The sequence below is a fragment of the Kitasatospora sp. NPDC048662 genome (genome assembly GCF_055587065.1).
This window is the reverse complement of the sequence record NZ_JBVJHA010000001.1, coordinates 481,887-592,759: the sequence shown is the minus strand read 5'-3', so window position 1 is coordinate 592,759 and position 110,873 is coordinate 481,887. Positions and strand designations below refer to the sequence as shown.

At 71.5% G+C, this 110,873-nt stretch carries 115 protein-coding genes and 4 pseudogenes (1 of these 119 only partly in view); 52 read left to right on the top strand and 67 right to left on the bottom strand.

The features are described from left to right. A protein-coding gene (locus ACZ6R9_RS02865; RefSeq protein WP_465536121.1) for a hypothetical protein crosses the window boundary here: on the bottom strand, positions 1-400 show its 5' end (the start). It extends 578 nt beyond the left edge of the window; 400 of the gene's 978 nt are visible here — the first part of the coding sequence; the start codon lies at positions 398-400; its stop codon lies off the left edge, out of view. Between the two features lie 412 nt (positions 401-812). On the opposite strand from ACZ6R9_RS02865, the gene ACZ6R9_RS02860 reads away from it, so the two are divergent. The 3 genes from ACZ6R9_RS02860 (at position 813) to ACZ6R9_RS02850 (ending at position 3,554) form a co-directional block, all read left to right on the top strand. Next, positions 813-2,195, top strand: coding sequence for a helix-turn-helix domain-containing protein (locus ACZ6R9_RS02860; protein WP_465536119.1), 1,383 nt, complete (start codon positions 813-815; stop codon positions 2,193-2,195). Continuing rightward, a complete protein-coding gene (locus ACZ6R9_RS02855; protein ID WP_465536117.1) occupies positions 2,192-2,911 on the top strand; it encodes an HAD family hydrolase in 720 nt (239 codons plus the stop codon). The genes ACZ6R9_RS02860 and ACZ6R9_RS02855 overlap by 4 nt, the downstream gene beginning before the upstream one ends. Positions 2,912-3,113: 202 nt before the next feature. Further along, positions 3,114-3,554, top strand: a complete 441-nt coding sequence (locus ACZ6R9_RS02850; RefSeq protein ID WP_465536115.1) for a hypothetical protein — start codon at positions 3,114-3,116, stop codon at positions 3,552-3,554. On the opposite strand, the gene ACZ6R9_RS02845 is transcribed toward ACZ6R9_RS02850, so the two are convergent. Together ACZ6R9_RS02845 and ACZ6R9_RS02840 are read right to left on the bottom strand one after the other, a co-directional pair. Beyond that, the gene (locus tag ACZ6R9_RS02845; RefSeq protein WP_465536113.1) at positions 3,527-4,240 is read right to left on the bottom strand and encodes an SDR family NAD(P)-dependent oxidoreductase; all 714 of its coding nucleotides are present in this window, start codon (positions 4,238-4,240) and stop codon (positions 3,527-3,529) included. The two genes, ACZ6R9_RS02850 and ACZ6R9_RS02845, sit on opposite strands and share 28 nt — an antisense overlap. Next, positions 4,237-5,532 (bottom strand): transcriptional regulator, encoded by a 1,296-nt coding sequence (locus tag ACZ6R9_RS02840; protein WP_465536111.1) that lies wholly within the window; start codon positions 5,530-5,532, stop codon positions 4,237-4,239. Before ACZ6R9_RS02840 ends, ACZ6R9_RS02845 begins: the two co-directional genes overlap by 4 nt. A gap of 446 nt (positions 5,533-5,978) precedes the next feature. On the opposite strand from ACZ6R9_RS02840, the gene ACZ6R9_RS02835 reads away from it, so the two are divergent. The 9 genes from ACZ6R9_RS02835 to ACZ6R9_RS02795 are packed head-to-tail and all read left to right on the top strand — an operon-like array spanning position 5,979 to position 14,530. Beyond that, the gene (locus ACZ6R9_RS02835; protein WP_465536109.1) at positions 5,979-6,935 is read left to right on the top strand and encodes a UDP-glucuronic acid decarboxylase family protein; all 957 of its coding nucleotides are present in this window, start codon (positions 5,979-5,981) and stop codon (positions 6,933-6,935) included. After that, entirely contained in the window at positions 6,932-7,588 is a 657-nt protein-coding gene (locus ACZ6R9_RS02830; protein ID WP_465536107.1) for a phytanoyl-CoA dioxygenase family protein, read from the top strand. The genes ACZ6R9_RS02835 and ACZ6R9_RS02830 overlap by 4 nt, the downstream gene beginning before the upstream one ends. Next, complete coding sequence (locus tag ACZ6R9_RS02825; protein WP_465536105.1) at positions 7,585-8,619, top strand: glycosyltransferase family 2 protein; 1,035 nt, start codon at positions 7,585-7,587, stop codon at positions 8,617-8,619. The genes ACZ6R9_RS02830 and ACZ6R9_RS02825 overlap by 4 nt, the downstream gene beginning before the upstream one ends. Then, entirely contained in the window at positions 8,616-9,656 is a 1,041-nt protein-coding gene (locus ACZ6R9_RS02820) for a glycosyltransferase family protein (RefSeq protein WP_465536103.1), read from the top strand. Before ACZ6R9_RS02825 ends, ACZ6R9_RS02820 begins: the two co-directional genes overlap by 4 nt. Before the next feature lie 15 nt (positions 9,657-9,671). Beyond that, positions 9,672-10,871, top strand: a complete 1,200-nt coding sequence (locus ACZ6R9_RS02815) for a polysaccharide pyruvyl transferase family protein (RefSeq protein ID WP_465536101.1) — start codon at positions 9,672-9,674, stop codon at positions 10,869-10,871. A gap of 26 nt (positions 10,872-10,897) precedes the next feature. Beyond that, on the top strand, positions 10,898-11,920 hold the full coding sequence (locus ACZ6R9_RS02810) for an NAD-dependent epimerase/dehydratase family protein (RefSeq protein WP_465536099.1): 1,023 nt from the start codon (positions 10,898-10,900) through the stop codon (positions 11,918-11,920). Then, positions 11,917-12,684, top strand: coding sequence for an HAD family hydrolase (locus ACZ6R9_RS02805; protein ID WP_465536097.1), 768 nt, complete (start codon positions 11,917-11,919; stop codon positions 12,682-12,684). Before ACZ6R9_RS02810 ends, ACZ6R9_RS02805 begins: the two co-directional genes overlap by 4 nt. Further along, positions 12,681-13,532 (top strand): glycosyltransferase family 2 protein, encoded by an 852-nt coding sequence (locus tag ACZ6R9_RS02800; protein ID WP_465536095.1) that lies wholly within the window; start codon positions 12,681-12,683, stop codon positions 13,530-13,532. The genes ACZ6R9_RS02805 and ACZ6R9_RS02800 overlap by 4 nt, the downstream gene beginning before the upstream one ends. Next, positions 13,529-14,530 carry a glycosyltransferase family protein gene (locus ACZ6R9_RS02795; protein ID WP_465536093.1) on the top strand — a complete coding sequence of 334 codons (1,002 nt, stop codon included), beginning with the start codon at positions 13,529-13,531 and terminating at the stop codon, positions 14,528-14,530. The genes ACZ6R9_RS02800 and ACZ6R9_RS02795 overlap by 4 nt, the downstream gene beginning before the upstream one ends. A 7-nt stretch (positions 14,531-14,537) precedes the next feature. Here ACZ6R9_RS02795 and ACZ6R9_RS02790 read toward each other — a convergent pair whose 3' ends face one another. From ACZ6R9_RS02790 to ACZ6R9_RS02770, 5 genes are all read right to left on the bottom strand, one after another. Continuing rightward, the gene (locus ACZ6R9_RS02790; protein ID WP_465536091.1) at positions 14,538-15,374 is read right to left on the bottom strand and encodes a TrmH family RNA methyltransferase; all 837 of its coding nucleotides are present in this window, start codon (positions 15,372-15,374) and stop codon (positions 14,538-14,540) included. A 139-nt stretch (positions 15,375-15,513) separates the two neighbouring features. Next, positions 15,514-16,131, bottom strand: a complete 618-nt coding sequence (locus ACZ6R9_RS02785) for a hypothetical protein (RefSeq protein WP_465536089.1) — start codon at positions 16,129-16,131, stop codon at positions 15,514-15,516. After that, positions 16,128-17,360, bottom strand: coding sequence for an MAB_1171c family putative transporter (locus ACZ6R9_RS02780; RefSeq protein WP_465536087.1), 1,233 nt, complete (start codon positions 17,358-17,360; stop codon positions 16,128-16,130). Before ACZ6R9_RS02780 ends, ACZ6R9_RS02785 begins: the two co-directional genes overlap by 4 nt. Before the next feature lie 6 nt (positions 17,361-17,366). Then, positions 17,367-17,945 carry a hypothetical protein gene (locus ACZ6R9_RS02775; protein WP_465536085.1) on the bottom strand — a complete coding sequence of 193 codons (579 nt, stop codon included), beginning with the start codon at positions 17,943-17,945 and terminating at the stop codon, positions 17,367-17,369. A 248-nt stretch (positions 17,946-18,193) separates the two neighbouring features. Next, the gene (locus tag ACZ6R9_RS02770) at positions 18,194-18,649 is read right to left on the bottom strand and encodes a helix-turn-helix domain-containing protein (RefSeq protein ID WP_465536083.1); all 456 of its coding nucleotides are present in this window, start codon (positions 18,647-18,649) and stop codon (positions 18,194-18,196) included. Positions 18,650-19,132: 483 nt separating this feature from the next. On the opposite strand from ACZ6R9_RS02770, the gene ACZ6R9_RS02765 reads away from it, so the two are divergent. From ACZ6R9_RS02765 to ACZ6R9_RS02725, 9 genes are all read left to right on the top strand, one after another. Next, complete coding sequence (locus ACZ6R9_RS02765; RefSeq protein ID WP_465536081.1) at positions 19,133-19,369, top strand: transcriptional regulator; 237 nt, start codon at positions 19,133-19,135, stop codon at positions 19,367-19,369. Position 19,370: 1 nt separating this feature from the next. Then, entirely contained in the window at positions 19,371-20,420 is a 1,050-nt protein-coding gene (locus tag ACZ6R9_RS02760) for a hypothetical protein (protein WP_465536079.1), read from the top strand. Further along, positions 20,420-21,127, top strand: coding sequence for an ATP-binding protein (locus ACZ6R9_RS02755; RefSeq protein ID WP_465536077.1), 708 nt, complete (start codon positions 20,420-20,422; stop codon positions 21,125-21,127). Before ACZ6R9_RS02760 ends, ACZ6R9_RS02755 begins: the two co-directional genes overlap by 1 nt. A gap of 110 nt (positions 21,128-21,237) precedes the next feature. Further along, the gene (locus tag ACZ6R9_RS02750; RefSeq protein WP_465536075.1) at positions 21,238-21,810 is read left to right on the top strand and encodes a WhiB family transcriptional regulator; all 573 of its coding nucleotides are present in this window, start codon (positions 21,238-21,240) and stop codon (positions 21,808-21,810) included. 62 nt (positions 21,811-21,872) lie between these two features. Then, positions 21,873-22,850 (top strand): DUF2637 domain-containing protein, encoded by a 978-nt coding sequence (locus ACZ6R9_RS02745; protein WP_465536790.1) that lies wholly within the window; start codon positions 21,873-21,875, stop codon positions 22,848-22,850. Between the two features lie 83 nt (positions 22,851-22,933). Next, positions 22,934-23,158 carry a hypothetical protein gene (locus ACZ6R9_RS02740; RefSeq protein WP_465536073.1) on the top strand — a complete coding sequence of 75 codons (225 nt, stop codon included), beginning with the start codon at positions 22,934-22,936 and terminating at the stop codon, positions 23,156-23,158. Between the two features lie 179 nt (positions 23,159-23,337). After that, complete coding sequence (locus ACZ6R9_RS02735; protein WP_465536071.1) at positions 23,338-23,760, top strand: MobC family plasmid mobilization relaxosome protein; 423 nt, start codon at positions 23,338-23,340, stop codon at positions 23,758-23,760. Further along, on the top strand, positions 23,757-25,478 hold the full coding sequence (locus tag ACZ6R9_RS02730) for a relaxase/mobilization nuclease domain-containing protein (protein WP_465536069.1): 1,722 nt from the start codon (positions 23,757-23,759) through the stop codon (positions 25,476-25,478). Before ACZ6R9_RS02735 ends, ACZ6R9_RS02730 begins: the two co-directional genes overlap by 4 nt. 113 nt (positions 25,479-25,591) lie before the next feature. Next, positions 25,592-25,987: a hypothetical protein gene (locus ACZ6R9_RS02725; protein WP_465536067.1), complete on the top strand. Its 396-nt coding sequence runs from the start codon at positions 25,592-25,594 to the stop codon at positions 25,985-25,987. A gap of 500 nt (positions 25,988-26,487) precedes the next feature. Here ACZ6R9_RS02725 and ACZ6R9_RS02720 read toward each other — a convergent pair whose 3' ends face one another. After that, positions 26,488-28,662 carry a KAP family P-loop NTPase fold protein gene (locus ACZ6R9_RS02720; protein WP_465536065.1) on the bottom strand — a complete coding sequence of 725 codons (2,175 nt, stop codon included), beginning with the start codon at positions 28,660-28,662 and terminating at the stop codon, positions 26,488-26,490. A 591-nt stretch (positions 28,663-29,253) separates the two neighbouring features. Here ACZ6R9_RS02720 and ACZ6R9_RS02715 point away from each other — a divergent pair. Continuing rightward, positions 29,254-29,775 (top strand): restriction endonuclease, encoded by a 522-nt coding sequence (locus ACZ6R9_RS02715; RefSeq protein WP_465536063.1) that lies wholly within the window; start codon positions 29,254-29,256, stop codon positions 29,773-29,775. A 114-nt stretch (positions 29,776-29,889) separates the two neighbouring features. Here ACZ6R9_RS02715 and ACZ6R9_RS02710 read toward each other — a convergent pair whose 3' ends face one another. From ACZ6R9_RS02710 to ACZ6R9_RS02670, 9 genes are all read right to left on the bottom strand, one after another. Then, on the bottom strand, positions 29,890-30,240 hold the full coding sequence (locus ACZ6R9_RS02710; RefSeq protein WP_465536062.1) for a hypothetical protein: 351 nt from the start codon (positions 30,238-30,240) through the stop codon (positions 29,890-29,892). 37 nt (positions 30,241-30,277) lie between these two features. After that, entirely contained in the window at positions 30,278-30,487 is a 210-nt protein-coding gene (locus ACZ6R9_RS02705; RefSeq protein ID WP_465536060.1) for a hypothetical protein, read from the bottom strand. 13 nt (positions 30,488-30,500) lie between these two features. Beyond that, positions 30,501-30,734 (bottom strand): MarR family transcriptional regulator, encoded by a 234-nt coding sequence (locus ACZ6R9_RS02700; RefSeq protein WP_465536058.1) that lies wholly within the window; start codon positions 30,732-30,734, stop codon positions 30,501-30,503. 107 nt (positions 30,735-30,841) lie between these two features. Then, the gene (locus tag ACZ6R9_RS02695) at positions 30,842-31,171 is read right to left on the bottom strand and encodes an esterase (protein ID WP_465536056.1); all 330 of its coding nucleotides are present in this window, start codon (positions 31,169-31,171) and stop codon (positions 30,842-30,844) included. Between the two features lie 89 nt (positions 31,172-31,260). Next, a complete protein-coding gene (locus ACZ6R9_RS02690; RefSeq protein ID WP_465536054.1) occupies positions 31,261-31,473 on the bottom strand; it encodes a hypothetical protein in 213 nt (70 codons plus the stop codon). A gap of 57 nt (positions 31,474-31,530) precedes the next feature. Then, a complete protein-coding gene (locus tag ACZ6R9_RS02685) occupies positions 31,531-31,911 on the bottom strand; it encodes a hypothetical protein (protein WP_465536052.1) in 381 nt (126 codons plus the stop codon). 102 nt (positions 31,912-32,013) lie between these two features. Further along, positions 32,014-32,238 carry a hypothetical protein gene (locus ACZ6R9_RS02680; RefSeq protein WP_465536050.1) on the bottom strand — a complete coding sequence of 75 codons (225 nt, stop codon included), beginning with the start codon at positions 32,236-32,238 and terminating at the stop codon, positions 32,014-32,016. Between the two features lie 258 nt (positions 32,239-32,496). After that, positions 32,497-32,955, bottom strand: coding sequence for a hypothetical protein (locus ACZ6R9_RS02675; protein WP_465536048.1), 459 nt, complete (start codon positions 32,953-32,955; stop codon positions 32,497-32,499). A 40-nt stretch (positions 32,956-32,995) separates the two neighbouring features. Then, positions 32,996-33,343: an SPDY domain-containing protein gene (locus ACZ6R9_RS02670; RefSeq protein ID WP_465536046.1), complete on the bottom strand. Its 348-nt coding sequence runs from the start codon at positions 33,341-33,343 to the stop codon at positions 32,996-32,998. 222 nt (positions 33,344-33,565) lie between these two features. Here ACZ6R9_RS02670 and ACZ6R9_RS02665 point away from each other — a divergent pair, with 222 nt between their 5' ends. Next, complete coding sequence (locus ACZ6R9_RS02665; RefSeq protein ID WP_465536044.1) at positions 33,566-33,805, top strand: hypothetical protein; 240 nt, start codon at positions 33,566-33,568, stop codon at positions 33,803-33,805. 99 nt (positions 33,806-33,904) lie between these two features. Here the strand turns inward: ACZ6R9_RS02665 and ACZ6R9_RS02660 are convergent, their stop codons facing one another. The 23 genes and pseudogenes from ACZ6R9_RS02660 to ACZ6R9_RS02550 all read right to left on the bottom strand — a co-directional run bounded on the left by ACZ6R9_RS02660 (position 33,905) and on the right by ACZ6R9_RS02550 (position 53,678). Beyond that, a complete protein-coding gene (locus ACZ6R9_RS02660; RefSeq protein WP_465536042.1) occupies positions 33,905-34,753 on the bottom strand; it encodes an SPDY domain-containing protein in 849 nt (282 codons plus the stop codon). A gap of 199 nt (positions 34,754-34,952) precedes the next feature. Next, the gene (locus ACZ6R9_RS02655) at positions 34,953-35,765 is read right to left on the bottom strand and encodes a winged helix-turn-helix transcriptional regulator (RefSeq protein WP_465536040.1); all 813 of its coding nucleotides are present in this window, start codon (positions 35,763-35,765) and stop codon (positions 34,953-34,955) included. 15 nt (positions 35,766-35,780) lie between these two features. Continuing rightward, positions 35,781-35,981, bottom strand: coding sequence for a hypothetical protein (locus ACZ6R9_RS02650; protein ID WP_465536038.1), 201 nt, complete (start codon positions 35,979-35,981; stop codon positions 35,781-35,783). Continuing rightward, positions 35,978-36,631 carry a hypothetical protein gene (locus tag ACZ6R9_RS02645; protein ID WP_465536036.1) on the bottom strand — a complete coding sequence of 218 codons (654 nt, stop codon included), beginning with the start codon at positions 36,629-36,631 and terminating at the stop codon, positions 35,978-35,980. Before ACZ6R9_RS02645 ends, ACZ6R9_RS02650 begins: the two co-directional genes overlap by 4 nt. Beyond that, positions 36,628-37,119, bottom strand: coding sequence for a hypothetical protein (locus ACZ6R9_RS02640; protein ID WP_465536034.1), 492 nt, complete (start codon positions 37,117-37,119; stop codon positions 36,628-36,630). Before ACZ6R9_RS02640 ends, ACZ6R9_RS02645 begins: the two co-directional genes overlap by 4 nt. Continuing rightward, positions 37,116-37,859 (bottom strand): glycosyl hydrolase, encoded by a 744-nt coding sequence (locus ACZ6R9_RS02635; protein WP_465536032.1) that lies wholly within the window; start codon positions 37,857-37,859, stop codon positions 37,116-37,118. Before ACZ6R9_RS02635 ends, ACZ6R9_RS02640 begins: the two co-directional genes overlap by 4 nt. Next, a complete protein-coding gene (locus tag ACZ6R9_RS02630; RefSeq protein WP_465536030.1) occupies positions 37,856-38,440 on the bottom strand; it encodes a DUF4913 domain-containing protein in 585 nt (194 codons plus the stop codon). The genes ACZ6R9_RS02635 and ACZ6R9_RS02630 overlap by 4 nt, the downstream gene beginning before the upstream one ends. Positions 38,441-38,659: 219 nt before the next feature. After that, positions 38,660-38,797, bottom strand: coding sequence for a hypothetical protein (locus ACZ6R9_RS02625; RefSeq protein WP_465536826.1), 138 nt, complete (start codon positions 38,795-38,797; stop codon positions 38,660-38,662). A 516-nt stretch (positions 38,798-39,313) separates the two neighbouring features. After that, positions 39,314-39,745 (bottom strand): annotated as a pseudogene (locus ACZ6R9_RS02620) (DNA cytosine methyltransferase); the annotation flags it as partial. Then, positions 39,678-39,941, bottom strand: a pseudogene (locus tag ACZ6R9_RS02615) (hypothetical protein); the annotation flags it as partial. The pseudogenes ACZ6R9_RS02620 and ACZ6R9_RS02615, both read right to left, overlap by 68 nt. Next, positions 39,922-41,118: a DnaB-like helicase N-terminal domain-containing protein gene (locus ACZ6R9_RS02610; protein ID WP_465536028.1), complete on the bottom strand. Its 1,197-nt coding sequence runs from the start codon at positions 41,116-41,118 to the stop codon at positions 39,922-39,924. The gene ACZ6R9_RS02610 and the pseudogene ACZ6R9_RS02615, both read right to left, overlap by 20 nt. Next, on the bottom strand, positions 41,118-41,393 hold the full coding sequence (locus tag ACZ6R9_RS02605; protein WP_465536026.1) for a hypothetical protein: 276 nt from the start codon (positions 41,391-41,393) through the stop codon (positions 41,118-41,120). Before ACZ6R9_RS02605 ends, ACZ6R9_RS02610 begins: the two co-directional genes overlap by 1 nt. Positions 41,394-41,503: 110 nt before the next feature. Beyond that, positions 41,504-43,300 carry a type IV secretory system conjugative DNA transfer family protein gene (locus ACZ6R9_RS02600; protein WP_465536024.1) on the bottom strand — a complete coding sequence of 599 codons (1,797 nt, stop codon included), beginning with the start codon at positions 43,298-43,300 and terminating at the stop codon, positions 41,504-41,506. Positions 43,301-43,398: 98 nt separating this feature from the next. Beyond that, complete coding sequence (locus ACZ6R9_RS02595) at positions 43,399-44,631, bottom strand: hypothetical protein (protein WP_465536022.1); 1,233 nt, start codon at positions 44,629-44,631, stop codon at positions 43,399-43,401. 241 nt (positions 44,632-44,872) lie between these two features. Then, positions 44,873-45,370, bottom strand: a complete 498-nt coding sequence (locus tag ACZ6R9_RS02590) for a hypothetical protein (RefSeq protein ID WP_465536020.1) — start codon at positions 45,368-45,370, stop codon at positions 44,873-44,875. Between the two features lie 92 nt (positions 45,371-45,462). Then, complete coding sequence (locus ACZ6R9_RS02585) at positions 45,463-46,197, bottom strand: hypothetical protein (RefSeq protein WP_465536018.1); 735 nt, start codon at positions 46,195-46,197, stop codon at positions 45,463-45,465. Between the two features lie 100 nt (positions 46,198-46,297). Beyond that, positions 46,298-47,803: an ATP-binding protein gene (locus ACZ6R9_RS02580; RefSeq protein ID WP_465536016.1), complete on the bottom strand. Its 1,506-nt coding sequence runs from the start codon at positions 47,801-47,803 to the stop codon at positions 46,298-46,300. 18 nt (positions 47,804-47,821) lie between these two features. Further along, a complete protein-coding gene (locus ACZ6R9_RS02575; protein WP_465536014.1) occupies positions 47,822-48,271 on the bottom strand; it encodes a DUF6238 family protein in 450 nt (149 codons plus the stop codon). Positions 48,272-48,305: 34 nt separating this feature from the next. After that, a complete protein-coding gene (locus ACZ6R9_RS02570; RefSeq protein ID WP_465536012.1) occupies positions 48,306-49,781 on the bottom strand; it encodes an SCO6880 family protein in 1,476 nt (491 codons plus the stop codon). A gap of 148 nt (positions 49,782-49,929) precedes the next feature. Then, on the bottom strand, positions 49,930-51,399 hold the full coding sequence (locus tag ACZ6R9_RS02565) for an SCO6881 family protein (protein ID WP_465536010.1): 1,470 nt from the start codon (positions 51,397-51,399) through the stop codon (positions 49,930-49,932). A 22-nt stretch (positions 51,400-51,421) separates the two neighbouring features. Further along, a complete protein-coding gene (locus tag ACZ6R9_RS02560; RefSeq protein WP_465536008.1) occupies positions 51,422-52,117 on the bottom strand; it encodes a hypothetical protein in 696 nt (231 codons plus the stop codon). Between the two features lie 2 nt (positions 52,118-52,119). Then, a complete protein-coding gene (locus ACZ6R9_RS02555; protein ID WP_402507589.1) occupies positions 52,120-52,428 on the bottom strand; it encodes a DUF6112 family protein in 309 nt (102 codons plus the stop codon). A gap of 86 nt (positions 52,429-52,514) precedes the next feature. Beyond that, positions 52,515-53,678, bottom strand: coding sequence for a C40 family peptidase (locus tag ACZ6R9_RS02550; RefSeq protein ID WP_465536006.1), 1,164 nt, complete (start codon positions 53,676-53,678; stop codon positions 52,515-52,517). Positions 53,679-54,233: 555 nt separating this feature from the next. On the opposite strand from ACZ6R9_RS02550, the gene ACZ6R9_RS02545 reads away from it, so the two are divergent. Further along, positions 54,234-54,983: a DNA-methyltransferase gene (locus ACZ6R9_RS02545; RefSeq protein ID WP_465536004.1), complete on the top strand. Its 750-nt coding sequence runs from the start codon at positions 54,234-54,236 to the stop codon at positions 54,981-54,983. Positions 54,984-55,064: 81 nt separating this feature from the next. On the opposite strand, the gene ACZ6R9_RS02540 is transcribed toward ACZ6R9_RS02545, so the two are convergent. Continuing rightward, a complete protein-coding gene (locus ACZ6R9_RS02540; protein WP_465536002.1) occupies positions 55,065-56,012 on the bottom strand; it encodes a DUF5655 domain-containing protein in 948 nt (315 codons plus the stop codon). Positions 56,013-56,438: 426 nt separating this feature from the next. Here ACZ6R9_RS02540 and ACZ6R9_RS02535 point away from each other — a divergent pair, with 426 nt between their 5' ends. The 4 genes from ACZ6R9_RS02535 (at position 56,439) to ACZ6R9_RS02520 (ending at position 60,452) form a co-directional block, all read left to right on the top strand. Next, on the top strand, positions 56,439-57,434 hold the full coding sequence (locus ACZ6R9_RS02535; RefSeq protein WP_465536000.1) for a hypothetical protein: 996 nt from the start codon (positions 56,439-56,441) through the stop codon (positions 57,432-57,434). A 609-nt stretch (positions 57,435-58,043) separates the two neighbouring features. Next, positions 58,044-58,493, top strand: a complete 450-nt coding sequence (locus tag ACZ6R9_RS02530; protein ID WP_465535998.1) for a hypothetical protein — start codon at positions 58,044-58,046, stop codon at positions 58,491-58,493. A gap of 85 nt (positions 58,494-58,578) precedes the next feature. Next, a complete protein-coding gene (locus tag ACZ6R9_RS02525) occupies positions 58,579-59,859 on the top strand; it encodes a VanZ family protein (protein ID WP_465535996.1) in 1,281 nt (426 codons plus the stop codon). 218 nt (positions 59,860-60,077) lie between these two features. Continuing rightward, positions 60,078-60,452 carry a hypothetical protein gene (locus ACZ6R9_RS02520; RefSeq protein WP_465535994.1) on the top strand — a complete coding sequence of 125 codons (375 nt, stop codon included), beginning with the start codon at positions 60,078-60,080 and terminating at the stop codon, positions 60,450-60,452. Here the strand turns inward: ACZ6R9_RS02520 and ACZ6R9_RS02515 are convergent. After that, positions 60,418-61,089, bottom strand: a complete 672-nt coding sequence (locus ACZ6R9_RS02515; protein WP_465535992.1) for an IS5 family transposase — start codon at positions 61,087-61,089, stop codon at positions 60,418-60,420. The two genes, ACZ6R9_RS02520 and ACZ6R9_RS02515, sit on opposite strands and share 35 nt — an antisense overlap. A gap of 869 nt (positions 61,090-61,958) precedes the next feature. On the opposite strand from ACZ6R9_RS02515, the gene ACZ6R9_RS02510 reads away from it, so the two are divergent. Beyond that, entirely contained in the window at positions 61,959-63,338 is a 1,380-nt protein-coding gene (locus ACZ6R9_RS02510) for an MFS transporter (protein WP_465535990.1), read from the top strand. 27 nt (positions 63,339-63,365) lie between these two features. Here the strand turns inward: ACZ6R9_RS02510 and ACZ6R9_RS02505 are convergent, their stop codons facing one another. From ACZ6R9_RS02505 to ACZ6R9_RS02485, 5 genes are all read right to left on the bottom strand, one after another. Further along, positions 63,366-64,268: a LysR family transcriptional regulator gene (locus tag ACZ6R9_RS02505; protein WP_380488354.1), complete on the bottom strand. Its 903-nt coding sequence runs from the start codon at positions 64,266-64,268 to the stop codon at positions 63,366-63,368. 155 nt (positions 64,269-64,423) lie between these two features. Next, positions 64,424-65,209 (bottom strand): SDR family oxidoreductase, encoded by a 786-nt coding sequence (locus tag ACZ6R9_RS02500; protein WP_465535988.1) that lies wholly within the window; start codon positions 65,207-65,209, stop codon positions 64,424-64,426. Positions 65,210-65,256: 47 nt separating this feature from the next. Beyond that, positions 65,257-66,150 carry an RNA polymerase sigma-70 factor gene (locus tag ACZ6R9_RS02495; protein ID WP_465535986.1) on the bottom strand — a complete coding sequence of 298 codons (894 nt, stop codon included), beginning with the start codon at positions 66,148-66,150 and terminating at the stop codon, positions 65,257-65,259. A gap of 78 nt (positions 66,151-66,228) precedes the next feature. Continuing rightward, positions 66,229-66,831: a superoxide dismutase gene (locus ACZ6R9_RS02490; protein ID WP_465535984.1), complete on the bottom strand. Its 603-nt coding sequence runs from the start codon at positions 66,829-66,831 to the stop codon at positions 66,229-66,231. Positions 66,832-66,954: 123 nt separating this feature from the next. Then, the gene (locus ACZ6R9_RS02485; protein WP_380488350.1) at positions 66,955-68,481 is read right to left on the bottom strand and encodes an ATP-dependent DNA ligase; all 1,527 of its coding nucleotides are present in this window, start codon (positions 68,479-68,481) and stop codon (positions 66,955-66,957) included. Between the two features lie 145 nt (positions 68,482-68,626). On the opposite strand from ACZ6R9_RS02485, the gene ACZ6R9_RS02480 reads away from it, so the two are divergent. Beyond that, entirely contained in the window at positions 68,627-68,863 is a 237-nt protein-coding gene (locus ACZ6R9_RS02480; protein WP_380488349.1) for a hypothetical protein, read from the top strand. 13 nt (positions 68,864-68,876) lie between these two features. Here the strand turns inward: ACZ6R9_RS02480 and ACZ6R9_RS02475 are convergent, their stop codons facing one another. Beyond that, complete coding sequence (locus ACZ6R9_RS02475) at positions 68,877-71,330, bottom strand: lysylphosphatidylglycerol synthase transmembrane domain-containing protein (RefSeq protein ID WP_380488348.1); 2,454 nt, start codon at positions 71,328-71,330, stop codon at positions 68,877-68,879. A 128-nt stretch (positions 71,331-71,458) separates the two neighbouring features. Here ACZ6R9_RS02475 and ACZ6R9_RS02470 point away from each other — a divergent pair, with 128 nt between their 5' ends. Together ACZ6R9_RS02470 and ACZ6R9_RS02465 are read left to right on the top strand one after the other, a co-directional pair. Next, positions 71,459-71,737, top strand: a complete 279-nt coding sequence (locus ACZ6R9_RS02470; protein WP_380488347.1) for a hypothetical protein — start codon at positions 71,459-71,461, stop codon at positions 71,735-71,737. A gap of 79 nt (positions 71,738-71,816) precedes the next feature. After that, entirely contained in the window at positions 71,817-72,311 is a 495-nt protein-coding gene (locus tag ACZ6R9_RS02465; RefSeq protein WP_465535981.1) for an NUDIX domain-containing protein, read from the top strand. Positions 72,312-72,485: 174 nt separating this feature from the next. Here ACZ6R9_RS02465 and ACZ6R9_RS02460 read toward each other — a convergent pair whose 3' ends face one another. From ACZ6R9_RS02460 to ACZ6R9_RS02450, 3 genes are read right to left on the bottom strand one after another with little or no spacing between them, the layout of a single operon-like run. Next, entirely contained in the window at positions 72,486-73,181 is a 696-nt protein-coding gene (locus ACZ6R9_RS02460; RefSeq protein WP_465535979.1) for a class I SAM-dependent DNA methyltransferase, read from the bottom strand. A gap of 52 nt (positions 73,182-73,233) precedes the next feature. Next, entirely contained in the window at positions 73,234-73,971 is a 738-nt protein-coding gene (locus tag ACZ6R9_RS02455; RefSeq protein ID WP_380488344.1) for a tyrosine-protein phosphatase, read from the bottom strand. Positions 73,972-74,022: 51 nt separating this feature from the next. Beyond that, positions 74,023-74,712, bottom strand: a complete 690-nt coding sequence (locus ACZ6R9_RS02450) for a hypothetical protein (RefSeq protein WP_465535976.1) — start codon at positions 74,710-74,712, stop codon at positions 74,023-74,025. Between the two features lie 313 nt (positions 74,713-75,025). Here ACZ6R9_RS02450 and ACZ6R9_RS02445 point away from each other — a divergent pair, with 313 nt between their 5' ends. The 4 genes from ACZ6R9_RS02445 to ACZ6R9_RS02430 all read left to right on the top strand — a co-directional run bounded on the left by ACZ6R9_RS02445 (position 75,026) and on the right by ACZ6R9_RS02430 (position 78,733). Next, positions 75,026-75,760, top strand: a complete 735-nt coding sequence (locus tag ACZ6R9_RS02445; RefSeq protein WP_465535974.1) for an RNA polymerase sigma factor — start codon at positions 75,026-75,028, stop codon at positions 75,758-75,760. Continuing rightward, a complete protein-coding gene (locus tag ACZ6R9_RS02440; RefSeq protein ID WP_465535972.1) occupies positions 75,757-76,665 on the top strand; it encodes a hypothetical protein in 909 nt (302 codons plus the stop codon). Before ACZ6R9_RS02445 ends, ACZ6R9_RS02440 begins: the two co-directional genes overlap by 4 nt. A 276-nt stretch (positions 76,666-76,941) precedes the next feature. Further along, positions 76,942-77,079, top strand: coding sequence for a hypothetical protein (locus tag ACZ6R9_RS02435; protein WP_380488340.1), 138 nt, complete (start codon positions 76,942-76,944; stop codon positions 77,077-77,079). Positions 77,080-77,191: 112 nt separating this feature from the next. Beyond that, complete coding sequence (locus ACZ6R9_RS02430; RefSeq protein WP_465535970.1) at positions 77,192-78,733, top strand: protein kinase domain-containing protein; 1,542 nt, start codon at positions 77,192-77,194, stop codon at positions 78,731-78,733. A gap of 7 nt (positions 78,734-78,740) precedes the next feature. On the opposite strand, the gene ACZ6R9_RS02425 is transcribed toward ACZ6R9_RS02430, so the two are convergent. The 4 genes from ACZ6R9_RS02425 to ACZ6R9_RS02410 all read right to left on the bottom strand — a co-directional run bounded on the left by ACZ6R9_RS02425 (position 78,741) and on the right by ACZ6R9_RS02410 (position 82,671). Further along, entirely contained in the window at positions 78,741-79,244 is a 504-nt protein-coding gene (locus ACZ6R9_RS02425) for a potassium channel family protein (RefSeq protein WP_465535968.1), read from the bottom strand. Then, positions 79,241-80,551, bottom strand: coding sequence for a hypothetical protein (locus ACZ6R9_RS02420; RefSeq protein ID WP_465535966.1), 1,311 nt, complete (start codon positions 80,549-80,551; stop codon positions 79,241-79,243). The genes ACZ6R9_RS02425 and ACZ6R9_RS02420 overlap by 4 nt, the downstream gene beginning before the upstream one ends. Before the next feature lie 166 nt (positions 80,552-80,717). Then, positions 80,718-80,996, bottom strand: a complete 279-nt coding sequence (gene tatA / locus ACZ6R9_RS02415; protein ID WP_380488885.1) for a Sec-independent protein translocase subunit TatA — start codon at positions 80,994-80,996, stop codon at positions 80,718-80,720. Between the two features lie 142 nt (positions 80,997-81,138). After that, positions 81,139-82,671 (bottom strand): MFS transporter, encoded by a 1,533-nt coding sequence (locus ACZ6R9_RS02410; protein WP_465535964.1) that lies wholly within the window; start codon positions 82,669-82,671, stop codon positions 81,139-81,141. A gap of 109 nt (positions 82,672-82,780) precedes the next feature. Here ACZ6R9_RS02410 and ACZ6R9_RS02405 point away from each other — a divergent pair, with 109 nt between their 5' ends. Continuing rightward, the gene (locus ACZ6R9_RS02405; RefSeq protein WP_380488882.1) at positions 82,781-83,362 is read left to right on the top strand and encodes a TetR/AcrR family transcriptional regulator; all 582 of its coding nucleotides are present in this window, start codon (positions 82,781-82,783) and stop codon (positions 83,360-83,362) included. A gap of 7 nt (positions 83,363-83,369) precedes the next feature. On the opposite strand, the gene ACZ6R9_RS02400 is transcribed toward ACZ6R9_RS02405, so the two are convergent. After that, entirely contained in the window at positions 83,370-83,705 is a 336-nt protein-coding gene (locus ACZ6R9_RS02400; protein ID WP_465535962.1) for a cupin domain-containing protein, read from the bottom strand. Between the two features lie 166 nt (positions 83,706-83,871). Here ACZ6R9_RS02400 and ACZ6R9_RS02395 point away from each other — a divergent pair, with 166 nt between their 5' ends. Next, positions 83,872-84,129, top strand: coding sequence for a hypothetical protein (locus ACZ6R9_RS02395; protein WP_380488879.1), 258 nt, complete (start codon positions 83,872-83,874; stop codon positions 84,127-84,129). 74 nt (positions 84,130-84,203) lie between these two features. Here the strand turns inward: ACZ6R9_RS02395 and ACZ6R9_RS02390 are convergent, their stop codons facing one another. Next, the gene (locus ACZ6R9_RS02390; RefSeq protein ID WP_380488878.1) at positions 84,204-85,361 is read right to left on the bottom strand and encodes an acyl-CoA dehydrogenase family protein; all 1,158 of its coding nucleotides are present in this window, start codon (positions 85,359-85,361) and stop codon (positions 84,204-84,206) included. Positions 85,362-85,565: 204 nt separating this feature from the next. On the opposite strand from ACZ6R9_RS02390, the gene ACZ6R9_RS02385 reads away from it, so the two are divergent. The 8 genes and pseudogenes from ACZ6R9_RS02385 (at position 85,566) to ACZ6R9_RS02350 (ending at position 96,302) form a co-directional block, all read left to right on the top strand. Continuing rightward, positions 85,566-86,294 carry an NYN domain-containing protein gene (locus ACZ6R9_RS02385; protein WP_465535959.1) on the top strand — a complete coding sequence of 243 codons (729 nt, stop codon included), beginning with the start codon at positions 85,566-85,568 and terminating at the stop codon, positions 86,292-86,294. Between the two features lie 241 nt (positions 86,295-86,535). Further along, positions 86,536-88,488, top strand: coding sequence for an ATP-binding protein (locus tag ACZ6R9_RS02380; protein WP_465535957.1), 1,953 nt, complete (start codon positions 86,536-86,538; stop codon positions 88,486-88,488). Next, the gene (locus ACZ6R9_RS02375; protein WP_465535955.1) at positions 88,485-90,818 is read left to right on the top strand and encodes a hypothetical protein; all 2,334 of its coding nucleotides are present in this window, start codon (positions 88,485-88,487) and stop codon (positions 90,816-90,818) included. The genes ACZ6R9_RS02380 and ACZ6R9_RS02375 overlap by 4 nt, the downstream gene beginning before the upstream one ends. Positions 90,819-90,929: 111 nt before the next feature. After that, positions 90,930-91,151: pseudogene (locus tag ACZ6R9_RS02370) on the top strand (Uma2 family endonuclease); the annotation flags it as partial. 122 nt (positions 91,152-91,273) lie between these two features. Continuing rightward, entirely contained in the window at positions 91,274-92,995 is a 1,722-nt protein-coding gene (locus tag ACZ6R9_RS02365) for a threonine/serine exporter family protein (protein WP_380488871.1), read from the top strand. A gap of 46 nt (positions 92,996-93,041) precedes the next feature. Then, positions 93,042-93,998: a hypothetical protein gene (locus ACZ6R9_RS02360; RefSeq protein WP_380488869.1), complete on the top strand. Its 957-nt coding sequence runs from the start codon at positions 93,042-93,044 to the stop codon at positions 93,996-93,998. Positions 93,999-94,234: 236 nt separating this feature from the next. Then, positions 94,235-95,488, top strand: a complete 1,254-nt coding sequence (locus ACZ6R9_RS02355) for a C40 family peptidase (protein WP_465535952.1) — start codon at positions 94,235-94,237, stop codon at positions 95,486-95,488. 541 nt (positions 95,489-96,029) lie between these two features. Then, entirely contained in the window at positions 96,030-96,302 is a 273-nt protein-coding gene (locus ACZ6R9_RS02350; protein WP_465535950.1) for a PadR family transcriptional regulator, read from the top strand. Between the two features lie 12 nt (positions 96,303-96,314). On the opposite strand, the gene ACZ6R9_RS02345 is transcribed toward ACZ6R9_RS02350, so the two are convergent. Continuing rightward, the gene (locus ACZ6R9_RS02345; RefSeq protein ID WP_465535948.1) at positions 96,315-96,644 is read right to left on the bottom strand and encodes a hypothetical protein; all 330 of its coding nucleotides are present in this window, start codon (positions 96,642-96,644) and stop codon (positions 96,315-96,317) included. Positions 96,645-96,808: 164 nt separating this feature from the next. On the opposite strand from ACZ6R9_RS02345, the gene ACZ6R9_RS02340 reads away from it, so the two are divergent. Next, positions 96,809-97,642 (top strand): S1 RNA-binding domain-containing protein, encoded by an 834-nt coding sequence (locus ACZ6R9_RS02340; RefSeq protein ID WP_465535946.1) that lies wholly within the window; start codon positions 96,809-96,811, stop codon positions 97,640-97,642. Between the two features lie 313 nt (positions 97,643-97,955). Here the strand turns inward: ACZ6R9_RS02340 and ACZ6R9_RS02335 are convergent, their stop codons facing one another. Then, positions 97,956-99,248 carry a hypothetical protein gene (locus tag ACZ6R9_RS02335; RefSeq protein WP_465535944.1) on the bottom strand — a complete coding sequence of 431 codons (1,293 nt, stop codon included), beginning with the start codon at positions 99,246-99,248 and terminating at the stop codon, positions 97,956-97,958. A 99-nt stretch (positions 99,249-99,347) separates the two neighbouring features. Here ACZ6R9_RS02335 and ACZ6R9_RS02330 point away from each other — a divergent pair, with 99 nt between their 5' ends. Continuing rightward, positions 99,348-100,640, top strand: coding sequence for a GNAT family N-acetyltransferase (locus ACZ6R9_RS02330; RefSeq protein WP_465535942.1), 1,293 nt, complete (start codon positions 99,348-99,350; stop codon positions 100,638-100,640). 7 nt (positions 100,641-100,647) lie between these two features. Here ACZ6R9_RS02330 and ACZ6R9_RS02325 read toward each other — a convergent pair whose 3' ends face one another. Then, positions 100,648-101,430, bottom strand: a complete 783-nt coding sequence (locus ACZ6R9_RS02325; protein WP_380488865.1) for a TetR/AcrR family transcriptional regulator — start codon at positions 101,428-101,430, stop codon at positions 100,648-100,650. 332 nt (positions 101,431-101,762) lie between these two features. Between ACZ6R9_RS02325 and ACZ6R9_RS02320 the strand changes: the two genes are divergently transcribed. Further along, positions 101,763-102,257, top strand: coding sequence for a GNAT family N-acetyltransferase (locus ACZ6R9_RS02320; protein ID WP_465535939.1), 495 nt, complete (start codon positions 101,763-101,765; stop codon positions 102,255-102,257). Between the two features lie 229 nt (positions 102,258-102,486). Here the strand turns inward: ACZ6R9_RS02320 and ACZ6R9_RS02315 are convergent, their stop codons facing one another. Next, on the bottom strand, positions 102,487-103,689 hold the full coding sequence (locus ACZ6R9_RS02315; protein ID WP_465535937.1) for an MFS transporter: 1,203 nt from the start codon (positions 103,687-103,689) through the stop codon (positions 102,487-102,489). Between the two features lie 112 nt (positions 103,690-103,801). Between ACZ6R9_RS02315 and ACZ6R9_RS02310 the strand changes: the two genes are divergently transcribed. Next, positions 103,802-104,767, top strand: coding sequence for a LysR family transcriptional regulator (locus tag ACZ6R9_RS02310; protein WP_465535935.1), 966 nt, complete (start codon positions 103,802-103,804; stop codon positions 104,765-104,767). A 121-nt stretch (positions 104,768-104,888) separates the two neighbouring features. On the opposite strand, the gene ACZ6R9_RS02305 is transcribed toward ACZ6R9_RS02310, so the two are convergent. After that, positions 104,889-105,500: a YceI family protein gene (locus ACZ6R9_RS02305; protein ID WP_380484148.1), complete on the bottom strand. Its 612-nt coding sequence runs from the start codon at positions 105,498-105,500 to the stop codon at positions 104,889-104,891. Between the two features lie 244 nt (positions 105,501-105,744). Between ACZ6R9_RS02305 and ACZ6R9_RS02300 the strand changes: the two genes are divergently transcribed. Next, positions 105,745-108,858, top strand: coding sequence for a DEAD/DEAH box helicase (locus ACZ6R9_RS02300; protein ID WP_465535933.1), 3,114 nt, complete (start codon positions 105,745-105,747; stop codon positions 108,856-108,858). A 5-nt stretch (positions 108,859-108,863) separates the two neighbouring features. Continuing rightward, positions 108,864-109,091: a hypothetical protein gene (locus ACZ6R9_RS02295; protein WP_380484152.1), complete on the top strand. Its 228-nt coding sequence runs from the start codon at positions 108,864-108,866 to the stop codon at positions 109,089-109,091. A 4-nt stretch (positions 109,092-109,095) separates the two neighbouring features. Here ACZ6R9_RS02295 and ACZ6R9_RS02290 read toward each other — a convergent pair whose 3' ends face one another. The 4 genes and pseudogenes from ACZ6R9_RS02290 to ACZ6R9_RS02275 form a co-directional block, all read right to left on the bottom strand. Further along, positions 109,096-109,323 carry an alpha/beta fold hydrolase gene (locus ACZ6R9_RS02290; RefSeq protein ID WP_465536824.1) on the bottom strand — a complete coding sequence of 76 codons (228 nt, stop codon included), beginning with the start codon at positions 109,321-109,323 and terminating at the stop codon, positions 109,096-109,098. Between the two features lie 142 nt (positions 109,324-109,465). Next, a pseudogene (locus ACZ6R9_RS02285) lies at positions 109,466-109,912 on the bottom strand (alpha/beta fold hydrolase); the annotation flags it as partial. Positions 109,913-109,966: 54 nt separating this feature from the next. After that, positions 109,967-110,581 (bottom strand): HAD-IA family hydrolase, encoded by a 615-nt coding sequence (locus ACZ6R9_RS02280; RefSeq protein WP_465535931.1) that lies wholly within the window; start codon positions 110,579-110,581, stop codon positions 109,967-109,969. A gap of 146 nt (positions 110,582-110,727) precedes the next feature. Further along, entirely contained in the window at positions 110,728-110,862 is a 135-nt protein-coding gene (locus ACZ6R9_RS02275; protein ID WP_465536788.1) for a DUF397 domain-containing protein, read from the bottom strand. Positions 110,863-110,873 lie beyond the last annotated feature (11 nt).

Sequence of the window (110,873 nt, the reverse complement as noted above, 5' to 3'; positions counted from 1 at the left end):
AGGCCAGGACGAGCAGGCACAACCAGGGGACAGGGTCACGTTGGTCGGCCTGTATCGCCGCGTAGCACGCCGAACGTGCCTCGTGCTCCAGCCGCCAGGCGTCCGGGCGGCCCCCTCGGGCCGCAGCTAGCGCGTGCTCGACCTTCGCCCGCAGCCGCAGCACGCCGAGACCCCGAGCGTCAGGATTCTCGCCGGCCCACCGATCGAGCACCGTCGACCGCGCGGCGACAACGGCCAGTACCTGCGTACGGGAGGTCCACTGACCCCACGTCACCGGTCCGGCCAGCAGCCGCTCCGTCGATAGCCACCGGCCAGCCGCGAGATCGTCCACCGCGGGCCGAAGCACACCGTCGAACCCGGCAGGGTGGTACACCGGCCGCGCAGACGACGAGGCGATCATGGGACCGTCCTTCTGGGAGTAGCCATGGGCATGGCATTGAGTCGGTGATGCCTGGTCCGGGGCGGTTGCCCAGACGAATCGCTCGCGGAGATCCCGCAAGGGGAGCGGCGAAGGCCGAGGGCGAATATGATCTTCCGCCGCACGGTGACTGCTTGCCGCAGTAAGGTGCCGGAGAGTGTTCACTGGTGACCATTCACCCGGTCATATTCACGAAGAAATATGACGGGGCTGGTCGCCTGCGGGGGGGCCGCCTCCCGAGGATGGGGGAGGGCACATGGGGGAGCGGTCGTGTGAACGCTGCGGGTGTGCGCTCAGCCGCTACAACAACAGCGGCAGCGTGTGCGACCCGTGCGCACGGGCGGTTGCCGCAGATCAACCTTCGAGCATTCCTTCGCGGGTATGGCGTGATCCAGTGGTGCTCGACAGCCTTGCTGAGCTGGACTTCGGCAGGCTGAGCAAGCGCATTCGGGAGATCGTTCCGCTGCGTCAGGACGACGTTGCGGAGATCACCGGGCTGACCCAGGGCTACCTCTCGCGGCTTGAGGCCGGGCGGGTACAGCTGACCCACATCGAGAGGATCATCGAGTTCCTCGATTCGATCGGCGTGCCTGCCGAACTCGTGAGGCTTCCCCTGCGGCAGGTGGTACCTCCCGCACCGCCCGTTGACACAAGTGCACTGCCCTTTCACGACGATGTCGCCGCGCCGTGGACGGCGCACCGTATGGTGGCGGCACTGCACGACGTGATGCGAGAGGAGCCAGACGCCATGCGTCCGAGTCGCCGCCGATTCCTGGTCCTCACCGGAACCGCTCTCTCTGCATACATTCACCAGTGGGGGATCGCGGACGCCGAACCCCTGGAACGCGCGCTCGGCGGTGCCCAGGTGACCCCAGGACTCGTCGCGAGTTTCCAGGGGACGATCGACAGCCTTCGCACGATGGACGCAAGTTCCGGCGGTACCTTGGTCGTTGACCTCGCCCGTGTCCATCTTCGGCTGGTCCAGCAGACCTTGAAGTCCGCCAGCTACGACGAGAAGACTGGACGGCGCCTGGCCGGCATCGCTGCCGACACCGCCACCCAGCTCGGGTGGTTCCACTTCGACGCAGGCAACCACCGGCTGGCCCAGCGGGCGCTCCTTGCGGCCCTTCGAGCGGCCCATGCGTCCGAGGACTCCCGCTACGGGGCAGGAGTCCTTTCCTACCTGGCGATCCAGAGCTATTCGGTGGGGAACCCCCGCGACGCTGTGATCGCGATGCAAGCCGCGAGGGAGAAGGTCCGAACGCTCAAGTCCCCCCATCTGGAAGCCATGCTCCTGACCCGACAGGCCCGCGGACACTCCATGCTGGGTGAGCAGCAGGCGTGTCTGCGCGCCCTCGGTCGCGCGACGGAACTCGCGGAACAGGGGCCGGCCGAGCAGGACCCCGGCTGGCTCTACTGGATGAACCGCGGGGAGATCCTGGGCCAGACCGCAAGCTGCTACCTCCAGCTCGGCGAGCACAAGGCGGCGGCCGATCACTTCGAGCAGGCCGCATCCACCCTGAATCCCACCGACCTGCGCACACGGGCGCTGTTTGCGTCACGGGCCGCCGCCGCGCACCTTCTCTCCGGGAACCGGGACGGCGGATTCGCCGCCGCCGAAACTGCGCTCACTTTGGCGCAGAACGTCCAGTCCGCCAGGCTCAACGAACACCTTCACCAGACGTTGGAGCATCTTCAGGCCGCCCCCGGCCCCCGGTCGGCCGAACTGGTGGAACGATCACGGCAGTTGCTGATAGCCAAGGATTTCTCCGCGTGACCACCGTGCTCATTCTGTGGGACGTCGACCGCACCCTCGTCTACGTCGGCGAGACCGACCGCGCCGTCTACCGCGACGCGTTCCGTACGGTCGTCGGCCGAGACGCGACAAGGCTTCCCGAACGGGGCACCGGCCGCACCATGCCCCTCGCAGTCCGTGAACTCCTCGCATCCAACGACATCGACGACCAAGACACAGAACGTTTCGCGGAGCAGATCATCGGCCTGCTGCCCGCACTCCTCACCGAGCGGGCTGAACAGTTGCGCTCCGCCGGACAGCTCATGCCCGGCGCCCTCGCAGCCCTCGAAGCAGTACACAACCATCCGGACCTGGTCCCCACCGTGGTAACCGGAAACCTCATGCAGAGTGCGGCGATCAAGCTCCGCGCCTTCGATCTGGCTCAGTACGTGGACCTAGCTGTTGGAGGCTACGCCTCTGACAACTCTCACCGGCCGGCTCTGGTCCACGTCGCCCAACAACGTGCCGCCGAGCGCTACGCGACGTCCTTCGACAGGTCGAACACGGTCATCATCGGGGACTCACTCGAAGACGTGCGAACGGGCGCAGAGGGCGGTGCCCGTGTGATCGCAATCGCCTCCGGTGTCACCTCGGCCGCCCAACTCGCAGCCGCCGGTGCGGACACAGTGCTTGAGAGTCTGCTCGACCCTCAAGCACTGCTCAGCGCCGTCACCGAACTCACCTACAGCCGCAGGTAGTCAGGCCGCGCGAATGGACTGTCGCCGAGCCGAAGTTGTGGTCGTGGCGACCGACTCGCCCGATCAGCCGACTCGGGCGTCGACCTGGTGGCGGGCAAACTGCCGTTGAGTGTCACAGCCCATCCACTTGATTCACGCGTGCGAGGGATAGTGCGGCACGGCGGGCCTTTCTACCGTTGGTGGGGACGTTGAAGGAGTCGTCTTGGACCAGAGGTTTGTGCTCGGGCTCGATGACCACGAGGCCGACGAGCGGGAACAGCTCGCGGCGATGCTTCGGGTCAGGTCCGCTCCCCCCGCCGGGTGCCTCCCGCTGGTTGACGAGCCGTTCGGCCTGATGTGTGAGCGGCCGGCGGAGACTCTGATTGAGGCTGTCGCGGACGTCGTTGGTGAGGTGCGGGCGCGCCACGGGCTATTTCTGAACGACTTGGGCGTGGAGAAGCTCTCCGAGTGGAGCAACGACGGCCTGAATGGGTTCGGAGCGGAGACGGTCGCGCAGCACTTGCTCCTGGCGGTCTACCGGGCCGAGCTGCTGGGCTACACCGCAGAAGATCTTGTGCAGTTCGTGCGTGCCGTGACCAGTGCGCCGTTGCAGGCAAATTCGCAGGGCTCGGAGGGTCACCAGGCCAAGGGCTCGCGCTCGTAGTAGAGCCCGCCGCTGGGCGAGCCGTCCGGGAGGGTGGCGAGCCAGACAGGTGTGTCTGCGGCTTCCTCGGGGGTGCGGTCGGTCTCGCCGTAGGCCATGCGCGTGTCCATGCGCCCGGGGGAGGCCGCGTTGACGAGGATTCCGGTGTCGGCGAGTTCGGCGGCGAGGATCTGGGTGAGGGCGTTGAGACCGGCTTTGGCGATGCGGTAACTCACGTTTCCGGTGCCCATGTTGCTCTGGGAGCCGAGGTGGCTGGTGATGTTGACGATGCGTCCGTAGCCGTTCTTCCGCATTTCGGGGATGGCTGCGGCAGCGAGCCGCCAGGCACCGAGCAGGTTGGTGTCGAGGGTCGAGCGGACGCGCTCGAAGTCCGGGGCGGAGGCGGCCTGTCCGCGGTCCACGGCGATCGCAGCGTTGTTGATCAGCACGTCCAGGCGGCCGAGGGGAGCTGCGACGTCGGCGACGGCGCGGGCGACGCTGGCGGGGTCGGTGACATCCAGTTGGTGGGTGTGGACGTAGAGCCCCTTACGGTCGAGTGCTTCTTCCGCCTCGCGGCCGGCGAGGCGGTCGCGAACGCCGAGAACGACGTGCATGCCCTGTTCGGCGAGCCGGGTGGCGATGGCGAGGCCGAGACCGCGGTTTCCGCCAGAGACCAGGGCGACGCGTCGGATCGTGTGTGTCGTCATGCGGACAGTGTGGCGAGCAACTGGTCGAGGTGCTGGACTTTCGAGTCCTTGGCGGTGAACGGGAGTTCGGAGCGGGCCGCAGCGGCGCGGGCAGCGTTCCGCTGAGAAGGGGCAGCGGTGATCATCGGGATGGCCGTCTCCAGGAGATGGACGGCGTGGTCGGCATTGCCGAGCGCAGTGTGGGTCCGGGCGGCCTGGATGGTGTAGGTGGCCAGGTCGCGCTGCTTGGCGTCCGGCATGTGGTCCAGCGCGGTCGCGTAGTGACGGTGGGCGAGGCGAGGGCGGTGCAGGTCGGCGTGGCAGGCGGCGGTCTGGGCGTGGAACTCCGCAGTGTCGAAGTAGCCGGTCCAAGCCGGGTCTTCGTCGCCGGTGTCGGCGCGGGCGAGTTGCGTCTCGGCGGAGGACAGCAGGCGATCGCACTCGGCGCGGTCGCCCAAGGCAGCCGCTGCTCGGGCCTGGCGCAGCAGCAGCATGCTCCGGGTCCGAGGGGTGACCTCGCCTGCGCCTTCGACGGCGGCTGCCGCGATCGCGCGGGAGTCGGCGAACAGCCCGTGGTCGTAGCACTGGAGGCTGAGCGACTTGAGGATGTTGGCGCCCAGCGCGCGGTCGCCGGCCGTGTGGGTGGCGCGCAGTCCGCTGGTCCAGTACCGCTGGGCCGCGGTGTGGAGTCCGGCGTCGAAGGAGGACCAGCCGGCAAGGCGCGCGAGCTCGGCACCGAGGCGCAGCAGCCGCTGTTCGATCCCCTCGGTGTAGGACGCCTCTCTGAGGATGCCGGTGACCGTGTCGAGTTCGGCGTCCAGGAGGTGGCGGGCCCGGGGCCCTCCGAGACGGGCCTCCAGCCGGCGCAGCCGGGGCAGGCCCTCCTCCAGGTCCGCGACGAGCTGCGTATCGATGCGGCCGCCGGTGAGCGCTGCGGCCACCGGGCCGGGGTCTGGAGCGAGCCACTGGTCGGCTAAGGCGGTCAGGGCCTGGCCGCCGAGCTTCATGAATCCGCGCCTGTCGAGCATGGCGTGCTCCAGGGTGTCGTCCAACGCCTGAAGCGTCCCCGTCCGGGTCCAGGGGAAACCGGTGCGGACCGGGCCGCCGTCCGGCAGCCAGTCGGGCCAGCCGAGCTGGTGAACGTGGCTCAGCGGAACGCCGAGTTCCTCGGCAAGGGCGGCCTGGCTGTCCGCGTCAGGCTCGACGGCCCAGTGCTCCCACCTCCACGCCTTGCGGCGGTCCGCCGAGCGGGGTGTGCGCTTGGCCACGATGTTCACGACGTCCTGGTAGGTCCAGCCCCGTTCGTCCCGCACGACGCTTAGCGGGTGCAACAGCCGTATTTGCATGCGTAAGCCCGCAGTTCGGCCCATTTCCAACCCCCCGAGATGTTCACCGGGCTGTAGCCGGTCCACCACTGTGTGCTGATGCTATCTCTGGGGCGGTTGGGGTCAGAAGACGACAGGAAGACGACAAGTCTGATCTGTTCAGCGGGAGTTGACCAGGGTTAGCTGGTGCTCCCCCGAAGGGCGCCTGGCTGGCTTGCGGCCGGGCACCCGGGGGCGGTCGGGGACCACTTCAGAGGGCCTGTTGCTGACCCGGCCGTGCAGCGAGAAGACGTCACGAGGACGGACCCCTCGCGCCGACCGTCAAGGCCCGGTCAGCCGACCGTGCCAGCACCCGCTCACTGCGTACCCCGAATCCGCCTGCCGTGCCTGCGCGCTGCCGGCGAGTCGGGCGTGCCCACCTCTGGAGGAGCCCTATGCCCCGAAGGACCGCTGTCGTGACCGGTGGAGCCGGTTTCATCGGCTCCCATTTGTGTGACGCGCTGATCCGCGACGACTTCGCCGTGGTCTGCGTGGACAACTTCCTGACCGGCAGTCGCGACAACATTGCGCACCTGCTCGGCGACGAACGCTTCGAGCTGGTCGAGCAGGACGTCACCGACAAGCTTGCCGTCGCGGACGACGTGGACGTGGTGTTCCACCTCGCCTCGCCCGCCTCTCCGGCGGACTACCTGCGCCACCCCATCCCGACGTTGCTGGTCGGCTCCGTCGGAACGCTGAACGCGCTGGAGCTGGCCAAGGAACATGGAGCCCGGTTCGTGCTGGCATCGACGTCCGAGGTGTACGGCGACCCGCTCCAGCACCCGCAGATCGAGGCCTACTGGGGCAACGTCAATCCGATCGGGCCGCGCAGTGTCTATGACGAGGCCAAGCGCTTCGGCGAGGCCGCAACTGCCGCCTACCGTCGCGGGAACGGTGTCGACACGGCGATCGTGCGAATCTTCAACACGTTCGGGCCGCGGATGCGTGTCGACGACGGCCGGGCGGTGCCGGCCTTCATCGGCCGGGCGCTGGCCGGGCAGCCGCTCCAGGTGGCCGGGGACGGTTCCCAGAGCCGTTCGCTGTGCTACGTCGAGGACACGGTGGCCGGGCTGATGGCGGTCGCCGCGAGCGGACATCCGGGACCGGTGAACCTGGGGACCGAGGACGAGCGCACGGTCCTGGCCCTCGCTCACCTTGTCCGGGACCTCACCGGGGCCACCGCGGGGATCGAGTTCGTCGCGCTGCCCGAGGACGACCCGGTGCGGCGCCGTCCCGACACCACCCTCGCCCGGGAGGTGTTCGGGTGGCAGCCCCGAATCCCGATCGAGAGGGGCCTCGCCACCACCGTCGCCTGGTTCACCCAGCAGCTCACCGCCGGAGCGGCCCGGTGAACGCCCCGGCCGCCGACACGATCGGCAGACTGCGGGCCGATGGGTTCACGGTCGTCCCCGCCGTAGTCGCCGAGCCGCTGCTGAAGCGGCTGCGCGTCGAGGCCGACGCCCTGGTGGCCGCCTTCCAAGACGGCCACCGCAGCGACGACTTCTGGCACTTCACCCGCGAGGGTACCAGCACACCGGTCCTGTTCCGCGTCCACAACCTCCAGCAGCAGCCGGGCGCTCCGCTCGCCGCCGGGCTGTTCGCCGCCGGGCCGCTCCACCACCTCGCCGAAACACTGCTCGGGTGCCCGGCGCGGGCACGGGTCATCGCGATGATCGTCAAGATGCCTCACGTGGCCGCTGCCGTGCCCTGGCATCGCGACCGCGTCGACGCCGACCCCGGCACCGCGATCAACCTGAGTCTGTTCCTCGACGATTCGGACGCCGACAACGGCTGCCTGGAGTTCGTCCCGGGCAGCCACCACTTCGCCAACGACGCCGAGGCGGACCAGGTCCGCGCCGTCGGGCCCGTCGTCCCGGTCGCTGCGACGGCCGGCGACGTCGCCGTGCATGACGTCCGGATCGTCCACGCCTCGCGCTCCAACCGCTCGCCGCGGCCCCGCCGCAGCCTCGTCATCGAATTCGTCCCCGCCACGGAGGCGCCGTGACCAGCACTGTCCCCGCCCGCCGCCCGAAGGTCGCCACCATCACGGTCGGCACCAACGAATCCCGCTGGCTGCCCGCCTGCCTCTCCACCCTGCTCGCCAGCAACACCCCCGACCTCGACCTCACCGTCTGGTACGTCGACAACGCCTCCACCGACAACAGCACCGCGCTGGTCCGCGACCGCTTTCCCGCGGCACGGATCATCCAGAACGACGCCAACCTCGGCTTCGCCCAAGCCAACAATGTGGGCATGCGCGCCGCCCTGGCCGATGGCGCCGACTTCGTCTTCCTCGTCAACCCCGACACCCGTACCCCGACGGACCTGATCCAGCAGCTGACCGCCTTCATGGAGCAGTGGCCGACCTACGGGGTCTGCGGCCCCATGCAGTACACCTACAGCGACGCCGACGACGCGGCCGTCGACCTGGCCGAGTACAACGACTGGTCGCGCACCGCGTTGCGCCTGGGTGAAGTCGACGGCTTCGTGGGCGATCGCCCGCACCGTCCGTCCCCGGCCGGCCCCACGCACGGCCGCGCCCCCGCCACCCTGGAGCACGCCTACGTCCAAGGCGCCGCTTTCTTCGTCCGCGCCGAACTCCTGCGCACCGTCGGCCTGTTCGACCGGGTCTTCCACACCTACTACGAGGAGACCGACCTGTGCCGCCGCGCCCGCTGGGCAGGCTGGCGGGTCGCCCTGAACCTGGACCTGGGCATCCAGCACTTCGGCGGCGGCGGAACAGGAGCGAGCACCTACCGGCGGGTGCAGATGCGCCGCAACCGGTACTACTTCCTGCTCACCGACATCACCTGGACGTGGCCCGCGATCCTTTCCCTGGCCGGGAGGTGGCTGCGCCAGGACCTGGCCGGCCGCTCGGTGGGCGGCAACACCACCCCGGCGCGCGGCTGGGCGGAGACGGCCGCCGCCGCGTGGTGGCTGCTGCGACTCGCCCCGACCGTCGCCCGCCGCCGCCGCGCCCACCGCCTCCTGCGCGCCGCCCGCCCGACCGCACGGACCGCCGAGGGCGCCCGGTGACCCGACTGCTGATCGCCGGCGACTTTCACTGGCAGGCCGGCTCCGCACACACGATCGCCGAATACGTGCGCGCCGCACCCGCCCTGGACTGCGAAGTCGCCCTCGCCGGGCCGCTGTGCCGCATGGACGACCAGGTCCCCGGCCTGCTCCCGGTTGTCGACGACCTCGCCTGGGGCACCCACCTCGTCCTGGTCTTCGAAGGCAGGCAGTTCCTCGACGAGCGGCGGCTGGAACTGTGCGAACGCTTCCCCCGCGAGCGCAGGATCGTCCTCGACCCGGACGCCCACTGGGGCGAACACACCGTCCTCGGCGACGACGACTCCGCCGGAACGTACGGCCACAAGCAGTGGCAGCAGCTGTACCGGCATCTCAGCTACCTCGTCCTCCAACCGCGCCTGGGCGAACTCCCGGACGGCGCACGGTTCTTCCCCTACTTCGGCATGCCCAAGCCGACGCGTCACCCTGAACACACCCCCGAACACCTGCCGTACGAGATGCAGTACGTCGGCGCGAACTGGTGGCGCTGGGACGCACTCGCGAACCTGGTCGAGGCCGCCCGATCGGCCAGGCCGCCGCTGACCCGGCTGCGGGTGGCCGGCCGTTGGTGGACCGGCGATCCTCACCCCGACCACCGCACCGCCACCGCCAACCGGCCGGGCTGGCTGGCCGAACGCGGTGTGAAGGTCACCGGCCCGGTGCCGTTCGGCCAGGTCCTCACCCAGATGGCCAAGGCGGAGATCACCCCGCTCCTGGCCCGGCCGCTGCTCGCCCGCCAACGTCTGCTCACCCCACGCATGTTCGAGACCGTCGCGGCCGGCACCATGCCCGTCCTGCCGCCCGAACTCGCCTACACCGCCGACCTCTACGGCGAGGAGATCACCCCGTTCCTCCTCGGTGAAAACCCCGCCAACGACGTCGCGCGGCTGCTGCGCGACGCCGCGACGAACCGCCCGCGTCTGGGCCGCATCCAGGACGATCTGCGTCGCCGCTTCAACTACCGCAGCGTTCTGGGCCAGCTCCTCGCCTTCACACACTGACCCCCGGAGACCGACGTGCCCACCATCCTGATCACCGGAATCACCAGCTGCGAAAGCCGTGGCGTCGAAGCCCTCGCCCGATCCCTGACCACCGCGCTGGCCGCGCCGGACACCGCGGTCACCGTTCTCACCCAAACGCCCGACCTCGACGCCCAGGCGCTGGCCGGCATCGGCGCCCACTGCACCGCCGACCCGTTCGTCGTCTCCCGCTCCTGGGCCACGATGCGACCGGTCGAGACCGCCCAGCACCTCCACGCCCGCGCCGAACGCCTCCTGCGGTACGCGGACCTGGTCCTCGCCACCGGCGGCGACCTGCACACCTCCGGCTACGGCGTCTCCACCCGCTACCTCGCCATCCTCGACCGCGCCCAGCAGCTCGGCATCCCCACCGCGATGATCGGCCAGTCCGTCGGACCGTTCACCGACCCGGCCGAACAGGCCGCGTTCACCGCCACCGCCGGCCGCCTCGACCTGCTGACCGTCCGCGAGACCAGCAGCAAGGACTACCTCACCGAACAACTCGGCCTGCCCGCCGACAAGGTACAGCTCGCCGCCGACCCCGCCTTCCTCCTCCGCTCCAACGGCCCCGACCGCGCACGGCAGCTGCTCACCGACGCCGGCCTCGCCGACGGACAGGAGTACGTGTGCCTCGCACCGAGCCGGGGCGTCACCCGCTACAGCAACACCACCGACGCCCAGCACCTGGACGCGCTGACCCGCCTCGCCGACACCTTGTGGAGGGTGCGCCGCCGCCCGCTGGTGCTCGCCCCCCACTGCCACGACTCTCGCGAGCACAACGACGACCGCATCCTGGCCAGGCAGATCGCCGATCGCCTGCCCGACGTCCCCGTGCACGTCCTGGACGCCGACGGCACCGGTGCCGGCGACTACAAGGCGGTGTTCGCCGGAGCCGAGCTGGTCGTCTCCGAACGTCTGCACGCCTCGATCGGGGCCCTCTCCAGCGGCACTCCCGCCGCCGCCATCGGCCACTCCCCGAAGTTCCAGGGCGTCCTCACCGACACCTACGGGCCCGAGATCCCGGCCGAGGACGTCCACCACGACGTCGCCGCGTTCGCCGCCGATCCCACCGCCGCCGAACGCCTCGCCCGCCTGGACAGCGACAAGCTCCGCGCGCACCTCGCCACCCGGCTCCCCGCCGTCACCGCCGAGGCCGCCGCCGACATCGCCCGCGTGCGCACCCTCCTTAACTCCTGACCCCGCCAACCCGATAGGAGCACAGCATGGCCCTGCACCTGGTGACCGGCGGAGCCGGATTCATCGGCTCCCACCTCGCCGACCGCCTCCTGGCCGTCGGACACGAGGTCGTTGTCCTCGACAACCTCGATGGCGGCAAGCGCGAGAACGTCCCCGACGGCGTGCCCCTCGTCGTCGGATCCATCGCCGATCGCAATACGGTGGACAAGCTGTTCGCCGCCTACGACTTCGACAGTGTCTTCCACCTGGCCGCGTTCGCGGCGGAGGGCATCAGCCACACCGTCAAGGCCCACAACTACGAGGTCAACGTCCTTGGCAGCATCAACCTGATCAACGCCGCCCTGCGCACCGGCGTCCGGTACTTCTCCTTCGCCTCCTCCGTCGCCGTGTACGGCGACGGCCAGGTCCCGATGCGCGAGAGCGACCACCCGCAGCCCGCCGACAGCTACGGCAACGCCAAGCTCACCATCGAGCGTGAACTCGCCATCACCGCCCGCCTCCAGAACCTGCCGTTCACCGCGCTGCGGATGCACAACGTTTACGGCGAACGCCAGAACATGGCCGACCCCCTGCGCAACGCGGTGGCGATCTTCCTCAACCAGGTCATGCGCGGCGAGCCGATCACCGTGTACGGCGACGGCAGCCAGCTCCGCTCCTTCACCTACGTCCACGACATCGCCGGCTGCTTCCTCGACGCCGCCGACAACCCCGACCACTGGAACCGGGCGATCAACGTCGGAAGCCAACAGCCCTGCACCGTCCTGGAGATGGCGCACGCCGTCCGCCAGGCGATGGGCGTTCCCGACCACCCGATCCGCCACCTGGACACCCGCGATGAAGTCCACGCCGCCTACACCAGCAGCGACCTCGCCCGCACCCTGCTCGGCGATTGGAAGGACACCCCGCTGGCCGACGGCCTCGCCGCCACCGCCGCCTGGGCCGCCGCCCACGGCCCGGTCCAGCCCCACAGCACCCTCACCCTCGAAACCCCGCCCGGCGATCAGCCCGAGTGGTACACCACCGCCACTTCCCGGACGGACCAGCCGTGACCAAGCCCCCCGTCTTCCACGCCCCGGACGTCTCCGCCATCGCCACCGACGTCGGCGGCGTCCTCTACTACGACGAGCCGTTCGAACTCGCCTGGCTCCAAGCCGTCCTGGAGTACGCCGGCAACGCCGACCCCCAGCTGACCATCGAACAGTTCACCACCGAGATGCGCCGCTTCTACCTCGCCCGGGCCAGGGCCACCGCCAGCCCCGGGCTCTACAGCCCCGCCGGCGCGCACGCCTGGTCCGACATCCGCCGCCGCTGGGACGACCTCGCGCAGCCGATCCCCGGCGCCGTCGCCGCCCTCGGCACGCTCGCCGAGCAGCGCCCGGTGTGCGTGGTCGCCAACCAGCCCCCCGAGTGCGAGGAAGTCCTGCGCTCCATCGGCGCCGCCGAACACCTGGTCCTGATCGCCCTCGACACCACGGTCGGCATCACCAAGCCCAACCCCGGCCTGCTCGGCTGGGCCATCGACCGGCTCGGCTGGAACCCGGCCACCACCCTGATGGTCGGCGACCGCCCCGACCACGACGCCGCACCCGCCCAGCGCCTCGGCGCCCACGCCGCCCTCGTCACCCCGCCCACCGGCTGGACCGCCCCGCCCGGCACCGACCCGGCACTCCTCGCCGCCTACCAGCAGGTGTGCACGGAACGCATCGAAGTCCGCCGACACCCCGCTGCCGACCACAGCCTGCACGTCCACGACCTCACGGACCTGGCCACCCGACTCGGCCGAACCCAGCGCCGACCGGCGGTGGCCCGGTGACCGTTCCCCTCACCGTGGCCGTGTGCAGCAACCGGCCCGACCAGCTCCAGTCCGCCCTCGACCGGCTGCCGGACGTCCTTGGCCCTGACGACCACCTCCTGGTCGTCGTCGACACACCAGTGCCGGCCGCCACCCGGCGAAAGCTCGACGGGCCCGCCGAACAGCGCACGGTGCTTTTCAACGACGCCACCATCGGGCTGTCCTACAGCCGCAACCTCGCGCTGAAGGAAGCACCCACCCGGTACGTCGCGTTCGTCGACGACGACATCGTCACCACCACCACCGCCGTCGAGGACCTGCGCACCGCCATGGCCAGCGGGGCACACGTGGCCGGCACACGGATCACCGCCGACCTCCAAGGCCGTCGAACGCCCTGGTGGCTGACTGCGGGACAACTGCACTACCTCGGCTCCCACCACCCCGGCCTGCCCGCCAGCATCTGGGGCGGCTGCTTCGCCCTCGACCGCGACCACGCCCGCCTGCTCGGCATCGACTTCGACAACCGACTCGGCCGCGTCGGCACCAACCTCGCCTCCGCCGAGGACACCACCCTGGTACGCCGGCTCACCGCGCTCGGCGCCACTGCCGCGGTCCTCCACGACGCACAGGTCCACCACCTGATCCCCGCCCACAGGCTCCGCCCCAGCTACCTCCTGCGCCGTGCCTACTGGCAAGGCCGCAGCGAAGTTCGCCGGAACACCGCCGGCAGCGGGCTGCGCAAGGAATGGAGGCGCAACCGCTCCGGCGGACCCGGCCTCCGGCCCACCGGGCTCGCCGTCCTCTACACCGGAGCGGTGCTGGCCGGCATCGGCCGCGAACTCCTCGACCAGCCCCGGAGCCACTCGTGAAGATCGCCATGCTCAACCCGCCCCACCGGTACGGACGGGACACCAGCCAGTGGATCACGGTTCCGCCGCAGGGCTACGGCGGCATCCAGTGGGTGGTCGCCACCCTCATCGACGCCTTGCTGGCCGCCGGGTGCGAGATCCTCCTGATCGGTGCACCTGGCAGCACCGCCAGGCCGGGCCTGACCGTCTCCGACGCCACCACCTTCGACAGCGCCCTGGCCGCGCTCCGCGAGTTCGGCCCAGACGTGGTGCACGACCACACCGACGGCCAGCTGCTGCCCGCCGAACCCGACTGGCCCGCCGTGCGCACCCACCACCTCAACAGCGTGCCCCAGCACACAGTGAACGGCGTCTACCTCTCCCACGCCCAGCGTCGCGCCGCCGGGTCCGCTGGCGCCCCGATCATCCGGCTGCCGGTCAACCCCGATCGCTACACCTACCGGGAGGAGAAGGAGGGCTTCCTGCTGTTCCTCGGCCGGGTCTCCGTCCACAAGGGGGCGAGGGACGCCGCCGCCTTCGCCCAGGCCGCCGGCCTCCCGCTGAAACTCGCCGGACCCGCCTGGGAGCCGGACTACCTTCGCCGCATCCTCTCCGACTTCCCCGGCACCGCTGAGTATGTCGGCGAGGTCGCAGGCAGCCGCCGCACCGAACTGCTCGCCGCCGCCCGTGCACTGCTCGTCCTCTCCCAGCCGTTCGGCGGCCCCTCCGGAGGTGGGTGGATCGAGCCCGGGGCCACCGTCGTCGCCGAGGCCGCCGTCAGCGGCACTGCAGTCATCGCCACCGACAACGGATGCCTCGCTGAGATCGCCCCGCACGTCGGCGTCGTCCTACCGGTCGAGCAGACGCCCACCAGGGAGGAGGCCGCCAAGATCCTGGCCGGCCTCCCGGCCCCGGAGTACCTGCGCGCCACCGCAGTCGAGCGCTGGGGTCACCACGTGATCGCCTCGAAGTACCAGGAGGTCTACCACCGCGCCGCTGCGGGCGGCATCTGGACCTGACCTGTGGTCAGCGCGAGCGCTTCCCGGCGGCGATCCGCTGCCGGGAAGCTTCGTACAGGACGGCCGTGGTGGCGTTCGCCGCGTTCAACGAACTTGCCGCGCCCGACATCGGGATGCTCACGGTGAAGTCGCACAGGTCCCGCCACGCGCTGGACAAGCCCGTCGTCTCGTTCCCCACCAACAGCAGCACCGGCTGGGTCAGGTCGAAGTCGAAGACATCCGCGTCGCCCTTCTCGTCCGTGCCCACCAGGACCAGGGGGCGGCCGGCCGCACGTTGCTGCTCCACCCACGCCATGACCTCGCCGGGCCCCGGCACCCGTACGGACGGCAGCGAGAACAAGCTGCCCGTGGTCGCCCGGACGCTCTTCGGGTCGTAGACGTCGGCAGCGTGCCCCGAGACGATCATCCCGTGCGCACCGAACGCATCCGCCGAGCGGATGATGCTCCCGATGTTTCCCGGCGTAGTCGGCCGGTCGAAGAGGACACCGAGGAAGTCCGGCCCGACCTCGATCCGGTTGAGATCGTCCGCCGGCATGCCGACCACCGCGATGACCTCGGGTGCGCCCTCGGTCTTCTCGCCCAGCTCCGCCAGCAGCTCCGGCGCCATCACGATCCGCTCAGCCCGGGTCGTCCGCAGCAACTCCTGCGCCCACCCCGACAGCTTCCGCCGGTCGTCGTAGAGCAGAGCGTTGATCGGCCAGCCGAACTCCACCGCCAACGAGATCGGCCGTACGCCCTGCACCAGGAACTCGCGGAGCTGGCTCCGCTTCTTCCTGTTGGTCAGCAGAGCCTCCCACTGCTGGAACCGGGCGTTGCGAGAGGTGACCCGCTGAACCGCTGGCACCTGTCCTCCAAGGTGAGTTGGCAACCACGATGCGTTCCGACTTCGGCGGAGTCCGCACCAGCGTAGCTAGAAACCCTACACGGGCAGAGCTCCATGACATTGCTCGCCAAGACGTGCCCTGGCGAGCGCCAATGATGCTCTACCGCAGGAGGGCGAAGGTCAGGGCGGCGGTCCCGCCCAAGGCTGTGCCGGCCAGGATCTGCGCGACCGTGTGGGCCTTGAGAATGATCCGGGACCAACCGATGGCGACGGCACCGAGCATCGCGGGCAGCGCCCAAGGGCCGAAGACCAGCAGGAGAATCATGGCGACGCCGCCGGCCACGGAGTTGTGGATCGAGATCTGCCACCCGACGGTGACCAACAGCGAGGAGACCAGGCCGACGAGCATGGCGACCACGAGTGCAGAGACATCGGCCGGAGCGTTCAGGACGTAGAGCAGGGTGACGCCGGTGACCACCGAGATGAGGCTGAGCGCCATCGGGGCGATCCGCTGGCGCCGCACCCGGATGTGTTTGTCGGTGAGCTTCGCACGCTTGACTCCGAGCAGCACGATGCTGATGGGGATGACGCCGCAGAAGAGAGCGGCGAGGAGACCCCAGCCCGCTCCGCCCCAGGAGTGGGTGCTGTGCCAGCCGACTACGAGCAGCAGGGCGATGACCAGGTTGGCCGGTGCGAGGACGTCCGTGATGACCCGGGCGGTCTTCTGGGCACGGGTGCTGTCCGCGAAAGCCGGCGGGGCAGGCGGGGCGAAGGTCACGGGGTAGCTCCTGAGTGGGCGGAACGGGTCTTGCCGAGCCGCTCGACGTGCTTCTGGGCGAACGTGATGGCGAGGTCGGAGAAGTAGATGTCGGAAAGGTTCCGCAATAGGCGCGCCTCGGTTTCGAGGTCCTTCCCGGCTTGGGCGGGCACCTCGGGGCTTCCTGCTCGCGCGCGGCCGGCCATGTGGGCTTCTCGGGATGCTCGCAGCCAACAGGCGTCAGCGGCTGTCGTGGCTGTTGGGCCAACGAGCCCGGCGTCCTCGACATGGTCCGCCGCCCGCAGGCGGACGGACATCGATGTGCTGCCCGCCAGGATGAGCATTGCGTCGCGTATCTCGATGGCCCGGCGGTACAGGCGGCCGCGTACATCGCGGACATCGAGAATCTCGCGCACCCGGTGCCGCTTGCGCCCGTACCTGATCTGAGGGGCGGCCTCGCTGAGGTGCTCCCACAGCGAGTAGAGCTTGATCAGATCGCGGTACTGGAGTACGGCGGAACGGAGCTGGGGATAGGCCGGCATGGTGCTTCCGGTACAGATCAGCAGCAGCGGCACCAGCGCCAGAAGAGCGTTCAGCGCTGCGTCTGCTTCCGCCGACACCGGGTGCACGTTGAACCGGGCGAAGAGCAGCATCGACGTGCGGTGCACCGTGTAGACGATGCCGATGCTCGTCCCGAGGCAGATCAGCAACAGGCCGCGGCGGAGGAGCATCGGGCCCGGCCGGCGGGACCACTTCCATGAAAGTCGCGAGGCGGTCAGCATGGCCCACCCGAAGTAGGTGGTCCAGATCACCACGTAGGTCAGCACCATTGAGTCGTTCGGGTATGCGGTCAGCAGGTCAACGGCCTCATGTGGACGCTCGGCCGCAGCGAACAGCGTGATCATGCCCACGAGTGTGGCCACCGGAATGACAACTCCACCACGCATCGGCCGCGGTCCGGATGCACTCCGGGTTGGCTCGGAGCTGGCCGCCGCGGCGGCCAGGAAATGGAGCACGAAAGCGGCAGCGCCGACCGCCGCAGTGTGCTTGAACAGCGCAGCGAAGCTGTTGACGCCGACGGCCGTGTCGAGCCACTGGGCAGCGGGATCCGCTGCAAAGCACATTTGCAGGGCGAGCACGAAGAAAGCTGCCCACAGGGGCCTCTTCTGCTTGTCCCGCCACGCTCCCGGCGCTCGCCAGAACGTGATTGCCCACAGAGCCCCGCAGACACTCAAATTTATTACGAGCATGGTGATCTACTCAGTCAGGGCGTTCAAGAGGTGATTCGAAAGAGGATCGGAGGGACGCTCGGCCGCTTCCTCCGACTGGCGGATCCGGCGGGCAAGCACGCCTGCGAGTCCCTCGGCCGCCTGCTCATCGGCATGCGTATAGCTCGTGCGGCCAAGGAGGCTGACGATTCGATTGATCGGGAAGCCGGCCCACTCCTCTACGGAGAGGACCTCCGCGAGACTGCGGCGCCGACCCGAGACGTCGACGGATGCCTCGTGTTCGTCGGTTGGTAGACACGAGTGCCCGAGCAGCATGTGACACAGCTCGTGAAGAATGATGTGGGAGCGATGCAGCGGGCTCGTCGCGTTTTCAACGAAGATGTGGTCGCTGTTTTCCAGGGCGATCCACGCGCCGCACGGCACGTCGTTCGACGACCCTTCATGATCTATCGCATGTATGCGAATAGGTCGCCCTCGCCTCGAAGCAATGCCATCACACAGCTTCTCGACAGTGAACGGGACCGGTATATCGAGGCTGGCCGCAATAGCAGAGAAGTCGCCGTCTTCTCTGCTGCCCCGGCTGCTCTTTCTGCGCCAGTTACGCATGATCCTTTTCCCGCTCTGTTTCCCCTTTGCCTCCCCCTCGGGTCGGATCAAAAGCATAGGCGAGCGATAGATCAATCAGGTGTGACCGGCGCAACTCCAGGGTCATCAGATTGCAGAGCGTTAGGGTGTGACCCCGTAGGTGCTGCGATTGTCAACGCGTAGGCGGCGGCGCGTCACGTAAAGTAGCGGGGCGCGTTATTGAAGTGAGATCTGACCGCAAATCAGTTGATCATGGAATGGTTAAGCCCTCAACCATTCGCTTCGTCTTCCTCGCCGAGATTCTCCACCGAGCGGGCATGCTCGATGAATCCCGCGAGCGCCGAGAGGGCCTTGTCGGACAAGCCGTCGGCCCGGAGGGCGAGATTCACGACGGCCTTGTCCTTGACCAGCTGTCCCAGATCCTGGTGGCCGGCGCGCGACGCGCGCTCCGCGGGGGCATCGGGCTCCTCGTCGTCGATGAAGTAGCTCGCCCGGACCTTGAAGACCGCAGCCAGCGCCTTGAGGGTCGAGGTGGTCGGGTTGCTCTTAGCCCCGGAGCGGAGCTTCTGGATCAGGCTGGCGCTGATGCTTCCGCCGCCATCGTCGACCTGGGACGCCCACTCTGCGGTCAGGTCGGCGACCTCCTGGTTCGTGAACGCCCTCCCGGTTCTCGGATTCGGGACGGTGTCGAACAGGTGGTTCAACCTGTGCTTGAAGTCTCCCATGGCGATGCTCCATCAAAGCGGCGATACGCACACTGTAGTGCGCCATCGGCCTGCCTGGGAAAGTGTGGCGCACTTTAGTCTGCCGACATCGCGCACTTTGGTGTACGTTGATGCCGTTCGGAAGGCGCACCAAAGTCCGTCCCTGCTGGTCAAGCGGTTGAAACGGGGTGGATGCGTGCGCCTCGGTCGCCCTATGGTTCTGGTCCCGCCGCAAACGCCGGCGGGCAAGGAGGGGGAGTAGATGCCGTAGGGCACAGCCGGAAATGCGACCGGCGCCCTGGAGTTACCAGCTCCTGGACGCCGGGCCAGCACCCCGAAGGGTGCAGATGCACTACCTCGCGAGCGGCGGGACTTCTTTTGCACGAGAGACCGCCGCGCGCGCTCCTACGAACCACGGAGTATCGCATGCCCACCCTGCCCAGGGAAACCGCTTACGCGGCACCTAGCCCGAGCCAGCAGCGACTCGGTGTCCAGCTCGCGGACATGATCCCCGGAGCGGTCACCATCCGCGTCAGCCTCGCCGACCCCAGCCGCCAGTGGCCCCACCCCTACACGGTGGCGATCGACGAGCATGGCGAGCAGATCCCGCTGAGCCGCAACACCACCAAGATCGCCGCCCGCTGGGTGCTGCGGACCTGGCCCGAAGCGGACTGGACGCGCCCGCACAGCCTCGACCTCGCCACCGGGCAGCTCGACGTCGCCGCGGTCCGGGGCCGCTGACATGGCGCGCATCCGACCCGTCAAGCCCGAGACCTGGGTGAGCGAGACGCTTGCCGAGGTGTCCATACCGGCGATGCTGACCTTCCTCGGCATGACCAACCACGCCGACGACAGCGGCCGGCACCGCGACAACGCGGCGGTCGTCTACGGCCTCATCTGGCCGATGCGCGACGAGATCAACCGCGCGGAGGTCGAGGACCACCTCCAGCAGCTCGCCTCGGTCGGCGCGATCTGCCGGTACACCGGCTGCGATGGCCGCCGGTACTTCCATTACCCGACCTGGCGCAAGCACCAGAAGATCGACAAGCCGAGCCTGTCCCGGCTGCCCGCGTGCCCGCACTGCGAGCCGGAGCGGTGCGGGGTCTGCAAGGGCCCCTGCATTCAGCGGGCCGCCCTCGCCGACACGCCGGGAACGGCCGCCGAGGACACCACGAACGCCCGCCGAGGGTTCGTCGAAACCTCGGCGAACCCTCCGGCAGCCCTCCCGCAGCCGAACGAGCCCTTCGCGGTACCCCCCGCGAAGACAGCTCCCGCCGCTGCTCCAACAGCGGACACGGCGGTCGGCATCGAGTGCAAGCCGGTCTCGACCCCCCGGAAAACCGCAGGTCAGGTCACCTTCGGCGAAGCCTCCCCGAAGGTTTGCCGAAGCCTCGACGAAGGCTCGGCGCCTGGATCTAGGATCTTGGATCCTGGATCTTCTTTCCCTACGGGGCGCCCTGCGCCCGGCGCGGACACCGTCTCGGCGAACCAGCTGATCGGCGAGTACGTCGCCGCCTGCGCCGAACGTCCGCCGGGCAGCGTGCTCGGCCACCTCGGCAAGGTCGTCAAGACCCTGCTGGACGAAGGCATCGGCGCCGACCACGTCCGCACCGGACTGCGCCGGTTCGCCGAGATCCAGGGCCACCCGTCCCGGCTGCCGAGCCTGGTCAACGACGCCATGAACGCACGAGCCACCGGTTTGGCCCGGCAGGGAATCCGCCCTAACCTGCCCGCTCACCAGGCGTGGACCAACCCGGTCGACGCCGTCGCCGCCTACGCCGAGGAGCTGTGATGCGCACCCACCGCGACCCGCAGACCCTCGCCGACGCCCCCTCGGTCCTCGACCGGATGGCCGAGATCCTCGCCGCCCGGGGCATCGACCGCGCCACGGTCGAAGCACTCCCGGACGAGCCGGAGCCGTTCTCTCCGGAGGACGCGCTGTCCACCGGGATGCCGCCCCGGTACCGCGACGCCGTCGCCGACCACCCGCTGGTCCTCGCCTGGACCCGGCAGGTCGCCGCCCAGGCCACCGCTCCCAGCACCGGAGCGCGCCGTCAGGTCACCACCGGCCCCAGCCTGCTGATGGCCGGCGTCACCGGCGCGGGCAAGACCCATCAGGCGTACGGCGCGGTCCGCGTGCTGGTGCAGGCCGGCATCGGCGTGCGCTGGCGCGCCACCACCGCCGCCGACCTCTACGCCGAACTCCGCCCCAGCTCGGACACCGACGCCGAGCGGGTGCTCGCCGCTTACAGCCGGGTTCCTCTGCTGCTGCTCGACGACCTCGGCGCGGCCAAGACGTCCGAGTTCGTCGAGGAGCAGACGTACCGGCTGATCAACCGCCGGTACAACCACTGCCTGCCCACCTTGATCACCACCAACCTGGCGATCAAGGATCTCCGCACCTGCCTCGGTGACCGCGTCACCTCCCGGCTCGCAGAGATGACCACCCGGGTCTCCTTCGAGCCGGTCGACCGCAGACGCCTCCAGCGCGCCGCCTGAGCCGCCGCCGCGCCCGGCCGCCCTACGGCGAGCCGCCCAACTTCACCGACCCAGCGCACCTCTCCGCCGACGCCGACCTCGCGCGCGGAGAGCGATCGGAGCAACCCCGCATGACCACCACGACCAGCCCTGCCCGCCACCGCGCCCTCGGCGACCACACCTGGCAGGACCAGGCCGTCTGCACCCCGACCGAGTGCAACCCCGTCGACCCCGAGACCTTCTTCCCCGGACCGGAGGACGCCGACAAGATCGCCATCGCCAAGGCCCTGTGCGCCCAGTGCCCGGTCGCCCGCGCATGCCTGGACGCTGCCCTCGAAACCGGCGACACCCACGGCATCCGGGGCGGCCTCACCGAGCAGGAACGCGAACCTCTGCACGACAACGTCAACGAACGCCTCGACTACAGCCGCGTCAACGACACCCTCAACGGACGCGACATCCACCTCACCCGCACCGAACGTCGAGCCGTCGTCCTCGCCGGATACCGCCACGGTCTTCCCGTCGAACGCCTCGCCTGGCTCCTCAAGATCAGCCCGGAGCACGCCCTCAAGCTCTACCGCGAAACCCGGCGAGCCATCCGCCACCGGCAGATCGCAGAAGATGCAGTCCGCACGACCACGACCGACCACAGCGCCACCAGCACCGAGCAGCTGACCCGCGACGCCTTCGGGACGGCCGCGTGAGCACCACCGCCGCGACTACCCCGACCAGCGCCCACATCACCGGCTGGGACCGCACCGTCGTCATGGCCCTCGGCGCCGCGGGCTGCGCGCTTTCCTACGACGCGCTCCAGCAGATGGCCGTCGCCATTCACGTCCGAGGCTTTCTCACCTACCTTTTCCCGATCATCGTCGACGGCTTCATCGCCTACGGGGTGCGCGCCCTGCTGGTCCTTCGCGACGCCCCGCTGAGGGCCCGCGCCTACGTGTGGACGCTCTTCGGAGCGGCCACCGGGACGAGCCTGTGGGCCAACGCTCTGCACGCCGTCCGACTCAACGATCTGCACGCCACAACCGGGGGGCTGCGGCTGAGCGACATGGTGGTCGCGGTGCTGTCCACCATCGCCCCGCTCGCCCTGGCCGGCGCGGTCCACCTCTACATCCTCATTGCCCGCGGTCCGGTCAGCCCCGGTGACCGGAACGGTCACGGTGACCGACCGGCCGACGCCGACCGAGGCCAGGGCACCACTGACCTCGGTCAGGTCACCTCGGAACGGGCAGCGCTGACCGAGCGGCCGGCGACGCTGACCACCGGCCAGGACAGCGCCGGCCGTCCCGCCCCCGGCCAGCCGGTCAGCCGCCAGGTCACCGCATCGATGCCGCAGCCGCCGCTGACCTCGGTCAGCACTATCAGCCTGACCAAGGCCTCTGACCTGGGCGGTCACCCGGATACTGCCCGGCCGGTCACGAACCGACCGGCGGACAAGCCGCCGGTCACCACCAGGTCGGTCAGCCGCACCGCAGGCACCGGTCAGCCGGTCACTACCCCGCCCACTGCCCCGCCGGTCACTGACCGGGACGGCGCCCGCCGCCCCGACCCGGACACCGAGGACCTGCTGGAGATCGCCCGGCAGGCGGTCAGGGAGGAAGACAAGCTGACCCGCAAGGTGGTCGCCCAGGCGATCCGAGGTCAGCAGATACCGCTGTCCAGCGACACCCTGACCCGCCTGATGGCCCAGCTCCGAGAACAGCACGGCCAGCCGGTCACCGCCGACCGGAACTGACCCATCCCGACCGCCGGGGTGACCGAGGCAGGCCACCCCGGCGGTCACCCCACCCGCACCACCGTCGAACGGGAGCACCCGTCATGCGCACCACCCCCGCCACCTGGGCCGAGGCGGACTCCTGGCTCGCCGTCCTCGCCCAACGCGGCCACCTCTACCACGTCGAGACCGGCCCGGACGGAGCCCGCAGCGTGCAGAGCGGCCGGCACTCCTGCCCCTGGACCCTCCACCATCCCGTCCTCGCCCTCGACTTCGTCGAGAACCTCCTCCTCGACCTCCGCCAGCGCGACGCCGAGGCCAGCCGGTGACCGCCTCCGACCCGGGCGGCATCACGCAGGAACCGGTGCGTGACCGTGATCAGGCTCCTGGCGGAGCAAGTTGTGGGGTAAGCCATGCTTACCCCGCCCCCGCCCCGAAGGGGGCGGAGGCACCCCGGTCGGTGGCAGGCCCGGGGGTGCCTGCCACCGACCGGGGAGTCGGCCCAGGGGTGCCGACGGGGAAAGACAAGCCGCCCGCCACGGTGCTGCCCACCTCACGCCGGCGGCGACCGCGCCACGCAAGCCAGCGCCGCACCTGCGTCAGCCTGCGCTTCAGCGAAGCCGAGTGGGCAACGGTCCAGCACGCCGCTGCCCAAGCAGACCTCGCCCCAGGCGGATTCTCGGCCGCCGCCACCTTGGCCGCAGCCACCAGCACCGACCCGACCGCCGCCGTCGCCGACTACCGTCGCGGCATCCAGGAGCTCATGGAGTCCAACCGCCAACTCGGTTCTGTCGGCAACAACTTGAACCAGATAGCCCACTACCTCAACGCGGGCGGCCAGACCGCCGGCGACCTTCGCCAGCTCCTGCACCGCGTCGAAGCCTCCATCGCCGCGGTCGACGACGCGGTCGCCTGGATGGTCTGCCGGTGATCCCCAAGATCCGCACCGGCACCGGCGGCACCTACGGCCTCGTCCGGTACCTGTTCGGGCCAGGCAAGCGCGACGAGCACACCGACCAGCACGTCGTGGCGAGTTGGAACAGCTTCGCCCCCGACCCCGGCCGCAACCCCCACCACACCATCGCCCAGCTCGCAGCCCAACTCGACCAGCCGGTCAAGGCCGTCGGCGACCGCGCACCGGCGAACACCATCTGGCACTGCTCGGTGCGCGCCGCCGCCGGCGACCGTCACCTCGACGACAACGACTGGGCGAACATCGCCCGCCGCATCGTCCACGCCACCGGTATCGCCCCCGAAGGTGACATCGCCGCCTGCCGCTGGGTCGCCGTCCGACACGCCGACGACCACATCCACATCGCCGCCACCCTCGTCCGCCAGGACGGCCGCCTCGCCAGCCTCAGCTTCGACCGGCGCAAGGCCCAGGCGGAAGCCCGCCTCATCGAAAAGGACTACGGACTGCGCCAGCTCACCCCCGGCGACGGCACCGCAGCCAAGACCCCCACCAGCCAAGAACGCTTCAAGGCCGAACGCGCCGGCCGCACCGACACCCCGCGCGAGACCCTGCGTGAAGCCGTCCGCCAGGCCATTTCCGGAGCCGCGAGCGAAGAGGAGTTCTTCACCCGACTGCGCGAAGCCGGCCTGCGGGTGAAGCTCCGCCATGCCCCCTCCGGCGACACGCTCGGCTACAACGTCGCCCTGCCCGGCGACCGCAACCGCGACAGCGAGCCGGTTTGGTTCGCTGGCAGCACCCTCGCTCCCGACCTCTCCCTCCCGCAGATCCGACGCCGCCTCGACGCCGGCCCTGCCGCCGACAACCCCTTGGAGCCAGGCAACCGGACCGCCCGGCCCGACCGGTCCGCACCCGCGCGCCACCGTCGGGACGCCGCCCGCGTCGCCGAGCACACCATCGCGCTCCTCGACGGAGGGGATGACGAAGCCGCCGCCCACCTCGTTGGCGCCGGCGAACTTCTCGACGCCCTCGCCCAGACCTCCCCAGCCGCCACCCGCACCGAACTCCGCGACGCCGCCCGCGCCTTCGAGCGCGCCACCCGCAGCCAGGTCCGCGCGGAGAACGCTGACATCCGCGCCCTGCGCTCCGCCGCCCGCGGTATCGTCCACGCTGGCGGGGCACTGGGCCGGGGCGAAGACGGCGGCGCCACCGCCATGGTGCTGTCCACCCTTGTCCTCGTCGCCCTGGCTGCCGCCCGCTGGCACTCCGCCCGGGGCCACGCCCAGCAGGCAGCAGCCTCCCGCCAGACCGCCGACCACCTCCGTGCCGCCTACCAGCAGGCCGCAGCCACCCCGATGCGCACGATGCGCGAATCAGGGCGCGCCCTGCCCGCCGCCGAACGCCGCCACTACGACACCACCATCCGCACCGTTCTCGACAACGACCGGCGACCCGCAACATCGGTCCGCGAGTACGACGCCCTGGCAGCAGTCCTCGCTGAAGCCGAGAAGGCCGGCCACGACCCGAAGGCGCTGCTGGAGGAAGCCGTCTCCTGGCGCGAACTCGACACCGCCCGCAGCCACGACGACGTCCTGGTCTGGCGCATCCGCCGCATCGCCGACCTACCGGCCAACCCCCAGCCACCGCGCAAGGCTCCGGCCACCAGCGCACAGCGCCCGGCCCCGTCGGCACCCACCCAGCGCGTAATCGGCCCGAACCGCCCGACCCCACGCCGATGATCCCCAGCCCGGCGAGCACCTGCCCCACCTTGCCAGGCCCACAAGAACAAACCTCCTCGACACCCAGCCCCACCAGGTGTTACGCAAGAATCCGAGCATCGAACGGAGAGCCCGTGAGCAGAACCGACGAGCGCACCGCCACCACCCCGAACCCGACCACCATCCCGTCCCCGGCCGCCGATCCCCTCCTTCAGCTGGAGTACGACAGCCGGCCGCCGACCGGCCCCGACGCGGTGCGCCTCGTGAAGTGCCCCACCGAGCTGGCGCTCCGCGGAATGCCGGTCATCTGTCCCACCTGCCGAGCGCACCGGGACTGGCTGCTGATCAACCACCGCCGCCACGTCTGGATCGGCTGCCGCTGCGGTACGGAGTGGCTGGAGCCCGAGATCACCCGTCGGGACTTCGACGCGAGGATCGCCGACCCCACCTGTACGCACTACCGAGACCTCAACGAGGCCCGCACCGTCCTGGGGTTCGATGGGCTCTTCGCAGGGCTCTACCTGGAGTAACGAGCGGTATTGCGGCGGATGCAACATTCGGCATCCGATGCAACCGGCAGTGGCCAGCTGTTTCTCCGAGGGGAGCAATCCGGGTTGCTCCCCTCGCAGGGCGTGTGGCCAGGCGCGATGATGTGGGCGCAACGATGTTGTATTGAATGCAACATCGCAGTCCCGCTGTTGAAGGCGACCAGGCATCCGCTCAGGCCGCCTGACTGATCGGACGAATCCTCTACGCCAGTCGAAGCCCGCGTTGCGCTATACGGCGTTGCGCCAACCGCTACCTTCGCAGGTGTCGACAACAAGGAGACCAACCTGGCCTGGGGCGGCGGTGCTGTCGGCGCGGTGCGATCGCGGCTGACCCTGGGGAAGGCGGGGCTTGTTCATGCTGCCCGTGGCGAGGCGAGGGCGGGAGTATCGAAGAGCGGTGTGGCACAGGGGGCTTGCCTGTGCCACACCGCCCTCTTGGTCTCAGCGACCTGGCAGACCGGGGGCCTTACCTGGCCACTTGATCACTGTGTAGGTGGCTGCGGTTGGTCAGGCGCCTGGTCGCGATATCGGCGCAGTGAGGACAAGACGTGTTTCCGGTCGAGGTCAGGCGTTGCGAGCGTTGTCGTCAGGGGGAGTTGGATCGGGGCAGCCGCGATCTCGGCCGCGAGGTCAACCATGATGCGGTCGAGCCCGATGAGGACGTCGAACGTCTTGAGGTCCACGTCCTCCAGGATGGGCAGGCCGTGCAGGAGCTTCCGCGGCGAAAGGCTGACCAGAAGGTCCAGGAGTTCCCACTTCCCAGCATCGAGCTGTGCGCGGACCCATTCGGACGCTTGATCCGGGATGAGCATGGCCCATCCCCGAAGCAGTTCGCGTTGCGCCGGCGAGATCTTGTCAGCCCCTTGGTCCGCGGCAGAGCGAAGATGATCGGCTATCTGTGCGGCTAGGGGCGCGCGGGCGTTGCCAGCCCACTCCGGAATGCCGGGGTCTGTGGCGAGGTCGCTTGCGGGCTGCCCTGAGGGGTACACGGTGTTGTGGAGCGTGATGACTGCGAGCACACTGCCGTCCGCCGTGTGAGCCATTCTCACAAGGGTGTTGAGGCGCTGATCGTTCGGGATGTCCGCTAGGACACGACGGGAAAGAATCTCGACAGCCGCCTGGGGCCGGAGAAGCCCGAGTCCTTCAGCTGGGCCCTGGACGTTGGCGTACTCGTCTGCCAACAGCGCCAGTAGCGCTTGGCCTTGGGGACTCCTCGAGAGCGGAAGCCGTTGCTCGATGCGGCGCACGATACGGCGAGTGTCGGAGCGTAGATGCTCGATCAGGGAAGTGGCCGCATCGCCAGTTTGGCTGGCAAGGATCTGACGGAGGCCATGCTCGAACATCTCTTCGGGTAGGTCGTCCTCGGGAACGCCGAAGGTCGTGTAGCGGTCGAAGTAGTCGTCGCTCCCGACGCCGTGGCGTTCGTCGGCATTGGACGCCGCAGTGGCCTGCCAGCTCTCCAAGACGTCGGCCACGGGTGTGAACAGCATCCCGAGCACGCCCAGAATACCGTCGACGTGCTCGGCGGTCACGCCAGCGTGCTTCACTCGGGCCTGCCAAAGCTCGTGGGCATTGGCCGAGTTGCTCTGTGGGATGTGCGCGTTGCCGGTCAGTTCGCCTCGATGGCGTTTGACCATCGCGTACACGCCGGGCTCCATGGTGCGTAGAAAGGTCATCAGTAGGAAGTCGACGAAGTCGACGTCATTGACGACGGAGCCCAGGCTGGCATCGGCCTGTCCCATGAACCGCTTGATCGCCCGTGGGGTCTGGAGCCGTTCTTGCAGATACGCCGTGTACGCCTCGCCCAGCCGCGACTGGTCCGTTGACGTCAGTAGCTTCCCGTGACGGTTGAGAAGTTCACCGAGGTACCCGTTCATCAGCTCGCCTGCCTCTTTCTCACGGAAGGCCGGGAGGTCGAGACGGACCTGCACGATTTTTTCCAGGAATTCCCGGGCCCGGGACTCCTCCCCGCCGACCAGGTCGCTGCGAGTCAGGACGTCGAGCAGCGTGCGCTCGTCGTAGCTGAGTAGGTAGTGAATATTGGGCAGGCGTCCGGCCAGCCGTACGAGCTTGAAGACCAGGAGCAGCTCATCTGGCGTAAGGCGGTCCAGATCGTCCATGACGACCAGGATCGGAGTAGCCGCCTCGCGCAACGCGGCCTCGACCTCCCGCTTGGCGGCGTTCACGCTCATGTCGCCTGCGAGTCGCTCACCGATCCACTTCATGGGCCCTGAGGCGTTGACGCCGACGACACCAACCAGAGAGCCCAGAGGAGCAGTGGCCTTCGTGAACTCTCCCAGACTGCTTCGAGCTCTCTTCCACTTGCTTCCGTTCTTGGGGAGAACCGCCCGGATCTCGGCGAAGAGTCCAGTCGCCAGCGATTCCAGGTCCGGAAACAGCCACGGATTGATCTCCACGATGACCCAAGGCTCTGCACCCGACGAATCCTCGCGCAACACGTCCAGCGCCATCGCGAGCACAGAGGACTTCCCTGACCCCCACGCTCCGACAAGCGCGAGCACGCTCGACTCGCTCTGCACTCGTACCCTCCGCACGAGATCGGCAGCGGTCCTTGCATAGCGGCGGCGCCCCAGCAGATCAGGGGCAGACGACGACCCATCAACTGGGTCGTCGCTGAAGAAGGACATGGCAGACATGCGGACATCCTTGCGCATCCTGCCCCGGCTCTGCCTCTACTTCCGATCGGTCTGCATCCAGCAGGCCAAGCTGTGGGCGTGATGGCCGTAGGGAGTACAGCGCACCAGGAATAAGTGATCTCCGCCGGCATAGCGAGCGGGTGTTGCACCGAATGCCGTTCAGGGGAACCGATGCAGGCCGCTGACCTGCTGGTGCCCGAGTGGGCTGACTCTGCGTCAGTCCCCTCGCCAGCGCCAGCCCCGGCTAGCTGTGACTGGGCCCGTTTGTCAGAGGTGCCCAGTAGCATTCTGGCCCCAGTGGCCAAGGGGGGCAGACTCGTGGGAGATCACCAGCATTGGGACCGATGCCTGTATTGCGGCAGGCCGGTGAGGCTCACCGGAGATCGTGCTGACGGCTCCCGATACAGACTGGCTGGCGGTTGGGTAGGCACAGTTCACAACGGTGCTGCCCGCTGCGGCGAGTGGTTCGTGGCACGTGGAAAGCTCATTCCGACCAACGAGCTACGGCGGTACCAACTTGTGTTCAGGCCGGATGGAAGTCGGCGGTCGGTCGAAGCGGTCGGTGTTTTGGGGTCGACGTCGTTGCGAGGGATGGATTCAGCCTCGGACTTCGACTGTGCAGTCATCACCGAGGACGGCGATGCGACCCTGTGCCGCGACAACGACCTGTGGCTGCGGGCTCATTACGGCAAACCGCGCGACTTCCTCCCGCTGAGTATCGGGACGTTTGCGGACGTCTATAGGCTCGACCACACCCAGTTCGAGCACCTGATCGCGGACCTGCTCTATCTGGCGGGATGCAGCATCGTGCAGGAGAACGGCAAGGCCAATGACCGCGGTGCGGACGTGATCGCCGTGACTGGTGCTGGTCGGCGGCTTGTCGTGCAGTGCAAGCGCTGGACGAGCAAGGTGGGCTTCTCCGAGCTGACCAAAGTGGGTGGGACGGCTCGGCAACTTCACAAGGCCGATGACGTGTTGGTAGTCGCCCTCACCGGTTTCACGGCCCCTGCCTGGAACTACGCGGAGGAGGCGGCTATCACCTTGGTGGACGGGGATGGCCTCAAGCAGTGGCTGCGTGGCAAGGTGCCCGCCACTGCCGGTGGCAGAGAATGAGCAGCTCTTGCTGCTCCGGATGTGGCATCAGACTCCATGAGGGCCCAAACCGCCTACCCGAACAACGTGAAGGACCGTCACCTGTAGTGGTGGCGGTCCTTCACATTGTTTGGGTCAGAGTCTTGGTTCAGAGCCGTGGCGGTCTGACGGAAGTCGGTCGGCGGCCACCCGGCGGAGGCTGAGTCGCACAGCGGCTGGGCGCAGGACCAGGTCCGCTGCGATGGTGTCCGGGCCGAGGCCGGGGTCGGCGCGCAGACGGTCGAGGACGGCTTCATCGGTCCGGCGTTCGGCGACCAGCGCGGTGCGGTAGGCGGCCAGCGCGCTGCCGCCCAGTGCGAGCAGGCCAACGGCACACACTCCGTACTGCCCGTCCATCGCGGCGAGGATGGCGGTGACGGCGCCGGTGGCTGCGACGGCGCAGAGGGCGAGCAGCGGTCCGGGACGGCGGGTGGGGAGATCGGTCACGGGCGAGTGGTCCTTTCGTGCCGACGGGGGCGCGCGGCTACTGCCTGCCTCGGAAGTCGCAGCCGGGGCAGGCGTCTTCGCCTTCGATGTGGCCCTCGTACCAGCCATGGACGGCGGCGTGGAGGATCGCCTGCTCGACGGTGGCGTCGCCGGCGTGCACGGAGTTGACGGCGTTGGCGACGATCAGCTGGAGCACAGCGGAGTCCGGGGCCGGGAACGGGGGCGAGGGCATCGGGGCGCTGGTCATGGTGTCCTGTCGGTCATCCGACGGTCGGCTCGGCGGCGCGGTCGGTGTGGAGGTCGCTGCGGTAGCCCTGGCCTCGGGGCTTCCATTTCTGCAGGGTGGCGGGCTTCCAGCGCGGGCGGTCCGGGATGCTCTCGTCGTCCGGCGCGGGCAGTGCACCTCGGCTCTTGCGGCTGCGGGCGGCACCGACGGTGATCCCCAAGTGCTTGGCGACCTCGGTGTAGCCCCAGAGCGGCTGGTCGTCGGCCATGATGTTCCTCCTCGGTGTCCGGTGACGAGGGTACGCGGGACGGGCGGGCGAGCGTACGACAAGGCCGCCCCGCCGTATCGGCGCGGGGCGGCCTTCTTCGGTCGTAGTCAGCGGTCGGCGATCCGGTTTGCGAGTTCGAGCGCGGCGGTCGCCACGGAGAGGGCGGAGCACAGCGCGGTGACCTCGTGCAGGGTGGGACGGACGAGGCGGGGCCAGTCGTCTCCGGCGGAGGGCCAGGTGGCGAGGTGCACCTCGGTGGTGGAGAGGCCGAGATGGGCGGCGACGTCCCAGCCGGCCTTGGGGGCGGCCTCCCACCGCAGGCGGATGCGGCCGAAGGGGAGACGGGGCGCGGTGTCCGGGACCCAGAGGATCTCGATCGGGCGGTTGGTGCGGCCCGGGACGCTGTGGACGAGTGCTCCGCGCGCCCAGGTCGGCATGGGGCGGAGGGCGAAGCGGTCGAGCGGTCGGGGAAGGCCAGGGCGGTAGCCGGTGGGAATAGGGCGCTCCTTCGGTTGGCGGCGTGGGGTCAGGACCAGGCGAGCTGGTCGCGGACGGCGGAGGGGAGGTAGTCCTCCTGGCCGTCCTCGCTGATGTAGGCGATGCCGTTCTGGACGACGACGTCCGTGCCGACGAAGTGGGCGAACGGCCAGTCCGGGTTCACGGCGAGGCGCACCCGCAGTTTCGGGTCGAGGTTCTGGAGCTGGACGACCAGGTGGCCGACGGTGAGGTGCTGGGGCATGACGGGTCTCCGGGCAGGGGAAAGCAGGCTGGGCAAGCGAAGCGACAGCGATGGTGATCACGGAAGGTCGGGGTGGAGCATCGGTGCAGGCGCGTGAAGGCGGCGGAGGGGCAGGATGAGGACGGGGTCGTTGGCGGGCCACGGGTCGCAGGTGTCCCACGGGAAGCCGGCGGTGAGGACGACGGTGCCGTCGGGGCCTTGGACTTCCGGCAGGCCGCAGGCTCCGCAGCCACAGGTCGGGTCGTGCGGTCCGGGATCGGCGGGGTAGAGGCCGGAGGCGAAGTAGTCGGCCTTCGACAGGCGGCCAGCTCGGGGGGCTTGGAAGCTGGAGACGATCAGATCTCCCCGGACGACCTGATCGGCCCGGACGATCCGCAGCAGTGGACTGGCGAGGATGCGGCGGCTGGCGCGGTGCTCGGTGGTGGCGGTGACGATCACCGGGTGGAACTCGACGTGGTGAGTGCTCGTGGTCTTTCCCTCAGTTGATCGCTCTGCCTCTCCCCGGGCGAACGGCCCAGGGAGAGGCAGAGCGGGTTGGTGTCAGTCGGCCAGCCGGTAGGTGCGCATCGGCAGGGGCTCGTCCCCGGCTACGCGGATCAGGAAGCCGTCAGCGGTCAGCCGGTCGAGCGACGTGGCGACCGCGCGATCGGGAAGGCGCAGTGCGGTGCCGATCTGGTGGACGCGTGCGCCGGAAGGCTCCTTGCCGAGATGGGCGAGGACCCTCCGGTCGCGGCGCAGGCCCAGTTGGAAGGCGTCGGCGAACATCAAGGCCAGGCCGGTGAGGCACACACAGCAGCTCAGCCATCCGGCGAGGCGGTTGTCCGGCGAGACGGAGAAGCTGGTCAGCGTGCCCAGGAGGAGGACGGTCGGGGCGGTGATGCGGGTCGGGTCGACGGTGAGCTTCAGCGTTCGGCCTTTCGAGGAGCGGGAGTTCGGCCCGCCCGGTGTGCGAGTCGGCGACGCCGGGTGCCCGACATCGGCCGGGCACCCGGGCGAACCGGCGAGTCATGCCGGTGGGAGGACTCAGGTGGCCAAGGTGAAGGCGCTGGCGGCGGGAGCGGGGGCCATGGCGTCGAGGGTTCCGACCGGGGTGTCGGCTCGGCGGTTGGCGACCCAGCGGGCGACCGCGTCGGCGCAGGTGGCGCAGTCGTCCGCGAAGGAGAGGCTTCCGTCGCCGACGTAGATGTCCACCACCTCGTCTTCGTCGGCGTCGAAGGGCGATGCCGGGCGGGGGTAGAAGCAGGCGAGCCAGGCGTTGTGGAACTCAGTGGGGGACGTGATCTGCCCGTCGTCGTCGGTGACCAGGATCTCCCCGTCGGGCACCAGCAGGGACAGGGCGAAGTAGCCGCCACCGGTGTGCACGGGCTCGAAGGGGAGGCCGCGCTGCCGGAGGGCTCGGTGGACGGCTCGCCCGGCTATCGGGCTCTCCCCGTCGGGCAGGCGGTCGGTGAGGGCGGACTCAATGGTTCGAACGAAGGGCAAAGGGGCTTCTCCTGACGGTGGTTGAGCGGGGACGGGCCGGTCAGCGGCTGGGGACGGCGATGAGCGCGGAGAGGAACCCGGCGACGGTCTCGGAGGGGGTGTGGATGCCGAACTCCTGTGTCCAGGGCTCGGCGTCGGCGGGGCGGACCTGGACGCGCCAGACGATGCCGCGCCGCCAGGCGTCCGGGTCCTCCGGCAGCCAGCCGACGTACAGCCGTCCGTCCGGGCTGGTGCAGTGGACGTTCGCCTCCGGCGTGTCGACGATCGGCCAGCCGAGACCAGTCAGGAGCGCGAGCACGGGCTCTGCGCAGTGGTCGGAGGAGAGCCAGGACCGATCCTCGACGGCGGGGAAGACGGGGGCGGGCAGGAGGCTGCTGGGTGTGTTCATGGGGCCGGATCCCTTCGTTGACCTGCGGTTTCGGCGACATGATTACTTTGACATGCCGCATGCCGAGGTTCGTAGTCATTTCCGCAGGGTGCCGGTCTGCCGTGGGCGAACTGGGCTGGGAATGAACCGGCACACGCCGGTGCTGAAAAGGGGTTGCGGCGCGGGGCCGTACACAGGCCCGAAGGGGGGACGGCAGCGTTGGAGCAGAGCAGAGGTCGCGACATGGCGGCGCTGGAGCGCAAGATCCGCGGCACGGGCCGGGTATGGACGATGGGCGACATCGTCATGATCGCCGACGGTCAGTGGGCCGTGGGCACAGTGAACGGCGCAGAGCGGGTGCAGGACGAGGTGACGGAGGCTCGGCTGGCGGACGGACAGCGGGTGGAGCTGACGTTGGAGGAACTGGCCCGTGCGGTGGGCTCGGCCGACCCGGGTGCCCACCGCGATCAGGCCGTGGACTGACCGGCCGCTACCGCCGGTTGACCCTGGCAGTCCGGGAGCGCTGCCGCCCGGGCGGGCGGGCAGGCCGAGCGGGCGCGGGGACTGTGCGAGGGGCGGCGGTTAGCGGGAGCGCCCGGCGACATCGGCCGGGACGGACGGCGGGCGGGTGGTGGTGCTGTAGGCGAGCGCGGTGGGAGCGGCCCGGGGGACGGACAGCGAGCGCGATGTGGCGGCACGGACGCGCGCCACCTCCAGCGGACTCGGCGCGGTCGGCACTGCGGAGGCCGCGGTGGACAGGTGCTCCACGTCGATGCGTCGCATGTGCCGGTTGACCGGGGCCGGGTTGGTGACAGCGGTGGTGAGCGTCTGGAGCAGGTGCTCGGGCAGGTGCGAGGAGGCGGTGGCGTACCAGACGTCGTGAGGCGGGCCGACCTCGAACAGCCAGCGCTCGGTGTCGCCGGCCATCTCCGCAGAGTGCCGCAGGAGACTGTCGCGCTGGTGGAGACGGACAAGGTCGTCGGGCGACTGGTAGGTGAGGAACGGCGTGGCAGGGTTCAGACGCCAGCCGGAGGAAAGGAGTTGGAGGGTTGTGCCTGCGCCGTCGGGCCGCGGCCCGTTGTTCAGGTAGGTGCCGGGCCCCTGAGTGTAGGCGTCGGCGAGGGAGGCGGTGAAGTCTTCGACAACCTCGGGCGGCGTCTTGTGGTCGAAGGTGACCAGCCACTCGGGCGGCGCGAAGGCATCCCGGCCGGCGCTGATCTTCCAGTACGTGCAGTCGTCGCCCTCGGGTAGGAACGCCAGGCGGGCCCGCAGGTCGGGCGCGGTGACGTAGGTGTTGGCCAGCTCGTCGCGGCTGAGCGCCCAGCCCGCGTCCAGCAGCCGATCGATGGGCGGTGACACGTCGGCGTCGGAGTTGGCGAGGTAGCGGGGCGTGATCCGGTACTCGCGGTGCTTGTCAGGTGTGAAAGGCAAGGGGGTGTCCAGAGTCAACGGCGGCGCGCGGTGGCGGGCGCGGGCCGGGCGACGGGCGGGGTGGCGGAGGCTGCTGGTCGGCTGGGGTGTCGAACCGGCGGCTTCGGATGACGGCTGGGCGGCGAGGACGGGTGCGACGGAGTGCAGACTTGGCGGAAGTCGAGGCGCGGGAGGGAGTCTGGGCCGGGTGTTCGCGTGGTCACCGCCCGCGGGAGGGGTGAGAGGCAGCCGTGACCGCTGCGGGGACGCGCGGCTGCGGGGCGGCGGCGTGGCTGAACATGCCGACGGGCGCGGGGCTTCGCCGCAGCGCTGCCGCGGTCCGCACGGTGTCCGATCCGGTGATGAAGGTGTGGGTGGCGGCCGACACACGGGTCGGCGGGGCGGCCGAGTGCCGGGTGTCCCACTGCTGCACGGCGGCGTAGACGGGGACGAGGGCACGGCCTGCTTCGGTCAGGACGTAGGGGGCACCGTGCCTGGAGCCGGTACGGGCGACCAGGCCGTCGGCCTGCATCCGGTTGAGCCGGGTGGCGATGAGCTGCTCGTAGACGCCGACGCGCTCCGCCAGGTGGGTCACCCGCATCTGTCCGTGTTCCGAGAGCAGCCGGACCACCTCAGTGGTGTCCACGAGTTGAAGCCGGCGCAGGGCTTCTTCGATCCGGTCGGACCGTCCCTGCGGCGCGCGGCCGAGGTGTTCGGAGGACCACTGGGCCACCGCGCGGTACAGCGGTCCGAGCGTGCGCGCGCCGGCGCTGAGCCGGTACGGCGCCCAGCGGTCGAAGGTGGCATCGCGGTTCAACAGGGCGGCGTCCGCCATGCCGGCGAGGCGCTTGCTGACGTACGGCTGGGCGACCGTCGGATGGTAGTGGGAAACGTCGCGTACGCGCATTTCCGGGCCGTACTTGGCGATCGTGTGGACGAAGTGCGTGGTCCACTTCGGGGAGAGCCGGCGCAGGACGCTCTCCACGCGCGCCGCGTCGGCGGCGGTCATGGCGGTGGTCGGCTGGGCGGACATGGGTGGTGCTCCTGGTCAGCGGGTGCGGGGGGAGAGCGGCAGGCGCGTCGGGGAGGCGGGCGGCGTGGGAGTGGCGGCCGCAGCGAGGTGCCGGGCGAGGCCCGCCTCGGCGCTGTCCTGGGGGTGGTGCTTGAGCATGGTCCGGACGTCGTCCACGCCGAGCTGCTCGTAGACCCGGTGGGCGGGGGGCTTGACGAGTCGGTCGTGCGGGTTCACCGGTCCGTTCCCATCCGGGTGATGAGGGAGCGGACCAGCGTGGGCAGGCTGTCGGGACCCTCACCGCCGAGGCGGACGGAGCTGACGGACTCCTTGAGGAGGTCGTGGGCGTCCTCGGTCAGGGCACCGATGATCTCCATGCACGCCTCGGTGAAGTCCGAGGCGGCGAGCAGCGCCAGGCCCAGGATCTGGAGGTAGAGGCCGGGCGGCAGTGCGGCTTCGGCCGCCAGGTCGGCGACCGTCTCCTGGTCGCGCGGGGTGTAGCCAGAGAGGTCGAAGCCCTCCAGCTCGGCGGGGATGCTGGCGTCGGCACCGGAGCGCGGCGGAAGGCCGGCCATGGTGGCCAGGGCATCGACGGTTCGCGTCAGGTCGGAGAGCGACTCGGTGAGCCAGCCGAGGGCGGAAGCGTAGGAGGCCAGCGTGAACAGCGTGGCCGGGGTGGTCGGCAGCTCCTCGTCCAGCAGGTCCTCCATTCGGGTCGCGAGGGCCGTGAGGACCTCGGGCCCAGCGGCGAGCGGACCGAGGACGGGGTGGAGGTAGGAGCGGGACAACGGAGTGGAGTGCTGGGTGGTGACGATGCCGGAGATGGCCTCGGCGGCCTCGACGAGCCAGGTGGCGAGTTCGGCGTGGGTGGGGGCGATGGTCATCATCGGGCCTTTCGTGCAGGGGAGTTGGGGGTGTAGCCGGGGGAAGCGGTGGTGTAGGCGGGGCCGGTGGCCGCTGCGGGTGCCGGGCGAGCGGAGCGGGCACGGGCGGCGTGGACGCGGGCGTCCTCGGCGGGGCTGAGGCCTGTGGGGAGGTTGAGGCCGGTGCGGCCCAGGCGGTTCTGGGCGGAGCGGTAGACCGCGTAGTCCAGCCGCGGGCCGGCGGCGACGAGGTGGACCTCGCGTGCGTGCTTCGCGTCGGGCGGGGCGTCGCGGAACTGCACGACCAGGCGGTGGCTGGCCCACTGGTCGCCGACGCCGAGGTAGATCTTGTGGCAGCCCTCCAGCCGACCGTCGAGGCGCTTGGCGACGCGCTCGCCGTGGACGAGGTCCTGAAGGTGCAGCAGTGCCTGGTCGCGGATGGCGTCGGGGAGTTGACGCAGGTCGGCGATGGCGTCGGGATGGGCGGAGAAGCCGAACTTCGCGCGGGTCACAGCGACCGCCCCCGATCGGGCTGGGCGACGGTGGCAGCGGCGGGGGCGGAGGCCAGGACGGCGTCCGCGCTGATGGAGGGTGTGGTGCTGCGGGCGAGGGCGGCGCGGGTGCGGTCGGTCTCCGGATCGCGGTCCTCGGGCGCCAGCGGCAGCGGACCGAGATTCGTGCGGGTCCACCGCCACGCCGATTCCACGTCAGGGAAAGCGCCCTCGCGAAGCGTGTAAGTGCCGAGGTCGGGCTGGACCTCTTCGAGGAACAGGCGCGCCGGCAGTTCGGCGGCGGTCCGGTCGACAGCGATCGTCCACGCCTCGGTGGCATCGCCGTCCATGGCCAGCTGGTCGACGACCTCGTAGCGGTCGCCGGAGCGATGGATACGGTCCTCGATGCGTGTCGTCAGCTCGTCGCCGGGCCGCATCCAGGCCAGCTGGAGGGCGTCGGACGGGCACCCCCGCTCGATCAGCCACTTGCGGGCGAACGCGACGTTCGCGTGATGCGAGGCGCGCAGCCTGAACGACTCCTGCTCCCGGTGACGGACGACGTCGAAGGCGGCCAGATTCGGCTCGCCATAGAGCGCGCCCCAGGTCGCCGTGGTATCGAAGGCCAGGACGAGGGAGCGGTCGCCAACATTGTGCTGGGCGAGGACCTTGAACTCGTCCTGGTGCATTCCGACGTAGAGATCGGCGGACTTCTCGTCGGCGGGGTTCAGGCCGTTGACCTGGAGGTCGAGCGTGGGGGTCATACGGCGAGTCCCAGCTGGTCAGGGGTGGACAGGAGGCGGTGGGCGGGCCGGGACGGGCTGGTGGTGCACGCTGCGAACGGACCGTCGGGAGCGCGGAGTTGGAGGAGCGCGTGGTCCAGGTGGTCGCGGTGCCACGTGGAGGGGCCTGTGTGGCCGGCCTCGGCGGTGGTGAGCTGCTGCCAGGCCAGCCACAGGGCGTGGAGGCGGGCGACGGCCTCCGGGTGCTCGTGCCACTTCGCGCACCAGGGGCGGGTGGAGCCGATCTCCCGGCCGTAGACGGGCAGCAGGATGTGGGTGACCCAGAAGGACAGCTCGGCCAGTTCGGCGGCGTACTGCGCGCCGCCCATCGCGAGGATGAACAGCGGCGGCGCAGCTTCGGGTTCGTCTGTGGGCACGGGGTCCGGCTCGGTGGAGCCGGACCCCGGCTCGTCGTCGGTTTCGGAGCCGAGACGGTCGAGGATGACGCCGTGGTGGCGGACCTCGGCCATGGTGCGGTGAAGCGCGCTGACGAGGTCGTCCAGGTCCTCGTCGGGGATGCGGATCGGTTCGGGCTCGGCGGGGCCCGGCATCGGGTCGGACATGGCACATCCAGGTGGTTCGGGTGTACGGGGGCGGGGACGGCTGCGGGTCTTCTTCGGGTCATGGCGGGGCTCCGGTGAAGCGGTGGTGGACAGAGGATCCGCAGGATCGGCGTTTTGGTCCGGCCGCCAAGTCGTGCTAGACGCAGGCCGAATGGCGTTCAGTGGCCAGGCGCAGGCCGAGGGCGACGGCGTCGCGAGGGTGCCGGTGAGCGGGCGCCCTCACTCGGCACGGCAGCGCGGGCAGCGCGGCATCGGCGGAGCCAGCAACTCCAAGGCGCGGCGAGCCTGTTGAGGCACCACGCCGTTGCCGAGGGCGGTGAGCTGGGCGGGGCGGCCGAGCCCCGGCGTGGTGGTCACCCAGCCCGGCTCCAGCCCTTGCATCCACTCCACGAACTCCGGGCGAAGCCGGCCACCCGCGTCCGTGGGAGCCGGCGCGGGATGCGTGAGCATCTCCCAGCGGGCGATGGCGGAGGCGTACTGGCCCCACCGCCCGGAGTCTCCTGCTGCGTCGGGGACAACCAGAGCGGAAGGACCACCGCCGACAGCGGCGGGCGCCAGCCCCTGCCCGGCCGCCGACCCGGAGTGCCGGTATCGCTCGCCCTCGGGGTTGGCAGAAGTGACGCCGCGGCGGACGGCAGGGTCAGATCGCCGTTCCCGTGTCGCTGGTTCGGCGAACCCTTCGTCCCGTCGCTCGCCTTCGGCGTCGGCAGCAGCCACTCCACCTCGTCGGCCAGGTTCGGCCCGTGGCCGCCGCTCTTGCGTTTCGCCGGGTGCTGGCTGCCGCCGTTCTTCGCGATGTTGCTGGTCGGCGTCTTCAGTACCGTGCTCGGCGGGCCAGGCGGTGAGGAAGATCCGGGCCCGGTGATGTGGGGCGCCGACGTCGGAGGCGCGAAGAACGAGCCACCGCGCGTCGTACCGCAGGTCGGCCAGGGTCCCGAGTACGGCGCCAAGTGCCCGCAGAGCAGGCCGGGTTGGGTCGTCTCCCAGACACCACGGGCACCATTCCACGTCGCCAGGGGAACCGGCGGGGGAGGTGAGGAGTCCTCGTACATTCTCGACCACCAGGAGGTGCGGACGGAGGGCCTCGACAGCACGCGCCACGTGCAGCCAAAGCCCGGAGCGGGTTGCGGAGTTGAGTCCGGCGCGACGGCCGGCGACCGAGACGTCTTTGACAGGGGAAGCCAGCCGTGAGGACGCAAACCCGCGGAACGGAGGCCCAGTTGATCGTGCTGATGTCGCCCAGGTTCGGCACGTCCGGCCAGTGGCGGGCAAGGATCTTGGAAGCACCCGGGTCGACCTCGGCATGCCAGGCGACCCGACCGCCGAGCGCGCCCATGGCCCCGAGGTCGAGTCCCCCGTACCCCGAGCAGAGCGATCCGATCAGCGGACCGGCGACAGCCAGTCGGGATCCGGTGGTCGCGATGGGCGGCTTCGCCTCGTGCGCTTCCAGGCGGACGGCCGGGGATGGCAGGGCGCGGGATTCACCGGCGGGGGTGTTCACGTGGGGCTCCGTAGCAGTGGTTCGGGTGCGAGTGGTCGGGGCCGGGTCCGGGGCTCTGGGCGAGCGCGGAGACCGGGACCCGGCCCTGGCCGGGCGTCTTGCGTCCTGCGGGCTGGGCGGGGCTGCGGGCGAGCGCGGCGCTGACGCGGCTGGCCTGGTCGGCGTGCGGTTGCGGCTGGTGCAGGGACGGAGAGGTCGCGTTGAGCCAGCGGGTCCGCACCTCGTCGACCGGGCCGAGGGCATGTAGTGCTTGGCCGATGAGCTGACCGGGGGCGAGTCGGTCGTCGTGCGCCTGAGCAGCGATATGCCGTGCCGCGGCAGCTGCGGTGCGGTTCAGGGAACCGCGCAGGAGCTGTTCACCGAGCCACTCGGCCGAGCCGGCCGCCCCGGTGCCGAACACGGCGCAGAGGTGTTCCTCGGTGACGGCGCCGTCGGCGAGCAGGCCCCGTCGCTGCACTTCCCACAGCGTGGTGACCGGATCGATGGGCTCCCCCCGGTGGTGGAGCGCGCCAAGGCAGCGGTAGAGCTGGCCGTGGCCCGGGTCGGCGAAGTCGCCTGGCCGCAGCCAACCGAACACCTCTTCGATCGCCCGATCCTGATAGACGAGCAGGGACAGCAGGAACCGCTCGTCCTCGACCTGGCCCGGGGAGGTCACGGAGCCATTGGAGGTGGTCGGCGAGACCGGAGCCGTCGGCCGGGGCTGGGTCCCCCAACGCTGCGCGAGGTCGGTCAGGACGCCCGCCAGGACATCGGCTTGAGCGACAGCGCCCTCGACCTCGTGCTCGCGGGCGCCTTCCTCGGTGACCGCCAGAAGGCGGGCGGCGTGCTCGGCGACGGTGCGGTGGATGGAGCCCTCCAGCACCATCCGGCCGTAGACCGGGGCGTTGGCCGGCTGTGGGCAGGCGGCGATCAGAGTGTGGGGGTAGGAGGCGGTCAGCCCACGTACGTGCTTGTCGGCCTCCGCGAGGCTGTCGGTGATCCAGGCCAGCGGCACCTCTCCCGCAGCGGCGAGCGCTGGGTGGCCGGCGGCGCGCAGGGTGCGCAGGGCGGTGAACAGGGCCTGGTGGGCCGGGCGGTAGAAGTCGTGCGGCTCCAGCCAGTCCAGACGATCGAGCTGGTGCGGATCGAGCAGGACCGCGCCGAGTGCGGCCTGCTCGCCCTTGAGCAACGGATCCATCACGCTGCCCCGTCGCGCTGGGAGTGCAGGCGGGCTACCGCCTGGTCGGCGGCGGCCCTGGCGGCTGCGAAGCGGTCCAGCTCGCCGGTGAAGATCGGGTCGGTGGCGAGGAGCGAACCGCTGCTGGTGACGAGCCACCATTGGCTGCCGCGCCGGATGACCGGCGCGCCGACCAGTGGGGTGGAGACGCGCGATCGCAGGAGAGGCGGCAGGCTGCTCTGAACTCCGGCGCCGAGCGAGAGAACTCGCAGTGTGGAATAGGGCGTTGACGTCATTGCGATGTCCTTGGCGGGGCGGTGCGTGCGGAGCACGTGCGAAGCGGGGAGGGGGAGGCCGGGGCGGCACCGGTCGGGGCGACTCGGGCCGGTGCCGCCCGGCCGACTGGTCAGGCCGAGAGAGTGAAGTCGTCCTGGCCGTGGGTCTCGGCGGCCTTGGCGAGGGCGCGTTCGGTGATGGCCTTGGTGGCGCGGGCAGAGGCCGGGCCGATCTCCTTGGCGGAGCGCTCCTTGTACCAGGGCTTGAGGTCGAGCATCGCGACCCGCATGCCGGTGGCGAACAGCAGCACCTTGCCCTTGGGCAGGGCGCGGATCTCGTCCGGCGGCAGGATCCGCTCGGTGCGCATCGATACCGAAGTCGACTTTCCGCTGTCGGAGTTGGAGACGGAGACGGTCTGCACGTCGTGCTCGCCGATTTGCCTGCTCAGCTTGTCCGCGAAGTCGGCGTCATCGATACCCGACCCGATCACCTTGACGGTTGCAGCGGACCAGAGGGCGTCCATGCCGGCCTCGCCCCAGCAGCGCTGGCCCTGCCGGTAGCTCTGGAGGATGGTGATCGGGATGACGCCCCGACTGCCGAGGTGGGAGTACAAATCCGGCAAGTCGGAAATTTTGCACACGTTAGCGGCCTCGTCGAGCACGCACAGGGCGGGCGGGTCGAGTCGGCCGCCGTTGCGTTCGGCGACGATGACAGCCGCGCGCATCACCGCGTCGGCCGCAGCGGCGATGATCGCGCTGGCGGAGCCGCCACCGTCCTTGCTGAGCAGGAACAGGGTGTCGCGGGAACTGGCGAAGGCGAACGGCTTGAACTCCGGCACGCCCTCGGTGGGGGTGACCCAGGCGGCGATCTCCGGGTCCAGTAGGCAACTCGCGTACTGACGCGCCGTCTCGTAGATGCCGTCACGCGTCTCGGTCGCACCCGTGACGGTGCCCTGGAGCTGGGCGGCGACGGCGTGGTGGCCGGCGTCGCCAAGCAGGTCGACCGGGGTGCGGTCGGCCGGGGACGCGAGCCAGGCCAGGACGTCGGTGATCGGGCGGCGGTGGCTCGCGGCGGCCAGGAACAGCGCACCCAAGGTGTTGGCGGCTGCGGTGGACCAGAAGTCGGCGCCGCTGGACTCGTCGACGCTGGCGGTGACGAAGTGCCCGGCCAAGCGCTTGGCGCCGGCGAGATCGCGGGCGTCGGCGAGGATGTCCCACCACATCTCGCGCGGGTGGTGCGCGATCTGCTGCGGGTCGAGCGTCCAGACCTTGCCGACCTTCGCGCGGGCGTCGATGCACGCAGTGTAGGCGTCGTTGGCGGCCTTGTTCGAGGTAAGCAGGACCGGGCCGGGGGCGGCGAGGATTGCGGGGATCGCGATGCCGCTCGTCTTGCCGGAGCGGGGTGCCATGATCGCGACCATCACGTCCTCCCACGAAGCGCGGACCTGCGCCTTGCCGGGGGAGAGGGTGCCGATGGGGATGCCGCGGTCGTTCGGCTCGACCTCTTTGCACTCCCGGCCGTTCAGACTCGAACGAAGGCTGCGGGCCTTGGCGGTGACTTCCTTGTCCAACAGCGGCGCGATGTCCGCCTTGCGGGCCAGGCCGGTCTTCGAGCCGGCGCGGTGACGCAGCCACAGGACGAGCGTGGTCGTGCCGAGGGCGAGGGTGAGTGCGCCGGGAACGATGCGGGCACCGGCGAGGACGGCGACAGGGCCGAGGCGGGGCCACAGGCGGTCGGGGTGAAGTAGTGCGTCGGTGGCGCTGAACGGCGCCCACGGGCCGGAGCCGGCAAGGGCGTTGGTCAGATTGCCGGTCAGCCAGGCGAGGGAGCCGAAGGCGAGGGCCGCGCCGAGGACGCCGAACAGCAGGTGGAGCAGCGCGTCCGTACCGGTGGTGGTCGACGGCGCGCTTGTGCGCGGGGCGGGCAAAAGCGGTTCCTGAGAGGTGTGAGCGGGCGATTGGCGGGGCGCGCTCTGCTCTGGTGTGGATCACGGGCTGTACTCCTCGGGGAGGGATGGCGGACGTTTCAGCGAGTTCGGCCCGAGGCCCGGACCGATGCGGCCGGCACTGGCGGCAGCCGGGTGGCGGGGGCTGCGGCGGGTACCCCGGAGGTGCCGGCGGCGGGGACGCTGGTGCTGCGGGCGACGGCCGCGCGGGTGCGCAGGTCCTCGGAGGCCCGGACACCGGAGGTACCCGGTGCGGGGGACACGGCGCGCCGCACGTCCTCGACGGCCCCGGCCAGCTCGGCTTGTGCGGTGACGAGGTGGTCGGAGGCGGTGCCGAACCGGTCGGAGAGTTCGAACTGGTCGGGGTCGAGATCGGTGATCTGCTCGGAGGCGGTCTCCAGAGCCTCTTGGAGGCGGACGAGCATCCCATCGTCCGGGTCGAGTATCTGGTCGAGTTCCGCGCCGAGTTCGGCGAAGTCGGAGCTGCCGCGCAGCGCATCAGTGAGATCAAGGATCTGTCGACCGGCGGTGTCGAGCGGTTCGACGTCGAGTCGGGTATCGAGGTCGACTTTGTAGCGGGCGGCGCGCAGCATCCCGGCGGCGTGGGTGGCGATAGAGGCCGCGTCGGGGCGGGGCGTGGTAGTGGGCAGCCGGTGGCGGCGGCCGTGCCAGTCGTCGATCTGCTTGAAACCGGCGTGCCGCAGCAGGGTGGCCGACAGGTCGTCGCTGCTGCCGGTGGCGACGACGCTGCCGCTGGGCTCGGCGCTGATGGTGATGACGGGCATCCGGTGGTCCTTGACGGTGGTGACGGTGTGGGTGAGATGGCCGAGTTCGGCGGCGATGCGGGTGCACTCGGCCTGCACGTGGAAGGGGTCGCGGTAGGTGCTGTGGATATATCCGTCCTCGCGGACGACGGTGGCGACGACGTGCACCGACCGGTCACCGTTGCGGATCGCGGCCCACCGGCATCCGTCCGGGTCGCCAGCGGGAGCGAGTCCGGCCGCGGTGACCAGGCGCCGGGCGACGTCGGCCCACTGGGCGTCGCTCAGGTCCGGGTGTCGGGGGTCGGAACGCACCGAGCACATCCACACCGGCTGCTCGGGTGCCCGGGCTCCGATCCGCAAGGCGGGGGCGTCGAGCACGCCCCCGCCGAGGACCTCCTGCGGGTCACCGAACAGCGGCAACTGCTTGTCGGCACCGCGGTAGTCGGCACCGATCAGCCGGGGCCGCAGCCGCCCGCGTGGGTCGTCCAGGCCGTACAGGGTGGGGATCAACGCAGCCGTGGTGGCGGCCCGTTGGAGGTGGGCGATCACGGCGTCCCCTCTCGGATGGTCGGCGGGGCCCGGCGGGCGGGCTGGCAGGGAGAGGATCCGCAGATTCGGCGGTTTGGCCAGGCCGGAGAACGGTGATAGGCGGCCGCCCGGCCCGGCCGAGTTGCTCAGCGAGCGTCAGTGCGGTGCGGTGAGCTTGTGTGCAGAGGTGAACATTGCTTGCGAACCATCTTGCCAAGAAAGCGAGTTGGGGCACCCTGGTCGCGGGCAGGGTGCCTGCAAGTCACACGAACGGGTTCTCGGTCGGCCGGTCGCTGTCCAGAGCTGCGGCAAGCAGCTCGGGCAGGTCGCAGGGGTCCGAGGCGCGCTGGTCGATCCACCAGCCGGCGCGGGTGATCGTGCGAGCCTGGTCCTCGATCTGCTCCCACTGCGACTCCGGCATACCGGCTTCGAGGACGAGAGCGGTGTAGGCGGCGGCGAGGACCTGGTGGCGGCAGCGCACGCCCCAGGCGACGCCCTTCTCGGTGCCCTCCAGCGGCGGCATCCGGTACTGCTCGGACCAGGCTTCGGATTCGGCCTGCTCGGCGGCGCGCTTGGCCTCCAGCCACTGAGCCTTGCTCGCCTCGTCGCGGTCCTGGGTGGCGCGCCAGCAGTCGGTGCACTCCTGCTTCGCGAGCCAGTCGGCGAAGCCGGCTCGCCGGTCGGCCGGTCGGTTGCCGAGGTCCCTGTCGCTCTTGTGACCGCAGACGTGGGCGATCTTCCAGACCTTCTTCACAGCCATTGAATCTTCCTTGGTGCACGGGGAGTGGTCATCGGCCCGCGAGTGCTCCGCGACTGCGGAGGCGGGCACCGGGCCGACGGGCGGGCGTTGTGTCAGCGGGCGCGTGCGAACGCGATGCGCGGGTCAACCGCCGTAGGCGGGGAGGCCGGTGCGGTGGCCTTCACGGGGGGAGACGGCCGGACCATGGCGGTGGCTGTGGCCTGGCGCGCGCGGACGGCGGGTGCGGTGGGCCTGACGGTGGCCGACGTGCGGCGGGCGGCGACGGCTTCGGCGAGGTGCGGTTCCACGGCGACCTGGAAGCCGGAGCGTTGCAGGGCGAGCGTCGTCGCGGCGACCGTCCCCAGGGCGTCCGTCCGCTCGTCGGAAGGTGCGAGGTAGATGTCCAGCTCTGTGTGGTGGCGCCAGCCGTGGACTGCCATCACGACGTTGGCGTCCTGGGCCGGGCCGTCGCTGACGGCGGCCACCAGGCCCCAGCGGGCGCTTTCGGCGAACGCCACGTCGGGATTGCTGTCCGCCATCGGGGCCGGCGTGCGGTCGCTTCGCTGAATGTCGAGGGATGCCGTCGCCCGCCCGGGCTGGGTACCGGGGGCGAGGCTGTTCTCGACGGTGAAGCCCGCGCCGTTGAGGACTTTGACGGCCCATTCGAGTCGCTCCGGCAGTTCACGGTGCTGCTCGGTGAGCGCGTACAGGTTCGGGCGGTCGGCGACCGTCTGGAACTCCAGCCTCTCCACCATCCAGGCGGCTGCCGCGGATTGGGTCGGAAGGTCGACGACGACGCCGTGGTCGGGGTGAAGGCCGATGACGACCTCGGGCTGCTGAACGGGCATGACGGGAACTCCGCTGCGAAGAGGAACAACGACGGGTGGTGGCAGGCGGCGGATCTGAGACGAATGGGCATGACAGCGCGCGGAGTTGTGGCGGAGTTGGTCACGCGGCCATGCGGAAGTCGGTGTCGTAGAGCCGACGTTCGCTCGGGTGGAGGATGTGCTGGACGACGAAGCTGAGTCCGGCCACCTTCCACAGGCCCCGTCCGCGGGGTAGGGCGGCGATGGCTTGGGCTTCGACGCCGGTCAGGCCGAGCAGGGTCATGGACGTGGCGATCTGGTCGGGTTCCTGCCGGTAGATGACGCGGGTGCTGCAGTCGGCGAGGAGGCCCTCGGCGAGGACTCGGCCGCGTGATCCGGCGTCGCCTGCGGAGAGCAGGTCGGAGAGCCGGTGCAGGATCAGCAGGTTGGCGATGCCCAGGCCTCGGGAGAGCTTCCACTGCTGCTGCATGCGTTCCAGCAGGCCGACGTGCCGCATGATCCGCCACGCCTCGTCGTAGATCACCCAGCGTCGGCCGCCGTTCGGATCGGCGAGCGCGGCCTCCATCCAGGCGCTCGCGCAGGTCATGGCCAGCACGAGGGCGGTGTCGTCGCCGCTGGAGCCGAGGCGGGACAGGTCGATCGACAGCATCGGCGCGTCCGGATCGAAGCTGACGGTCGACGGCCCGTCGAACATGCCGGACAGGTCGCCGTGGACCAGGCGGCGAAGGGCGTGCGCCAGGTCGTCGACGGCCCGCCCGAGCCCGCTGCCCTCGCCGCCGAGCACGGCGTCCAGGCGCTCAGGATGGCCGAGGGCGTGGGCGATATCGCCGAGCAGCGGCACCGTGCCCGCCGCCTCGGCGTCGGCGACGGCCAGGTCGAGCGCGACGTCGAGGCCGGTGTGCTCCATAGGCAGCAGGTCGCGCTTGAGGACGGTGGCCGCGAGGCTCGCCAGCAGCAGGAGCCGGCGCTTGCGGACCTCGCCGGTCCAGTCGTCCTCGCTCACCCCGGCGGGCCGCGGCGGCGCGTCCAGCGGGTTCAGCTTGCCAGGCAGACCGGGGCCGAGCGCGATGGTCTGCCCGCCCAACTCCTGGGCGAGGGCGGACCATTCACCCTTCGGGTCGGACGGAATGTAGATCTTGTAGCCGTGGGCGATGGACCGGGTCGCGATGGACTTCGCGAGGGCGGACTTGCCCATGCCGATCACCCCGCACAGGACCGCGTTCGGGTTGGTGAATCCCTCTATTCGGCCGGAGTTGTAGAGGGTGAACGGGTCGAAGCAGAAGGAGCCCTCGGCGTGGAGGTCGCGGCCGACGAAGACCCCATCGGAGCCGAGCCCGGCCTCGGCGAGGAACGGATAGGCGCCGCCGGCGACAGCGGTGGTCATGCGGTGCTTGGGCAGACGGAGTTTGCCGCCGCGCGCGGAGGCGTGACCGGGACGGCCGGAAGCGGGGTAGGTGGGCTGCAGGTCGGGGTCGAGGCCCTGCGACTCGCGGCGCTTGGCGGGCGCCTCAGCGCGCCGCGCCTTGGTGCGCGCCTCGGCGAACTCGACTCGGGCGGCGCGCTGTTGGGCGCGGGAGAGCTTGCGGGGAACGAACAGGGGGCTGGCGGTGGCACGGTTCCTGGGCATGGTCACGGGATTCCGGAGTCAGTGGCGGACGAGGCCGGTGAACGGGGAGTGCAGGTCGGCGGGAGTGGTGCGGCGGCGGACCAGACGGGCTGTCTCCTGGTGGCGGCGACAGATGGTCAACTCCGGTGCGCCCTCGGGGAGTCGGGCGCGGCAGGCATCGGGCGTGGGGATTTCGCCGCTGCCCGGTCGGGGGGAGGAATGGTAGGCAGCGTGGAGGTGTTCGGCGGCCTGCCACAGGCGGGTGCGGGTGGCCTTGAGATGGTCGCCCTCGCCCGGCAGCAGCGAACCGGTGCGCTGGGTATGGGCGTCGAGGAGGCCGTGCAGCGCGACGAGGTGGGCGTGCAGGGAGTCCAACTCGGCGCGGGAGGCGACGAGCGGACCTGCGGGGACGTTCAGTGCGCGGTGGAAGTCGATCGCGGCGGTCGCGTACGGGACGAAGTCCTGCGCGACGGCGGTGGTGGCCGGCATCGGGGTGCTCTTTCAGCAGTGGTGGTGGCCGGCATCAGGCGGCAAGGGCGAACGGCAGAGCAGAGGCGGTGAACGCCTCGGCCTGCTGCCAGGTGAGCGGGCGCAGGTCCAACTGGGCGCCGACGGCGGCGGTCTCGACCACCGCGCACGCGGAGCGCAGCTCCTCCTCGGTGTCGGCGGAGACGGTCAGCAGGCCGGTCAGTGCGACGTCGGCGTGGCCGGCGATCAGCTGGCGTTCGCGGGCCTGGATGTCCTGGTACTCCACCGAGTCCGCCTCGCTGGCGACCTGGCCCTTGCGGGCGCGCTCCGCCGAGTCGGCGATCACGCTGGCCTTCTTGCGCTGCACGTCGCGCATCGCGGCGTCCAGGTCCTTCGGCTCGTAGGAGAGGGAGACGGTGCGGCGCACCCCCGAGGCGAACATCACCTGGTGCAGGAACCCGGGGTTGGTCTCGGTCCGAGGCCAGTTCTCCACCCAGTACGTAGTGTGGTGCGCGGAGTCGGTGGAGATGTGGTCGGCCTTCTCCACCACGACCACCGGGCCTGCCGCTGCCGGGTCGGCGGCCGGACGGCCGTCGGTGGACCAGCGGTCCAGCGCGGCACAGGACTTGGGGTCGTAGGCGGTGCGCGCGACGGCGGCGATCTCGGCGGCGGACAGCCATCCGCTCGGGTTGAGCCCGGCGGTGCGGGCCGCCTGCTCGAATGCGGAGGTCAGCTGGGCGAGGACCGAGAAACCGCCGGCGAGACCGCCGCCGGCCTGGCTGATTAGCCGACGGGCCTTCTTGAAGTCCAGCGCGATGGCGACGTAGGACTCGTGCGGGGCGGCGGCCGGGCCCGCGCCCCGGATCAGCTCGTCGTAGAGCGAGCCGGCCAGCGGGGCGTCGGGCTTGCCGTGCTCCTCCCAGTACCGGCGAAGGGAGTCGCCGGAGTCGGGGACGGTCCGCTCGATCACCTGGATGCGGGCGATGTGCCCGGTGCGGGCCAGCGCTGCCAGCGCGCGGCCCCAGCCGCCCACGTTGGCGCTCTGGGTGCCGGGGTCGAGCAGGGCGTAGGCGCGGGAGGAGACCTTGACGATCGCGGTGAGGGTGCCAGCGTGCGGGTCGTGGACGGCGCCGTAGCGGCGGTCCGGGGCGGTGACCACACGGAGGCTGGCTGCGCTGCCGGGCAGGTGCAGCAGGCCCTCACGCACCGGGCGGCTGGACGGGCGGGCGAGCCAGACGAGCTGGCCCCGGAAGCGGCGCAGGGCGTACCGGACGGTGATCGGTGCCCAGTCGGCCAGGGCACGGCCCCGGTAGCGGAGGAAGACGATCACGGCGACGGTGGCCCACAGCGGCAGGAGCTGGAGGGCGCCGACGACGCCGCGCGCGAGGAGGACAGCGAGCAGGAGCAGGCAGGTGGCAGCGGCGGTGACCAGTTGGGAAGCGCTGAGGCCGAGGAGGATGCCACGGCGGCTGCGGTGGGGGAACTTCACCGACGCCGGCGGGGCGTCGGGCTTCGGGTTCGGGGAGGACATCGAGGTTCCAGAGGGGTGAGCATGCGGGCGGCGGGCGGGGCGCGGCGCTCTTCTCGACGTCATCGCGGGGCTCCTTTGCGGGTTCGAGGTTGGGCGGTGAGGCCCGGGGTGGGCGGCGGGCTGCCGCCCACCCCGGGGAAGAGGTCGGTCAGGCTCCGGACTCGGGTGTTCGGCTCGGGTAGATGAACCGGACCGGGTCCGGGCCCCCGACCGCGTTCGGAGCGCCAGCGGCGGGTGCTGGCTGCGGGGGAACGGCGGGCCCAGCCGGAGCCGAGGGAGAAGGGATCGAGACTGGGTCTGTACCGGGAGACGGGGTGCTTCCGGCAGCGGGCGATGCGACGGAGCCGACCAGGCTGGCACCCTGGGCAACGGGGGCCGCCGGAGCCGGGGCTGCCTCGCTGTCGTCGGACTTCGACCCGTCGTTGTCGCCTCCGGCGGAGGGCCGGGTGATCAGGGCCGGGAGGCCAGGTCGGGTGACCAGGGATCGTCCGCGGTCTCCGGGCGCGTTCGGGTCCTCGCCGAAGCGGAACTTCGTCGCCTGCTGGGCGGGGCCGGCGTCGATGCCTTCCTTGCTGATGCGCCCGGTCGGGTCGATCCCGCTACCGCCGCCCATGCCGGGAACCTGGCCCGGACCCTGCGGAGCGGGCATGCCGGTGCCGGCCTGCATCGCGAGGCTGCCGGCGGTCTTCGCCGCTCCGGCCGCGACCGCCATGCCAGCGACGCCGGTGCGGTGGAGGTCGTCGTGGCCGCTGCCGTCGGTCGCCCAGTGGACGAATTTGTAGACGGCGTAGGGGCACAGCAGTACGAGCACCGTGATCACGATCCCGGCCATGGCGTCGGACAGTGCGCCGAGTCCGTCCTTGGCGTCCGATTCGCCGATCGCCGAGACGCCGACGAGGAACACCACGGTCATCAGCAGCTTGCTGACGATCAGGGTGGCGGTGGCCTCGATCCATCCGCGCCGCCAGCGCTTGGCGACCTCCCAGCCGCCGCCGGCCCCGGCGAACGCGGCGAGTGCCACCAGGACCAGGACGCCGACCTTTCGGGCGACCATCACCCCCCAGTACAGGAACGCGCCGATCGCGCAGCCGATCGCGATGAGCGAGGGGATCGCCCAGCCGAGGGGGAACATCGCCCCCAGCTCGGACACCTTGACCAGGCGCCTGACCGCGTCCTCCACGCTGGTGTTCGCGGCTTTGAAGAGCCCGGCCGACAACGCGTCCACCACGGTGACGGCCACTGCGGTGAAGCTGATCGCGCCGAAGGAGAACAGGACACCGGTCATGGTGCCCCAGGCGGCCTGGGCGAGTGCGCGCTCGTCGCGCCGCCAGGCGGCCAGGATCAACTGCGCGCAGAACGTGCCCACGGTGAGAATCAGGCCGATGGGCAGGATCAGCTGGTAGTTGTCCCTGAACCAGGGTGCGCTGAGGTCGATGGCGGTGGTCTGGTCGACCGCCCGCGCGGCGAGGTCGGTGGCACTCGAGGCCAGCTCGCCCATGCTCTTGGCGATCCACGCGCCGATGCCGTCGGTGATGGACTTGCCAGGGTTGGCCACGAAGCTGACCGCGTCGACCGCGCCACAGACCTGGCTCATCAGAGGTATGTCACAGACGCCCACGAAGGCGACCTCCTTCGGAGTGTCAGAGCGCCACGGACGGCATCACGCCGACCAGCGCGCAGGGACGGTCGGGTCGGCACTGCACGGCGAGGGTGGCCGAGCGGTCCTCGGCGCCGCCCTGGGGCGAGCCGTTCCAGGAGATCGACTGCTTGCCGGAGACCGTGACGGCGTACACGTACGCCCGAGTGATCGCGCCCGGATCGGCCTGCAGCGCCCGGCTGAACGTCTCCGGGAAGTGCGCCTCGGTGGCGGTCGCGGTGGCGAACTGGCCGGAGTCGGCCATCCGCCCCCACAACAGCGGCGAGGGCACCTGGTGCTCGACCGACTCGGCGTCGACGTACTGCCCCTCGGCGGTCAGCCACCGGTGCAACGCGGCCACCAGCTCGGGTTGCGAGTACGACCGGGTGTCGTACGACCACAGCGCCACTGCCGCCGCTTTCCCGAACGCGATCGGGTCGCGGGTCTCGGGTGGCACCGGCAGCGCCGTACCACGCATGCTCGGTGCTGACGACGCCGTCGTCGAAGCGCCGGGCGACGGTGAACTCGCCGTCACGGCAGCCCGGTTGGGCGGTGTCCGGTTGTCGCGGGTGAGGTAGGAGAACAGGCCGCCCAGGGAGATCAGCCCGACCAGGACGGCAGTGCCCAGCAGCGCCCGGCGGCGCACGAGGGCGCCGCCGGAGATGCCGCTGCGAGAAGCAGAGGGGGAACGTTTCCGCATGATCACTTGACCTGGGTGCCGAGGGTGCTGAAGAAGGCCACCACGCCATTTGCCGCGCCGAGCAGCAGCGCCGCGCCGGCGCTGACGAGGACGCCCTTCTTGCCATTGGCCTCGGCCTGGTGGCCGCCCGAGTGGTGGCCCCAGGCCCACACGCCGGCGCTGACCGCGAGAGCGCCGACCACGGCGATGATGCCGAACAAATTGATCGAGCCCATGACCTGCTTGAGGACCGAAAGCCCGGGCAGGCCGCCCTCGTTGGGACTGATACCCGGGTCGTAGGCGAGCTGGGTGACCGCGTCGGCGAGGAACAAGACGAACTCCAAAGAGGGGGAATCCGGGCACGCGAAGGCGCACCACAGAGCAAGAGGGAGAAGAAGAGAGGGGGGAGAAGTGCCGGTCAGACGACTCGGCGGGCAGCGAGGATCTCCGGCTGCCAGGAGGCGAGGGTCGACACCTTGACCACGTCACCGGTCTTGGGTGCGTGCACGACGAGCCCGCCGCCGATGAACATCCCGACGTGCTCCGGGACGGCGGCCGTGCCGCGGGTGAACAGCAGATCGCCCGGCTTCAGCGCGGTGGCGGAGACGGCGGTGCCTTCGCCGACCTGCGTGTAGGTCGTCCGGGTCAGCGTGACCCCGGCCGCCTTGTAGGCCATCTGCATCAGCGAGGAGCAGTCGCAACGGCCCATCGGGTCGGTGCCGTGCGAGTCGGTGCAGGTGCCGCCCCACTGGTACGGGGTTCCGAGCTGGCCCAGCGCCCAGCGGATCGCGGTCTGCACCTGCGGCGGCGCGTCGGCCGGGATGGAGTACCCCTCCGGGAGGGTGCCCGGCGGGATTGTCCCGAAGTTGCTGCCGTCACCGCCTGCAGTCGAACACCCACCGCCCGTCGGCGGAGCGGCAGTGGGCGGGGTGGTCGGCGACGGGCTCGCGGTCGGCGGCGGTGACGCGGCCGATCCGGTGGCTGGGTCGGTCAGCAGCGGGGCGATGGCCTGCTGGAGCGCCGTCGCCAACGGCTCCCACTTGGCGTACGCGTCCGGGAAGCCGGAGCGCTGCACCGCTTGGGCGGCCTGAGCGACCGTCATCGACTGCCAGCCGGCCACCTTCTGCAGACCCTCGTAAAACTTCGTCGAGGCGTACACCGGCTGCATGATCTGCACCGCGGTGCCCCAGCCCTGCGACGGCCGCTGCTGGAACAGTCCCAAGCTGTCCCTGTCGCCGTAGTTGATGTTCCGCAGCCCGCTCTCCTGGAGCGCGGTCGCCAGCGCGACGACCTGCCCGCGGGCCGGGATGTGCATCGCGACGCCGGTGGCCTGGATCACCTTCGCGTTGGGGATCTGCTCGTCCGGCTTGTCCAGCCCGTTGATGTTCGGGGTGCCGGACGGGGCGGAGCCGTTCAGGATCGCCTCCACCTGACGGGCAACGGCTGCGGTGTCCACAGCCTGTGCCTCGCCGCCCGACGTGCATGCGGCGGCGCGTCCAGCGGCGACGACCACGATCGGCAGGGCCAGCAGCAGAGGGCCGGCGGCGACCAGGCCGACGAACGCGCCCGCCGACTTCTTCACCGTCGCCGCCGTACGCCGTAGCGAACGACCGGCTCGAACGGCGGCGGATCAGGGAAAGGCTGTGCCAGGGCATGCTGCATCGCAGCGGCTCCTCGGAACTCGTAGGAGAGCGCGATGCCGGCCTCTCGTGCGAAGAAGTCGCCGGCACCGCGCCGGTGGTGGATCCGCCTTCAAGGCGGGCCCGGGTCACGGGAGTTGGTAGCTCCCGGATGCCGGTCTCGGGTCACGCGCGGCAGCCGGCCGCGCTCGTAATCTCAGCCGGAACACGAACGTCTCCTGGAGGTCGGGAAAGGCGTGGGCACAGGTTCGCCCGGCGTCCCGGCGGACGGGACAGCACGGACCAACACGGGCCAGCCAGGGCCGAGTTGACCCCGTCGCCCGGTTGGCATGGCGAGACAGTAGACGCGAAGTCCGGCCGCACCAAACGAGCCCTGAACAGCTCCGATGCCGGGAGGCCGTCCGTTAGGCACGGCCGCCGATCGCGGCTACCTTCCCTGCATCACCGCTCCGAGCCGTAGCCCCGCCCGGAGCCATCCCTGCCCGAGGAAGGTCCCCGTGAACGACTTCACCCTGCACCGAGGCGACGCCCTCACCGTGCTGAAGAGCCTCCCCGACGAGTCCGTCAACGCCGTCATCACCGACCCGCCGTACAACTCCGGCGGCCGGACCAGCTCCGAGCGCACCAGCCGCGATGCCCGTGCCAAGTACGTGACCTCCAACTCCGCCCACGACCTGAAGACCTTCCCCGGCGAGAACCGCGACCAGCGCTCCTACCGCTCCTGGCTCACCGAACTTCTCACCGAGGCGTACCGGGCGAGCACCGAGCACTCGGTGGCGATGGTCTTCTCGGACTGGAGGCAGGAGCCGACGACGAGCGACGCGCTGCAGATGGCCGGCTGGACCTGGCAGGGCACCATCCCGTGGATCAAGCCCGCCAGCCGCCCGCGCAAGGGCGGCTTCAAGCAGTCCGCGGAGTTCATCACCTGGGGCGTCAAGGGCACCCTCGACAACAGCCACGCCCTCTACCTCCCCGGCCACTTCATCGCCAGCCAGCCCCGCAAGGACCGCGTCCACATCACCCAGAAGCCGTTGGAGATCATGCAGCAGCTCGTCCAGATCTGCCCCGAAGGCGGCACTGTCCTCGACCCCTTCACCGGCAGCGGCTCCACCGGAATCGCCGCCCTCCGCGAAGGCCGGCGCTTCGTCGGCGTCGAACTCTCCCCGCACTACGCCGATATCGCCGAGCAGCGCCTGCGCGCCGAACTCACCCAGGACAACTTCGTCCTCGCCGGACCGGAGGCGTGAGATGAGACCCACCAGGCCGACCGGCCCCAGACGCGAAAGGGCGGCCGGAGCACGAAGCTCCAGCCGCCCTTCCTCGTTCCGTCAGGACTCCTCGACCGCCCGCCGGATCAACGGCACCGCCTTCTCCACGTCCGCCGACGACGCGATCCGCACCTCCAGGTCACCCGTTCCCAGGTGACCGACGCCGCGCACGTTCCGCGTGAAGCCCTCCTCCAGCTCCACCGTGTCCGGGTCCAGCCGCAGGTACAGCAGAATCGCCCGGTGCGACACCGACGGGCGAAACACGACCGACGCCACATTCAGCAGCCGCTTGTAGGCGACATAGTGCTTCAGCACCACCACCTCCAGCTCGCCTGCCGCAGACAGGGCCTCGTCCAGCTCGCCGTACAGCTCCCGCAAGCACTCCGGCACCTCCACCTGCGAGACCTCCGCCGGCACCGCGACGACCTCCGGCTCGTCGATCGGTTCGTCGGCCGCACCGCTCGGCACCGGCGAGGAATCGGGAGCGAAGAAGCCCGGGACGGTCTCGACCAACTGCAGCGTCAGCAGGTCCGCCCCGTAGATGCGGTACCGCACCAGGTCCACGCGGTGATCGCGCCGATGGAGCGACGCCGCAGCCCGGTCGTGGCGCGAGAACTCGCCCGCGACACAGATCGCCCGGGGCCGCCGCCAATCGACGCTCTCCGCCACCTTGGCGCCCAGCCGTCTGCGCACCAGCGCCTCGAACTCGTGCCGGTGCGCCAGCAACCAGACCAGGTACGAGGCCGCCTGGGTGATCACCCCGGCATCGCGCCCGCGCTTGAACTCGATGATCACTGGCACGCCGTCCTCGTCCAGCCCCAGCGTGTCGATCCGCCCCTGGTGCCACGACCCCGTCGCGTACTCCGACGCCAGGAAGCGGACCCCAAGCATCGCCTCCAGCGCGCCCTCGACCCGTCGCTGCAGCTCCCGCTCCCGCGCCACCGTCGAACCCCGCAGCTCGACATCCCGGCCATCGGCACCACGCCGGAACACCTTCAGATCAGCCACCTTGCCCCCTTCGCGCGACGTACCCAGGGACAAATCCCCAAGAGGAACGTGGTATTCCCCCGGGGGTCCGATTTCTTGGGGGCGCACGTGCGTCAGCGCAGACCGAGCAACCTCAGCGAGAGATCGAGAAGGACGACGGGCAGCGACTGGCAGGCTGCACGGACGCCGGCCTCGGCCGCCGTGCGGAGAAGATCACCGCGACGGGCAGGTCGGTTGCGACATGAGCATGTTCGCCGCATTGCGCGACGACGCTTACGGTTGGACATATTGGCCCCTCCAGAGGGTGGTCGATGACTCCCCGCGTCGAAGATCCGGCCAGGACCAATGTCGGCGCGGGGGTGTGCAGTTGGCACCTCTTCACCATCCCGGTCCGACCTGTCTTATGTCGCGCCCTGAACGCTCGATCCCGGTGTACGTTCCAGAGCCATGGCTGGATTCGACGACGCGGCCGCCGGCACCGCGGACGACCTGGTGGCCGACGCACACGACCTGGGCGTCCGGCTACGCCCCCGAACGATCAAGGACTGGGTGGAGAACGGCCTCCTCGCTCCACCCGTCTTCCGCAAGACGACCCAGCGGGGCAGCGACGCTCGCCTGTTCCCACCCGAGCAGCGCGTTCTCTTCCGGAAGATCGTCGAGGCTAAGCAGCGCTCGCCGCTTCCGACTGTCCCGCACCACACGGTTGTGCCTGTGATCATCCAAATGTGGCTGGAGGACTCCGGAGTCGTCACCGACGAACAGGCGCGTAGAGCGATGCGGACGTACGCGCGGAGCACGGGCGTGACGACAGCAGCTGGCCGCAGAACCACGGCTCGGGAAGTCATCGCCCAGTTCGCGCACACCGATGCTCCGAGAACCACCCGGCGACTCGTCGAGCACCTGCTCATCGAGGCGGAGAAGACTCGCAACCCGCGGTGGGACCTCCTCGGGGCAGCGATGAAAGACCTGGCCGCTCCGTGGAGGGACGATGGGCAACCCCGCCTCGACGAACGGACCCTTGGGCTTCCCGAGATGCCCATGACCTTCGACTACGCCGTGCTCCTGTGGATGATCAAGGCCGAGGTCACGCGAGACCTCCAGGCGGAGAGCATCCAGCCCAAGGCGCTGCTGGCCGCCCGGAGAGAATTCCGCCAGGGCTGGGCGGACTACCAGCGCGACCGGCCCACCCTGATGGCGCGCGCCGAGGGCGACGCGCACTTGTTCGCCCAGCCAGAAGGATTGGAAGCCCAGGTGAGGGAGCACGTGGACGCGTTCGCCTCAACGATCGGCCGCATCGCCGGCCAGGCCGACATGATTATGCAGGGAGCCAAAGGGCGGTTCACTGGGCGGACCCAGGCTTTACCGGCGGTGCGGCGGTCCGGGGCGTCTGAACCTGGCTCGCCACGCGTCTCGTATGGTGTCGGCAGTGTCGACGGCCCGTAGCCACCAGCCCTCTACCCGATCCCGTACCGCCAGCCGGACCGAGGTCCACCGGAACCACCAAGGCAGCCGCCGGAACGGGACAAAGGTCAGCACGTCCTTGATCGCCGAATCCGCCATCCCCCCACCGGTGTGAACTGATAAACGTTCATCAGCAAGCCAACCCTCGCAGCGCGGCACTGGTCCAGCACGGCCGCGCCCAGCCCGAAAGCACCGGCATATGCCAGAAGCAACAGGCACCGTTACGTAAGCGTAATATAACTCTCCGAGGTCACTTCTTTGCAAAACCGCTGGGAGAGCAACACTCACTGCAATTATCAGTCACGCTCGGTAGCGACCTCGCGTCGGATTACGGGCGATATCGGGACGAAGATCGCTAACGTTCACGCTTGTCCAGATCGGCGGTATGCGGAAAGCTCTCCGTTGACCGAGCTCCGCCACACAGGCTCGCTCGGTCCAATCCGTGGGCTGGGGGGTCCGCGCTGGCACGCGGAACCCCCCTCCCCGCCATCCTGATGCGCTTGGGAGGACATCATGGCGAAGACCGCAACCCCGACGAGCGGGGCGCGTTCGAAGATAGTACGACTCGGAGTGACCGCGGTGCTGGCGGCTATGCCGCTCGTGACCGCCGTCAACGCACAGGCCGCCCCGGCCGACAAGGGCACCCACATGCCGCAGCCGAAGAGCGGTGGCGTGGCTGCCGAGATCAGTGACGGCTCCGTGACCTCCCCCGGCGGTACCAACGGGGTCGTGGGCACGGACCTGACCAGCGGCCGCCTGACCTTCTGGGGCGAGAACGGCTTCGCGTACGGCCAGAGCCAGTACTCGATGTACACCGGCATCCAGTACAAGAAGAACTCCGGCGGCCAGATCCGCGCCCAGTTCTTCTACCACGAGGGCGGCGTCGACCACCCGGACCAGGGTGCGTTCTACCAGAACGCCGGCGAGACCAAGAGCTACTTCTGGGGCTTCATGCCGCTGCCGGCGAACTGCAGCGCGTACGGCCAGATGAATGTCACCGGCCAGTCCAACTTCCAGACTCCGCCGGACCACCCCTGCTGAGTCTGACACAGTGATCATCCGGGGTGGGTGCGGGCCGTGCCCGTGCCCACCCCGCACTCTTGTCCGATCGCATCCCGGAAGACCGATGATCGAAGCGTCCATCTCCGCTGCTCCTGCTCTGTTCCCCGCCTTTGCCGTGCTGGGTCTCATATTCGGGTTCGTCGCCTTACGACTGGCCCGGCGCAAGCAGCGGCCACCGGCCGTGGCGGTGCTCTTCGGTGTGGCACTGGCCGGAGAGATCGCGGCGACGCTGACGCCGACCCTCAGCGGGTCATGGGGCAAGCCGATGTGCTCGATCGGGGCAGGGGTGTGGGACGCAGCCATCGGCCAGCAGGGACTGATGAACATCGCCCTGTATGTTCCGGTGGCTTTCCTCGGCGTGCTGGCCTTGCGACGGCCGCTGACCGTTTTCGCCGGGTGCGCAACACTCTCCGCCATGACCGAGATCTGCCAGACCCTGCTGGGAACCGGGCGCTCCTGCGATGCTACGGATCTTGTCGACAACGTCCTCGGCGCGCTCGTCGGCACGGTCATCGCCGTCACCTGGCTGTGGATCCGCAGGCACAGGCCGCCGTCGGGACGGAAGGACCTCTTCCACTCCCTGACCACGGCCGGCACCGGTTTTGCGCTGGTCACGGCCGCCATCTGGCTGTTTGTGCCGCTCCGTAACGACCTGTCCAATGTTGTCCCGATCAATCTAACGGAGCGACAGGAGGCGGCGGACCGGATAGCGACGCAACTGTTCGGCCCGGGCACATGGGTCACGTCATTCGGTGTGAACCCCGATCCCAAAGTTTCGTCCCAGCCGGTTTTCACTGTTGTCACTGATCGCGGCACGTTCAAGACCGAGTGGCCGAGCGGGCGTCTCCTCCTCAGCGCCGCAGCCAACAACCAGGTCGACCCGGGCTCCCTCACTCAGGATCAGGTCCTCAAAGCCGGCGCCGACTTTGCAGCCACCTGGTTCTCCGATCTGACACGGTCCGTCAGTCCCACCCTCGAACCTACCGGTGCACAAGGCGCTTACTCGGTCTCCTACCGGCGATACAACAGCGACAACGTTCTGATGCCCATGCGTCTCGACATCGCCGTCTCCACCTCCGGCCGAATCATGTCGTCATCTGCACGTTGGGACGCCGATCCCGAACTGCCGCACCCCACCGTCACCGCCGACACGGCCAAACAGCGAGCCGTCTCCACCCTCCCGGGTTCCCGCGCGGGCACCACGTTTCTCCTGGCGAAGCAGATCGACGGGCAGTGGCGACCGTGTTGGGTAGTCAACCTCGTGAAGCCAGGCGAGACCCAGAGCTCGGGCACGGTCGAGTTCATCGACGCCGTCACCGGACAATCTGCGGCACACCAGGGCTGAGAAGCCGTTGTCTTTCCGATAGTGGTGGGTGCGTTTCCGCTGGTCAGGCATAGTGTCGGTGTCTCGGTGGCAGAGTCGGGGTGTCGTGTCGTCTCTTCGGTGGAGGTGCCGGATACCGTCGGTGATGGGGCTGTTGGAGGAGCGAGCGTGCTGCCCGGCAGCGGGTGGAGGTTCTGCAGGTCGAGCTGCAGGAGGCGGAAGCCGTGTGGTAGCGGTTCGTGATCACCCGTCAGACGGTGGCCGAAGTCCTGGCAGCACCCCGTGCGGGCGAGGGGGTGCCGCCGGCCGGGGTGGCCGTTGAACGGCCTGCGCGGGTCGCCGCGGCGGTGCCCGGATCGGTGGTCCCCGCTTGGAGGAAGGGGCTCGCGCTCGACTCGCTGGCGCCGGACTGTCAGCGGCTCGTGGAGGTCCTGGCGGGGAGCGGGGAGGAGATGGACTGTCGGCAGCTCGCGGCGGCCTTGGGTCTGGAGGTGGTCGCGGCGAAGGTGGAGGGGGTGTGGTCGAAGGTGAAGCGCCTGGCCGCGCGGGGCTGGCTGGTCGAGGAACGGCCGGGGATGTTCAGCGTGCTCGCCGGGCGAGCCGGCGGCTCATGACCATGGTCATCGACCACCGGATCATCGCCTCGGAGGTGTCGGTGCGGGTCTCGTAGTCGCGGGCGAGGCGGCGTGAGTGCATCGGCCATGCGAACGTCCGCTCGACCAGCCACCTCTTGGGCAGCACCATGAAGCCCGTGGTGTCGTCGGTGCGTTTGACCACGGTCAGCGTGATCCGCAGGACGTCGCGGGCGAGGTCGACCAGGCGTCCGGTGTAGCCGCCGTCGGCCCACACCAGCGTGATGCGCCAGTGCCGCTCACGCAGCCGCTCGAGCAGCGTGTGCCCGGCCTCGCGGTCGGTGACGGATGCGGCGGTGACCAGCACGTCCAGCAGCAGGCCGAGGGTGTCCACGACGATGTGCCTCTTGCGGCCGTTGACCTTCTTCCTGCCGTCGAAGCCCCGGCTGGCGGCCGGCACCGACGCCGCCGCCTTCACCGACTGCGCGTCGATGATTCCGGCGGTCGGCTCCGGATCCCGCCCGGCGGACTCGCGGACCCGATCCCGCACCCGGTCGTGGAATTCGGAGGCCAGGCCCCTGTCCCGCCAGCGCCGGAAGAAGGCGTGGACGCGGTCCCGTGCGGGGAAGTCCGCGGGCACCGCCCTCCAGGCGATGCCGCCCGCAACCAGGTAGCGCACCGCGTCGACCAGTTGCCGGTGCAGTAGCCCTCCGGCTGCCCGCCGCGGCCCTCCAGCCAGGCGGGCACGGGCATCGCGTCGCGCACGACGGCCCACTCCGTGTCGGTCATGTCCGAGGGGTACCTCGGACGCCTGTACGGCCGATCCTCGGCGTTCCCGAACCGGTGAGCGAGGCAATCACACGACAGGGGCGCGGAGTTGGACGGTAACGCCACGGAGACGGAAAACTGCGGCAGCAGGGGCCTCCTGTTGCTCGGCTGGATTCGACACCCACGAGCTGTGCCGGAGGCCCCACTTTCATGCCCGATCAGCCAGAGGATCACCCAACCGAGTCGGCAGACTCGAACTCACGATCACCAAGCTCGATAGAGCAACGGCTAGTTAAGCGGCGGAGTGAGCGCGACTGGTGCCAGGGGCTGCGTCGCTGACCGTGGCCGGATGACAACGGGGGGCTGACCGGGTGGTGTAGGGAATCTACAACTGGCGTAAGGGGCCAGGATAGCCGTGCTCGGGGTGGTCCCGGTGGACAGCCGGTGGACGGACGCCTTTGGACCGTGCAGGACGGGGTGGCACAGGGCAACCTGGCGCACATGCTCTGATCAGGCAAGACGTCATGAGGCGTCACTAGGCGACACCATGCAACATGACTCCTGATGGTCTCGTAATGCGTAGGTCGCGGGTTCGAATCCCGCAGGCGGCTCGGACGAAACCTCAGGTCAGGGAGCTGACCTGAGGTTTTTTGTTTTTGTGGGCCGCGCGCCGTTGCCGCAAGGTTTGCTTAAGCCCCGCCTTCAGAAGCTTTCGCTACCGCAAGTGATCCGGTCCGGCCACGATCGGGGTGATGGCCGTTGGATGGGGGAGCGAGAGACGTGGGGATCCTGCCAGTTCGTAGGGGGAATCCGGGCCGGGGTCGGCTTTGGGTGAGTAGGGGGGCCGGGCAAGGGCGGGGTGGCCGGGTTGAGGCTGAGGCCGTGGTGGGGGCGGGGGATGTGGCGGCGGTGGGTTCTGGGGGACGGCCGCGGTCGTTGTTGGGGGGCCATGCGGACTTTCGGAGGTTGTTCACCGCGTACTGCTTGAGTCAGGTGGGTACTCAGGTCAGCTACGTGGCGGTGCCGGTGGTGGCGATCGAGGCGCTTGGTGCCGGGGCCTCTCAGGTCAGTGTGTTGGCGTTTCTGGGGTCGTTGCCGTTTCTGCTGGTCGGGCTGCAGGCCGGTGCGTGGCTCGAGCGGATGCCGCGGCGGCCGGTGCTGGTGGTCACCGATGTGGTGCGTGGTGTGTTGATGGCGTCGGTGCCGGTCGCCTGGGTCTTCGATGTGCTGACCAGCGCCCAGCTCTGTCTGGTGGTGCTGCTCGTCGGTGTCGCGACCGTCTTCTTCGAGGTGGCGTCGGGGGCCTATCTCCCGCGTCTCGTCGGTAGGGAACACCTGATGGAGGCGAATGCCAGGCTCGGCGGCATGTTCGCGGGCGCGGAGGTCGCGGGTCGGAGCATCGGCGGTTTCCTCGTTCAGGTGCTGACCGCGCCGTTCGCGATTGTGGTCAACGCCGTGACGTACCTGTGGTCCGCCGTCTGGCTGGGCCTGATCCGCGAGCGGGAGCCGCGGTTGGAGAAGGCCGGCACGGCCAAGCCTCTGTGGCCGGAGGTCCGGGTCGGCCTCGGGTACGTGTTGGGTCATGGGGTGCTGCGGAGCGTCTCGTTGGAGGCGTCCTGGAGCAACTTCTGCCTGCGGATCGTCATCACGCTCGTCCCGGTGTTGTACGTCTCGGAGCTGCACCGTTCCGCCTCCCTGGTCGGTGCCTTCCTGACCTCGGGTGGTGTGGGGGTGTTCCTCGGGGTGGCGGTCGCCCGCCGGATCGGGCGCCGGCTCGGTTACGGCCGGGCGCTGTGGGTGGTGGGCGCCTGTTGCGGGCCGTTCGCGTTGGCGGTGCCGTTCGCCGTGGACGGGGCCGCGGTGTGGATCGGCATCGTCGCCTGGGCGGTGGTGGCGTTCAAGGTCGGTGTCGACAATGTGCTGAAGGCCGCGATCCGTCAGCACGTCACCTCGGACGGGATGATGGCCAGAATGGGGGCGACCTACCGTTTCCTGATCACCGGGGTGCTGGCGATCGGTTCGGCGGTCGCGGGTGTGCTGGCGGGCGCGACCGGGGTGCGGATGGCGATCCTGGTCGGCGCGGTGGGCCTGACCGGGAGCTGGCTGGTGCTGTTCTGCTCGCCGGTTCGCAGGATGCGGGAGCTGCCCGGCACCGAGTGAGTGCCCGGGCCGGCGCCGGCGATCCGGTCAGAGCGTTGCCTGCGCGGTCCTCGACAGTGCGGCGATCGTCGCGCGGATCGCCGGGCGACGATCGCCGCCGGCCCGCCAGACCGCGTAGACGTGCCGGCTCAGCAGCGGCCTCGCCCGGACGATCCTTACGCCTTCCGGGATCGGGTCCCGGCCGAGCCGTGGGATGATCGCGATGCCGAAGCCGGCCTGTACGAGCGCCAGTTGGGTGGCGTATTCGCCGGCCGTGTGGACGATCCGGGGCTCGATGCTGTACCCCCGCAGGGTGTGGAGCAGCCATTCGTAGCAGCCGGAGCCGGGGGTCCAGCTGATCCACCGGTCGCTGTGCAGTTCGACGAGGTCGACCGTTTCGCGCGCTGCCAGTGGATGGCTCGCGGGCAGCGCGATGTCGGCGACGTCGTCGAGCAGTTCCGTTCGGCTCAGCCCGGGCGGGAGGTTCAGCGGCACGTTGAACCAGTCCTGCAGCACTGCGATGTCGAGGTCGCCGCGGATCACCAGCGGTACCGACGCGTCGGGTTCCAGTTCGGAGATCCTGGGGCGCAGCGCCGGGAACTCGGCGGCGAGGCGGACGAGTGTGCCGGTCAGCAGGCCGCGAGCCGCTGTCGGGAACCCGGCTATCGACACCTGCCCGACCACCGCGCCGCGGTGCCCCTCCAGTTCGGCCTCGGTCTGGTCGACCAGGGCCAGGATCTCGTCGGCCCGTTCGACGAGCAGTTTCGCGGCGTCGGTCAGCAGCACGCCCCGGCTGTGGCGTTCGAGCAGGGTCTGCCCGACCTCGCGTTCGAGCTTCGCGAGCCGCTGGGACACTGCCGACGCGGTCAGGTGCAGGACTGCCGCGGCCGAGCTGATCGATCCGGTGGTGGACACCGCGTGCAAGGCCCGGATCCCGTTGAGCTCCAGCATGTGCGTCCTTCCGCGGGTGGTCGGTGTCGAAGCCGTTGAGGACGGACAGCTCCGGCGGACGATCACCGCTGTGTCCTGCCGCAGCATGCCACGGACCGGGCGGTCGAACACCGCCCGGGCCCGGCCGGGGGCCGCACACGAGGGTGCGGGGGAGTTCAGGCGCGGCGGGTGGCCAGGTAGTCGGACCAGGTGGCGGTGCCGTCGGGGTGGGTGGGGGTGGTGAGGTGGCCCTGGCGGAGGGCGGTGCCGAGGCGGCCGGGGAGGTGGACGGGGAGGACGCGGCGGCGGTGGGGGTGGGTGGTGCGGAGCCAGGTGGCGGCGAGGTGGGTGGAGGGGTGGATCTCGGGGCCGCCGAAGTCCGGGACGTGGCCGACGGGTTGGCCGAGGGCGAGGGTGAGCAGGCGGTCGGCGACCTCGGTGGGGTGGACGGGCTGGCAGGGGGTGTCGGCGAGCATGGGGAGGACGGGCAGGCGGGCGAGGGTGGTGAGCATGCCCTCGAGGAACTGGGGGAACTGGGTGGCGCGCAGGTTGGTCCAGCCGAGGCCGGATTCGGCGAGCAGCCGCTCGACTTCGAGTTTGACGCGGAAGTACTTCGTCGGGACCTGGTCGATGCCGACGATCGAGATGTTGACGAGGTGTCGGACGCCGGCCCGGCGGGCCGCGTCGAGGAGGTGGCGGAAGGCCGGCAGGTCGTCCTTGGGGTGGCGCGGGTCGCTGGCGCAGTGGATCACCGTGTCGACGCCGATCAGCGCGGCGTCCAGGCCGACGTTGGCGACGAGGTCGCCGGTGCGCCAGTCGGTGCCGGCCGTGCCGGGGAGGTCCGGCGGGGTGGTGCGGCGGGTCAGGGCGCGCACGGTGAGCTCGGTTTCGTGCGCCCGGCGCAGAATTTCGCGGCCGAGCACGCCGGTCGCGCCGGTCACCAGCAGGGTGCGGTCGTTCATGGTCGGTTCCTTCCCGGAGGGGATCTCGGAAGGAAGGAACCGGGCAGTCAGGCCTTCTGTGACAGCGGGCGGTGGCGGGCCGCGAAGTGGGCGAGTTTGTCGGGGTTGCGCAGGATCCGGACGGTGGTGACGCCGTCCGGTCCGGCGTCGATGGAGCCCAGCGTGGTGAGCCGGTCGCCCTCCCAACCGAGCACCGCCGGAAGGCCGTTGGCCTCGGCGGCCTCGAACCGGACGCCGGTGGTGAAGCGGGCGAACAGCCCGGCGAGGAAACGGGTGACGTTGTCGCGGCCGGTCACCGGGCGCAGCGCGGCCCGGACCTTGCCGCCGCCGTCCGCCCACACCACGACCTGTTCGGCGAGGAGTTGTTCGAGCCGGTCCAGGGCGCCGTCGGCGGCGGCGGAGAGGAAGCGTTGCAGCAGGGCGGCGTTCTGGGCCGGGTCGGGTGCGGGCTGCGGGGCGTTGTCGGTCAGGTGCCGGTGGCCGCGGTGGTAGAGCTGGCGGGCGGCGGGCTCGGAGCAGTCCAGGACGCCGGCGATCTCGCGGTGGCTGTAGGCGAAGGCGTCGCGCAGCACCACCGCGGCCCGCTCGGGCGGGGTGAGCCGCTCCATCAGCGTGAGGACGGCGAAGGACACCGCCTCGCGCTGCTCGGCGTGTTCCATCGGCCCGAGGGCGCCGCCGCCGGTGGCGACCGGTTCGGGCAGCCAGGTGCCCGGGTACTCCTCGCGCCGGGCCCGGGCGGAGGTGAGGCGGTTCAGGCACAGGTTGGTGAGCACCTTGTTCAGCCACGGCCCGGGTGCGGCGATCTGCCCCGGCAGCGCCCCGTGCCAGCGCAGGTAGGTGTCCTGCACGGCGTCCTCGGCCTCGGCGGCGGATCCGAGCATCCGGTACGCGAGCGAGAACAGCCGTGGCCGGTGGGTCTCGAACTCCTCTGCCGCGTTCATGACGCCCACGTTAGCGGGGCCGGACGGGACGGCCGTGCCGGGGCCCGCCGCGCGCGGGGCCCCGGCGGACGGATGCCGTCAGGCGGAAGTGGCAGTGGTGAAGCGGGTGGTGACGTCCCGCCAGTTGACGACGTCCCAGAGGCGGGTGACGTAGTCGGGGCGGACGTTCTTGTACTGGAGGTAGTAGGCGTGCTCCCAGGCGTCGAAGGCGAGCAGCGGGACGGTGCCCTGGCCGACGTTGCCGTGGTGGTCGTAGACCTGCTCGACGATCAGGCGCTTGCCGAGCGGCTCCCAGGAGAGGATGCCCCAGCCGGAGCCCTGGACACCGACGGTGGCGGTGGTCAGCTGCTGCTTGAACGCCTCGAAGCTGCCGAAGTGCTCGGTGATGGCGTCGGCGAGCGCGCCGTCCGGGCGGTCGCCGCCCTCGGGGGAGAGGTTCTGCCAGAACAGCGAGTGCAGGACGTGGCCGGACAGGTTGAAGGCGAGGGTCTTCTGCAGGCCGACCAGCGAGCCGAACTGCTCCTTGTCGCGGGCCTCGGCGAGCTGTTCCAGCGTCAGGTTGGCGCCGTTGACGTACGCCTGGTGGTGCTTGGAGTGGTGCAGCTCCAGGATTTCGGCGGACATCGCCCGCTCCAGGGCGGAGTAGTCGTAGGGCAGGTCAGGCAGCGTGTAGGCACCCATGGGTGAGCAGCCCCTCTCGGTCGACGGATGATCCGTTGCGAGGGCCACCCTATTGCAACTCTTTTGCAAGAGCGATGATGGGGCATTAACGCCGGGTGTCGGCCGATACGGGCTGAGCGGGCGTCAGGGAAGCAGCGCCGCCACCGACTCCACCGTGTCCGCCTCGGCGGCGCTCTTGTCCTCCCGGTAGCGCAGCACCCGGGCGAAGCGCAGCGTCACCCCGTCCGGGTAGCGGCTGGAGCGCTGGACCCCGTCGAAGGCGATCTCCACCACCAGCTCGGGCCGCACCACCACGCCCCAGCGCTCCTCGCTGACCGCCAGGTCGCGCAGCCGCTGCGTCTGCCACTCCAGCAGGCTGTCGGTGAGGCCCTTGAAGGTCTTGCCGAGCATCGCGAACGTGCCGTCCGGCCGCCGGGCCCCCAGGTGCAGGTTGGACAGCCGGCCGGTGCGCCGCCCGTGGCCCCACTCGGCGGCCAGGACCACCAGGTCGAGGGTGTGGACGGGCTTCACCTTCAGCCAGGACGAACCGCGCCGCCCCGCGCTGTACGGTGCGTCCAGCGACTTCACCACCACCCCCTCGTGCCGGTGCTCGGCGGTCGCGGCGCGGGTGAACTCCTGGGCCAGCCGCCGCTGTTCGGGATCGGACGGGTCGTCCACCCTGAGGTGCCGGACCCGGGCGGACTCCGGTACCAGCGCGGCGAGTTCGGCGTGGCGTTCGGCGGCGGGGGCGTCCAGCAGATCCCGGTCGCCGGTCAGCAGCAGGTCGAAGAAGACGGCGGACAACGGAAGTTCGGTGTGCTCGCCGTGCGAGCCGACCCGGCCGGAGGTCTGCTGGAACGGCCGCGGCAGCCCCTCCTCGTCCAGGGCCAGCACCTCGCCGTCCAGGATGAGCCGATCCTGCGGCAACTCCCGTACCAGAGCGACGACTTCGGGAAGCCGGGCGGTGATCTCGGCGAGCGTCCGGGTGTAGATGCGGACGGTGTCGCCCGCGCGGTGCGCCTGGATGCGGATCCCGTCCAGCTTCTCCTCCACCGCGCACGGGCCGAGCCGGTCCAGGGCCTCGTCCACGTCCTTGGCGCTCTGCGCCAGCATCGGCTGCACCGGGCGTTCGACGGTCAGCCGGAAGGCGTCCAGTGCGGCCGGGCCCTGCTCGATCAACCTGCCTGCCAGCGGCCCGAGTTCGCCCGACAGCATGAGCGCCCGGCGGACCGCTCCGGCCGGTGCGCCGACGGCTGCCGCCAGGCCCTCCACCGCCACCGCGTCCAGCGCGCCCTGACGCAGCTCGCCGGAGAGCAGCCCGAACAGGAAGTGCTGCTCCTGCTCGGTGGCCAGCGCCATCAACTCGTCCACCTGCCGCCGCCGTTCGCGCTGCGAGCCGGGACCGGCGAGGGCCGCGAGGGCGGACAGCCGGCGGTCAAGTTCCAGCACCCCGAGAGTCGCTTCGGCGGCCGGCGCGGGACGCTCCCGCAGGGTCTGCCAGCCCACCCCGACCTTCCGCTGCGGCAACCGCCCCGCCAGGTACGCCACCACCAGCGGCGCCTCCTCGGCCGAGACCCGCCCGAACAGCTCCGCCAGCACCCCCACCTTCTCCGACCGCGCCGCCGTCCCCGCCAGCCGCGCCGACGCCCCGGCCACCTCTGCCACCAGCATCCCGACCACCCTCCACCACACGGGCCCCACCCCACCGTACGAGCGCACCCCCGACCCTACCCGCGCCGGGCGCGCGCGGGCCCGGATGGCGGATCGGCCGTTCCAAAGATGACGGTTCCGGGGGGTTGCGCCGGATACTGGTGGTATGCGCCTGAATGCGGAGAACCCCGAGAACCCCGAGTACCCCGAGGACGACGACGAGCCGACCCCGACCGTGATGGAGGCGGGGGACGCGGAGCGGGAGGCGGTGGAGCCGGAGGTGGACGATCTGGAGGTGCTGCGGCGCCAGCGCGAGCTGGGGGCGGCGCCGGCCGACGAGGGGGATGCGGTGGATCAGGTCCGGGAGGTCGCGGTGGGGGACGAGGACCACCGGGGCGAGTGACCCGGTGCGGGGGTCAGATCGCCCGGCGGCGCTTCAGCCAGGTGAAGGCGACCCAGCCCGGCAGCACCGGCAGGACGAAGGTGAGCAGCCGGTACAGCACCACCGCGGCGAGCGCGGTGCCGTAGTTCGTGCCGGCGGTCGCGTTGAGCATGCCCGCGGTCAGGCCCTCCACTCCGCCCACACCGCCCGGCGTCGGCACCACGTTGCCGGCCGCGTTGCCGGCCAGGAAGCTCACCGCGACGGCGTTGAACCCCGGGTGCTGGCCGACCGCGCGGGTGCAGCAGTACAGGCAGACCACGAAGCACATCGACACCAGCAGCTGGCCGGCCACGCCGGTGGCGAGCCTGCCGGGCCGCTGGGCCAGGTCGAGCAGGCGCGGCAGCACCTCGGCGCGCAGCGGCCGCAGCAGGGTCTGGGCGCGCCGCCGCAGCGAAGGCACCGCGGCGATCGACACCGCGACGACCGCGGCGGCGACCCCGGCCAGCCACAGCACCCAGCCACTGGCCAGTGACGGGGAGTCGTCGCCGGACGTGGTGTCCGCGCCGACCAGGGCGCTGAACACGGCGAGCTGCAGCATGTGCAGCACCAGGCCGAACAGTTGGCTGACGCCGATGCTGGACATCGCCTGCGCGGTGGGGATGCCCGCGCACTGCAGGTAGCGGGTGTTCAGGGCGAGGCCGCCGACGCCGCCGGGGGCGGCCACCTTGACGAAGGCCCCGGCGACCTGGGCGGCGAGGGTGGAGCGGAACGACAGTTTCTCGGGGACGAAGCCGCTGAACGCGAAGCTCGCGACGGGGTAGCTGGCCGCGGCCCAGAGCGCCGCGCCGGTCAGCCACAGCGGGTCGGAGTCGGCGACCAGCGTGACCGGGTTGACGTCGGTGTTGAACAGGAAGTTCAGCAGCGCGTACCCGACCGCGATCCCGGCGACGATGCTGAGCAGCGTGCGCGGGCGCAGCCGTTCCAGCCGGACGGGTTCGGTGGCGGCCTGCGGCATCTGGCGCTGCACCTCGGCGCGCAGTTCGCCGGTCAGCTGCTTGTGCCGGGCGAGCGCGGCGCGGGTGTGGCGGGCCAGGGCGATCGGCTGGAGGAGTGGCAGTGCGCTGCCGACCGGTCCTCGGCCGAGTACGTCGATCGCGGCCCGCACCGCCCGTTCCGGTCCGGCGTGCACGGCGAGGACGGCGAGCATTCCGGCGACGTCCAGACGCAGCAGCAGGTCGCCGGCCGCGATCTCGCCGCGGGCCAGGCCGACCAGGTGGACCCGGCCTTCGGCGTCCAGCAGCACGGTGTGCGGGGAGAGCGAGCGGTGCGCGATCCGGCGGCGTTGCAGCAGGGCCAACTGCTGCCAGGCGTCGCGGAGTTCGGCATCGGTGGGGGTGTTGTCGGCGGGCTCGTCGCCGGACTGGTCCGGTGCCGGGGCGTACTCGGTGAACAGTTCGGCGAACGGCCGGGCGTCGATCCGCCGGTAGGCGACCAGCGCGGCGTCGGGGCTCAGCTCGACGGCGGCGACGGGCGTGCGGGTGCGGGCGCCGGCGGCGGACGCGGCGTGGCCGAGCAGGGTCTGGTGTTCGAGTCCGGCGCGCAGCGGGCGCAGGCCGAGCGGGCGGGGGGCGGTGCGCAGGCGCAGGGCCAGCCACAGGTGGCCGAGCAGTCCGCTGGCCTGGACGTGCCGGTCGAGCAGGTGGACGTCCAGCTCGGGGCGGCCGTCGCGCTGGGTGACCAGGTAGCGGGTCGGTCCGATGGCGAGCACCGCGTCGGGGCGTACCCCGCAGGCGGCCAGTGCGGCGCCGATCTGGTCCTCGGTGGGGGTGCCGACCGGCTCGCCGACGGCGTACCGGGTGGCGTGCGCGGCGGTCCAGCCGAGCAGCAGCGACAGCACCAGGGACAGCGGGGTGGCGTACCCGGTGATCAGCCCGGACAGGCCGGACATGGTCAGGGTGACGGCCAGCGCGGTGCGCCAGCGGCGCATGCCGGCGGTGCCGATCGCGGTCATGAACGCCACCACCGGCGCGAGGTGCCCGTACACCGGTGCGGTGCGGCCGTCGCCGCCGGACAGTGGGTGGGTGAGCGTGGTGAGGTCGCCGGCCAGCAGGTCCAGGGTGAGCGAGAGGCCGTACGCGAGGACGGCGGCGAGAACGCCGTCGGCGACCCGGCGGCCGTCGGCGTGCAGCAGGCGGTCGACCGCGTAGCCCAGCGGCACCAGCAGCAGGGCGCCGCCGCACAGTGCGGCCGCGAGCTGGACGGGCGGCCAGGGCACCTGGTCGGTGATCCGGGAGACGTCGGTGTCCAGGCCGAGCGCGGCGGATTGGGCGTAGCCCGCCAGCAGCAGCACCAGGGCGATCCAGCACAGCCCGGAGACCAGGCGGATCAGGGCGGCCGGGTGCCGGACCCGGTCCGTCTGCCCACCGCGCGGGGCGGGGTGTGCGGTGCGCTGTTCCTGGGATTCGTCGGCTTGTATCACCGTGGCCACGGGGCATGGTCCCACACTGCGAGACGCCTGAGCTGGCCTTTCGGTAAAGGGAGTTCGAGGCGTCGCACAGGATACGGGCCGATAATGGGCATATCGGGCCAGCGAAGGCCGATGAAGGGAGGCCGGTGATGACCAAGCGACCGACCGACAGAATGACCAGGCTCCGCAAGGGCAGCCAGCAGGTGCTGGAGCACCGCACCATGGCGGCGAACCCGGCACCCCTCGCACCGCAACTGCACACCGACACCACGCGCGCCGCCGAGACCGGCGGCTACCTGGGCGACGTCGCGTTCAGCCACGGCGGGCGCCGGACGCCCGCGATGGCGGGCCCGGCCGACGGGCCCGCCGCCCACACCGAACTGCCCGGGCACCGGCACCGCGGGGCGGAACGGCACTCCGAGCACTGAGCCGTCCGGCACCGGCGCACCGCATTCGACGGGGGTGGGAGAGTGGGGCCGCACGCCCCCACCCCGCCGAAGGAGTGACATGGCCGACGCCCCCGAATTCGCCACCCGTGAGGACTGGCTCGCCTCCCTGCACCGCGTGTACGCCGCCGCGGGCTGCCTGATCACCGACCCCGACGGGCGGGTCCTGATCGTCAAGGCCGGCTACCGGGACGCCTGGCAGTTCGTCGGCGGCACCGTCGACCTCGGGGAGAACGCGCAGCAGTGCGCCACCCGCGAGCTCTTCGAGGAGACCGGGCTGCGCCGCGAGGCGGGCGACCTGCTGGCCGTCGCCTGGACCCATCCCAGTGGCGAACTCGGCCACCCCGCTTGCCACTTCCTCTTCGACCTCGGCGTCCTCCCGGCCGACACGCCGATCGTGCTGCCGGCCGGCGAGCTCGACGCCTACCGGTGGGCGAGCGTCCCCGAGGCGATGGCCCTGCTCGGGCCGGCCCGCGCGCTGCGACTGGAAGCAGGGCTGGCTGCGAGGGCGGACGGGCGGACGCGGGTGGTGACGGCGCCGAACTCCGGTTTCTGAGGGGACTGCGCGACAAACGCACACCATGTCCGTGAGGTCGCGAGCACGGGCGAGTCGGTGTCCCGTGCCGCGACCCTGCGGTTGCGCGCGTTCCCCTTCGCGCAGTTCTCCCCCAGCCCTGGCGGGCCGGGAGGCCCCCCACGCGCCCCTGTCTTCGTACTCGCCCGCTCGCCTTCAGGCCTTGCGCCAGACGTACGCGGCCGAGACCGGTTGGCCCCGGTGGCGGGACCACTTGGGCTTGAGGGCGATCCACTCGTCGCCGACGGTCTGTTCGCGCATCTCGGCGAGCTGCCAGCCCGCGGCGAGGCCCGCGGTGAGGTGGTCGCTGACCAGGTGGACGTGGGTGGTGATGGCGATGGGGCCGTCGGGGCCGTCGTAGTGGGTGGGCATGCCGGCGGACATGATGAAGGCGGGGTGGAGGCCGACCAGGACGAACAGGCCACCCGGGCGGACCAGGCGATGGGCCTCGCGGTAGAGGGGGCCGAGGTCGGCGAGGTGCTCGTCGACCAGGGAGCAGGCCGCCAAGTCGTACGCGGCGGTGGGGAGTCCGGTGGCGGCGAGGTCGGCCTCGGTGAGGGTGCGGTGGGCGCCGCGGGTGCGGGCGCGGGCGAGCATCTCGGGGGTGAGGTCGACGCCGTCGATCGCGCCGACGCCGCGCTCGCGCAGCCAGGCGCCGGTGCGGCCGGTGCCGCAGCCGAGGTCGGCGGCGGTGGCGGCCTCGGACCAGGCGGGGACGGCGAGCCGGGCCAGGACGTCGAGGTCCATCGCGTCCTGAACCGTCCGTTCGTAGCTGTCGACCCACCCGGCGTAGCCGGTGCGGACATCGACGGTCGGGTAGCCGCGGGTGTCGAACAGGGCGAAGTCCACCATGCGGCGCAGTATGGTTCGCGCCCGGGGAGAGCGCGAACCATTTAACGGAGCGTCAGCTCGCGTCGAGGAGCCGGGTCCGGACGGCGGCGACCTCGGCGGCGGGCAGCCACTGCGCGGCGTCGAACTCGGTGAGCACCGCGTGCAGGGCGCCCTCGGCGGTGGTGCCGGCGTCGGCGAGGACGCGGGCGATGCCGGCCTCCTCGTCGGGGCGGTCGAGGATGGTCCACAGCGGCCGCAGGTTGGCGGCGGACAGCAGGTAGTCCTCGGCGATCGCGGCGGGTTCGACCCCGGCGAGGGCGAGCAGGACCAGCGCGGCCAGGCCGGTGCGGTCGCGGCCGGCGCCGCAGTGCACCACGATGCCGCCGCCCTGGGCGTGCGCGACGGCGGTGACCAGCTGGGCGACGGCGTCCCGGCAGTGGTCGAGGTAGGGGCGGAAGGACAGCGGGGTGCCGTCGAGGGCGCCGAAGCGGGCCCACCAGCCGGGGCCGGCCAGCGCGTCCAGCGGGACGCGGACCAGGTCGAGGGTGGCGGGCGTGGGCAGCAGCGGCCGGTACTCGACGGGGTCGCGCAGGTCGATCACCGTGCGCACGCCGTAGCCGAGCAGGGCGTTCTGGCCCTCGGCGGTGAGCCGGTCGAGGTTGTCGGCGCGGACGATCGCGCCGGTGCGGGTGCGCCGGCCGTCGCGGGTGGGCAGGCCGCCCAGGTCGCGGACGTTCAGGCAGCCGTCCCAGTCGAGCTGCCGCTGCTCGTGCGACAGTGCCGTCGCGGACGTGGTGGCGGTCCCCGTCATGTGCTTCCCCCCGGATGTGAAGTACCGGCGCGTGCCGGTACTGGAAGAGACTCAGTCCGCTTCGCCGTGGTTCCCGGACGGGAACTCCCACAGTGGGCGGTCGAGCGTGTCGAGCGCCCGGACCAGCCCGAAGCGCCGGTCGCGGGCGGACAGGAAGCCGCGGGCGGCGCCGGCCAGGACCTGCCGGGCGGCCGGGTCGTGGCGGCTCCACGCGCCGTGCAACTCCAGGACGCCGTCGGCGAGTTCGGCGCGCTGGATGCGGGCGACGCCGGCGATCGCGAGGGCGCTGTTGACGCCGTCGAGGGCGGCCTGCGGCAGGTAGGGCCCGCGGTCGTCGGAGCGCAGCCGGCGGCGCAGCTCGGGCAGCGCGTAGCCGCGGACGGCGGCCACCGAGTCCTCGACGGCGACCAGCCAGCGCGGGCCGGGCGCGACCTCCCACCAGACCTCGCCGCCGACCGGCATCACCTCGCCGATCGGGGCGCGCCAGCGTTCCAGCCCGGTGGGGGTGTTGGCGCAGGGACGGATGCTCCGCCGGTCCCAGACGGCCTTGTCGGTGACGGAGAGGTTGACGGTGTAACGCACCCGCCCGTCGGCGTGCACCGCCTGCACGCCGAGCACCGCCCACCGGTCGTCGTCCGGCAGCGAGAACGAGTGGCGCCAGCCCACCAGGCCCAGGGCGCGCAGGGCGGGCGCGAAGTGCTCGCGGATTCCCGTCGTGTACAGCTCCTGGGCGGTGCTCATGGCGTCTCCCGGTTCGATGACTCGTGCAGCGGAGCGGGCGGGCGGCCGCCGCGCTCCGGATCGGGACGGAATGTCCCTCTTTGCACGGTATGGCGGGAGATCGGGGGGAATCCGCAGGCGAACGACAGCACCCGACGGGACGAAGGTCGGCCCGGCGCGGGTCCTTGGTCCCGAAGCTGACGGCCCGTCTGCCTGCACCGCGCGCACACCGGGCGGCGCCCGGACAGGCCCTTGCCCCACACCGGGCAGCCACCGCTCCGTCACCGCCCGTGCCGCGCCCCGCCGGTGGGGCGGGGCACCCGGATGGCGCATCATGTGGCGGGTGCACAGTGCTGAACACCACGGGGCGGGCGACGGCGACCGGCGCGGCCGTCCCGACGTGCCGGACCACTTGGCGGGCCGGCGGGCGGATCTCGCCACCGCCGTCCGGGCCGCCCAGGACGGCGACGAGGAGGCGTTCCGGGTCCTGTTCCGGGCCGTCCAGCCCGGACTGCTGCGCTACCTGCGGGTCCTGGTCGGCGGCAAGGCCGAGGACGCCGAGGACATCGCGTCCGAGGCGTGGCTGCAGATCGCCCGTGACCTGCCGGGTTTCCGCGGTGACGCGGACGGTTTCCGCGGCTGGGCCGCGACCGTCGCCCGCAACCGGGCCATGGACCACCTGCGCCGGGTGCGCCGCCGACCGGTCGCCGACCTACCGGTGGAGTACCTGGCCGAACTGGCCGCCGCCGAGGACACCGCGGGCCAGGCGATGGCCACCGTCGCCACCTCCGACGCGCTCGCGCTGATCGCCTCGCTGCCGCCCGACCAGGCCGAGGCGGTGCTGCTGCGGGTGGTGCTCGGGCTGGACGCGGAGAGCGCCGCGAAGGTGCTGGGCAAGCGGGCCGGCAGCGTCCGGATGGCCGCGCACCGGGGGCTGCGGCGGCTCGCCAGGACTCTTGACCAGACCGGGGGAGCGGCCGCCGGGATACCCCGGTGGGCGGCCGGGAAAAAAATCTCCGCGCAGGGTGTGACACCGGCGCAGGTGCCGACGCTGAGGGATATGAGATGAGCACCAACCGATCCCGCCGGATCGATCGCGCCGCCGCGGAGCAGCTGCTCCGCGGTGCGACGGTCGGCCCGGAGGCCGGTCAGGACCCCTCCGCCGGGCAGCAGCCCGTGCCAGGGCGGCCCGAGCTCGCCGCCCTGCTCGCCGCTGCCGCGGCGACCGTGGCGGCGGAGGACGGCCCGCCGCCCGGCGAAGAGGGGGCCATGGCCGGGTTCCGGCTGGCTCGTCGCCAGCCGGCCCCCAGTCAGCACCGGAGACGAAAGATGGCGGACACCGCGCTCGCGCGGGCCCTCAGCGCGAAGGCCATGGCCGTCGCGCTGGGCGCGACCGCCGTCGGCGGAGTCGCCGTCGCCGCCGGGACGGGCCGGCTGCCCGAGGTCCTGGGCGGTCCCGCCCCGGCCCCGTCGGCCGCCGCCGCGCCCGCGTCCTCCTCGAACGCGTCCGACGGATCCGCGACGAGTACCGCACCGGGCCGCACCGCCAAGCCCTCCAGCGCCGCCACCCGGCCGGGCGGCGCGCCCGACCGGCCCTTGGACCCGGCGTCCGCCGATCCGGGGCAGGCGCCCGACCTGGCCGTCCTGTGCCGGGGCTTCGCGGCGCGGGTCTCGTCCGGCGCCAAGCCGAAGGAGGCCGCCGTCGATCCGGCGCTGGCCGACCTGCTGCAGGCGGCCGGCGCCCCGGAGAAGGTGACCGGGTACTGCGCGCAGCTCACCTCCCGCGGCGACCGGAACGACGGCCACCGGAACGACGGCGACCAGAACGGCGACCAGAACGACGGCGGCAAGTACGGCGAGGGCCGCGCCCGCCCGTCGGCCGGTCCGTCCGGGTCGCCGTCCGCGCCGGTGTCGGGGCGGCCCGGCCGTGGCACCAACCAGCAGTCCAGGGGCGGGGGCAACGACCAGGACTGACACCGACTCCGGACGGCCGGCGGGTTCCCCTGTGCCCGCCGGCCGGCCGGACCGCACTCCGGACGGGTGACTGGCTCCCCCGGGCCCCGCCCGTCCGGAAACACTCCGGTCGGCCCGATGGACTCCCCCGGGTCCGTGGCCGTCCGGAACCGCTCCGGACGGACGGGCTGAACTCCCCCCGGGTCCACCGTCCGTCCGGAGCCCACCCCCGGCGTCCCGCCCGAAACCTCTGGAGTCCCCGGTGACCGACCTGACGCACCGCCAGGCGAGCTGGCGATGAGCTTCCCGCGCACCTCACCCCGCGCCGAGCGCGCGGCCCGGCTGGCCGTGCAGGGCTCGCCTCGGACCCCCCGCGCCCTGCTCACCGCCGCGCTGGCCGCCCTGATCGCCGCACTGCTGGTGCAACGCCCCTAGCCGGAGCCGGTGCCGCCGCCTGTGGCCGGAGCCGGTGCAGCGCCCGCGGCACGGCGTGGGCAGGTGCCCGCTATGGTTCACGGGTGCCCGACCGAGGTGAGGGGAGTATCCGATGATCGGACGCGCGCTGAACGGGCGCTACGAGGTCGGCGAGATACTCGGCGTCGGGGGGATGGCCACCGTCTACCGGGCCGTGGACCACCAGTTGGGCCGCCCGGTGGCGGTGAAGGTGCTCAACGGCGGGCTCGCCGACGACCCCCGGTTCGCCGAGCGGTTCGCCCGCGAGGCCCGGCTGGCCGCGCTGCTGGTGCACCCGCGGATCGTCACGGTCTTCGACTCCGGCCTCGATCAGGGCTCCCCGTACCTGGTGATGGAGCTGGTGCACGGCGACACCCTGGGCCGGCTGATCGCCGAGCAGGGCACCCTGCCGGTGGAGCGCGCCGTCGGCATCGCCGCCGCCGTCCTGGACGCGCTGTCCGCCGCGCACGCCCAGGGCCTGGTGCACCGCGACATCAAGCCCGGCAACATCATGATCACCACCGACGGCGGGGTGAAGGTGGTGGACTTCGGCATCGCCCGGGCCGGCTCCTCCTCCGGCCAGCAGCTCACCCAGGCCGCCTCGGTGGTGGGCACCGCCGCCTACCTCTCCCCGGAGCAGGCCACCGCCGGCGAGGTCGATGCCCGCGCCGACCTGTACGCGGTCGGCTGCGTGCTGTTCGAAATGCTCACCGGCGCACCGCCGTTCACCGCCGACACCCCCGTCGCGATCGCCTTCAAGCACGTCACCGAGTACCCCGTGCCGGTTGTCGCCGTCCGCCCCGACGTGCCGCCCGCGCTGGACGCCGCGATCCTGCGGCTGCTCGCCAAGCACGCCGCCGAGCGCCCCGCCGACGCCAACGCGGCCGCCGCCGAACTGCTCGCCGCCGTCCCGGCCGCACCCGCCGACCGCACCGCCGAACTGCTCGGCGCCGCCACCCAGGTGCTGCCGCCCGCCCCCGCGACCGTGCCGCCGCCCCCGCAGCACCAGCCCTGGACCGAGCAGCAGCGCACCTCGGTGCTCCCGCCGATGCCGATGCCGATGTCGATGCCGATGCCCGTTCGCCAGGAGGAGGAGCGGCCCGCGCCCCGGCGCGGCCGCAACCCGCTGGTGTACGCGGGCGTCGGTGCCGGGGTGTTCGCCTGCGTGGTGGGCATCGCCGCGTTCTCGCTCAGCGGGGGCGGCGACTCCTCCACCTCGACGGCCCAGCCCACCACCTCGAGTTCGCCGCCCGCCGCGAGCAGCAGTTCCCCCGCCGCCTCCCCGTCCGCGAGCGCCTCGGCCCGCCCCAGCACCTCGGCCAAGCCGTCCACCAGCGCCAAGCCCACCGTGGCCGCCCAGATCGCCCAGCTGCGCGCCGACATCGCCCAGGCCACGTTCGCCCGCGACCGCGACCGTCAGGACACCCTGACGGCTCTCCTCGACCAGGCCACCCAGGCCGTCAACGACCACCGCGCCGACGACGCCGAGAGCGCCCTCAAGGACGCCCAGCGCGTCCTGCGCGACCTGGGGGGGAAGCACAAGGCCGTCGACAACTCCACGCTGAACGGCTGGAGCGGCCGCCTGAACACGCTGCTCTCCGCCGTGCACGCGCAGGCGGGCCGGGACGAGCAGTAGCGCGGGCTCAGTCCCGGTTGCGGGCCCGGCTGATGGCCCGGGTCCGCACCTGGCGGGACAGCGCCGTCACACCCGTGGTCAGGAACACCACGGTGTACAGCACTTGGATCATCACCACGACCCGGGCCACCTGTCCGGACGGGTGGATGTCGCCGTAGCCGACGGTCGCCATGGTGATCACCGTGAAGTACAGCGCGTCGACCTTGGTGGTCAGGCCGACCAGTTCGCCCGGCTGCTTGGACATCCCCAGGTACGCCGCGGAGAACACCACCAGCGCCCCGGACAGCAGCGTCAGGATCACCGGGACGGGCCGCCCCGGCCGGCCCAGCACCTGCCGCTGGGCCTCGCGCAGCAGGCCCGCCCCGACCAGGGTGAGCAGGGCGATGAAGGTCAGCCAGCTGACCAGTGGGTGGTGCGGCCCGAACCAGTCCAGCGGCACCGTGAAGAAGGCCGTCAGCAGCAGCACCGGACCGCCCAGCAGGGCGAGGTACATCCGGGCCAGCTCCTTCATGCCGGCGCGGCCTTCCCACCGTCGGAGGCGCCGGTCGTGCCCCCGGGCTCCTCGGCCGGGGTGTCGAGGAACTCCAGCACCGCCAGCGCGGCCAGCAGCACCACCGCGATCCACAGCACCACCGCCGCCGTCGGGTAGCCCCAGGTGAGCAGCACGATGGCGGCCACCACGACGGCGCCCCAGCCCAGCCAGGCCTTCCACCGGTGCACGAACCGGCCGACCGGGCCGAGCCGCATCCCGATCCCCTCGGCGGCCCGCCGGACGGAGCCCAGACCGGCCTGCCACAGCTGCCGCACCCAGCCGGCCCGCCGCCCGGAGCCGGTCAGCCAGGCCGCCAGGGCGATCACGATGCCCAGCGCCAGCAGCATCCGGACGGCTGCCCGCAGGTAGCGCACCAGGGTGTCGTAGACCGCCATCGCGGCGGCCTGGTCGACGTCGGCGGGCAGCTTGTCCAGGTAGATCGCCCGGAACACGCTCAGCCCGATGCCCAGCAGCCCCGCCGCGAAGGCCATGCCGAGCGCCGCCCCGACGGTGGCCCGGCGGTGGTGCACCGCCAGCAGGATGCCGCCGACCGCGCACAGCACCGCCAGCACCGGCACCCAGAACCCGGCCAGGTCGAGCAGCCGCAGCCCGGTCTGCGCCTTCTTCACGGCCTCCGACTGCACCAGGACGAAGTCGGTGTGCACCTCGGGGATCTTCGCCGCCAGCCCCAGCCCGTTCGCCACCAGCCGGTCCTTGACCTGGGCGATCACCGGTGCCAGGTCGAGGGTGACGGTGTCGCCCTTGACCTGCACGGCGCCGCCGCCCTGCCCGGTCAGCACCTTGGTGAACGCGGCGTGCGCGTCGCGCAGGATGGTCTCCCAGATGCCCGCGAAGGCGTCCGACTGGACGACGTTCAGCACCTGGGTGTGGACGAACCCGGTCAGTCCGTCGGTCAGCGCCGGACCCACCTTGCCGAGCGCCGCGTTCAGGGCGGGCCGGTCGGTGGGCGCCACCTCGTTCAGCAGGTCGGAGACCGGCAGCTGGTCCATGATCGCGCTCGTCGCCCGGTTGGCGACCGCGCCCTGCACGGCCGGGTCGGAGGCCAGCGGGGCCATCGTCGAGACGAACCGGTTGGTGTCGGTGACCTGCGCCCGGCTCCAGGAGGCGACCACGGCCAGCGGGGTGAGCACCGCGGCCAGCACGATCAGCAGGATGGCGAAGAACGACCGGACCCGGTGCCGGGGGCGCGGCTCCCGCGACTCCAGGGAGGCGACCTTGGCCCGCAGTTCGGCGAGCTCGTGTTCGTCCGGGGACTCGGGCGTCATCAGTGCTCCCAGGTGATCCGCCATCAGGTGAATACCAGGAGATACCGGAACAAAACAGCCAGCCACTCGGGCTACGCCGGACACGCCGGAGCCCCCGCGCCGCCGAGGGGCGGTGCGGGGGCTCCGGAAGACCTGGTGACGCCTGGCCCGGGGGCCCGGCGGGTCGTCAGACCGTGGTCGACTTGGGCGTCTCGGTGGCCTTGGTGACGACGGTCGGCTCGACGGCCTGGCGGGGCTGCTCGGCCTGCGAGGCGGCGGTGCCGTTCTGCGCCTCGGCGGCGGCGGGGGCGTCGTCCTCGCGCAGGGCCTTGGTCTCGGCCTTCAGGATGCGCATCGACTTGCCGAGGCCGCGGGCCATCTCGGGCAGCTTCTTCGAGCCGAACAGCAGGACCAGCACCACCACCATGATGGCGATGTGCCAGGGCTCAAGACCGTTACGGAACATCCCTGACCACCGGTCCTTTCGTGGAAGTTCTCGCTGTGACGTCTGGGCCGGGCGGAACGCCCGACTCGGCCAGTATGCCTGGCCTTATTGGCGAACGTATACACCCGCCGGCAAACAGCGGCCGAAATGCGGGTGATCCGAGTCATGTGGTCTGTACCACCTGGGAGTTCTTCGGCGCTGGCTGTCCGGCGGCGCTCAGGTGGCGCATCAGCAGGTGGGCGGCGAGGGCGGCGCCGAGCATCACCAGGACCCCGACGGCCGCGGCGACGTGCATTCCGGCGGTGAAGGCCTCGCGGGCGGTGCCGAGCAGCTGCTCGGCGGCGTCGGCGGGCAGGTGGGCGGCGGTGGTGACGGCCCCGCCGAGGGTGTCACGGGCGGCGTCGGGGGCGGAGCCGTCCATCCGGGCCCGGTAGATCGCCGCGCCGGCCGCGCCGAGCACCGCGATGCCGAGCGAGCTGCCGAGTTCCTGGGCGGTCTCGGAGGTGGCCCCGGCGGCGCCGGCCCGTTCGGCGGGGGCGGCGGAGAGCACCATCTCGCCGGTGATGCTGACGGTGCCGACCGCGCCGGCGGCGATGATCCCGGCGGCGACCAGCGGCAGGGCCAGTGAGGAGCCGGGGGCGACGAAGGCCATCGCGGCGAAGCCGACGGCGCTGGCCAGGAAGCCGCTGGTGAGCAGGACCGCGGGCCGCACCTTGCCGGCCAGTGCGCCGAAGCCGCCGACGGCCGCGCCGACCCCGACGCTGGGCAGCAGCGCCCACAGCGAGGCGGCGAGCGGGCCGTAGCCCTTGACCAGTTGGAGGTACTGGGAGGTGAAGAGGCAGAAGCCCATCATGGCGAACATCGCGATGGTGTTGACGGTGATCGCCCCGCTGTAGGTGCGGATCCGGAACAGCGAGACGTCGAGCAGCGGGTGGGCGGCGGTGCGCAGCCGCACCGCGAGGCCGGCGCCGATCAGCAGCCCGGCGGCGAGGACCAGCGCCGGGCGCAGGCTCCAGCCGTCCACTGCGAGGGTCTTGATGCCGTGGACGATCGGCAGCACGGTGGCGATGGACAGGGCGGCGCCGGGCAGGTCGAAGCGGCCCTGCTGCGGGGCGCGGTACTCGGGGAGCAGGAACGGCGCGGCGGCCATCACCAGCAGCATCACGGGGACGGCGATCAGGAAGGCCGAGCCCCACCAGAAGTGCTCCAGCAGCACGCCGCCGACCACCGGCCCGAGGGTGGCGCCGGCCATCATGACGCCGCTCCAGGCGCCGATCGCGGCCTGCCGCTGCTTGGGGTCGGGGAACATGTTGCGCACCAGGGCCAGGGTGGAGGGCCCGAAGACCGCTCCGGCGATGCCCAGCAGGGCCCGGGCGGCGATCAGTTGGTTCGCCCCGTCGGCCCAAGCGGCCACCAGCGAGGCCGCGGCGAAGGCGGCGGTGCCGCCGATCAGCAGCCGGCGCCGGCCGATCCGGTCGCCCAGGGCGCCCATCGGGATCAGCAGCCCGGCCAGCAGGAACGAGTACATGTCCATGATCCACAGCTGCTGGGTGCCGCTGGGGCGCAGGTCGGTGGCGATGAACGGGACGGCGAAGAACAGCACGCCCATGTCCATGGCGAGGACGAGGGTCGGCAGCAGGAGGAGGGCGAGGCCCAGCCATTCGCGTCGGCCGGCGCGGCCGTGGTCGGTGGTCATGGCGAGGACTGTACGGACGTCTTGCACGACTGTCTAGTACAAGCGTCTAAATCAAATGTTCCAGACGTTCGAGCAAGACAAGCGTCTTGGACTGCCGTAGCATCGGCGCATGGGAAATCGCGAGGACCTGCTGGCCAGCGCCAAGCACTGCCTGTACGAGAAGGGCTACGGGCGCACCACCGCCCGGGACATCGCCACCGGGGCGGGCGTCAGCCTGGCCGCGATCGGCTACCACTACGGCTCCAAGGACGCGCTGCTGATCCAGGCGCTGGTGGAGGCGATGGGGGAGTGGGGCAGCGCGGTCGGCACGGCGCTGGCCTCCTCGGCGGACATCGCCGACCCGAAGGAGCGGTTCGTCCGCTCCTGGGACGCCATGCGGGACAGCTTCGCCACGCACCGGGGGCTGTGGACGGTGCAGTTCGAGATCCTCGGGCAGCTGGAGAGCCTGCCGAAGCTGCGCGAGCAGCTGGCCGAGGCGCAGAAGCTGGGCCGGCTCGGCCTGGCCGCGCTGTTCCAGGGGAAGGCCGAGCACGAGGACACCCCGGACGAGCTCGCCAAGGGCGTGTTCTACCAGTCGCTGCTGCTCGGCCAGGCCGCGCACTGGCTGATCGACCCGGCCGGGGTGCCCGGCGGCGAGGACTACCTGCGGGCGATGACGCTGGTCTCCGGCGAGGTGCTCGGCCGGTCCTGAGAGGCGGTCACGCGGTGACGGCGGTGAGCAGCACCACCGCGTCGGTGTGGGCGAGCAGGCCGTGCCGCTCCTGCGGGATGGAGTGCAGCTCGCCCGCCGAGGCGTCCTGCTGCCGGCCGGCCACGGTCAGCGCGACCCGGCCGCGCAGCACCTGGAGGCTGGCGGCGACCGGGGCGTTGTGCTCGTCCAGCGAGGCGCCGGCGCGCAGCGCGATCACGGTCTGCCGCAGGACGCCGTCGTGCAGCAGCAGGTGGGCGCTGCGGCCGTGCGGGTTGGCGGCGGCCTTGGCGGCGTGCTCCTCGGCCAGCGCGTTCAGGTCGATCCGGGCCGGCTGCTCGGTCATCGCGTTCTCCTCCTTCGGCCCCCGCGCCCGGGGGCTCGCCGTCCGAGCCCCACGTCGCCGACCCTAGGCGGGCTCGGGGCGGGTGTCGCGCGCTGGGCCACGCGCAGGGGTCAACGCGGGGTCCGTTCGGCGTGCGGGGCCAAGGAGGCGGCCCGATGGTGGACCTATGGCGACCAATCAGAAATTCATCAGCGGCTTCCAGGTGAACCGCGGCATGCTCACCCTCGGCGTGGCCCTCACCGGGCTCGGCGCCGTCGTCGGACTGACCGGCACGGCCCTGGTCTGCGTCGCCCTGGCGAACGCGGGCCGGGGCTGGTTCCAGCAGTTGGAGTCCCACCCCGCCGAGCTCGCGCAGCGCACCCTGCACCAGGCGAAGGCCGCGTCGGCGGCCGGACTGGAGGCCTGGCGCGCCAGCGCGAACTGACCGCGGACGCCGGCGGAGGCGGGCACCTGGCCGGGTGCCCGCCTCCGCCGCGTCCTGCTTACAGACCGAGCTGCTTACAGGCCGAGCGACTTCGCGATGATGGTGCGCATGACCTCGCTGGTGCCGCCGTAGATCCGGAACACCCGGTTGTCGGTGTAGAGGCGGGCGATCGGGTACTCCAGGATGTAGCCGTAACCGCCGTGCAGCTGGAGGCACTTGTCGATCACCTCGGAGGCCGACTCGGTGCAGAACAGCTTGGCCGCCGCGGCGTCCGCCACCGTCAGCTCGCCGTTCTGGTACAGCTCCAGCGCCTGGTCGACCATGGCCTGCTGGGCGAGCACCTGGGCCTGGCAGTCGGCCAGCGAGAACTTGGTGTTCTGGAACTCGGCGACGGCCTTGCCGAACACCTTGCGCTCCTTGACGTACTTCACCGCGAACTGCACCGCGGCGGCCGCCGAGGCGTACGCGCCGACCGCGATCGCCAGGCGCTCCTGCACCAGGTTGTGGGTCAGGTAGGAGAACGCCTTGCCCTCCTCGCCGAGCAGGTTCTCCACCGGGACCTTGACGTCGGTGAAGGCCAGTTCGGCGGTGTCCGAGGTGCGCAGGCCGATCTTCTGGAGCTTGCGGCCGACCGAGTAGCCCTCGGAGGTGGTGTCCACGCACAGGATGGACAGGCCCGCCCGGCGGTCCGCCGGGTCGTAGGGCGCGGTGCGGCAGACCACCAGGACCAGGTCGGCCAGCACGCCGCCGGTGATGAACGTCTTGGCGCCGTTGAGCACGTAGTGGGTGCCGTCGGCGGACAGCTTCGCGGTGGTGGCGATGCCGGCCAGGTCGGAGCCCGCGCCCGGCTCGGTCATCGCGATCGCGGTCATGATCTCGCCCGAGACGAAGCCCGGCAGCCAGCGCCGCTTCTGCTCCTCGGTCGCGTACTCCATCAGGTACGGCAGCACCAGGCCGGTGTGCACGCCGGAGGAGCCGAAGGTGACGCCCGCGCGGGCGGTCTCCTCGTAGATCACGGCCTGGTACTTGAAGCCGGTCTCGCCGGCGCCGCCGTACTCCTCCGGGACCTCGATGCCGTAGACGCCGAGCTCGCCCAGCTTGCGGTAGAAGTCGCGCGGCGGGTGGCCGGCCTCCTCCCAGCTCTCGTAGACCGGGACGACCTCGTTCGCGATGAAGTCCCGGATGGTCTCCCGGAACGCCTCGTGGTCCTCGTTGTACACGGTGCGGCGCACGGTGCGCTCCCTTCGGCGGCTGATCGGCGCAGACAAGTTAATCGCCGGTAGCTTGTGGTGTCCAGGGTCGGCGGCGGCCCGCCGGGCGGACATCGGCCGAGGTCAGCCGAACTGTTGACGGTCCTCCGGGCGCGGGTGTCGGAAGGGTCTGCTGGGATGGGCCCCGGGGGCACGCGTGCCTTGGCCGACTGCGACGGGAGCCGCATGAGCAACGAGAACACCGCGAAGCTGGCGGTGCTGATCGACGCCGACAACGCCCAGGCGTCGATCGTCGAGCACCTGCTGGCGGAGGTCGCCAAGTACGGGACGGCGCACGTCAAGCGGGCCTACGGGGACTGGACCGGCACCGCGCTGAAGGGCTGGAAGGCGCAGCTGCTGGAGCACTCGATCCAGCCGATGCAGCAGTTCGCGTACACCACCGGCAAGAACGCGACCGACGCCGCGATGGTGATCGACGCGATGGACCTGCTGTACACCGGCCGGTTCGACGGTTTCTGCCTGGTCTCCAGCGACAGCGACTTCACCAGGCTGGCGTCCCGGATCCGCGAGTCCGGGCTGACGGTGTACGGGTTCGGGGAGCGCAAGACGCCCCGGGCGTTCGTCGCCGCCTGCGACAAGTTCATCTACACCGAGAACCTGACCCCGATCGCGCACGCCGTCGCGCTGGCCGAGCCGGTCGAGCCCGGGCAGTTGGACGCGGCGATGGCGGGCCTGCTGCACAGCGTGCTGGAGGCGGCGTCCGGGGACGACGGGTGGGCGCACCTCGGCGAGGTCGGCAACCAGATCCGCAAGCGCAAGCCGGACTTCGACCCGCGCACCTACGGGTTCCCCAAGCTGATGCCGCTGCTGGAGGCGAACGGCCAGTTCGAGGTGGTCAAGCGCGACCACGGCGAGGGCAACCCGCCGGTCGCCTACGCCCGGACCCGTCGCTAGGCCTGTCCGGCCGCCCGGGAATTGGCAGTGGGGTGGTCTCCCTGCAAACTGCTGCGAAACTCGTGACGACGGGGGGCCACCCGTTTCCCCGGTGCTGGTAAATGGCTTGCGATTTCGGCGGGTTGGTGCGATCCGGGGTGATCGCCCGTGCCCCGGCCGGGAGTTGACCGAGTATCGACAGAAATCCAGGAAATCCGAAAACGCTGGTCGCCTGATTGTCGTACTGGCACACTGGGGCCTCATGTCTGATGGCCTTCCCCCCGCTTCCGGCGCCGACGGAAGTGGCGTCGAATTTCCCGCGTCCGAGAAGTCGGAGAATCTCCGCACCACGGAGGTCGACCTCGGCGGCCTGGTGGGCGTGCTCGCCACGCACCTCTACTCGACGCCACTGGTGGCGCTGCGCGAACTGGTGCAGAACGCCCACGACTCGCACACCCGGCGCAAGCTGGAGGACCCGGAGAGCACCTACCGGCCACTGATCCGGGTGACCGGCGACCCGGCGGCCCGGACGGTGGCGATCGAGGACAACGGGGCCGGGCTCACCGAACCGGAGATCCACGCCTACCTGGCCACCGTCGGCACCGGCTACACCCGGATGCTGCGCGACCTGACGGGCAACCAGGAACTCATCGGGGCGTTCGGACTGGGCTTCCTGTCGGCGTTCTCGGTCGCCGAGGAGGTGACCGTCACCACCGCCTCGCACCGCGAGGCGCACCTCGCGCACACCTACCGCAGCCGCGGCGGCGAGCAGTACAGCGTCGAGCCCGCCGCACCCCGCCCCGCGCCCGGCACCGTGGTGACCCTGCGGCTCAAACCCGAACACGCCCACCTCGCCGACCAGGAGGCGCTGCGCGAAGTCCTCGGCCGGTACTGCGTGCTGCTGCCCATCGAGGTGTACGTCGGCGAGGACGAGGAGGCCGTCAACAACGTCGCGGTGCCCTGGCGGCAGGACCTGCCCGGCTCGCCCTACCTGCACCGGATGCGCTTCGCCACCGCCTTCGCCCGCAGCTTCGAACCGCTGACCGCGTTCCCCGTCCAGCCCGCCGACGAGCGCACCGACGCCGTCGGTCTGCTCTGGGTGCAGGACGGCGGGACGTACGGCTCCACCGACAACCGCGACCTCGCCGTGTACCTGCGCGGCATGCTGCTCGCCGACGACGCCCGCGACCTGCTGCCCAGCTGGGCCGGCTTCATCGGCGGCGTGGTCGAGTCCACCCGGCTCACCCCCACCGCCAGCCGCGAGGACCTGCAGCGCGACGAGCACTACCGGGCCCTCCAGCAGGCCCTCACCGACGCCATCGTCGACGGCCTGTACGAGACCGCCCGGCTGCACCCCGCCGCCTGGCGGCGGATCCTCGCCCGGCACGGCCAGGAACTGCTCGGCGCCGCCCTCTGCGACGACCGGCTGTTCACCCTGCTCGCCGACGACGTCCCCGTCCCCACCTCGCAGGGCGAACTCACCGCCGGCGCCCTGCGCGCCGCCGGCTCCGGCGCCGTGCACGTCGCCCTCGGCAGCGGCGGCGGCTTCGAGGAGATGCTGTACCGCGCCATGCAGGTGCCGATCGCCCGCGGCGACCGGTACGCGGTACTGCCGTTCCTACGCCGCTACGCCCAGCTGCGGGACTGCCGGATCGTCGAACTCGGCAGCGAGAGCGGCAACCGCGAACTGTTCCGCGCCCCCGACCTGCCGCTGCCCGCCGAACAGCACGCCTGGCTGAGCGCCGCCCTCACCGACGACGGCGAACAGCTCGTCCCGGCCCGCTTCGACCCGCCCGGGCTGCCGCTGGTGCTGGTGCCCGACCGCGAGGCCGAGCTCAAGGCCCGGATCGAGGACGACCAGGCCGACGCCCGCATCCCGTCCGCCGCGCTGCGCCTGGCCCGGGCGTTCACCGCGCGCACCGACGGCACCGTCAAGGCCCGGCTCTACCTCAACCTGGCCTCGCCCGCCGTGCACGACCTGCTGGCCGCCTACCGGGCCGGGCACACCGGGGCGGCCACCGCCGCCGCGCTGCTGCGCTCGCTGAAGGTGATCATGGCGGCGGCCTCCGGCTCGGCCGGCGGCGACCTGACCGCCGCCCTCGGCGGCATCTCCACGGCGGTCGCCGCGCTCACCGCCGACCTCCCCGCCGACGGCCTGTCGGTGGTGCCCGACACCATCTCCGCAGACACTCCGCAGGGGGACGAGGAACGATGACCACCGACATCTGGTCCTGGGTGCACGACACCCACCGGCAGCTCGCCGAATCCGGGCAGCACCGGCTCGCCGACGCGCTCGCCGAGATCGCCGGCCACGCCGTCGAGGGCCGCAACGAGCAGCTCGACGCGATGTACCCCGAGGCGCTGGCCTCGGCCCGGGCCCTCGGCCTGCCCTGGGTGGAGGTCTTCCTGCGCCACTGGCGGCTGCAGAACCTGCTCAACAAGCGCTACCAGGGCGAGGCCGCGATGTCCGAGGCGGTGTCGCTGCTGGAGTTCGCGCACCGCGAGGAGACCGCCTCCTGCCCGCAGTCGGTGTGTGCCGTCCAGGACTTCACCATCTGCCACGCCAACATCGACGGCCCCGGCTACGTGCCCGAGCGGCTCGCCGTACTGGAAGAGACCCTGGAACGGGTCGAACCCGCCCGGGCCTGCTTCGACTGCCTGTCCCGCGAGTACGCCGACACCCTGGAGGACGACGGCCGCCCCGCCGACGCCCTCGGCCACCTCGACCGCGCGCAGACCCGGATCCAGGCCGCCGGCGAACAGGTCTCGCTGTCCTTCGCGCACAGCCGGGCCTCCGCCCTGCACCGGCTCGGCCGGCACCAGGACGCCCTCGACGCGTACGACACCGCCGAACACGCCTACGTCGCCGCCGGGCACCGCCTCGACGACGACGACCGCCGCAAGCTCGCCGTCGGCCGCGCCCTGCAGTTCGCCGCCCTCGGCCGCACCGGCCCCGCCCTCGAACTGCTGCCCGACGCCGAAGAGGCCGACCGCTACCCCGACATCCGGCACCGCTGGAGTGCCGCCGTCGAACTGCTCACCGCCGCAGGGGAGTTCCCCAACGACGCCGCCCTCGGCGCCCGGCTGGCCGGCTGGGCCGGCGAACTCGACGCCGCCGGCTCCCACCGCCCCTGCCTCAACCTGGTACTGACGGCCGGCCGGCTCGCCCTCGCCCGCGGCGCCCGCGAGGTCGCCCTGACCCTGGCCCGCACCGGCACCCGCAAGCTCGGCCAACTGCGCCGCACCGACGGCGTCGCCGAGCAGGTCGCCGTTCTGCGGGCCGCCGCCGAAGCCCTGCCCCACCCCGAACTGCCCGTACCCGCCGACGAGTTGCCGCAGTGGCTGGCCGAGCACCGCCCCGAACCGGAGACCGGCGCCGACCTGCTGGCCGCCGCCCTCGCCGGCGAGGCCGCGCCCGACACCGTCCTGGTGCTCAACCTGGCCGGCGCGCTCGGCGCCCTCGGCCACACCCGGGCCGTCACCGAACTGCTCTGGGCCCAGCTCGAACTCGACCCCGACAGCGACTACCTCACCGGCATGCTCGGCCAGCTGCTGATCGACGCCGAGGACGGCGACGGCATCGACCGGCTCGCCGACCGGCTCTCCGCCGACCCCGCCAACGCGCACTGGCTGCGCGCCCGCTGGGCCGCCGCGCAGGGCCGCTGGGCCGAGGTCGGCGAACAGTGCGCCGCCGTCCTCGCCCACGAACCGGACGCCCTCAACACCCGCCGCCTCGCCGCCACCGCCGCCACCCGGCGCGGCGACCACGCCGAGGCCCAGCGGCTCTACCAGGAACTGCTGGAACACGCCCTCGACCCCGCCGAGGCCGGCGAGGACCAGGAGCACCGCACCGTCCAGACCCCCGACCTGTGGCACCTGATCACCGCCGCCACCGCCAACCGCGACTGGCCGGCCGTCCGCGTCGCCGGTGCCCGCCTCGGCATCGAGTTCGACACCGACAGCGGCCCGGTCGACGAGGAGTGGCAGCTGATCGAACTGCGCGCCCCCCGTCACAACGGCACCACCGTCGACCTGCCCGCCCTGCGCACCGGCCCGGCCACCGCCCGGGTGTTGCCGGTGCTCGGCGACGAGCACGAGCTCAACCACGGCGATGTGGTGGTGTTCGCCCCCGCCGTCCTCAACGACCACCCCGAACCCGGCGCGGAGGACGACTGGCACCCGGTCTTCGAACACCTCACCCTGCTCGACCCGGCCGGCTTCACCACCTACTGGATCGACGGCGCCCGCCCCGACGAGGACACCTGGTACACCCTGCGCGGCGCCCTCCAGGAGGCCGGATACGCGGTCTGGGCCTACAGCGGCGACCACTACCGGATCACCGACCCGCACCAGGACGGCGAGACCCTGCCCGGCATCTACGCCGCCCTCGGCGTCCCGCCCACCGCCTCCGCCAAGGACGCCGACACCCTCCTCACCGACCTCACCGCCCACTGGCCCCGCCCCCTCGCCTGGCCCGCCCTCGCCGAAGCCGCCGGCGCCGACCTCGACCGGCACCGCAAGATCGTCGACGACTACGACCTGTAGACAGCCCAGCCGCCGCCCGCCCGCGGTCCGGTCCCCCGGAGCGCGGGCGGGCACAGCGCTGCCCCTGGAACGAGCCGGGCTGCCGGCCGGGACCGGTACGGTGGGAACTGCTCCGAGTCCGACGGCGACACCGACCGCGTCACCAAGCGCAAGCGCTACGCCCAGTACGGCGCGCCGCTGTACCTGCTCGCCGACCGGCAGAGCCGCGAGTGCACCCTGTTCGCCGAGCCCCACGACCTGGGCTACGCGGTGGTGGACGGCCCGCATCCGTTCGGCACGCCGGTCCGGCTGCCGGAGCCGTTCGGGCTGGCTCTGGACACCTCGGGATTCTGAGGTCGTTCCAGCTCGGCCCGGCGGGAGTGGGTACCCCTTGTTCGCACCGGCGGGGGCCATCGGGCAAGGTTGGAGCCAGTAGGCAGCCCGACCGGGCGGCTGCCGGGGTGGCGGAGGAAGCCGTGTCCGAACGCGAGCCGGAGGGCGCACCGGCGCAGGAGGCGCCGCCCACCGAAGGGCTGCTCGGGCCGGACGCGCCGCCCATTGAACGGCCCGTCAGTGTGCCGCACGCGCCGGAGCCCATACAGACCGAGGGGTTGCTCGGGCGCAGTGCCGCCCAGGAGACCGCCGAGGCCGTCCGGGCCCGCAACCCGCTCGCCCAGGACACGCTCACGCCCGAGGAGTGGAACGCCGCCGGGTACACCCCCGCGTACGGCCTGGACCTGACCGAGCTGCACAAGGGTGCCCCCGGCGACGCCCCCTGGCCGGACCGGATGCGGACCCTGCTGCGCACCCCCATGGCCGAGCGGCCGGCGTTCGAGCGCACCCCGCGCGAGCTGCACCCGGCCGCCGGGGCGCAGGCCCAGCGCAACGTGCCCCGGGTGCTGGACCTGTCGCTGCGGATCGGTGAGCTGCTGCTGGCCAGCGGCGAGGCCGCCGAGGACGTGGAGGCCGCGATGCTCGGCATCGCGCACGCCTACCGGCTCGACCACTGCGAACCGCAGGTCACCTTCACCCTGATCTCGATCTCCCACCAGCCCTCGCTGATCGACCCGCCGGTCACCGCGGACCGGGTGGTGCGCCGCCGCACCTCCGACTACACCCGGCTGGCCGCCGTGTACGAGCTGGTCGCCGACATCACGGCGGAGAAGGTCACCGTCAACGACGCCTACCGGCGCCTCGCGGGGATCCGCCGCAACCGGCACCCGTACCCGGTCTGGCTGCTGTCGCTGGCCACCGGGCTGCTGGCCGGGGCGGCGTCCTTCCTGGTCGGCGGGAAGATCGACGGCAAGGCCTGGCTGGTGTTCGGGGCCGCGTTCGTCGCCGCCGTGGTCGGCGACCGGCTGGCCTCGTTCGTCGCCCGCCGGGGGCTGCCGGAGTTCTACCAGTTCGTGATCGCCGCGATGCCCGCCGCGCTCTGCGGCATCCTGCTCTCCTTCAACGAGCTGCACCTGCGCGGCTCGGTGGTGATCACCGGTGGGCTGTTCGCGCTGCTGCCGGGGCGGGCCATGGTCGCCGCCGTGCAGGACGGCCTGACCGGCTTCTACATCACCGCCGCCGCCCGGCTGCTGGAGGTGGTGTACCTGGTCGCGGGCATCGTCATCGGCGTGATGCTGGTGCTGTACATCGGCGTCAACTACAACGCCAAGCTGCGGCCCGACGAGTCCATCGGCGGCACCAGCGCCTCCCCGCCCGTCCAGCTGATCGCCGCGATGGTGCTGGCGCTGGCCTTCGCGATGCTGTTGCAGACCGACCGGCGTTCGCTGCCGATGGTGGTGCTGAACGCCGGTATCGGCTGGTCCACGTACGGGGTGCTGGTCTACAACGCCGGGATCTCGGCGATCGTCGCGACCGGCCTGGCCGCCGGTCTGGTCGGCCTGTTCGGCCAGCTGCTGGCCCGCTACCAGGCGTCCTCCGCGCTGCCGTACGTGACCGCCGCGATGGGACCGCTGATGCCCGGTTCGGCGCTGTACCTGGGCATGCTGGCCTTCGCCCAGGGCCACCCCTCGAACGGGCTGGTGTCCGCCAGCCGGGCCGTGGCGCTCGCGATGGCGCTGGCCATCGGCGTGAACCTCGGTGGCGAGGTGGCCCGGCTGTTCCTGAAGAACCCGGGCGCCAGCGACCGCGACGCCCCGCACCTGCTGATCCCGCGCCGGGCCGCGAAACGCACCCGCGGCTTCTGACCCGCCGCAGGCCCGGCCGCCCGAACCGACCCGAAGGCACCACCCGATGCTCAGTGCACTGCTCGACGGCTACCACCAGCACATCGTGGAGGCCCACAAGCAGCCGCTGTTCCTGCTGCTGGTCGGGTTCATCACCTCCTTCGTGTGCATCCGCTTCAGCACCCGGATGATCCGCGCCCAGGTCCGCTGGTGGCCCGGCAACATCACCCCCGGCGGGCTGCACATCCACCACATGGTGTTCGGCCTGGGTTTCCTGCTGCTCGGCGGCATCGGCGTGTTCGCCACCGGCGGCGGCCACCCGTGGATCGACTGGTTCGGCCTGTCCTTCGGCATCGGCTGCGGCCTGGTGCTGGACGAGTTCGCGCTGATCCTGCACCTGGACGACGTGTACTGGAGCGAACAGGGCCGCAAGTCGGTGGACGCGGTGATCCTCGGCATCCTGATCACCGCGCTGCTGCTCACCGGGTACGTGCCGCTCGGCCTGGTGCCCGGGCAGAGCACCCGGTGGGGCGTGGTCGCGGTGATCGGCGGCAACGCGCTGATGAGCCTGGTCGCGCTGCTCAAGGGCAAGGTGTGGACGGGGCTGCTCGGCATCATGGTGCCCGGCCTGTCCTGGATCGGCGCGGTCCGGCTGGCCCGCCCGTCCAGCCCGTGGGCGCGCTGGCGCTACGCCGACCGCCCCCGGCGGATGGCCCGGGCGAACCGGCGCGAACGGCGGCTGCACGCCCGCACGGACCGGGCGCGCACCTGGCTGTTCGACCTGATCGCCGGGGCGCCCGACAAGGTGCCGGCCGGGCACCCCAAGGCGCACGCGGTGGCCGAGCGGATGGCCGCCCGGGCGCTGGCGCACCGCGACCTGCCGCGGCCGATCGGCGGGCGGCGGGCCCCCGCCCCGACCACCGACCCGGCCCGCCGGGCCCGCTCCCAGCGCCGCCGCCGCACCGTCCGGGCCGGGCGGCCGCGCACCACCGTGACGGGCAAGCCGCCGCAGCGGGCGCGCTGACGCTGCCGGATCGGGGACCCGCGGGCCACCGGCCGGTAGGGTTCGTGAGCGACCCGTTCCCTTCGCGCCACCACCGGTTCCGACAATCGGACATCTCACCCGGGTGGCCGCATTGCGGTGGCGTTGACGTTCCGCCAGGTCTGAGAATCTGACGGTGCGTGACCGGATTGTCACGTGATGGGACATTCGGTCGATTCCTTTGGCCGATCACCAGAACGCGCCGAGGAAGGACCCTCATGCCCCGCAGGCTCCTCCCCGCCCTCCTCCTCACCACCGCCGCACTGCTCACCCTGCTGCCCGCCGCGAGCGCCCCCGCCGCCCCCGTCCCCGCCGTCCGGCCCGCCGACGACCCGCCCGGCGACGAGGCGTACCCGTCCGCCGAGGAGGTCGCCCGGGCCAAGGCCGAGGCCGACACCAAGGCCGCCGACGCCACCGCCCTCGAAGCCCGGCTCGCCGCCGCCCGCACCGAACTCGACCGGATCGGGCAGGCCGCCGAACAGGCCGTCGAGGCGTACAACGGCGCCCTCGCCCGGCTCGCCAAGGCCCAGCAGGCCGCGAAGGCCGCCGCCGCCCGCGCCGCCACCGCCGAGGCCGCCCGCGCCCGGGCCGCCAACCGGGCCGCCGGGCTGGCCGCCGAGATGTACCGGCAGGGCGCCTCCCCGCAACTCGCCGCACTGGACGCCCTGCTGGGCTCCCAAGGCCCGGGCGAGCTGTCCGCCCAGGCCACCGCGGTCGGGGTGGCCGGCGCCCAGACCCGGCAGATCCTCGACGACGCCACCAGCACCGCCAAGGCCGCCGCCCGCGCCGCCGCCGACGCCCGCCGCGCCGAGGGCGCCGCCCGCACCGCCGCCGACACCGTCCGCACCGTCAAGGACGCCGCCCAGCAGCGGCTCACCGACCAGCAGCGCCAAGTCACCGAGATCGGCCGGCGCCAGGACACCCTGCTCGCCGAACTCGCCGCCGCCCGCGACACCAGCGTCGACCTCGAACGCCAACGCCAGGACGCGCTGGAGGAGATCGCCCGCCGCGAGGCCGAGGAAGCCGCCCGCCGCGCCGAACTCGAACGCGCCGCCGCCGACCACGCCCGGCTCCACCCCGCCCCGGAACGCGAACAGCCCTGGTCCGCCGAGGGCGCCGAGGCCGCCCTCGCCTTCGCCCGCTCCGTCATCGGCCTGCCCTACATCTGGGGCGGCGAAGGCCCGCAGGGCTACGACTGCTCCGGCCTGACCATGATGGCCTGGCGCCGGGGCGGCAAGAACCTCACCCACTTCGCCGCCGACCAGTACGCCGAGTCCACCCCCGTCACCTACGACCGGCTCCGCCCCGGCGACCTGATCTTCTGGACCAGGACCGGCCGGGCCGCCGACATCTACCACGTCGCCATCTACCTCGGCGACGACCAGATGATCGAGGCCCCCCGCCCCGGCACCGCGATCAAACAGGCCAGCCTCTGGATCATGGGCCGCCCCGACTTCTACGCCCGCCCCTGACGGCCCGCTCAGAGCCGTGTAGGTTCCCACTTCTCCTTGCGCTTTCCCACTGAATCTGCGCCCACCTTGCGCGTGCGCAAGATCAATGGGGTGATGAGTGGGCGGTTCGACAGGCGTGCCTACCGATTCCTCGATTCTTCACCATCACGGGTGACCTGAAGCCGGTTTGCCCCGTCCCGGTCCGTCGGGCGGGAGATGGTCGCGCCATGCTGCCGTACACGTCGGCATGTTCCTGATCTGCTGCTCGGCCGTGCGGACGGCTCGGTGGCCGTCGTGGACGTGAAGGCCGCGTACCGCCTCCGATCCGAAGGTGGCCAGGCAGTTCGCGTGGACTGAGCGCTTGGCCCACGCTCGGGGCTGGGACTTCGAGGTGTGGTCCTCAGCCGACCGGTGTTGCTGGAGAACGTGCGCTTCCTGGCCGGCTACCGCCACGATGCGATGATCGACCCGGAACTGGCCGAGGCGGTTATCGGTGCCGGCTCCGGATCACCGCCGCGATGCTCGCTCTGCTCAAGGACCTCATGACCCACAGCGACGAGGAATGCTACGGCGCGCTCGTCATCGGCCGGCTCAAGCGCGACCCGGAAACATCTACGAACAACTCCACCGCCTACAGGCGGCAGGTTGGATCACCAACCGAGTCGAGGACGACGAGTCATGGAATTCCAGAGCCACCCCAGGCCGCAGCCCCGGACGCCGCCGTACCTACTTCCGAGTCACCCCAGCCGGACGAGAGGCGATCCTTCACGAGACCGCCCGTTGGCCGATTCGTCGGCGCACGCGCGAACGTGCCCGATCGCGAACGGACGGATGAGCTCGTCGTTCCCTACTCGAAGTAGGAGCCGGTGTTGTTCCACATGAACGCGTCCTTCCAGGTCGGACCGTTCTTCGCCCAGCCGAGCACGGCGTCCACAACCTTCTCGCGCGACACCGTCCGCGTCTGATAGTGCTGGCTGGGTGTCCCGTCCCGGTACTCCATCTGGAACGTATTGTCCTGCCGCATGAGCACCTGCACGTACCAGTCACCAGGAGCCTGGCCGTCAGAGCGCTCCACGACGACCGCACGACCCGGTTGCAGGTTGGCTATCGCCGCACTCATCTGTGGCTTCGTCGTCCGTCGGAAGGGCGTCCCTGCCCCAGCACTCATCATCAGCATGCACGGATTATTGCGGCACCGGGCGACAGTGCCGCCGTGAGTGGCAAGGCTCGCGAACCCGCATCCGCATCGAGAAGAGCCGCGGTTCGGGGTAGTTTCCCCTCAAGCCTCCGGGTAGAGCGAATTTTCAAGCCGACGTACTGCCCCCGTGAAAGGCCGCCGTCATGGATGAAGCGTCGGACGATCAAGCCATACGGAGCTTTCTGTCAACGATCCACGTAGGCGACCTCTGCAGCGGGGTGGCAACCGAGATCACCCGTTCTCACGGGGTGGCGATGACGTTGGACGGACTCACCGCCAAACCGCTGGGTTCCATCCGGCCGCTCGACCTGCCTTGGGGACGGCCTCGGGCCGAAGCCGTGCAGGTCGGTCAGCGGATCACTGCCGAAGTGCTCGCCGTCGACCTGGAAGAAGGCCACGTCCGGCTGTCACTGGCCGCCACCGAGAACCCGGAACTCTGGACGTTTCTGAACCGACTCGACCGTGGCGAGATCCTCTCCGGCACGATCGCGGCCATCGAGCCGTTCGGCGTGTTCGTGGCGCTGGACGACGGCCCTGACCACCCGGTCTTCCCCGGCGTCGGATTCATCACGATCCCCGAACTCTCCTGGAGCCGTTTCGGAGCAGCATCGGACATCGTGCAGGTCGGGGAGCACGTCTCTTGCAAGTTCCTTCAGTTCGACACCTGGAACGGAGAGGCCCGGCTGTCCTTGCGAGCGATGCAGCCGGACCCCTTCCAGGTCTTCGCTGACGGTCATGCAGTGGGTCAGACATTGCGCGGAATCGTCACCAAGCTGATTCCATTCGGCGCTTTCGTCCAGGTGGCCGACGGGATCGAGGGACTGGTCCACCTCGACGAACTCGCATGGACGCCCGTGAAGACACCAGAGGACGTGATCCAGGTCGGCGACGCAGTCTCGGTCGTCGTCATCGACCTCGACCGCGAGCGGCGAAGACTGGCTCTCTCACGACGGCAGGCTGCTGTTCCGGCCCGGTGAACCTTCCCGCTCGCAGCACTGGATACAGCGAGGCGACAGGTTGTCTCGTCCCCGCGAGAAGCGTGCGCTGCGAGGGTCGGCCAGTTGCGTCGCCAGCTCTCGGTGCCTCAGCAGACCTGCCACCTGAGAGTCACCAGGATGAGCGCGATGTTCGGTACCTGCCTGGGCACTTCAACGAGTACCCAGGCGCGGCCCGACCACCTTGCCGGCGAGGAAAGCGCAAAGACGATGGGTCAAAACCCACGCAAGATCGCTGGGAAGCGTCTCATCGGCCCAGCTCATTCCGACACCGAACGAAGATCACGAATGGAACCTACAGCCGGTGCACCGGGGCCGTCCCGTCCGTCCAGAGCCAATTGACCGGCGCGTACGTCTTCTTGAGCGCGTTGCGGGCGCGGGCGAGACCGGCCAGGGCGGTCTCCACGGCGATGGGGAGGCCGGTCAGGTCGGTGGGGACGGGGACGCGGAGCAGCAGGTGCTGCTTGCGGTGGGCGAGCAGGAGTTCGCCGGCGGGGGTGCAGTCGAGCAGGGTGAAGTGGACCAGGGGCTTGAACGGTCTGTCGGCGGTGGACAGGCGGGCTCGGAGGGTGCCGTCGGCGCTCCAGGCGTACAGGCCGTAGCGGTTGAGGTGGAAGGCGCGGGCGCGGTGCGGGTCGGCGGCGACGGTGAGGTCGAAGCCGGTGAACGGGCTGTCGTGGTACAGATGCAGGCCGCCGAGCCGGCCCCGGACGGTGCCCTCGTCGTCGACCAGCGCGAAGCTGAACTCCTGGCCGCGGCTGCCGGAGCGGAAGGTGTGGCCGAAGACCGGGACGACGAACAGGTCCTCGGCGAGTGCCGAGGGGCGGCTCATGAACGAGTCCACGTAGCCGTGGAGCGAGCGGTGGGTGCCGGTGAGCTCGGTGAGCGCCTCGGTCAGCGAGGGCGAGGGCCGGTTGGCGCCCACCACCGGCGCGTCCTGGTACCGCACGTGCGGCTGGGCGTCGGCGTCGGTCTGACGGTGCGTCCGGGCGTCCAGCGTCGCGATGGCGCGCAGGTGCGGCTTGTGCCCGGGGGCGGGCAGGTCGCCGGGCTCGGTGACGGCGACCAGGTTCAGGATCAGGCCGGCCCAGTGGTTCACCTTGTGCTCGGCGGTCATGCACAGCAGCCGCCCGCCGGGTGTGACCGCGATCGACGAGGCGAACGGGTCGCCCGCCGCCGTGTCCCGCCGGGCCGGCCAGGCGGCCCGCACCTCGTCCAGCTCGGGGGAGAACAGGTGGGTGCTGCCGGGCCTGGTGCCGAGTATCAGGGGTCCGTCCGGGAGCACCGCCAGGTTCGCGTCACTGCCCCAGTCGACCGTCCGCACACTGCCGTACGACCGCTCGTCCAGCAGGGCGGTGGCGACGGGCGTCCCGGCGGCGTCGTACCGGGTGATCATCCGCTGGACGAAGCGCGGGGCGGCGGCGTCCGGCGGGTACGTGGCGTTCCGCCACAGGACGGCGAGGACGTAGGTCTCGCCCGCCGGGGTCGCCACCGCGTGCTCGGCCTTCAGCTTCCAGTCGTGCGCCTCGGGGTCGAGGCCGTGGAGCCGGATCAGCGAGGCGGGCGCGGTGACGGGCAGCAGAGTCATGACGGCATTGTTCCGGGCGCCGCGGACGGCCTCTGACGCATCGTCGGCGCGGCCGGAAAACCGGATGACGCGGTTCGGGGCCCGCCGTACCGTGGCCCGATGGGCAACGACGCACCGCACCGCACTGACCAGGGCATCGAGATCCGGCCGATCACCCGTGACGAACTCGCCGTGTGGGACCGGGCGATAGCCCGCGGCTTCATGCGTCCGCACGTCGCCCCGGCGGCGGAGTGGCGGGAGGTCCTGTTCGAGCCGGGGAGGATGCAGGCGGCGTTCGACCACACCGACCCGACGCCGGACGGGCCGCGCTGCGTGGCCACCTTCCGCAGCTTCGACACCGAACTGACCGTCCCCGGCGGCGCCCGGCTGGCGGTGGACGCGGTCACCGCCGTCACCGTCGGCTCCACCCATCGCCGGCGCGGCCTGCTCAGCGGCATGATGCGCCACGACCTCGCCGCCGCCCGCGAGCGCGGCCTGTCCGCCGCGATCCTGATCGCCGCCGAGTACAACATCTACGGCCGCTTCGGCTTCGGCCCCGCCACCCGCAGCACCGGCTGGCGGGTGGACGTGCTGCGCGCCTCGGGCCTGCGGAAGGATCTGCCCGTCCACGACGGGCACCGGATCGACTTCGTCACGCTGGAGGAGGTCCGCAAGCTCGGCCCCGAGCTGTACGAGCGCTGGCGGCTCACCCAGCCCGGCGCGATCGGCCGCCCGGAGCACTGGTGGCGGCTGCGCACCGGAGACATCGAGCTGCCCGGCTTCGACTGGAAGGAGGGCTTCACCGCCCTCCACCGCACCGCCGACGGCACCGTCACCGGCCTGATCAACTACACCGTGGACGAGAGGTTCGACGGCGCCTACCCCGACTGCCCGCTGAACGTCCGGGACTTCCTGGCCCTCGACCAGCAGACCGCCAACGCGCTGTGGGCGTACGCGTTCTCCGTCGACTGGGTGCGCCACGTGGTCGTCCCCACCCTGCGGCCCGACGACCCGCTGCCGCTGCTGCTGAACGACCCGCGCGCCGCCCGCCCGCACGAGGACGACGCCGACTTCACCTGGCTGCGCCTGCTCGACCTGCCCGCCGCGTTCGCCGCCCGCCAGTACACCGCCCCCGGCCGCCTGGTGCTGGAGGTCACCGACCCCGAGGGCTGGACGGCCGGCCGCTGGGCGCTGGAGACCGCCGCCGACGGCACCGGCCGGATCACCCCCACCGAGGGCGCGGCGGACCTCGCGCTCGGCGTCGGCGCCCTCGGCACCCTCTACCTGGGCGCCGACACCGCCACCCGGCTGGCCGCCGCCGCGCTGCTCACCGAACTCACCCCCGGAGCCGCCGGCCGGGCCGACACCCTGCTCCGTCCCGCCCGCACTCCCTGGAACCCCGACAGCTTCTGACGGCGCCTCAGGCAGTGGGTGGCTGCTTGACGGCGGTCTTTCCTATGGTGGGCAGGATGAAGTCCTGAATGAGCCCCTTGGCGTCCCGGACGATCGGTCGGAATATCCGATAGCGCGACAGGTTGATCACCCGGGCCGCCATGGGGGTGGACCGGCGGACGAACTCCCGGGTGCGCTCGGTGTCCTCGGTGCGGTCGAAGACCCAGTAGAGGACGACGACCATCAGGTGCAACCACAGGACGTCGGGCAGGAGTTCGACCAGCTCGGCGTCCAGCTTGGGGGCGAGTTCGGAGCCCTGCAGGACCTCGCGGAACAGCTCCACCGCGGTGGCCCGGGCCGGGTGCGACTCGTTGGAGAACGGGCTGAGCGAGCTGGTCGGATCGGCGGCGGTGCGGAAGAACTGCGCGGAGAACTCGTGGTACGGGGCGGCCGTGTCCAGCCAGGAGGTCAGGGCGATCTCCAGCCGCTCGGCGAAGTCCTTGGTGCCGGCCATCCGCCGGCGGGCGTCGGCGGCGTGGTCGTACGTCATCCGGTCGTAGAACCCCTGGATCAGGAATTCCTTTGCGGAGAAGTAGTAGTAGGCGTTGCCGACCGAGACGCCCGCCTCGGCGGCGATCGCCCGCATCGTGGTCTTCTCGTAGCCGCGCTCCTGGAACATCCGCATCGCGGTCTCCAGGATCAGGGCCCGGGTGGCCTCGCTCTTGTCGGTCTTCGGCTGGGCCCGGCCGCCCGCGAGTTCGCCGGCGGGCGCAGCGGTGCCCGGCTCGTTCCGGTCGCTCGCGCTCGCCACGTCGTCCGACTCAACGGGGCCCCGCTGGGGCCGTTCCCGGTCGTTCTCTGGCACCTTCGCCCCGCCTGCCGTTCGCTTCGCCCCAGTCGCCTGTGGACCAGTCAGCCTGTGGAACCGAGCCTAGCCCGGACCGGGACAACTCCGGACCGGGAGGGCGAAATGCCGCCCGACAGGCAGCCCCGGTGCCCCCCGGCACCGGGCGCGCCATCTCCGACCCGGCCATCCCCTCCACGGCCGGGGAACGTAGTTTCGAACGCGTTCAAAACTGTTCGGGACGACTGTAGGGCACCGGCTGAACGCGTTCAACCCTCGCGGTGTGGAAGGCTGGTGACATGCCCGCCACCCTGCGCGAAGGCGGCGCACCCGACGCCGCCGCCGTCGCCGCCCTGCTGACCGCCAGCCGCCGCAGCGCCTACGCCGGACTCGTCCCGGACGCGGCGCTCGCCGCCGACAGCTCACAACAACTGCTGTGGGAACTGCGGTTGAGCGCGGACTACGGACCGCCCGCCGACACCCCCACCCTGCTGCTCGCCGAGGACCCGGACGGCACCCTCGCCGGCTTCGCCTACCTGGTGCCCGACGGCGCCGTCGTCCGCCTGGAACAGCTGCACGTCCGCCCCGACCGCACCGGCGCCGGCCTCGGCACCCGCCTGCTGCACGCCGCGCTCGCCCGCCACCCGGACCGGCCCGTCCGCCTCGACGTGCTGGCCGCCAACCGCCGCGCGATCCGCTTCTACGAACGCCACGGCGCCCGCCGCGTCGGCCGCGGCACGGCGCACTTCCCGGACGGGACGGTGCTGGCGGAGTACGAGTACGGCTGGCGGTGAAGCAGGCGGGCGCGAAACCGGGGGCGCGTGGGGGCACCTCCCGGCCCGCCAGGGCTGGGGGAGAACTGCGCGACAGGCGCAGGCCCGTCCGCAAGGTCGCGATCAAGTGCAGGTCATTGTCCTGCGTCGCGATCTTGCGGTTGGGTGCCTTCCCTTCCGCTTCGCGCAGTTCCCCGCGCCCCTGTTTTCGCACCCACCTGCTTTCGCGCCCGCCGGCTTTCGTGCCCGGTCAGGGCTTGCGGAGGGCGGCCGGGAGGGCGGCCAGCAGGGCGAGGACGGCTGCGGCGAGGGGCAGCAGGTAGCCGGTGCCGGGGGAGGTGTGCTGGGCGACGGAGCCGCCGAGGGTCGCGCCGGCGGAGATGCCGATCAGGATCGCGGAGACGGCCAGCGCCATGGCCTCGTTCAGGCGGTGTGCGGGGAGGAGGTCCTGAACCATCGTCATTCCGGTGATCATGGTGGGCGCGGTGCCCGAGCCGGCGGCCAGCAGTGCCGCGCCCAGGACCGCCACGCCCGCCCCGGCCCGGCCGGCCGCCAGCGGGAGCAGCATCAGCACGGCCATCGCGCCCGTGCCGAACGCGAGCCGTACCGGAGCCGGTCGTCGCGGCCGGATCGCGCCGAACGCCAGCCCGGAGGCGCAGGACCCGGCCGCGACCAGCGCCAGCAGTACGCCGCCCGCCGACTGCCGGCCGAGCGCGTCGGTGTACGCGAGGGAGGTGACCTCCAGTGATCCGAACAGCACGCCCGCCGCGAGGAACCCGGCCAGCAGCGCCGGGAAGCCCGGGGTGCGGAGCAACCCCCGTGCGGCGGAGGCGTGTTGGGCGGGCGTGGCGAGTGGTGGCTCGGTGCCGCGCTGGGCGGCGAACAGCAGGGTGCCGGTGGTGCCCAGGGCCCAGGCGGCGAGCAGTCCGGCCTCGGGGGCGAGCGTCGTGCACAGCGCCATGCCGAGGACCGGTCCGGCCATGAAGCACAGCTCGTCCAGTGATTGTTCGAGCGCGTTGGCCCGGTGCAGCACGGTTGCGTCGGCGCGGTGCAGGTGCGCCCAGCGGGCCCGGGCCATGCCGCCGAGGTTGGGGCTGGTGCCGGACAGCGCCCAGCAGAGGAAGAGCGTCCAGTCGGGCGCGCCGGAGCGGACGCACAGCAGCAGCGCGCCCGTCGGCAGGGCGGTGGCGAGGACGGCGGGGACGGCGACCCGGGCCTGTCCGAGCCGGTCCACCAGTCGTCCGAGCGGGGGCATCAGCGCCGCCCCGGCCAGCACCCCGACCGCGGAGACCGCTCCGGCCAGCGCGTACGAGCCGCGGCGGTCGGCGATCAGCACCACGATCGAGACGCCGTACATCGCCAGGGCGAGCCGGCCGAGCAGACCGGCCAGGGTGAACGTGAGGCTGCCGGGCGCGGCGAACACCGGGCGGTAGCGGGCGAGGGGCAGGGACAACGCACAACTCCGGGGGAAGAAGGGGAGATGGTTCCACCCTCGGGTCGGGCCCGGGGTGGCGTCCAACACTTAATCCGCCCGATCGACCGGTTTCTGTTGTTAATCTCCCGCCGTGCCACGTGACGTCCACCCCCGCCTGCTGCGCAGCTTCGCCGCCGTCGCCGAGACCCTCCACTTCGGCCGCGCGGCCGAGCACTTGCACCTGGCTCAGCAGGCCGTCAGCCGGGACGTCCAGACGCTGGAGCGGGAGCTCGGCTGCGCGCTGTTCCAACGGTCCACCCGCAGTGTCGAGTTGACCGAGACGGGCGCGGCACTGCTGCCGAAGGCCCGCCAACTGCTGGAACTCCAGGGCGAGATCACCGCACTCGGCGACACCCGGACGCTGCTGGTGGACGTCAACAGCCCCGGCGGCGACCGCGAACTCACCGCCGAGCGTGTTCTCGCCGCCGCTCGCCGGCGCCGCCCGGAGACCGAGCTGCTGGCCCGCTACTGCGGTGGACTCACCGCTGCCGCACGGGAGTTGGCGGCGCACCGGCTGGACGCCTCGTTCGGGCGGTACGCCGGACTGCCGGCCGCCGTACGCTCCCGGCTGGCGCACGCGCCGGTGCGGCTGGAGCCGATGGCGGTGTTCCTGCCGCTCGGCCATCCACTGGCCGCGCTGCCCGCCGTGCCGTTGGCCGCGTTGGCCGGGCACCCGGTGGACGTGTTCGCGGGGCAGCCGGACACTGCCGAGTGGACCGACCTCGGCCTGCGCTTGCTCGCCGAGCACGGCCTGGCCGCCGCACCCGGCCGCACCCCGCCGGTCGGTGCCGCCGAGTTCGCCCGCTACCTGACCCGGCACGGCAGCCCGATCCTCACCACCACGGACGGGCCGGACATCCCCGGCGGGGTGGCCCGGCCACTGGTCGATCCGATGCCGCTCAGCCTGGTCGGCCTGGTGCACCGGCCCGGGTCGGGCCACCCCGGGCTGGCCGCGCTGCGCGAATCGGCGGCCGAACTCGCCGCTGCGGAAGGGTGGTTGGAGGGGCCGCCGGGGAGCTGGCTGCCGTCGGAGGACGCCGCGCTACTGCGCCGGTGAACGGCGGCCGAAGCGGTGGTTGGGGCAGGTGCTTGGAGCCGCGGCCGAAACGGCGGCGCCCCCGCCGAGTGGGATGGCGGGGGCGGTACCGGGGGCCGCGGGGCGGCCGGGACAGGCGGTCTCAGGAGGCTCGCACGGCGGAGATGTCCAGGGTCAGCTTGACCTTCTCGCCGATCAGCACGCCGCCGGTCTCCAGCGCGGCGTTGTAGGTCAGGCCCCAGGTGGTGCGGTCCACCGTGGTGCCGCCCTCGAAGCCGACCCGGTTGGCGCCGTACAGGTCGGTGGCCGCGCCGGTGAACTCCAGGTCGAGGACGACCGGGCGGCTGGTGCCCTTGATGGTCAGGTCGCCGTGCATGCGGTAGGTGTCGCCGTCGATCTGCTCGGCGGAGGTCGACTTGAAGGTGATCTCCGGGAAGGTGGTGGCGTCGAAGAAGTCGCCGGTGCGCAGGTGCTCGTCGCGCTGGGCCTGGTTGGTGTGGATCGAGGCGACCTTGATCACCAGCTCGGCGGTGGACGCGGTCGGGTTGGCGCCGTCCAGGTGCAGCTTGCCCTCGTACTCGGTGAACTCGCCGCGGACGTTGGTGACCATCGCGTGCCGGACCGCGAAGCCGATCTTCGAGTGGGTGGAGTCGATCGTGTAGTCGCCGGTCAGGTGGGCCAGGTCCGGGCCCTGGACGGTGGCGACCGGGGCGGCGGTGGCGGTGGTGTTCTTGCTGCGGTTGAAGATGCCCATGGCTTCTCTCCTTTGCGAGGGTCGAAGCCATTTTGTTGAGGCTTCAACTTGTTGGTGACTTCACCGTACCCCGGTCTGGTTCAAGTTTCAACCATGAAGTCCAAGATTGAACCAACTGGAGGGATCCCTCGGTTTTCCCCAGCCTGTGGAGAGCGGTGGAAAACCGGGTGACCCGCTCCCGGGGGTGCTCGCAACACCTATCGTGGAAGGCCCAGCCACTCCTGTCTCCGGAGGCCCCGTCCCGATGTACGTCCTGCACGCGCTGTGGCGGGCCGATGGCCGGCTCGCGGTGTGGGCGGAGGATGCGGCGGCGTTCACGGGGCGGGCCGTACAGGGGGCGCGGCACCCGTACGCGTGCTCGGCGAGCGAGGTGGCGGGGCTGCTCACCGCCACCGGCGCGGGGCCCGCGTACCTCGCGGAGCGGGGTGCCGAGCGGTGGGTGAGTCTGCGGTTGCCGACCCTGGGCTCGCGTCCGACGCCGTCCCCGGAGCTGCCGGTGGGGGCGACCGCGAAGGGCCTGGCGTTGCAGGCGTGGCGGGTGCCGGCGCTGCTGTTCGACCGGACCGAGGCGGCGCAGCTGCTGGGTGAGCTGTTCGACCCGTACTGGCCGGGGACCACCGTCGAGCTGCCTGGAGGCCGGACGGCTGAGCTCGCGTACGGGGCGTCGTTGCGATGGCTGACGGCGGTGCACGACCTGGCATGGCGGCTGGTCGGGCGGGGCCGGGTGCTGCCCGCGCTGGTGGCGGAGGCAGGCGGGTGGGCGGCGCGCTGGCGTCCCGCGCCCGATGGTCCGGCGCAGCGCGAGGCCGCCGTCCTCGCGGCGGGGTGCCCGCCGATCGCCCGCGCCGAGGACGGTGTCGAACGCACCGGCACGGCCCTGTTCACCACCATCCTGGACGCCCTCACCGACCACGAGACCCGCACCGCACTGAACTCCGAGACACCGCCCCGGCTCGGCTCCGAGACACCGCCCCGGCTGGGCTCCGACGCACCGCCCCGGCTGGGCGCCGGCCCGGAGGCCTGGCTCGCCGCCCTCCGCAGCGCCGACCCGCGCCTGCCCACCCCGCCCGACCCCGAGCCGGCGGCAAGGCTCGCGGCGTGGAGCGCGGGAACGGAGCCCGCCGGTGAGGTCCGCCTCGCGTTCCGGCTGGCAGAGCCGCTGGGTACCGCGCCGGGCGATCCGGACGGTGCCGCCCCGGACGAGAACTGGCGCCTGGACGTGCTGGCCGGGCCCGTGGACCGGCCTTCGCTGCTGCTTCCGGCGGCCGAACTCTGGTCGGACGGACCGGCGTTCGCCGCGCTGGCGCGCAGTCTCGGCGACCCGGTGGAGGCGTACCTCGCGGAGCTCGATCGCGCCGCCCGGCTCTGCCCCGACCTGCGCGCGGCGCTCCACCGCACCCGGCCCACCGGCGTCGATCTGGACCGGGCCGGCGCGCTCGCGTTCCTGCGGGACACCGCCCCGCTGCTGACCGCCGCCGGGTACGGCGTGCTGCTGCCCGCGTGGTGGCGTCGCCGGCCGCGCCTCGGCCTGGCCGCCACCGCGCACAGTGGCCCGGCGTCCGGTGCGGTGAAGCGTGCGGCGCAGGCCGACCGGGATGCCGTGCTGGACTTCCGCTGGCAGCTCGCGGTCGGTGAACAGCCGCTCACCAAGGAGGAGTTGGATGAGCTCGCCGGTGCCCAGCAAGGCCTGGTCCGGCTGCGCGGCCAGTGGGTGGAGGTGGACGCGGCTCAACTCGCCGCCGCCCTGCGATTCCTGGCCGCCCGCCGGGACGATCCGCAGCTGGACGCCGCGACGCTGCTGCGGCTCGCCCTGGACGACGACGCGGTGGTGGACGGCCTGCCGGTCACCGTGGTGCACGCCGACGGCCCGCTCGGCGACCTGCTCGCCGGCCGCCTCGGCCGTCTCCCCGGCGCTCACCGCACCCCGCCCCCGCCGGGCTTCGCGGGGTCCCTGCGCCCGTACCAGGAACGGGGGTTGGCCTGGCTGGACGCCCTCGGCCGACTCGGGCTCGGCGCGGTGCTGGCCGACGACATGGGCCTCGGCAAGACCGTGCAAACGCTCGCCCTGCTGGCCCTGGAGCACGCCCGCGGCGCCCGCGGCCCCGTCCTGCTGGTCTGCCCGACCTCGCTGGTCGGCAACTGGCAGCGCGAGGCGGCCCGGTTCGCGCCCGCCCTGCGCGTGCAACTGCACCACGGCCCCGACCGCACCGCCCCCGACCCGGCCGCCGACCTGGTGATCACCACGTACGGGGTGCTCCAGCGGGACGCCGCGGCGCTGCGCGCGATCCGCTGGCGGCGGGTGGTCGCGGACGAGGCCCAGCACATCAAGAACCGCTCGGCGCGGCAGTCCCGGGCGATCCGCTCGCTGCGCTCCGGCCCGCGGATCGCGCTCACCGGCACGCCCGTGGAGAACCGCCTCGCCGAACTGCACGCCGTCCTGGACTTCGCCAACCCCGGCCTGTTCGGCACCGCCGAGTCGTTCAAGGAGCGTTGGGCCGTCCCGGTCGAGCAGTCCGGCAACCGGGCGGTCGCCGCCCGACTCCAGCGGCTCACCGGCCCGTTCCTGCTGCGTCGCCTGAAGAGCGACCCTGAGATCGGTGAACAGCTGCCCGCCAAACAGGAGTTCACCGTCCGCTGCAACCTGACGCCGGAACAGGCCGGGCTCTACCAGGCGGTGGTCGCCGAACTGCTGCGCCGCCTGAACGGGGTGCGCGGGGTGGAGCGCAAGGGCGCGGTGCTGGCGGCCCTCGGCCGGCTCAAGCAGGTCTGCAACCACCCCGCCCAACTCCTGTACGACCACTCGCCGTTGGGCGGCCGCTCGGGCAAGGTCGAGCGGCTGGTCGCGCTGCTGGGGGAGGCCCTGGCGGAAGGCGACCGGACGCTGGTGTTCACCCAGTACGCCGAGTTCGGCGCGCTGCTCCAGCCGCACCTGCGCCGCCGGCTCGGCACCCAGGTGCTGCACCTGCACGGCGGGCTGTCCGCGCCGCGCCGGCAGGAACTCGTCGATCGCTTTCAATCCCCGGACGGGCCAGGGGTGTTCGTGCTGTCGCTGAAGGCCGGCGGGACGGGCCTCAATCTGACCGCCGCCAACCAGGTGATCCACCTCGACCGCTGGTGGAACCCCGCCGTCGAGGACCAGGCCACCGACCGCGCCCACCGGATCGGCCAGCACCGCGAGGTCCAGGTCCGCCGCCTGGTCTGCGTCGGTACCGTGGAGGAGCGGATCGCCGAACTCCTCCAGGCGAAGCGCGAGTTGGCGGACGCCGTGGTCGGCGTCGGCGAACAGTGGCTGACCGAACTGCCCGCCGAGCAGCTGCGCGAACTGCTCACCCTCTCCGCCGACGCCGTGGGGGAGTGACCGCCGTGACCGACAGCCCTGGCTCCGACCGCCCCGGCGACTCCGACCGCCCCCTCGACCAGTGCCTGAACGCCTTCTGGCAGGGCGAGTTCACGCTCCGCCCGCCCGACGCGCCGACCGAACGTCCGGACCCGGCCCTCGACCACCTCGGCCCGAGCGGCCTGACCGTCCGCGGCCGCGACCTGGCGGAGCTGCTGGCCCCCGACTATCGCCGCCTGGTGGAAGGCAGTTGACGCCTCAGCCCAGGAACTCGCCCACCAGCCGGGCGAATTCGGCGGGCGTCTCGACCCAGGGACGGTGCCCCACGCCCTCCAGCACCTCCAGCCGGGCCGCCGGATGGAGCGCGGCCGCCAGCCGGGCCGGAGCGGTACCGATCATCCCGTCCAGCTGCCCCGCCACCACCAGCACCGGCACGTTCACCGGGGCGGCCCCACCCGCACCCGCGTAGAACGCCGCCGCATCCACGGCGCGACCGGCGCCAGCCCCGGAGCGAACGCCTCCGCGCGCGCCCGATCGTCCCAACTCCCCGGAAGAACGGGGTGATGCGCGCCATCAGCTCCGCCGGATCGCCCTCCCCGGCGGCCGGCAGTGCCGCCGCCCGAGCCGCGTCCTCGTACCAGGGCTGATCGACGCGGGCCGCCCGGATCGCCGCCGGCTCCGCCTCGTCCGGCTCCCGGGCACCCCGCCCGACCGGCGTCACCAGCACCAAGGACCGTACCCGGTACGGGAATTCGGCGGCGTAGCGCTGCGCGGTGAGGGCGCCCGCGGAGTGGCCGAGCAGGTCGAAGGACTCCAGCCCAAGGTGCTCGCGCAGCGCCTCCACGTCCTTCACCTGCTCGCCGAACGCGCAGCTCGCCCGGTCGGCGGGCTCGGCGGAGCGGCCGCTACCGCGCGGGTCGAGCCGGATCAGCCGCCGCTGCGCGTCCAGACCGCCGAGGCGGCCCAGGTAGCGGGCGTCCGCGCCCGGACCGCCGGGGATCGCCACCAGCGGTGCGCCGTCGCCGAGTTGCTCGTGGTGCAGGGCCGTTCCGTCGCGCGCCTGAAAGATCGCCATCCGGCGGATCGTGCCGCGCGTCGAACCGGGCCCGCCCGGAATTCCGCGCCTCGGTCAAATCAGCCCGTGACCGCGCAGCGCCACCCGCAGCCCGGTCGCTCCCCGGTAGTGGTGGCCGTGCATCCCGAGGGCCTCGGCGGCGGCCGTGTTGCCGGTGCTGTCGTCCACGAACAAGCATGCGGTGAACGGCACTTGGGCCCGCTCGGCCGCTGCCAGATAGACCCGCTCGTCAGGCTTGGCGGCACCCAGGCGCGCGGTGTTGACCACCGCGTCGAACGCGGCGTCCAACCCGAGCGCGGCCAGGTCCGCCTCCAGCCGGGTGGTCCCGTTGGACACCAGCACCACCGGCACGCCACGCCGCACTTCGGCGAGCAGCCCCAACACCTCCGCATCCACCCAGGACGCCTGCCGCCCCCACGCCGCGACCACCTCGCCCGCCCGCGCCACCGACCCGCACACCCCGGCCAGGTCTCCCGCGACGGCAGCCCGCCACTGCTCGTCGGTGACCTGCCCGGTGACGGCGGGCAACAGCCGCCCCGCCCGGAACGCCGCCCCCGCGACGGTGCCCGACGGCAGACCGTACGCCGCGTCCACCCCGGCCAGGTCGGCCCAGATCCGCAGCACCCCGTCCAGATCGCACAGCACCGCACCGATCGTCCGTTCCACCATCCTCAACCCCTCCCCGCAGATGGCAACAGCTCTCCTGTTTCGACAGTACCGGCGGCAGAGCGACAGGCGAGGCGGTCGATAGGTCAAGAGCCCGTGCCCGCCAACTTCGGCGGTACACAGGCTCCTTGGCACTCCGGCGGTGGTGATCAGGCCTGGCCGAAGCGGTCCTGCTTGATCCCGGCGATGAAGGCTGCCCAGGCGCCCGGGGCGAAGTGGAGTTGGGGGCCGTGGGGGTCTTTGGAGTCGCGGACGGTGCCGGGTCGGGCGTCGTTGACCTCGATGCAGTCCCCGT

Bases quoted from the DNA above. Each gene is read 5' to 3' on its own strand.
- ACZ6R9_RS02320 (WP_465535939.1), top strand. From the start codon at position 101,763: ATGCCCGCCACCCTGCGCGAAGGCGGCGCACCCGACGCCGCCGCCGTC.
- ACZ6R9_RS02835 (WP_465536109.1), top strand. From the start codon at position 5,979: ATGCCCCGAAGGACCGCTGTCGTGACCGGTGGAGCCGGTTTCATCGGC.
- ACZ6R9_RS02770 (WP_465536083.1), bottom strand. From the start codon at position 18,649: ATGGGAGACTTCAAGCACAGGTTGAACCACCTGTTCGACACCGTCCCG.
- ACZ6R9_RS02585 (WP_465536018.1), bottom strand. From the start codon at position 46,197: ATGCCCGTTCAGCAGCCCGAGGTCGTCATCGGCCTTCACCCCGACCAC.
- ACZ6R9_RS02810 (WP_465536099.1), top strand. From the start codon at position 10,898: ATGGCCCTGCACCTGGTGACCGGCGGAGCCGGATTCATCGGCTCCCAC.
- ACZ6R9_RS02380 (WP_465535957.1), top strand. From the start codon at position 86,536: ATGTCTGATGGCCTTCCCCCCGCTTCCGGCGCCGACGGAAGTGGCGTC.
- ACZ6R9_RS02425 (WP_465535968.1), bottom strand. From the start codon at position 79,244: ATGAAGGAGCTGGCCCGGATGTACCTCGCCCTGCTGGGCGGTCCGGTG.
- ACZ6R9_RS02440 (WP_465535972.1), top strand. From the start codon at position 75,757: ATGAGCACCAACCGATCCCGCCGGATCGATCGCGCCGCCGCGGAGCAG.
- ACZ6R9_RS02715 (WP_465536063.1), top strand. From the start codon at position 29,254: ATGGATTCAGCCTCGGACTTCGACTGTGCAGTCATCACCGAGGACGGC.
- ACZ6R9_RS02605 (WP_465536026.1), bottom strand. From the start codon at position 41,393: ATGACGTCAACGCCCTATTCCACACTGCGAGTTCTCTCGCTCGGCGCC.
- ACZ6R9_RS02340 (WP_465535946.1), top strand. From the start codon at position 96,809: ATGGATGAAGCGTCGGACGATCAAGCCATACGGAGCTTTCTGTCAACG.
- ACZ6R9_RS02330 (WP_465535942.1), top strand. From the start codon at position 99,348: ATGGGCAACGACGCACCGCACCGCACTGACCAGGGCATCGAGATCCGG.
- ACZ6R9_RS02530 (WP_465535998.1), top strand. From the start codon at position 58,044: ATGCCGCTCGTGACCGCCGTCAACGCACAGGCCGCCCCGGCCGACAAG.
- ACZ6R9_RS02435 (WP_380488340.1), top strand. From the start codon at position 76,942: ATGAGCTTCCCGCGCACCTCACCCCGCGCCGAGCGCGCGGCCCGGCTG.
- ACZ6R9_RS02395 (WP_380488879.1), top strand. From the start codon at position 83,872: ATGGCGACCAATCAGAAATTCATCAGCGGCTTCCAGGTGAACCGCGGC.
- ACZ6R9_RS02590 (WP_465536020.1), bottom strand. From the start codon at position 45,370: ATGGCTGTGAAGAAGGTCTGGAAGATCGCCCACGTCTGCGGTCACAAG.
- ACZ6R9_RS02430 (WP_465535970.1), top strand. From the start codon at position 77,192: ATGATCGGACGCGCGCTGAACGGGCGCTACGAGGTCGGCGAGATACTC.
- ACZ6R9_RS02445 (WP_465535974.1), top strand. From the start codon at position 75,026: ATGTGGCGGGTGCACAGTGCTGAACACCACGGGGCGGGCGACGGCGAC.
- ACZ6R9_RS02570 (WP_465536012.1), bottom strand. From the start codon at position 49,781: ATGTCCTCCCCGAACCCGAAGCCCGACGCCCCGCCGGCGTCGGTGAAG.
- ACZ6R9_RS02490 (WP_465535984.1), bottom strand. From the start codon at position 66,831: ATGGGTGCCTACACGCTGCCTGACCTGCCCTACGACTACTCCGCCCTG.
- ACZ6R9_RS02720 (WP_465536065.1), bottom strand. From the start codon at position 28,662: ATGTCTGCCATGTCCTTCTTCAGCGACGACCCAGTTGATGGGTCGTCG.
- ACZ6R9_RS02535 (WP_465536000.1), top strand. From the start codon at position 56,439: ATGGCTGGATTCGACGACGCGGCCGCCGGCACCGCGGACGACCTGGTG.
- ACZ6R9_RS02740 (WP_465536073.1), top strand. From the start codon at position 22,934: ATGCGCACCACCCCCGCCACCTGGGCCGAGGCGGACTCCTGGCTCGCC.
- ACZ6R9_RS02280 (WP_465535931.1), bottom strand. From the start codon at position 110,581: ATGGTGGAACGGACGATCGGTGCGGTGCTGTGCGATCTGGACGGGGTG.
- ACZ6R9_RS02845 (WP_465536113.1), bottom strand. From the start codon at position 4,240: ATGACGACACACACGATCCGACGCGTCGCCCTGGTCTCTGGCGGAAAC.
- ACZ6R9_RS02470 (WP_380488347.1), top strand. From the start codon at position 71,459: ATGACCAAGCGACCGACCGACAGAATGACCAGGCTCCGCAAGGGCAGC.
- ACZ6R9_RS02385 (WP_465535959.1), top strand. From the start codon at position 85,566: ATGAGCAACGAGAACACCGCGAAGCTGGCGGTGCTGATCGACGCCGAC.
- ACZ6R9_RS02400 (WP_465535962.1), bottom strand. From the start codon at position 83,705: ATGACCGAGCAGCCGGCCCGGATCGACCTGAACGCGCTGGCCGAGGAG.
- ACZ6R9_RS02350 (WP_465535950.1), top strand. From the start codon at position 96,030: ATGCTACGGCGCGCTCGTCATCGGCCGGCTCAAGCGCGACCCGGAAAC.
- ACZ6R9_RS02500 (WP_465535988.1), bottom strand. From the start codon at position 65,209: ATGAACGACCGCACCCTGCTGGTGACCGGCGCGACCGGCGTGCTCGGC.
- ACZ6R9_RS02355 (WP_465535952.1), top strand. From the start codon at position 94,235: ATGCCCCGCAGGCTCCTCCCCGCCCTCCTCCTCACCACCGCCGCACTG.
- tatA (WP_380488885.1), bottom strand. From the start codon at position 80,996: ATGTTCCGTAACGGTCTTGAGCCCTGGCACATCGCCATCATGGTGGTG.
- ACZ6R9_RS02755 (WP_465536077.1), top strand. From the start codon at position 20,420: ATGCGCACCCACCGCGACCCGCAGACCCTCGCCGACGCCCCCTCGGTC.
- ACZ6R9_RS02630 (WP_465536030.1), bottom strand. From the start codon at position 38,440: ATGTCCGACCCGATGCCGGGCCCCGCCGAGCCCGAACCGATCCGCATC.
- ACZ6R9_RS02670 (WP_465536046.1), bottom strand. From the start codon at position 33,343: ATGAACACACCCAGCAGCCTCCTGCCCGCCCCCGTCTTCCCCGCCGTC.
- ACZ6R9_RS02485 (WP_380488350.1), bottom strand. From the start codon at position 68,481: ATGCTGGTGGCAGAGGTGGCCGGGGCGTCGGCGCGGCTGGCGGGGACG.
- ACZ6R9_RS02745 (WP_465536790.1), top strand. From the start codon at position 21,873: ATGGCCCTCGGCGCCGCGGGCTGCGCGCTTTCCTACGACGCGCTCCAG.
- ACZ6R9_RS02655 (WP_465536040.1), bottom strand. From the start codon at position 35,765: ATGTCCGCCCAGCCGACCACCGCCATGACCGCCGCCGACGCGGCGCGC.
- ACZ6R9_RS02665 (WP_465536044.1), top strand. From the start codon at position 33,566: ATGGCGGCGCTGGAGCGCAAGATCCGCGGCACGGGCCGGGTATGGACG.
- ACZ6R9_RS02465 (WP_465535981.1), top strand. From the start codon at position 71,817: ATGGCCGACGCCCCCGAATTCGCCACCCGTGAGGACTGGCTCGCCTCC.
- ACZ6R9_RS02575 (WP_465536014.1), bottom strand. From the start codon at position 48,271: ATGCCGGCCACCACCGCCGTCGCGCAGGACTTCGTCCCGTACGCGACC.
- ACZ6R9_RS02690 (WP_465536054.1), bottom strand. From the start codon at position 31,473: ATGCCCCAGCACCTCACCGTCGGCCACCTGGTCGTCCAGCTCCAGAAC.
- ACZ6R9_RS02450 (WP_465535976.1), bottom strand. From the start codon at position 74,712: ATGAGCACCGCCCAGGAGCTGTACACGACGGGAATCCGCGAGCACTTC.
- ACZ6R9_RS02495 (WP_465535986.1), bottom strand. From the start codon at position 66,150: ATGAACGCGGCAGAGGAGTTCGAGACCCACCGGCCACGGCTGTTCTCG.
- ACZ6R9_RS02695 (WP_465536056.1), bottom strand. From the start codon at position 31,171: ATGCCGACCTGGGCGCGCGGAGCACTCGTCCACAGCGTCCCGGGCCGC.
- ACZ6R9_RS02505 (WP_380488354.1), bottom strand. From the start codon at position 64,268: ATGCTGGAGCTCAACGGGATCCGGGCCTTGCACGCGGTGTCCACCACC.
- ACZ6R9_RS02300 (WP_465535933.1), top strand. From the start codon at position 105,745: ATGTACGTCCTGCACGCGCTGTGGCGGGCCGATGGCCGGCTCGCGGTG.
- ACZ6R9_RS02645 (WP_465536036.1), bottom strand. From the start codon at position 36,631: ATGATGACCATCGCCCCCACCCACGCCGAACTCGCCACCTGGCTCGTC.
- ACZ6R9_RS02705 (WP_465536060.1), bottom strand. From the start codon at position 30,487: ATGACCAGCGCCCCGATGCCCTCGCCCCCGTTCCCGGCCCCGGACTCC.
- ACZ6R9_RS02420 (WP_465535966.1), bottom strand. From the start codon at position 80,551: ATGACGCCCGAGTCCCCGGACGAACACGAGCTCGCCGAACTGCGGGCC.
- ACZ6R9_RS02635 (WP_465536032.1), bottom strand. From the start codon at position 37,859: ATGACCCCCACGCTCGACCTCCAGGTCAACGGCCTGAACCCCGCCGAC.
- ACZ6R9_RS02750 (WP_465536075.1), top strand. From the start codon at position 21,238: ATGACCACCACGACCAGCCCTGCCCGCCACCGCGCCCTCGGCGACCAC.
- ACZ6R9_RS02375 (WP_465535955.1), top strand. From the start codon at position 88,485: ATGACCACCGACATCTGGTCCTGGGTGCACGACACCCACCGGCAGCTC.
- ACZ6R9_RS02765 (WP_465536081.1), top strand. From the start codon at position 19,133: ATGATCCCCGGAGCGGTCACCATCCGCGTCAGCCTCGCCGACCCCAGC.
- ACZ6R9_RS02775 (WP_465536085.1), bottom strand. From the start codon at position 17,945: ATGCGTAACTGGCGCAGAAAGAGCAGCCGGGGCAGCAGAGAAGACGGC.
- ACZ6R9_RS02610 (WP_465536028.1), bottom strand. From the start codon at position 41,118: ATGGATCCGTTGCTCAAGGGCGAGCAGGCCGCACTCGGCGCGGTCCTG.
- ACZ6R9_RS02480 (WP_380488349.1), top strand. From the start codon at position 68,627: ATGCGCCTGAATGCGGAGAACCCCGAGAACCCCGAGTACCCCGAGGAC.
- ACZ6R9_RS02580 (WP_465536016.1), bottom strand. From the start codon at position 47,803: ATGCCCAGGAACCGTGCCACCGCCAGCCCCCTGTTCGTTCCCCGCAAG.
- ACZ6R9_RS02360 (WP_380488869.1), top strand. From the start codon at position 93,042: ATGCTCAGTGCACTGCTCGACGGCTACCACCAGCACATCGTGGAGGCC.
- ACZ6R9_RS02560 (WP_465536008.1), bottom strand. From the start codon at position 52,117: ATGCGGAAACGTTCCCCCTCTGCTTCTCGCAGCGGCATCTCCGGCGGC.
- ACZ6R9_RS02700 (WP_465536058.1), bottom strand. From the start codon at position 30,734: ATGGCCGACGACCAGCCGCTCTGGGGCTACACCGAGGTCGCCAAGCAC.
- ACZ6R9_RS02410 (WP_465535964.1), bottom strand. From the start codon at position 82,671: ATGACCACCGACCACGGCCGCGCCGGCCGACGCGAATGGCTGGGCCTC.
- ACZ6R9_RS02460 (WP_465535979.1), bottom strand. From the start codon at position 73,181: ATGGTGGACTTCGCCCTGTTCGACACCCGCGGCTACCCGACCGTCGAT.
- ACZ6R9_RS02335 (WP_465535944.1), bottom strand. From the start codon at position 99,248: ATGACTCTGCTGCCCGTCACCGCGCCCGCCTCGCTGATCCGGCTCCAC.
- ACZ6R9_RS02680 (WP_465536050.1), bottom strand. From the start codon at position 32,238: ATGTTCGCCGACGCCTTCCAACTGGGCCTGCGCCGCGACCGGAGGGTC.
- ACZ6R9_RS02780 (WP_465536087.1), bottom strand. From the start codon at position 17,360: ATGCTCGTAATAAATTTGAGTGTCTGCGGGGCTCTGTGGGCAATCACG.
- ACZ6R9_RS02525 (WP_465535996.1), top strand. From the start codon at position 58,579: ATGATCGAAGCGTCCATCTCCGCTGCTCCTGCTCTGTTCCCCGCCTTT.
- ACZ6R9_RS02760 (WP_465536079.1), top strand. From the start codon at position 19,371: ATGGCGCGCATCCGACCCGTCAAGCCCGAGACCTGGGTGAGCGAGACG.
- ACZ6R9_RS02305 (WP_380484148.1), bottom strand. From the start codon at position 105,500: ATGGGCATCTTCAACCGCAGCAAGAACACCACCGCCACCGCCGCCCCG.
- ACZ6R9_RS02455 (WP_380488344.1), bottom strand. From the start codon at position 73,971: ATGACGGGGACCGCCACCACGTCCGCGACGGCACTGTCGCACGAGCAG.
- ACZ6R9_RS02405 (WP_380488882.1), top strand. From the start codon at position 82,781: ATGGGAAATCGCGAGGACCTGCTGGCCAGCGCCAAGCACTGCCTGTAC.
- ACZ6R9_RS02345 (WP_465535948.1), bottom strand. From the start codon at position 96,644: ATGCTGATGATGAGTGCTGGGGCAGGGACGCCCTTCCGACGGACGACG.